Here is a 115,343-nt window from a genome sequence, read left to right as displayed (position 1 = left end):
CCAATGAAATCTTCATCCCGCCGGGCGAGCGCCTGGGCAACTCGGTGATCGAGTTCAAGAACGTCAGCAAGACGTTCGGCGACCGCCTGCTGATCGACGACTTGAGCTTCCTGGTTCCGGCCGGCGCAATCGTCGGCATCATCGGCCCCAACGGCGCCGGCAAGTCGACCCTGTTCAAGATGATCACCGGTGCCGAAAAGCCGGACTCCGGCGAAATCAACATCGGCCCGACCGTCAAGCTGGCTTATGTCGACCAGAGCCGCGACAAGCTGGAAGGCAACCACAACGTGTTCCAGGAAGTCTCCGGCGGCCTCGACATCCTCAACATCAACGGCATCGAGATCCAGTCGCGTGCCTACATCGGCCGCTTCAACTTCAAGGGCACCGATCAGCAGAAGCTGGTCGGCTCGCTGTCCGGTGGTGAGCGTGGTCGCCTGCACATGGCCAAGACCCTGCTGCAGGGCGGCAACGTGCTGCTGCTCGACGAACCGTCCAACGATCTCGACATCGAGACCCTGCGTGCGTTGGAAGACGCGCTGCTGGAGTTCCCCGGCAACACCTTCGTCATCAGCCATGACCGCTGGTTCCTGGATCGCATCGCCACCCACATCCTGGCCTTCGAAGGCGACAGCCACGTCGAATTCTTCCAGGGCAATTACCGCGAATACGAAGAAGACAAGAAGCGCCGCAAGGGCGACGATGCCGGCCCGCATCGCCTGCGTTTCAAGGCACTGAAGTAACCTATCCGCCACAGCGGCGGCCAACCGCCGCTTGCATCAGCTATACGCGGTGGCGGTCAGCGCACTACATCGATGAAGCTGTTGATCGACAGCCGGCCCGCCAGCGGGTCGGCTGTCGGCACCTGGCGGTTGTCGATGCAGCCCGAATGCAGTGAATTGCGCCGGTACACCAGCATCCGGTTGAACACGCCATCGACCCGCGCGATCTGCTCGAACAGGGCGCTGTCACCGTTGATGTAGCCTTCGCCGGTGGCATCGGGCTGATGGCTCTGCTGCTCCAGGCACTGGAAGTACGGACGTCCGCGCGCTTCATCGATGTATTCGAAACCGGTCTGCCGATGCCGGTAGAACGCGGTACCGCCCCAGCCATCGAACAGATAATGGACGGTGGCCAGGCCGCTGCCGTCGGTCGAATCTATGTGCGGCACCTTCTGCAGGAACTTCAACTGCGACGGCGGCGTCGTCACCAGCGAGTAATGACACATCGGGAACTCGAAGCGTCCGGCCTCCAGCCCGAAATACGGCTGCAGCAATGGCTGCAGCAGGGTCTGCAGGAACTCCCGATAGGAAAACGGCGCCTGCGCGCGGACCCCGGGAAACATCGCCCCCTGCCTGCTGAAACCATGGTGCGAGGCCTTGCGTACCAGCCGCCCGGGGTCGGCGACCACGTTGTCGATGATCAGCAGCGGCGCGCGTTCGGCGCCCAACAGCTGGGCGCGGATCTGGATGTCGGGATGGGTGACCAGCATGGACGCGAACTACCTTGGAAATTAACGATGCCAATCAGGCAGGCGTTGCCTGCGGCGTGACCGGCGACAGCGTTGCCCAGACCCGCGGATCAGATCTGCAGTAACTGTCGATGAAGGCCTGCTGCGTCGGCATCTGCTGCACCGCCTGGCGCATCGGTTGCTGGATCGAGTGCAGCAGCCGCTGCATGTCCTGATCCGACAGAGCACGCGCCAACGGGTGATGCTGGCTGGGCATGATGCCCTGCCCCAGCATCACGTGGGTCCAGGAGTCTACCCGGAACAGTTCGTCCGCGCCCTGCCAGGCGTGCGCGCGCTCACGCCACGCGTCCAGGCGTATCTGCAGCGATGGCGGCAGCTGCATGTCGCGGCATTCACGCCACATCGGTTCGTCGCGCTGGTTGGCGTGGTAATGCAGGATGATGAAATCGCGTACGTGTTCCATCTCGGCGCGGCCAACCTCGTTGTAGACGCCGACCAGTGACTGCGGAATGCCATCTAACGGGAACAACTGCACCAGGCGCATCACCGCCGACATGCTGAGATGGATGCTGGTCGATTCCAGCGGCTCGATGAAACCACTGGCCAGACCCAGCGAGACCACATTCTTGTTCCAGGCCTTCAATCGACGGCCGCTGCGGAACGGTACCCGCCATGGTTCCCGGATCGGGCGCGCACCGACCGCGTCCAGCAGCTTCTGGGTCGCTTCGTCATCGGACATGTGACGGCTGGAATAAACCCAGCCGCAGCCGACCCGGTCCTGCAATGCGATGTGCCAGCGCCAGCCGGCTTCGTGGGCGATGGCGCGCGTGTACGGCACCGGCGGGCCGACCGACTCGGTCTGCACCGCGACCGCGCGGTCACTGGGCAGCCACTGATGCCAGTCCTCGTAACCGCTTTGCAGGGTCTGCTCGATCAGCAGGCCGCGGAAGCCGGTGCAGTCGATGAACAGATCTCCTTCCAGCACCTGGCCGTCTTCCAGCACCAGCGCCTGCACGAAACCATCCTGCGGATCCTGGCGGACTTCGCGGATTTTGCCCTCCACCCGCTTCAATCCATAACCTTCGGCGATGCCGCGCAGGAACCGCGCGTACAGGCCGGCATCGAAATGATAGGCGTAGTTGACCTGCGGCTGGCTGGACAGGGTGAACCGGTCCTCGCGCGAAGCCAGGGTTTCCAGGCAGAAATCGCCCAGTTCCGAGGCCATCCCGCGGCGCACGCTGTCGAGCCAGAAATGATGGAAGCCGCAGGCGCGCGTGCTTTGCCCGGTGATGCCGAACGGATGGATGTAGCGCTCGCCGGGGCGGCGCCAGTTCTCGAACGAAATCGACAGCTTGAAGGTGCCGGCGACCGCACGCAGGAACTCCTGCTCATCGATCTGCAGGAAGCGATGGAAGGTCCGGATCGGCGGCACCGTCGATTCACCGACGCCGACCGTGCCGATCTGCTCGGACTCGACCAGGGTGATCTCGAGCAGGTCACGGAACTGGTGCGACAACGCGGTGGCGGCCAGCCACCCGGCGGTACCGCCACCGGCAATCACTACTTTGCGTATCCGACCATTGGCCACGTCTGTGTTCCCCGTTCTGCGTGTTGTCAGCGGTTGAGTTTGTCGATCAGCATCGATCGAAGCTGGCGTGCCAGGGTTTCATCGATCGGTCCCAGTACATGACGTGCGGCCTCCGGCAGATGCTCGCCGGCGCGTTCGGCCGGACCGAACACGTAGTGCTCGAAAACCTCGCGCCAGGCCTGCTTCTCGGGCTCGGGCCGATCACGGATGCTCCACAGCGCGTGGTACAGCGCGTGCATTGGCGTCGGCACGTATGCCGGCATGCTGTTCCACCAGTAATTGACCAGCACGTTGAACGGCGCCAGGCCCTGCACGTGATGCCACCACATGCTGGGGATGTAGATCGCGTCGCCCGGTTCCAGCACCACGCTCTGTGCCTGCGCCCAGGCCTGGGCGAAGCGCGGATAGCGCTGCAGGTCCGGATGTTCGAAATCGACCACGCTGACCACCTGCCCGCCCGGTGTCGGGGCCAGCGGTCCCGGGTACAGATGACTGATCTGATCCGGCGGAAACAGGGTGAAGCGGCGCTGCCCGACCGCGCACACGGCGATGTTGTTGGGTGCGTCGTAATGACAGGACGCGGTCACCCGGTTGCCAATCCAGATGCTCGGCGGTGCGTTGACCCCGGCGCTGGCGAAGTCGAGCGGATTGTCCTCGACAAATCCACGCAGATTGGGCTCGACCAGCATCGAGGCCAGATAGAACGTCGGCGGCGACGCATCCTGCATGTGCGCGTGGATCCGCTCCAACAGCCGGTCCAGGCTGCTGCGCTCCACCTGGCAGTTGAGCGCGGTGAAGTCATCGTTGTAGAACGGCCGGCCATTGATGGCGGCAGGGCCGTGCGAATACAGCACCGGCCGGCCTGCATCATGCCCACGCAGATAGGCCATGGCGTCGTCGCTGCCGCGCAGGCCGGCCTCGACCAGCCCCCACTGCCGGGCCACGCCCTTCAACAGCAACGGCTGCGTGGCCGTCTGCAACTGGGACCAAGGCAGCACGCCGGGCTGGCAGCCTGGCAGCTCGCGCACCGCTGCCGGCGTCGGCAGGGCCGGATTCAGGGCGCCTGCTCCGCGGTGTCGGCGATCGCCTGTTGCTGTCGCAACCTGCGTTGCTTTTCCGCCATCAACCGGCGCACGTTGTGCATCGAGGCCAGCATCAGGTACACACCTTCCAGATAGCCGGCCTGGTGCAGCTGGTGCAATGCCTGCGCATCCAGGGCCGCCAGCTTGTCACGGTCGATGCCATACAGCCCGCCGACGTTGACCCGATGGGTTTCATCCAACTGCACGTCAATCGCGAATGGCTGGATCAGCCCGCACGCATCCAGTGCCGCCAGCATCGGCTGGGTCATCTCGGTGCCGTCGCGGATGCCGCGCAGCACGCTGATCACATGTTGCAGGTAGGCGCTGTGGCCGCCCTGCGCGGTGAACACCGCTTCGCCTTCACTGAAACTGGCCCGCGGATGATCCAGATCGACATGGATCACGGGCTCCTGGCGCAGCTCGCCATCGACCTGCTGCTCCTGGAAGCCAATCAGGAACGGCCCCTTGGCCACCGCGCCGGGCAAGTAGCTGGCATTCCAGCGGTCTCCCTGCAGGAACAGGTTCTCGTCGCGTTCGAAACCCAGCAGGGCCACCGACTGCCATTCACCGCTGTCGCGATGCCTGCGCAGGAAGATCGGGTATTCGCGCTGCAGTTCCGCGTATTCGCTGGGAAACGCCGGCAGTACCGCCAACTGGTCGCCCAGCTCGTGTCCAAACCGGGTGATGACGCGCAGATCCTTGTGCGCGACGTTGTTGAGGAGTTCGTATCGGGCCATGGGCAGCGTCAGTAAATTCGAGGGTGTCTATACCGTCACCGGCAGCGGCGCACGGCAGCGCCATGTTTCGGCAACAAAGTGACATTTGCAGAAAAACCCGCGGCCGGCAAGCGTTCCCGCAATAGCGACCGGCAGATGAAGAAAGGGACCGCTGCTTGCGCAGCGGTCCCGCCCTGAAGCGACTTCCGGGGAGGAACATCGCAGGGTTCAGAACTTGTAACGGACCCCCAGCATGTAGCGCGGGCTCTGATCCACCAGCTTCATCATCTGCTCGGAGGTACGGGCGTGCCAGCGCACGTCCTCACCGGTCAGGTTGATGGCTTCCAGGCCCACCGACCAGCGGTCATCCCAGGTGTAGCTGACGCTGAGGTCGAACTGGTCGTAGTCCTCGACGTAGTACGGATTGCGGCTGGAACCCTGGTTGGCCAGGATCAGGTACTCGTCACGCCAGTTCCAGGCCAGGCGGGCCGACCAGCCGTAGTTTTCGTACATCAGCATGAAGTTGGCGGTATCGCTCAGGCCCTGCAGGGCGAACTGGTCCAGGTTCGGATCGCCGCCGTTGTCATAGCCGATGTCGCCATCGACGATGGTGTAGTTGGCGTAGATGCCAAAGCCGCTGCTGCCGAAGAAGTACTGGCCACCCAGTTCCCAGCCATGCAGCTTGGCGTCGTTCTGGTTGACCGGCCGGTTGACGTTGAACATGTACAGCGGGTCATCGGCTTCGCCATAGACGTTGTACGCGGCTTCGGTCGCCAGTTGCTGGGCGCCGGTGCCATCGAACGCCGCCAGGCCGGCTGGGTCGTTGCGCAACAGCGCCAGCGCGGTGAACAACGAGGTGTCGTTGGCCGAACACGCCGCCGCATCGGCCGCCGCGACCTGGGCGGTACAGGCTGCACTGGTGAGGAAGTCCAGTGCCGCCTGCGCGTCCGGTCCGGAGGTCGGATCGGTCAGGCCATACAGCGATTCCTGGCCGACGGTGTTGCCGATGAAGTTGTTGACCTTCTTGTCCCAGAACGTCACCGAGATATAGCTGGCATCGGCGAAGTACCACTCCAGCGCCATGTCGAAGTTGTCCGATTCCAGCGGCTTCAACGCCGGGTTCTGGGCGCTGCCGCTGGCGCGGCTGGACGGGTCGATCAGCACCGAACCGAATGGCTGCTGCGCGCCGGGGCCGGCATACAGGTTGCCAAACGGCGCACGGGCGATGGACTTGCCCAACGAGGCGCGTGCCTTCAACGACTCGGTCAGGTCGATGTCGAAGTCGATGTTGGGCAGGATATAGCTGTAGCTGGCCTTCTCGCTGAAGGGCTGCTGCTCATCGGACAACACGATGCGGAAGTCGTTGTTGGCCTGCCATTCGATCGCCTCGGGAACGGCGATGACCGAGGTCGAGACCACGTCAGTGGTTTCGTAACGCAGGCCGACCCGGGTGTGGGTCATCATGCTGCCCCACTCGCCTTCCAGTTGCAGTTGCATGTACACCGAGTTGGTCTTCTCCTCGACCCGGTTGTCGGCCGAGCGCTGCGGGCTAACCCCGATGCCAACGCCGTAGTTGTCGGCCGCCCATTGGGTCAGGGCGCCGGTATCGCCGGTCCAGGCACCGTTGTTGCTGGCCAGGCTGTAGTCGTCGAACAGGCCGACGATATCGATCGGATGCAGCAGGTCCATCAAGCCGTTGGCGGTGTCCGAATCGACGTTGGCCACGCCCCAGTCACCCAGCGTCGAGTAGGCTTCGGCGGCCTGGGTGCGATGGGTGGTCGACTTGCTGGTGTCGGCACCGAACTGGAAACGGCCGGCATCGAACAGCCATTCGCCGTCCACGCGTGCTTCCTTGACCTCGCTGATCTGGGTCTGCGCATTGACACGCAGCACCTGCGAGCCGATTTCGCCTTCGACAAAGCCCGGGTTGGTCACGCCATTGGTGCCGGCCGCCGCATCGGCGGTGCTCGGGTACCAGGTCTGCGAACCCACTGGCAGGCTGTTGTTGAACCACATTTCCTGCACCCAGGAGCCGCCACAGTGCGGGCCAACGGTGCAGTTGTTGGTGCCGGCGATGCTCATGAAGATCGAGCCACCACCGGTCAGCGGATCGTTCGGCAGGCTCTCGTTCTTGGAGTTGTGCGCATCGAAGCTCAGGTTGAAGTTGTCGCTGACCGCCCACTGCGCATTGAAGCCCAGCGAGCCCAGCTTGTACTTCTGCATGCTGCGCTGCTGCTCAAGACCGAAGTCCTTGGTGCCGGCGATTTCGCGGATGTAGATCGGGGTTGCCACGGCACCGCTGGTGTCGAACTCGACATCGGTGTAGTTGCTGTTCTGCAACCACATGGCCTGTTCGCCACGGTTCTCTTCGATCTCGTTGGTCGAGTAGGTGTAGTCCAGGGTCAGGGTCAGGCTGTCGATCGGCGCGAACTGCAGCACCGCCTGGCCATTGATGCGCTCGCGCTCGAAATCAGCGAATGCGTAACGCAGATCGTTCGGTCGCGCGTACAGATCACCGACACCCGGCGCATTGACCACGTTCGGGTTGCCGGGCATGGTCCCGGTCCACGGCTGCACGTTCCAGTAGTTCTCGGTGGCCTGCACCGAGCCGCCGTGGCGCTTCTGGTAGCTGGCACTCAAGCCCACGCCAAAGGTCTTGTCAGGGTTGGTGTAGCTGAAAATGCCCGACACTTCCGGGGTCAGATCGTTGTCGAACAGCTCCGACTGATCCGACACCACCTTGGCACCGGCACTGGCGACCACGCCGCTGTGGTTGAACGGACGGTCGGTCAACACGTTGATGGTGGCGCCGATGCCGCCGCTGGGCACGTTGGCCTGGCTGGTCTTGTAGACCTCCAGTCCGCTGATGGCTTCGGACGCGAGCTGTTGGAAGTTGAACGCGCGCGTACCACCATCGACGCCGCCGATGGCGACCTGGCCGGCCGCGCCAAAGGCATCCGCACCCGGAATCTGCCGCCCGTTGAGGGTGACCATGTTGAACTGCGGACCGAAGCCACGCGCGGTGACCTGCGCGCCTTCGCCGTCGCGGCGTTCGATCGAGATACCGGTGATGCGCTGCAGCGACTCGGCCAGGTTGGTATCCGGGAACTTGCCGATGTCCTCGGCGCTGATCGCATCGACCACGCCGGCGGCATCGCGCTTGATGTTCATGGCCTGATCCAGACTGCTGCGCAGGCCGGTCACCGTGACCGTATCCAGCGTGGTCGCGTCATCGGTCGATTGGGCCTGCGTCTGCTGCGCCTGCGGCACCTGCTGCGGCTGCGCATCCTGGGCGAAGGCGGGATTGATGATGATCACACCACCGACGATGGTGAACATCGCTTTTGACTTGAAACGCTTCAACTTGTGATTCATGAACGTGTCCTTTGCCCTGGAATTTGAACAGCCAAAGTCATGCCGGCCCGGTCATGCCGAGCGACACCCTCCCGCACTTCGATCTTCAAACCTGTCCCGCTTCTGGCGTTGCAGCCTGTCATCGATCCCACCCCTTGCTCGATTGATTGATCACCCCTCCCCAAGGGGCCCCCGACGGACCACGGCGATCAGCGCGGGTGGATACGATGGCCGTATCCGCGGTTCCCGCCCGAGCGCTGCTGCCGTGCCGACGCCGCTGCAAAAAAACAGCGTCGGACCTGCTTGCAATTGCAACCTTCGATGCCATTCCGGCGTCATTTTGGTAGCGCTAACATTCAGTGCCGCGAAGAGTTATCACGGGCATTTGTGACTGTCACTGTGCAGCGCAGCAACACGGCCGCGGATGTTGACGGTTCCCGCCCGGCAGCGGTGTCAGAGCAATCACGACAATGCTTGCTTAATCAGTGATTTGCGCATTTGACGCATGCGCCAGGCGGCAGTTAAAAATCCGCAAAAAAAAAATGACGGCGCTGTCAATTCGGCTGACAGAAAGCCCTGTTCAGCGACACTACCGCGCAGGCTGCGAGCGCTGTTTTCCGATGCCGATTAGTTGGGTGCAACAGGCTTGCTCGGCGTGCGATTCGATAATCGTCCAGCCAGGACAAAATGTCCACCGGTGTCGTCGGATAATCAGCTGTCAGCCGGCTCGGGCGGCAGCTCGAACACCTGCCGCAGGTAACGGACATAACCGGGGTCGTCGCACATGCTCTTGCCCGGCGAATCGCTGAGCTTGGCCACCGGCTGGCCGTTACACCGGGTCATCTTGATCACGATCTGCAGCGGTGTCGGGCCCAGGTCGTTGGTCAAATGAGTACCGATGCCGAAGGCCAGGCGGCAGCGACCGCGGAAATGCCGGTACAGCTGCTCGACCTTGTCCACGTCCAGGCCATCGCTGAACACCAGCGTCTTGCTACGCGGGTCGGTGCGGTTGGCGGCCAGATGGGCGATGACCCGCTCGCCCCAGCCGACCGGATCACCAGAGTCCTGGCGCATGCCATCAAACAGTTTGCAGAAATACATGTCGAAATCGCGCAGGAAGGCATCCAGCCCGACCACATCGGACAGCGCAATGCCGAGGTCACCCCGGTATTCCCTGGCCCAGCCTTCGAAAGCCGCCGCCTGCGAGTCGCGCAATCGCGGCCCCAATGCCTGGAACGCCTGCAACCACTCGTGCGCCATCGTGCCCATCGGGGTCAGGCCATACCGCATCGCCCATAGCACGTTGCTGGTGCCGACGAACTGCGCGCCCAGTCTGTCGCGCAACTGCGGCAGCAGGCGTGCATGCCAGTCGGCGGAATAGCGCCGGCGGGTGCCGTAGTCGGCGATCGCGCAGGCCTCGGCATCAGGCAAGGCACGCAGGCGCTGGATCTTGTGCTGCAGGCGCCGCTCGCCTTCCTCCCAGTCCGGCTGGCTGGTGTTGCGGAACCAGACTTCGTTGATGATGGCCAGCAGCGGTACTTCGAACAGGATGGTATGCAGCCACGGCCCTTCGATCACCAGCTCCAGCTCACCGGATGCCGCTGGCTGCAGCCGCAGGTACTTGCGGTCCAAGTGGAACAGACCGAGGAAGTCGACGAAATCGGCACGGATGAAGCGCAGCCCGCGCAGATAGTCCAGCTCCTGGGGAGTGAACCGCAGCCGGCACAACCCGTCGATCTGCTCGGATATCTCATCGACAAAGCGTGCCAGATCAATACCCGCTGTCCGGCACTTGAACCGGTACTGCACCGTGGCCGCCGGGTACTGGTGCAGCACCGCCTGCATCATGGTGAACTTGTACAGGTCGGTATCAAGCAGTGATGAAATGATCATGGGCCATTATCGGCCAGCGATGCCGCCGGCGGCAAAATCCTCACTGACGTGGCGGCCGTTGCCAATGTGAACAAGGCTTCGGCTATGGTCTGGAATGTCTTGTCACAGGGAGTATCCGCATGAATCACGGCCGCCATCCGCATTCGGCCAGCCGCAGACAACTGCTGCGCGGCGGCCTTGGCATCGCTGCCGCCGCCTGCGTGCCAGCCTGGGCAGCGCCGCTCACGGTCGCGAAAAACAAAGACCGGCGGTCGCAGCTGATCCTGCTCGGCACCGCTGGCGGGCCAACTCCCAAGGCACTGCGCGCCGCACCGGCCCAGGCGCTGGTGGTGGACGATGTCATCTATCTGATCGACTGCGGCAATGGCGTGGCACGGCAGATGGCATTGGCCGGGTTGTCACCAAGCGCGCTGCGGCACGTGTTTGTCACCCACCATCATTCGGACCACAACGCCGACCTCGGCAACGTGCTGCTGCTGGCCTGGTCGGCCAACCTGTCCACCCCGGTCGATTGCTGGGGGCCGCCGCCGCTGGCCCGGATGCGCCATCACTTCCTGGCCCTCAACGACTTCGACATCCAGACCCGTATCCACGATGAAGGCCGCCCGCCGCTGGCCGATCTGTTCCGGACCAATGAACTGGCGGGACCGGGACTGGTGATGGAAGACGAACGGGTCCGCGTCACTGCCGCCCGCGTGCGCCATCCGCCGATCACCGACGCCTACGCCTATCGCTTCGACTGCCCGGACCGCAGCATCGTGTTCTCCGGTGACACCGCGCCTTCGGACGCGCTGGTGGAACTGGCGAAGGACGCCGACATGCTGGTCCACGAGGTGATGTATCTGCCGGCGCTGGACAAACTGATTGCCAGCGAACCGGATGCCGACCGCCTGCGCCAACACCTGATCGACAGCCACACCACCACCGCCCAGGTCGGACAGATCGCACAGCGCGCAGGGGTCAAGACCCTGGTCCTCAGCCATTTCGTCCCCGGCGGCGACCCCAGCCTCACCGACGCCATCTGGCGCGACGCGGTACGCCCGCATTTCGATGGCGAACTGATCATCGGCAGGGATCTGATGCGCTTGTAACGGTATTTCAAACGGGAGCAGCATCCGATACGACCATCATCTACCAGCACCGCTGCCCGGCAACGCCATCATTCCTCGCCATCGCATCCCGGCGCAAGCCGGACTTTCAACTAGCGAAGGTCGGGCCATCCAAATCGCACGCAGCCTGGAAGTCTGGAACCGGTCTTGCTATCAGCAACCTGGCAAAGGCTGGATCCCGGCTTGCGCCGGGATGACGAGGCTTAGTGGACGCTTCAAGGTCTTTTCAACACTGATTCCTGAAAGATTCTTCAGCAGCCCTTTTCTCAAAAAATCTTTGAGATCGCTCCCTCAAAACCGCTTCAACGCTGCAACCGGAAACAAGAAACAAGAAACAAGAAACAAGAAACCGGAAATCGGAAATCGGAAATCGGAAATCGGAAATCGCCCCAGATCATCGCGAATACGGCAAGCCGTGTCGGACCCCAGCGTCAACCCCGCCCTCGTCTTCCCGCATCCTCGTCTTCCCGGCGAACACCGGCTTTCAACCAACGAATATAGGGTCATCCAGATCTTGTTGCCCGCAGCCTGGAAGCCTGGAACCGGTCTTGCTATCAGCAACCTGGCAAAGGCTGGATCCCGGCTTGCGCCGGGATGACGAGGGTTAGCGGACGCTTCAAGGCCTCTTCAACACTGATTCCTGAAAGATTCTTCAGCAGCTTTTTCCTCAAAACCTCTTTGAGATCGTTCCCTAAAAGCGGCTTCAACGCTGCAACGGGAAACCGGAAATCGCCCCAGATCATCGCGAATACGGCAAGCCGTGTCGGACCCCAGCGTCAGCCCCGCCCTCGTCTTTCCGCATCCTCGTCATCCCGGCGAACGCCGGGATCCAGCCTCTATCGTCAGCCCAATAGAAGAAGGCTGGATGCCCCGACATTCATTGGTTGAGAACCCGACTTTCGGCGCAACGGTGAAGGGGACAGCGATGGGTTGCACTCGATGACAACGACGCCATGCGGTGATGCAATTCCTCAAAACCGCTTCAACACTGCAACCGGAAACCGCGCCCAGATCATCGCGAACACCGCGATGCGCGTGGCCCAACCACGTCGCTTGGCTTCGAACTTGCGGAAATAGCGCCACAGGCCACGATGCTTGTGCCATTCGACGAACAGCGGGTTCGAACGGCTGGACACACCACGTATATGCAGCACCGACAACGCGTTGGCGACGGCAACACAGGCACCGGCAGCACGGGCACGGCGACAGAAATCCAGGTCTTCGGCGTGCAGGCGGTAGCCTTCGTCCAGCCCATGCAGGCGCTGGAACAACGTGCGTGGCAGCAGCATCAAGGCGCCGGAAATCGCCGGCACCGGTTGCAGTTGCAGGTCTGGATCACGCGCGATTGCCAGCTTGCTGGCACGCCCCGGTGCACGCAGCATGGCGGCGAAATCAGGGTCGCGCCGGCGTGCAGCCGGATCCGGCTGGCCGGCCTCATCCAGCAATTCCACCCCGAGCAATGCCGGGTCGTTGACGACGGCCAGCGCGCGCAAGCGCTGCAAAGTGTCCGGCTGCACCATCAAGTCAGGATTGATGAAGGCCAGCCACGACGCAGTGCTGTCGGCCGCGCCCTGATTGCAGGCCGCCGCGAAGCCGGGATTGCCGGGATTGGCGATGTAGTGGATGCGCGGATCGGCCAATGCGTGCCTGCGTATCCGTTCGACGGTGTCGTCGCTGGAATGGTTGTCGACCACGCGAATCTCAGCCACATCGTGTGCGGCCCGCAGACGCTCCAGACAGGCATCGATGGTCGAAGCGCTTTCGAAGGTCACGACGACCGCGGCTATCGCCTCGCTTTCACTTGAACAGTTCACGTTGTCGTTCCGGCAAGCCGACATCGCTGTAGAGATGCCGCAGTTTCTCACGCGCCGCGTGCAGCGGATCGCGCATCAGGAAATTGGCCAAGCGCGGATGCCAGGCCGGCCAGCGCGCGTTGAGCGTGTCCATGTCCTCGCTGGTCGACAGGCCTTCACCACCACGGGCGACAAATGCGGTTTCGCACAAAGCATTTCGCCAGCCAAGCCCGGAGAACCGCAACGAAAGATCGATCAACGCGGCATACCAGGTGGCATAGCTGCTGGTGTCCAGGTCACCGACCTTGCGCCGGGCGTGGCCGCGTATCGCCACCGCATGGGCAACCGCGGCCGGTAGTTCGTGATGCGTTGGCGGCATCGCTGCACAGGCGGCGGCGGTGCGCTCGAAATCAGTAGGCGGCGGCTGTACTTCACCCAGTCGTGGCCAGGCCGCTGCTTCGCCGGCATTGCACCAGGGTGTGGCGGTGGCGATTGATGCATCACGGGCGAAGCAACTGGCCAGTTGCTGCAGCCAACCCGGTAGCGGTTGCGCGTCGGCGGCCAGTACCACCACGTCCATGTCACCGCAGGCCTTGAACATTTCATCCATATGAGCCACCTCGCCGAGCATGTGCTTGCGCCGGGTGTAGTCGGCCTGCAAATGGGTGCGTGTCAGCCAACGCTCGATGATCGCCAGACCGCGCGGGCCAGCCTGGGCATCGTCGGCCAACCAGATGCGGGTGCCCGCAGGGGTGCCCGCATCCAGCGCGCCGAGGCAGGCATCCAGTGCGTCGTCATCGCTGCCGACCGGCAGCAGGATGATCGGAAGGTGGATGCCGGGCGCCTCGCTCATTTCTTCGGCTGGTTCAACGGCTCCATGGCGCGGAAACGACGGCTGTACTCGTCGGTCAGGTCACGTGCTTCCTGCGGATTGCGGACGATGGTGGGCGTCAGCAGGATGATGGTTTCGGTGCGATTGCTGTTGGCAGTCTTGGTACCGAACAAGCCACCGATGATCGGGAGGCGACTCAAGTAAGGCACGCCACTGGAACCGTTCGTCGCGGAATCACTGATCAGGCCGGCGAGCATTACGGTGTCGCCCGCTTGTACCGCGGCTTCGGTCTTCATCCTTCGCGTGTTGATCGTGACATTGCCATTCCGATCAGGTTTGTCACCAGGGCTGCTGACTTCCTGCACGATATCCATGAATACCGTGCCGTCCCTCGTCACGCGGGGGCGTACTTTCAGGATCACGCCGGTATCGATGTATTGCACTTGACTATAGGTGCTGTCGACATTGAGGCCGGGCTGCACGGTAACGGACGAGATCGGTATCCGGCTACCTACGTTGAGCGTCGCTTCCGCGTTATTACGAACAAAGATTGAAGGTGTCTGCAGAAGTCTTACGTCTGTTACCTGATCGAGGGCACTGATGATGGCAGCCGCATTTTTACCCAGAAAGGTCCAGCCCAACCCAGCACTGCCAGTAATACTGCCCGCAATGTCGCCCCAGATGTCCCGGCCTAGCGCTGATGGAAGCGCAGGACCGCCACTGCCGTCGGCATTGAAAGGTGTAGTCACCGCATTCTCGAAGTACCAGTTGACGCCGTAGCTCATTTCGCCCTTGAGGTTCACCTCGGCGATCTGCGCCTCGATGTGCACCTGCAGCGGCATCACGTCGAGCTTCTCGACCACCTGCTTGATCGAACGCCAGGCATTGGCGCTGGAACGGACCAGCAGGGTGTTGGTTTCCTCGACAGCCGAGACGCCAACGGTGTCGCCGTCGACTTTCAGGCTGACGCTGGCATTGCCGCCGCTGTTGCGGTTGAGCGACATCGAGCCTTCACCGAGGTCACCGCTGCTGCCATCACTGCCGCCACCGGCATTGCCGAAGTCAACGCTGCTGTCGCGGCCATCCACGCCGCTGTCGTTGATCTGGACCGGGTCGGTGCCCGGCAGCAGTGACGCCCCGCCGTTGCCGCCCTGATCCTGATCACCACTGCCGGCGCCGAACACTTGCCCCAGCTGCTGGGCCAGATCCTTGGCCTTGATGTACTTCAGTTCGTAGGAAAACAACTGGCTGCCCTGGCTGGCGCCGTCGATGCGGTCCAGCCATTGCTGGATCTGATCCAGGTACGCCGGCTGCGGGGTGATCACCAGCACCGCGTTGGCGCCATCCAGCGGCAGGAACCGGAACATCCCGGCGCTTGGCGACTTGCTGGATTCGCCGAACACTTTTTCCAGATCCGCGACCACCTGGCTGGGACGCCCGGACTGCAGCGGGAACACACCGACCGACATGTTGGACAGCCAGTCGACGTCGAAGATTTCGACGGTGCGCAGATAGTTTTCCAGTTCGCTGCGGGTGCCGGCCAGCGTGATCAGGTTGCGGGTGCTGTCGACATTGACGATGGCATTGGGCCGCGCATACGGCTCAAGCACCTTCTTCATTTCGCTGGCGCTGATGAAGCGCAGCGGCACCACCCGCACTTCGTAGCCGCGTGCATTTTCAGCACCGCCACTCCGCGGCGCGACCGTACCGGCGATGCCGCGTTCGGCCGGCATGATGTTGTAGCGGCCATCGCTGTAGACCATGCGCGCGTTGTTCTCGGCCAGCACCTGCTCCAGCAGGGTCATCGCCTGCGCCGGCGATACCGCGCGCGGCGTGCCCAGGGTCACCGTGCCCTGCACACCGGGGGCGATCACGTAGTTCTGGCCGAGCATGTCGCCAAGGATCGCCTTGACCACGGCGTGGATCGATTCGCCTTCGAAATTGAACGTGGCCGAGCCGCTGCTGGCTCCTCCCAACGAGGGCGGAGCGGCCGCGGCGGCACTGCGGTTGATCATCTGGCCGTTGCCGCGGTGCAGGATGGCCTGCGGGCCGGCGACTGGCTGTTCGCCGGGTTGCAGCGGCACGGTCTGGGCGCTGCCGGGAACCGGCTCGCCGACCACGCTGGTCTGTGGCGCATTGCGTTGCACGTCGGGTACCGGCGCGGTGACGCAGCCGGCCAGCAGAGTGGCGACAAGGGTTATCAGGAACACGCGTGACTTCATGTCGTTACTCTACTGTGTCTGGTCTTGGGGCGGTGCTGCGGGGGGATTTTTCTGCGCTTCGCGCAGGCGCCGGCGGCGTTCTTCGATGCGCTTGCGGATGGCTTCCATCTGCGCGTCGCTGGCTTCCGGCGTCGGTTCCTGGCTGGTCGCGTCCTGCTTCTGCGGCGGCTGGCTGGCTGCTGGCGGCGCGGCTGTGGGCGCTGCCGGCGCCGTTGGCTGGCCCTGCTGCGCGGCCGGCGCGGTGGCGGCACCGGTCGCTGGCGGCAGCACCGGCAGCGCCGGCGGTGGCGCCACTTCGCCACTGCCATCAAACACGCGCAGCTCCAGCGAGCGGCGGCCGTCCGGACCTTCGAATACGGCATTGCGCGGCGCCAGCTCGACCAGCCGCCATTGCGGTGCCGGCACCGGCGCCTCGCCTTCCTTGACCCGGATGCCTTCGCCACCATCGCTCGGTTGCAGGATCGCCATCCGCAACTGCGGGGTGATCAACACGCTGCTGAGCACATAGTCGAAGCCCTGGTCGGCCTGCGGGCCTTCCCCCGACAGGAAGAATGGCTGCGGCGTGCGCGAAGGATAGAACAACGGCCGCTGGACCATGGCGGTGTATTGCGAAGGCGGGCCCAGTCGCTCGCTGCCGGCCGGCGCCGGCTTGGGCAACGCCGGTGCCAGCGACGGATCCGCTGGCAAGGGCCGGATGAAGCCGCCCAGCCCGAGCAACGCGGCCAGCGCCAGCACCGTCGACCACGCGGCCACGGCGACCAGCAAGCCAATACGCGGCTGCGGATGCTCAGCTCTCACTGGCCCCTCCTTCCGTCACCGGCGGCACTGGCGTGGCCTTTGGCGCTGGTGTCGGCGCTGGCGCCGGCGCGGCCACTGGCATGGCACCGGCCGGATGCAGATAGCCATACAGATCGAAGCTGACGTCGAGGCCACCACCGCCGCTGCCGGCGCCCACGTAGGTCTGCCGCTGGGCGAGGATATTGAGGTTGTTGACGAACAGCCGTGGGCTGCCACTCTCCAGCGCATGCAGCAGGCTCATCAGCTCCGGCGTGCCACAGCTCAGGCGCACCTGCACCACCACGCGCGGGTAGCGATCCTGACTGGGCACCGCCAGCGGCGACTGGTTGCGGATCGCGCAGCTGCGGTTGCCCGGACTGGCCTGGCGGACGGCGGCTTCCAGATGCTGGACCAGACCGGCGGTCGCCAGTTCGACGCTGGCCTCGGGCAGGAAACCCGGCCGCTGTGACTGCGCCGCGCTGGCGGCCTGCAGTTGCCTGCGCACCTGCGGCGCCTGCTGCAGCTGCATGCGCATGCGCAAATCGCGCTCGCGCAGATCCTGCACCTGCTCGTTGACCTGCATCATCGGCACCGTCCACCACGGATGGATCAGCAGCAGGTAGCCCAGCGCCAGCGCCGCCAGCAGCAGGCCCAGCGCCAGCCAGCGTTCGCGCGGTTCAACGTTGGGGTTCATCGGCGCCCCCCTTGGCCGCAGTGGCATCCAGCGTGGTCGGACCGACCAGTTCGGCGGTCATGGTGAAACGGTCACGCTGGCTGTTGGGATCCGGTTGCAGCGCGCCACTCAAGGCCGGCGAGCGCCACAGCTTGGAATCCTGCATACGCGCGATCAGGCCGGAAGCTTCGTTGCTGAGCCCCATGATCAACAGCCGCTCACCTTCGATCGACAGTTTTTCGACGTAAGTGTTGTCCGGCAGCCGCCGGGCCAGTTCATCAAGAATCTCCACCGAGGTCGGCCGTGCCGCTCGGGCGCCATCCAGCGCGGCCATGCCCTGCACCAGATCCACCAGTTGCTGGCGCTGCTGCGCCACCAGCCGTGCCTGCTCGGCCTGGCTGCGAATGCTTGCCTCGAACTGGCTGGCGGCCTGGCGGCGGTTTTCCAGCACCTGCCAGCCGGCGAACAGCAACATCGCAATGGCCAACGCGGCCAGCCCCCAGCCCAGCAACGAGTTGGACGCCTGGCGCTGCCTGCGCGCGCCGGCTGGCAGCAGGTTGACCGCCAGCACCTCGCCCTCGGCAGTGACTGCGCCGATGCCCGCCAGTGAATCGGAAAGCTGGCCCAGTGCCTGCCGCTCCTGCTGCTCGCGTTGCCGCGGCACCACCACCAGTTCGGCTTCGATCTGGCCATCGGCACGGCGCTGCTTGATGTAGGCATCGAAGTAGGCGTCGTCGGCGGTGAACGGGGTTTGCCGGTCCAGTTCGAAACGCATCACGTCATGCAGGCGCTCGGCGGCCGACGCTGGCAGCAGCAGCGAGCGCCGCAGCACCGTGTTGGCGGGCAGCAGCAGCCATAGCGGCAGATGCTTCAAGCGCGGGTCGAGCACCTGTTCCAGTTGGCTGGCCTGGAGCGGCAACGGCAACGTCGCCAGCGGCCGCTCGCCCAGCGTGTCCTGCCATTGCACGTCGAGCTGATCGCCGCGCACCTGCAGCAGCAGCCGATCCCGGGTCAGGCCCAGCAGCTTGCGCCAGCGCAACGGCAGCCAGCTGGCCAGCGCATTGCCCCACCAGGACAGGAAGCCGCCAGCACCGGCGGGAATGCGGGCCCGCAGTTGTTCGACAAGCCCAGCGATGGTCGTCATTGCCGCACTGCTCCCTCTTCCCAGCGCAAAACCGTATAAGTCGAGCCCGGGACCGTCCCTTGGCCCGCGCGCACGACTGCCCGTACATCCGCATGACGACCGTTGGCCAGCGTCGCACGGCTGTCGATACTATACGTGCCGCTGCCGATAGCGACGAGATCCGGCGACTGTGAGCCGGCCGCCAGCTGCCTTTGTTGCAGCACGTTGCGCGCATCCAGGCCCATGGCGGTCAGCACCGGGCCGGCGGCGAAATTGGCGTCCGGGGTGGAACGGCCGGTGTAGATCGTGAGATACGGCAACAATTTCTGGAAAAGTTCCGGGGTCATGCCCAGCACCTGCTGCAGTTCGGGCAGGGTTTCAAACGGCGCATCCTTGGCCCCGTAGGGCAGGCCGGCTGCGGCGTAATCGGGATCTTCAGCACTGCCCTGCGGCTGGCTCAGATCATCGGCGTCGCGCCAGTCGATGATCGCCGCGCTGATGCGCAGCGCCTGCGGTTCCTCCACGCCTACCGCCTTGATCAACTGCGACAGCAACCCGGCATCGGCCTGGTTGATGTCGACCTTGCCGCTCTCGTCAATGATCCGCACCCGCAGTCGCGCATCGGCAAAGCGCCACGGATAGCCGGTGCCGTCGGCGTTCCAGTGGCTCCTGGGATTATTGTCGGCAACCCGGACCAGTCCGTATTCGATGCCGGCGCGAGCCAGTTCCCCGGCCACCGCGTTGCTCTGGATCACGCTGCCCTGCAACTGTTCGATGCGGGCATTGAGCGCGAATGCGGCGATCAGCGCGGTCAACAACGCAATCAGCCACAACACCAGCAGCAACGCCGCCCCGCGGCAACGCAGCGGCATCACAGCGCGCCCTCGACACCGTTGCCGGCACCGCCTTCACTCTGCCGCAGCCACACCACCAGCTCGGGCCAGGCATTGCCCTGCGCATCACTGATCCGGATCGAGACCTGCAGCGGCAGGGTTTCGCCGGGCTGCCACTGTTCCTGCCATGGGCCCAGCGCGCCTTCGCGATCCAGTCCCCGGTAACGAAATTGAACCCGGCCCAGCTGCTCGGCCAGCGTTTCCGGCGGCAGATCAGTTGCCGGGGGCAATGCCTGTCCGCTCTGGACCATCGAGAAAGCCACGCTCATGCGGCTGCGGTCGGCAGCGCCGGCATCCAGCACCTGCAGGTCGTACAGGTGCGGACCGCCGCGCCCCAGGTAAGGGGGCAAATCGGCGACAAAACGCATCCGCGTCGGTTCGCCGAGGAAGCGCGCCTGCTGCAACGTCGACGGGTCAGTGGCGAATACCATCGGCAATGCCGCGGCGATATGGGTGCGCAGGAACCCTTCGACCGCGCGCATCTGTTCGTTCTGCCGCGCCTTGATCTCGCCGCGCTGGGTCATTGCCGTGGCCGAGCGCAGGGTCGCGAATGCCAGCGCCAGGCCGGCCGCCAGCAACACCGTCGCCAGCAGCACTTCGATCAGGGTGAAGCCAGCGGCACGCTTGCGAATGCCGGTCATGGTGGCGCCACTCCCGCGGTCTGCGGCGGCACCTGGCGCAAGCCGTGGAAGACAATTGCCTGCGCCGGCTGCTCACCCCAGCGCGTGGTCAGGGTGAACTGCAGCAGCTGCGGTGGCGCGATGTCGCTGGGGCCGACAGGTTGCGCGGTGACCAGCGGGTCAACGTAGCGCTGCACGTCCAGCGTCCAGTGGTACTGGCCGTCCTCGAACTCACCCTGCACGGTGCCGACCTGCAGTGGTTGCGCCACCCCCAGCTGCGACAGCAACGACTGCGCGTGCAGACTGGCGCGGGTACTGCGGTCGGCGGTCTGGATCTGGCGGGCCGCGCCGGACAGCGAGCCCAATAACAAGGTCAGCGCCAATGCCAGCAGCGCGAACGCGACGATCACTTCAATCAGGGTAAAGCCCTGCTGCCGTGCCAGTCCACGATATCCAGCCGCGATGCGGGTATTCATCGCGCCACCTGCGCCGCATCGTTGCCGACTACCCGCGAGACGCTGACTTCGCCGGTCAACCAGGCCACATCGATGCGCCAGACAGCGCGTTTGTCCTGCAGTTCGATGCGCCCGCCCGTGGACCCGCCATCGCTGAAAAACACGATCGCGCCCTGGCCCTTGGCCGGCTGCGCCTGGCGCGCGCCAGTGAAGCGGATCGCCAGCGCTTGGGGAATTTCGCCGTGGTGATCAGCCGCCGCCTGCCAGCGGTGCGCATCGGGCTGGATCACGAATTGCTGCGACTCACCGCGCGCCATCGCCTGGGTCCGGGTATAGCGCAGTTGCGCCGCCAGCTGTTTGGCCTGCGAACGCAACTGCATGCCGGACAGGCCGCCGGTCAGCACCACCGCCGACAACGTGCCCACCAATGCGATCAGCGCAATCACCAGCAGCATTTCCAGCAGGGTGACGCCTTGCGCGGCGCGGGCGGAATGACTGCGGCGACGCATGCTGCCGCTTATTCGTACTTGATGTCGGCGTTGTAGCTGTCGCCACCGGGCTGGCCATCCTTGCCGCGGCTGATCAGATCAAACGGCTGCGATTCGCCCGGCGCCTGGTATTCGATGGCATGGCCCCACGGATCCTTGAGTTCGGCTGGCTTGGCATATGGGCCCAGCCAACCGGCGGCGTTGCCCGGCTGGGTCACCAGATCATCGAGCTTGGCCGGCAGGCTGCCGGTATCCAGCTGATAGCTTTCGACCTTGCCGGCCAGCGTCTGCACCTGGGCCTGGGCGATCTTGAACTTGCCCTTGTCAGCGCCGCCCAGCACGCGACTGCCGACCAGGGTCAGCACGGCGCCAATCAGCACGATGACGATGATGATTTCCAGCAGGCTCATGCCGCTTTGCGAGGCGGGCGACGGCGAACGGGTGATCGAACGGGAACGGAACGATTGCATGGGGCACTTCCTGGAATACGTTTGCTTTGAAGGGGGAATGGTTGCAGAAGAAGAAAACCGTTTGCGTGGGTATGGAGCAATGGCCGGCAGCACAGCCTAGCCGATGGCGTTGGTCAGGTCATACAGCGGTACCAGCACCGAAATGATCACCAGCCCGACCACCGAGGCCAGGACCAGTGTCACCAGCGGCACCAGCGCCGCCAGCATCCGCTCCATGGCCTGGCTGGTTTCGCGCTCGAAGGTATCGGCGGTCTTCATCAACATGCCGTCGAGCTCGCCGGATTCCTCACCGACCTGGATCATCTGCAGCGCCAGCCGTGGAAAGCGCTTGCCCTTGGCCAGCGACGACGACAGTCCATGGCCATTCTTGACCTGCTCGGCGGCGGCATCGACGTCCTGCCACAGCACGCGGTTGAAAATGACATTGCGGGCAATGCCCATCGCCGCCAGCAGCGGCACGCCATTGCCGAGCAATGTGCCCAGCGTGCGGGCCAGCCGCGAGGTTTCCAGCTTGGCCAGCAGCGGGCCGACGAATTTCTGCCGCAGCAGCCAGCCATCCAGTCGCAGCCGGAAGGCCGGATCGCGGCGCTTGCGCTCGAACCAGACCAGCACGACCACCGGTACCAGCAACAGCAGCCACCACCAGTCGCGCACCAGCAGGCCGACCGCCAGCACCGCGCCGGTGAACCATGGCAATGCCACGTCCAGGCTGTCGTACATCTGGGCGAACTGCGGCACCACGTAGCCAAGCAGGAACAGCAGCGCGAAACCGACCACCACCAGCAGGATCGCCGGATAGATCAGCGCGTTGACGACCCGCCCTTTCAGCGCGCGGCTGCGTTCCAGATAATCGGCCAGCCGCTGCAGCGTCACATGCAGGCTGCCACCGGCTTCACCGGCCCTGACCATGTTGATGTAAAGCTTGGAAAAACGGCCATGCTGGCGTTCCAGCGCGGTCGACAGCGGCGCACCACCGCGCACCGCATCACGCACATCGGCCAGGGTGTCGCGAGCGCGCGCGTCATCGGGCAGATCCAGCAGAATCGACAACGAGCGATCCAGTGGCTGGCCGGCACCCAGCAGGGTGGCCAGTTGCTGGGTGAACTGGATCAGCCGATCACCGGCAAAACTGTCATTCCTGAACAGGCTGCGCCAGTTACCGATCGCCTGCGATTCGGACGCCAGTCGCGCTTCCATCGGCAGGTGGCCCTGTTCCTGCAACCGTGCCACCACTTCGGCGTCGCTGGCAGCCTCCATCTGGCCGTCCATGACTTCGCCGCGCGGATTCAGCGCCTTGTAGCGATAGACGGGCATGTGGGCACGGGCAATGACTTCATAAGCCAGCAAAAGTACCGCATAAACCGGGGTATCGCCATAGAGCGGCGTCCCAATGCAGACGCCCCGGCCTGGGCCGGGGCGTCTGTCTTCACGTACCTGGATGTTTCAACGCATCACTTGTAGCTGGCACGCACACTCACGCCGCGGAAACTGTCGGCACCGACCAGCGACAGATAGTAGGTACCTGGCAGCGGGGCACGGATACGCACGGCTTCGTTGTTGCCCGGACGGGCAGAGCGCTGGTCATGATCGTCCGCGGTCGCCGGCGCATTGCGGTTGACGTACAACGAGACGTTGCCGCTGCCACCGTAGGTGATTAACAACAGGTCCTTGGCGCCTGCCGGCACCTCGATCTTGAAGTTGAGGGTACCGCCCTGCTGGTCGGGTACGGCGACATTGTTCTGCAACGGCGTGCCATCGCCGCCCTCACCGCCACCATCACCGTTCAGCACCGCATTGACCGCCGCGGCCGCATCGACCAGGCCCGGGCCAATCGGCCGGCTGCTGTCGATCGCCACCGGGAACTCACGCAGCGTCGCCTGCAGGGTTGCCAGCACTTCGTCCGGGGTCAACGGGGTTTCGGCGACGCTCTGCATCATCGCGACCACGCCGGCCACATGCGGTGCGGCCTGCGAAGTGCCGGCACCACCGAAGTAGGCTTCCTCGGTCGGTACGGTGGTACCGGCATTGCCGGTCGACCAGACAAAACCATTGGGCACGCCGTCGTCGTTACCCTCGCCACCCGGCGCGGCGATGTCGATGCCGTCACCGTAGTTGGTGTAAAAAGCTGCGCCACCATTCTTGCGCGATGCGGCAACGGTGATCACGCCCGGGCAGTTGGCCGGTGAAAAGTCGCTGACATCGAGTTCATCGTTGCCGGCGGCGATCACCACCGTGGCACCCTGTGAACGGGCATAGGCGAAGGCTTCCTTTTCACTCTCGCTGCAGGCACCGGGGCCGCCGAGGCTGAGGTTGATGACTTCGGCCGGATTCGGGTTGACCGGGATACCGTCGATCTCACCGCCGGCGGCCCAGATCACCGCATCGGCAATATCATCGGTATCACCACCGCAACGGCCGAGTACGCGAATCGGCACCACCTTGGCGTTGTAGGCGACACCGGCCATGCCCTTGGCGTTGTTGGTCACCGCGGCAACCGTGCCGGTCACATGGGTGCCATGCCAGCTGGAGTTACGGGCACGGTTGGGGTAAGGGCATTCGTTGGCGGCGACCCAGTCCCCCTCGTCCAGCGGGTTGTCGTCACGGCCATCGCCATCACGCGAAGTGACCGGCTCGGTAATGAAGTCATAGCCCGGCAGCATATTGGCGTCCAGATCGCTGTGCGGGGTGATGCCGGTATCCAGCACCGCCACCACCACGCCCTCACCGGTGGAGTGATCCCAGGCCGCCGGGGCGTTGATGCCACCGGCTGGATCGTCGTAATGCCACTGGTACTCATCGTAATAGGTGTCGTTGGGTACGGCGGCGATGGTCTTGACCCGGCTGATTTCGGCATACAGCACATTCGGATCCTGCTGCAGCTGGCGCAGCAGCGCGTCGGCTTCGACCTTGTCCAGCTTGCGCGAACTATGGATGACCTGGGCGCCAGTGCCCATGGTCCGCACGCGGTCCAGCTGGATCGCGGTCTTGCCGTTCAAATCCGCGCGCAGGCCACTGTTGGCGGCGGCGGTCCGCAACGAACGCTGCACCGTGGCCAGCGGAGTCGCCTTGCCGTCACGGTACTTGACGATGAACTTGTTGTAGCTGTCGGCCTGCTGGGAATGTTGCAACGGCATGACTTTGAGCGGCTCGGCCGCCATGGCGCCGGTCGCCACGAAGGCGATGCCGGTGGCGATGGCGGTAGCCATGAGGTTGATACGAGCGGATTTGATTAAGTGTGACTTATTCAATTGACGTACTCCATGTCTGACGGGATGAGCGGCGCGGAATATTAATGTGATCCCGCATTGCCGCATTTTGTTGTGTTTATGCCTGCGGCGCGCTTTTTACCGCACAAGAACGCCATCGACGGGCGATTACCTTTAAAAGTAAATGTGAGGCCCGTTTCATTTTCAAAGGTTTTTGCCCGTCGATTTATTCACCCTAGCAAATCCGTTCGCAAAATCCACCCTGTCCATGTAAGGTTCAGAAACAGGGGCGCGATTTTCATTGTTCACATTTTCATGGAAAGAGGACTGTGAATGCGGTGCATCAACAACCATTTTCTTCTTCCACCAGCCAGGGCTACATCGGGCTGGCATCCATTATTCACAAAACCCCTTTTTCGCAGCGCACAAGATAATCAGGAAGCAGTCGTTCTCACCTGCGGAAAAAGACGGCCAACCCCCAGCAGCACCGCCGATACGGCCGGCCAGAACGCAGCAGCGTTCAGTCAGCAGAGTTGTTTGCGCGTCTCTCTTTCTCCATTCACTTTTCTTCCCCCATCCCTCACCTGCATTGGCCCGAACGGTACCGGCGTTCAATGCATTCCTCTGATCAACCCATGTAAGGAAACTCAATGAACAAGATCTACAGCAAGGTTTGGAACCAATCACTGGGCATGCTGGTGGTAGCTTCCGAATTCGCCAAGCAATCGCATGGCCTGGCCAGCGGCAATGGCAACGTCGGCCGTCGCGGTGGCCTGGTGATGAGCGCGCTGGCCACCGCCATCCTTGGCTTTACCCTGGCCATGCCGGCAGCGGCACATGATTTCAGCCTGGCCGCGGCGACAGTGACCAAGGCCACCACCAATGCCAGCGGTACCTTCTGCGTTGACGCCGAAGGCAACCCCATCATTGATGCCGAACAGGGCACCAACAGCGTGACCTGCGGCCGTTCGGCCAGTGCCTCGGGTCGCAACGCCGTCGCCGCCGGCTATCGCGCCGAAGCCAGTGAGAATGGCGCCAGCGCGATCGGCGCTTACGCGCAGGCCAGTGGCGAGCAGGCCACCGCCGTCGGTTACCAGAGCGAAGCCAGCAACGAAGACGCCAGCGCCGTCGGCAGCTACAGCCAGGCCAGCGGCGAACGCGCCGCCGCATTCGGCCATGAAGCCACCGCCGCCGGTGATGACAGCACTGCCATCGGTGCCCGCAGCGAAGCCTCGGGTGAGGAAGCACTGGCCGTCGGCGCCAACAGCGCCGCTGCCGGTGACCAGGCCGCCGCGTTCGGCAACGATGCCATCGCCGATGGCGCCGCCGCCACCGCGATTGGCTACAACAGCAACGCCAGTGCCGATAACGCCGTGGCGCTGGGCAGCGGTTCGGTGGCCAATCGCGCCAACACGGTCAGTGTCGGCAGTGCCGGCAACGAACGCCAGCTGACCAACGTTGCCGCCGGTAGCGAAGGCACCGACGCGGTCAATGTGGATCAACTGAACACCGCCATCAGCGATGGCCAGGACTACGTCGACAACGCCACCCGTTACTTCAAGGCTGAAGGACTGGAAGACGATAGCGACGATGCCGTCGCCAGCGGTCTGGCATCGGTGGCCTCCGGTGCCGGCGCCAATGCCTCCGGTGATGCCGCCACCAGCGTCGGCGGTTACAGCGACGCATCCGGTTTTGCCGGCACCGCGGTTGGCTACGGCGCCAGCGCCAGCAACAACGATGCTACTGCCCTCGGCAGCCAGGCCAATGCCAGTGGCGAAAACAGCGTGGCCGTTGGCGGTGCCCTGTTCGGCGTGGTTGCCACCGAAGCCTCCGGTGACTACTCCACCGCCGTTGGCGGTGGCGCGCTGGCCAGCGCTTACGGCACGGTCGCCGTAGGTAACGGCGCCGCCGCCGAAGCCGAAAGCAGCGTCGCCCTCGGCAACGACTCATTGGCCGATCGCGCCAACAGCGTATCGGTGGGCTCGGAACTCAACCAGCGTCAAATCACCAATGTCGCCGCCGGTAGCGAAGGCACCGACGCGGTCAATGTCGATCAACTGAACACTGCCGTCAGCGACGGCCAGGACTACGTCGACAACGCCACCCGCTACTTCAAGGCCGACGGTCTGGAAGACGGCAGCGATGACGCCATCGCCAGTGGCGAACTGGCGACCGCTGCGGGCTCGGGTTCGCTGGCCGATGGCTACGCGGCCACCGCCACCGGTTCCGGTGCGTTCGCACTGGGTGATACCAGCACCGCCAGCGGGTTCGGCTCGGTCGCCGCCGGCAACCACAGTGTTGCCACCGGTGCCGGCGCGCAGGCCAGCGGCGATGGTTCGATTGCCATTGGCGGCATCCGCGACAACGATGCCTACGGCGAGCCGCTGCCGCCGGTCGCCACCCATGCGCAGGCCACCGACAGCATCGCCATTGGCTCCAGCGCCAACGTCAACTATCTGGGCGGTGTTGCGATGGGCGCTGGCGCCCAGTCCGACGGCAATGCCGCGGTAGCCATCGGCATGGATGCACAGGCACTGCACAATTCGGCGGTCGCGGTCGGCTTTGAAAGCCGCGCCACCGGCTTCATTTCCACCGCGGTTGGCCCGCGTGCGGTCGCCAGCGGTGATTCCGGCACCGCAGTCGGCTATTACAGCGAAGCCCAAGGTGTCGATAGCAGCGCGTTCGGTACCCTGGCCTATGCCGGTGGCGAGGGCGGCGTGGCGATGGGCATATTAGCCAGCGCAGTCGGCGACTACAGCACCGCGATCGGCGGCAACTATTTTGGCGGCGCCCGTTCCGAAGGCTTTGGTGGCACCGCCGTCGGCGCTTCCGCAAGCGGCTTTGGCGACTATGGCACCAGCATCGGTTTCTTCAGCTCGGGCTATGGCGACTACAGCACCGCACTGGGTGCCCAAGCACAGGCCGAGGGTATCGGCTCGGTGTCACTGGGTTATGGCTCGCGCAACTTCCGCGACAACACCGTTTCGGTGGGTTCGGAATCCAATCAGCGCCAGATCACCAATGTCGCCGCCGGTAGCGAAGGCACCGACGCGGTCAACGTTGACCAGCTGAACACCGCCGTCAGCGACGGCCAGGACTACGTCGACAACGCCACCCGTTACTTCAAGGCCAATGGGCTGGAAGACGGTAGCGACGATGCCATCGCCACCGGCGAACTGGCGACCGCCTCCGGCGCCAGCGCGCTGGCCGATGGTTACGGCGCCACCGCCAATGGTTCCGGTGCCTTCGCACTGGGTGAAACCAGCACCGCGACCGGTTTCAATGCCCTTGCCAGCGGCCTCAACAGCGTCGCCACCGGTGCCGGTGCGCAGGCCCAGGCACAGGACGCCAGCGCCTTCGGCAGCAATGCCGTAGCCCGTGAACGCGCCGATACCGCCATGGGTGCCGGCGCGATTGCCGGTGGTTCGGGGTCCAGCGCCATCGGCAGTGACTCCCGTGCGTTCGGCGAACAAGCCACTGCCAGCGGCTTCCGCAGCAGCGCTTCCGGTATTGCCTCCGCCGGCTACGGCGGCTATTCCAACGCCAGTGGCAAAGCCAGTACCGCCCTTGGCTATAACAGCCAGGCCGATGCTGACTACAGCACAGCGGTCGGCAACTCGGCGGTCGCCGGGGCCGAAGCCGCTACCGCGGTCGGTGAATATGCCCAGGCCAGTGGTGAGCAAAGCACCTCCATCGGTGGCACTTCGGTCAATGGCATCGTCAACACCCGGGCAACTGAATTCGGTACCGTCGCGGTCGGCAACGGTGCCTGGGCCACCGGCGAATACGCCACTGCACTGGGTCATTTCACCGATGCTACGGCAGAACTCTCAACCGCACTGGGCAGGAACGCCAAGGCCTACGGGGTCAAGAGCCACGCCCTTGGCAGCAACAGCAAGGCCGACAAGGAAAATGCACTGGCCGTCGGTGCTGACGCCTACGCCTCGGCGGTCGACAGCACCGCCGTAGGTACCGGTGCCTTGGCCGCTGGTGACAACTCGATCGCGCTGGGTGGCGCCTTTGATGGCGTGATTGCCACCGAGGCCGCCGGACAGTATTCGGTCGCGATCGGTGGTGGTGCGTTTGCCGGCGGTGAGAACAGCACCGCGCTCGGCCACCTGGCCAGTGCCTATGCCGACAACTCGGTGGCACTGGGCAGTGATTCGGTCGCCGAACGCGCCAACAGCGTGTCGGTCGGTGATGTCGGCAGCGAACGCCAGATCACCAACGTCGCCGCGGCCACCGAAGGTACCGATGCGGTCAATCTGGATCAGCTGACCGCCGCCGTCGAAGGTATCGATACCGCTGTAGCCAACCCGTATTTCGATGCCAGCGGTCTGGAAGATGGCAGCGACGACGCGGTCGCCAGTGGCGAAGTAGCCACCGCATCAGGTGCCGGCGCACTGGCCAGTGGTGATCAGTCCACTGCCAACGGTGCCCAGGCATTTGCCACCGGCACCGGCAGCACCTCGGTCGGCTATTACTCGATTGCCGAAGGCGAGAACAGCTCGGCCTTCGGTCATCGCGCTTCCGCCTATGGCCAGGACAGCACTGCAGTGGGCTACAACAGCTACGCCGACAGCGCCGGTTCGATGGCCGTCGGTGGTCTGAGCACGGCCAACGCCATTGGCGCTTCGGCAATCGGTTACGGCTCCACCGCCAGCGCCGAAAACAGCGTGGCGCTGGGCACGGGTTCGGTCGCTGATCGCGAAAACACGGTCTCGGTCGGCAGTGCCGACAACCAGCGGCAGATTGCCAACGTCGCCGCCGGTACCGAGGGCACCGACGCAGTCAATGTTGATCAGTTGAACACCGCGATCAGCGATGGCCAGGACGCGATCGACAACGCCACCCGCTACTTCAAGGCCAACGGCCTGGAAGACGGCTCCGATGATGCGGTGGCCAGTGGTGAGCTGGCCGTGGCTGCGGGCGCGGGTGCGGTTGCCAGCGGCGCCTTCAGCACCGCTACCGGTCCGGAAGCCACTGCCTCCGGCGTGCAATCGGTAGCTAATGGCTGGCGCAGCAATGCCGAAGGTGATGGTTCGACCAGCGTCGGCAGCTACACCGAGGCCACCGGCTTCGGCGGCTCGGCTCTGGGCTACGGCGCCACCGCCAACAGCGACCGGACAACTGCCGTCGGCTTTGGCGCGACCGCTATCGCCAGCGATTCGACCTCGGTCGGCAGCTTCTCCGAAGCCAGCGGCAGCAACAGTGTCGCTCTCGGTGGCGCGCTGGTCGGCCGCCTCAACACGATTGCCTCCGGTGACTTCTCGACCGCGGTCGGTGGTGCTGCCAACGCCACCGGTTTCAATTCGGTCGCGCTGGGCAATGCCGCCGTGGCCGAGGCCAATGACAGTGTGGCGCTCGGTGGTGACGCCCTCGCCACCCGTGAACGCACTGTCTCGGTCGGTCGCATTGGCGGCGAACGCCAGGTCATCAACGTCGCCGCAGGTACCGAAGGCACCGATGCGGTCAACCTCGACCAGTTGAATGCGGTCGCCGCCGATGTTGACGACGCCAGCCGCTATTTCGAGGCCACCGGTCTGGAAGACGGCAGCGATGACGCGATTGCCAATGGTGATCGGGCAACCGCTTCCGGTGCCGGCGCGCTGGCCGATGGCAATGACTCCACCGCCACCGGTTCCGGTGCATTCGCGCTGGGCAATGCCAGTGTCGCCACCGGCTTCAATTCGGTCGCCAGCGGTGACCGCAGTGTCGCCACCGGTCCGCAGGCCTCGGCCTCGGGCGATCAGAGTGTGGCGCTGGGCTTCAGGAGCAACAGTGCGCACAACGGTACCCTGGCAGTGGGTGGATTCAGTTCGGCCGCCGGCGTACTGTCCTCTGCATTGGGCTACGGCGCTTCAGCCTCCGGTGCCAGCTCGACCGCACTGGGTGAAGCGGCGCTGGCCACCGGCGATGAAAGTGTCGCTGTCGGCGGTACTCTGACCACGCCAACCCTGGGCTCGTTGCAGACCCGGGCCACCGGTACCAGCAGTTCGGCATTCGGCAATGGTGCAGCAGCGTCGGGCGTGCAAAGCACCGCACTGGGCCACGGTGCCGCGACCTTTGGTCACTCGTCGGTGGCCGTTGGCACCAGCGCAGGCGCCATCGGCGATCTGGGCGTGGCCGTCGGTGGTCTCAGCCGCGCAAGTGGCACCAACTCCATCGCCGTGGGTGGCAACGCCGTGTCGTTTGCCAATGACGCCATCGCCATTGGTGGTGGCACCTTCGTGCAGACCAACGGAAGCATCGCGTTGGGTTCACTCGCCACCGTCCTCGGCTTCAACAGCGTGGCACTGGGCGAAGGTTCGCGGGCGCTCCGCGACAACACGGTGTCGGTGGGTTCGATAGGCAATGAACGCCAGATCACCAACGTCGCCGCCGGCACCGAGGGTACCGACGCAGTCAACGTCGATCAGCTGACCGCAGCGGTAGAAGGCATCGACGCGGGTGGAGCCAACCCCTACTTCGCCGCCGATGGTGCCAATGACGGTAGCGATGACGCGCAGGCGACCGGCGAACTGGCCACCGCCTCCGGCTCCGGTGCACTGGCCGACGGCAGCCAGGCCACCGCCACCGGTGCCAATGCCTTTGCCCTGGGTGAAATGAGCACCGCTACCGGCGCTGGTTCGGTCGCTGCTGGCAATCACAGCGTGGCCAATGGCGCCAATGCCCAGGCCAACGGCAACAAGGCCATCGCGATCGGTCAAAACGCCACCGCCAACGGCAACGAGAGCGTCGTCATCGGCGGTGCCGCCCTGGGTGGCTTGGTAACCTCCACGGCAAGCGGCGTTGCTTCGGTTGCGGTTGGCAGCGGTACAACCAGCTCCGGTAATGCAAGCTCGGCATTGGGTTTCCTCAGCACTGCGAGAAATAACGGCGACACCGCCCTGGGTGGCCTCAGCCGTGCCGTCGGTGGTGACAGCCTGGCGGTCGGTTACCTTGCGAATGCTGCTGGCGCGGGTAGCACTGTAGTCGGCAGTGATGCCAAAGCGTTCCTCGAAGGCGCTACCGCTGTCGGGACCAAGGCCACCGCCAGCGGCCTCAATGCGGTAGCCGTCGGTGGTTCCTACGACGGCGGTCTGTCGACTACCGCCAGCGGTGCATTCGCCACCGCTGTCGGCGGCGCGGCCCAGGCCACCGCGGACAACGCCACTGCCGTCGGCCATCTGGCTGGCGCAATCGGTACCGAAAGCAGTGCGCTGGGTTATCTCAGTGGCGCCTACGGCGAAAGCAGCCTGGCCCTGGGTTCGTTTGCCATCGCCCGGGCCGACAACTCGGTGGCGCTGGGCAACAACTCGGTCGCCTTGCGTGACAACACCGTTTCGGTGGGCGATACCGGCAGCGAACGGCAGATCACCAATGTCGCAGCGGGTACTGAAAACACCGATGCAGTCAATGTCGGTCAGTTGCAGGCCGCGATCGAGGAAGGTGGCGACAACGTCGACAAGGCCACCCGCTACTTCAAGGCCTCCGGTCTGGAAGACGGGACCGATGACGCGGTCGCCAGCGGTGATGCCTCGGTGGCCAGCGGTGCCAATGCCGTTGCCAGCGGTGATGGCAGTGTCGCCATCGGTGGCGCCGCGGCTGGTGCCGCGATTACCGAGGCCTCAGGTGCCAACACGGTCGCCATCGGCAGCGGTGCCTTCGGTGACGGCAGCGATGCCGTGGCCATCGGCAGCCAGGCCAACGCCCAGGCGCAGAACAGCGTCGCCCTGGGTGCGGGCAGCCTGTCGGATCGGGCCAACACGGTCTCGGTCGGCAGCCTGGGTAGCGAACGTCAGATCACCAACGTGGCCGGTGCCACCCAGCTGACTGACGCCGTCAACCTGTCGCAGCTGAGCCGTCTGACCAGTGCACTGGGTGGTGGTGCCAGCTACGCCAACGGTGTCTTCACCGCCCCGCGCTATGTCATCCAGGGCCGCAGCTACAGCAACGTGGGAGCCGCCTTCACCGCGGTCGATGCCAAGCTGACGCAGCTGTTCGAAAATGACAACCGCATCGACAGCGTCGGTGACAACCCGCGGGTGTCTTCCAGCAGCCCGGCGATTGCTGCCGAGGAGACCAGCGCCAGCCGCAGCACCGCCGCGGCACCGGGCCAGCTGGCTTCGGAGCATCAGCCTGAAGTAGCGGCTGCGGCGCCAGTGGCCGGCAATGCCGCCACCCTGAGTGCAGCGCAAAGGACCTACACCGACAACGCTTCCGCACAGGCCGTGGCCAGTGCCAACGCGTATACCGACGGTCGGGTCAATGCCCTGCAGGATGACTTCACCCAGTTCCAGGGTGATGTTGACCGCCGCTTCCACGACCAGGACCGCCGGATTGACGGCCTGGGCGCGATGACCTCGGCCATGACCACCATGGCCGCCAGTGCAGCCGGCATCCGCACTGACAATCGCGTCGCCGTCGGTGTCGGCTTCCAGGGCAGCGAGCAGGCTCTGTCGGTGGGCTACCAGCGTGCCTTCTCCGACCGTGCAACGTTGACGGTCGGCGGTGCGTTCACCAACGATGACCAGTCCGCCGGTATCGGCCTGGGCTTTGGCTGGTAAGCAAAGCTGCTGCACCCATAGTCAGTAACAACGCAGTACCGCAACAAGGCAAACCCGGCTTCGGCCGGGTTTGTTTTTGCCTGCCCCTCCGGTAGAGCGGAGCTTGCTCCGCTGGAGCATCCAGGCATTCGACAAACAATCGGACGTTGCAGCAAACGCAGCGGAGCAAGCTCCGCTCTACAGGTCTGCTTGCAACCAACGCCAACGCTGCGTCGGCGGACACGCTCCTCGTAGAGCGGAGCTTGCTCCGCTAAAACATCCAGTCATTCGACAAACAATCGGACGTTGTGCCAAACGCAGCGGAGCGAGCTCCGCTCTACAGCTCTGCTTGCAGCCAACGCCAACGCTGCGTCGACTGACACGCTCCTCGTAGAGCGGAGCTTGCTCCGCTGAAGCATCCAACATTCGACAAACAATAGGACGTTGCAGCAAACGCAGCGGAGCAAGCTCCGCTCTACAGGTCTGCTTGCAACCAACGCCAACGCTGCGTCGACTGACACACGCTCTTGTAGAGCGGAGCTTGCTCCGCTGAAGCATCCAGGCATTCGGCAAAAATCGGACGTTGCGCCAAACGCAGCGGAGCGAGCTCCGCTCTACGGCTCTACTTGCAATCAACGCCAACGGTGACAGCTGATACGCCCCTTGTACAGCGGGGCTTGCTCCGCTGAAGCATCCAACATTCGACGAACAAATCGGACGTTGCGCCAAACACAGCGGAGCAAGCTCCGCTCTACCAAAATCAGAATCAGGCGTCTTCGGTTACCCGCAGCACTTCTTCGATCGTGGTCTGGCCATTCAGGGCCTTGAGGATGCCGTCCTCGTACATGGTGCGCATGCCGGCCTCGCGGGCCAGTTCTTCCAGCTCGCCCATGCCGGCGTGGCGCATCACGGCGCGGCGCAGGCTGTCATTCATGACCAGGAACTCGACGATGGTGGTGCGGCCCAGATAACCGGTCGGGGCAATCGCCGACGGCTGCGGCCGGTACAGATGGATGGTGCCTTCTGGCTGCAACCGGCGCAGGCCGAACTTCTCGATCTCTTCCGGTGACGCCTCGTAACGTTGCGCATGGGTCGGTTCCAGGCGGCGAACCAGGCGCTGGGCGAGGATGCCATTGACGGTCGAGGTCAACAGGTAATCCTCGACGCCCATGTCGAGCATGCGGGTGATGCCACCGGCTGCGTTGTTGGTATGCAGGGTCGACAGCACCAGGTGGCCGGTGAGCGCGGACTGGATGGCGATGCGCGCGGTTTCCAGATCACGCATTTCGCCGATCATGATGATGTCCGGATCCTGACGCACGATGCTGCGCAGCGCATTGGCGAAATCCAGCCCGATCTGCGGCTTGACCTGGATCTGGTTGATGCCTTCGATCTGGTATTCGACCGGATCTTCAACGGTGATGATCTTGACGTCGCTGGTGTTGAGCTGGCTCAACGCCGTATACAGCGTGGTGGTCTTGCCGGAACCGGTCGGACCGGTCACCAGCAGGATGCCATGCGGTTGATCCAGCACCTGGAAGAATTGCGGCAGGAACGCATCGGTGAATCCCAGCCGCTCGAAATCGAAGACCACGGTTTCGCGGTCCAGCAGGCGCATCACCACCGATTCGCCGTGCGCGGTCGGTACGGTCGAGACACGCAGATCGAGTTCCTTGCCCTGGACCCGCAACATGATCCGGCCATCCTGCGGCAAGCGGCGCTCGGCGATGTTGAGCTTGGCCATGATCTTGATGCGGCTGATCACCGCCGCGGTCAGGTTGACCGGTGGGCTTTCGCCCTCTTCCAGCACGCCATCGACGCGATAGCGTACTTTCAGGCGATTCTCGAACGGTTCGATATGCACATCGGATGCACGCAGTTCGACCGCACGCTGGATGACCAGATTGACCAGCCTGATCACCGGTGCCTCGGAGGCCAGATCGCGCAGGTGTTCGACATCATCCAGATCGCCACTGCTCTCGCCGTCGGCATTCTCGATGATGGTGCCCATCGCGCTGCGGCCCTGGCCGTAATAGCGTTCGATCAGGCCGTCGACTTCCGAACGCAGGCCAACACTCAGCCGGACAGGTTTTGCCAATGCCAGTTGCGCCGCCTGCAGGGCATAGCCATCCTGTGGATCGGCGGCCAGCAATTCCACCCCGTCCTCGCTTTCACCGATCGGGCAGACATGGAACTGCTTGAGAAAACGCACCGGCAAGCTGACCGATTCAGGCGCCGCATCCGGAAAATCGCGCATCGCCAGCAACGGCAGCTGCATCACCTCGGAAGCCACTTCGGCATGATCGCGCTCGGACACCAGGCCCAGCCGCGACAACAGGCTGAGCACGTCGCCGCCGGTTTCTTCCTGCAGTCGGCGGGTGCGCGCCAGATCGATTTCCTTGAGCCGGCCCTTGGCGATCAACGCCGCGACGATGCGTTCTTCGACGCTGAGCTGCGCGTCCTCACCCGCTGACATGTCCCTCGCCACGTTGCCGTTCATTGCCGTCTCCAGACTCATCGACGGACTTTACTCCGGTTGGCCCGGCAACGTCACCAATCACGGGCGACAACCACCAGCTGCCGGGCCCTAGCATCACGCGCACGCCTTCACTGCGAAGGCGATGGCCGGCCGGTGGCCGACCATGCGCTTGCCTGTCAGCCGACCCACACGCGTGCGTTGCGGAACATCCGCATCCACGGTGAATCGTCCGGCCAGCCTGCAGGTGCCCAGCTCATGTTGAGCGTGCGTGCGGTCCGTTCCGGGTGTGGCATCAGGATGGTGGCGCGTCCGTCCTCGCTGGTCAGACCAGTGATGCCGTCGGGCGAGCCGTTTGGATTCAGCGGATAGTCGCTGGCAACCTGGCCATCGCCATCGATGTAGCGCAGGGCGATGCGCGCGGCTGCCTGATCCACCGGCGTGGCGAAGTCAGCGCGGCCTTCGCCGTGCGAGACCACCACCGGAATCCGCGAACCTGCCATCCCGCGCAGCAGCACCGATGGCGATTCGACCACTTCCAGCAGCGCATAGCGCGCTTCGAACTGCTCGCTGCGGTTGCGCAGGAATCGCGGCCAGTGCTCGGCACCGGGAATGATGTCCTTGAGCTGGCTCATCATCTGGCAGCCATTGCAGACGCCGAGCGAGAACGTGTCACCACGCTCGAAGAAGCTGGCGAAGGCATCGCGCAGCGCACTGCGTTCAAGAATCGAGGTGGCCCAGCCGCGTCCCGCACCCAGCACATCGCCGTAGCTGAAGCCACCGCAGGCGGCGAGGCCGTGGAAATCAGCCAGATCGACCTTGCCGGCGATCAGATCGCTCATGTGCACGTCGAAGCTGTCGAAACCGGCCCGCGCGAACGCCGACGCCATCTCGATCTGACCGTTGACGCCCTGCTCGCGCAGCACCGCGACCTTCGGCCGACGACCCAGCGCGATGAACGGCGCGGCGATATCCTCGCCTGCATCGAAGGTCAGTTGCGGCTTGATGCCAGGCGCATTGAAATCGCGCACCTGCGCCAGCTCTTGGTCGGCGGACTGCGGGTTGTCACGCAGCTTCTGCATCGCATGGCTGACCGACCACCAGGCCTGCATCAGTTCTTCCCAGCGCCATTCGGCCAGCGCCACGCCATCCTGGTGCACCCGCACCACGCTGCTGCCGTTGGGCCTGGCGATACGCTGCGCGCACTCGGTCAGCGCGTGGCGGTCGATCAGGTCGGCAAATGCGGCGCGGTCTTCGGCGGCGACCTGCACCACGGCACCCAGTTCCTCGGTGAACAGCGTACGGAACGGGTCCGCACCCCAGCCGTCGAGATTGATTTCCAGCCCACAGTGCGAGGTGAAGGCCATTTCGCACAAGGTCGCAAATGCGCCGCCATCGCTGCGGTCGTGATAGGCCAGCAGCAACTCGGACTGGCGGGCTTCGCGAATCAGGTCGAAGAAATCGCGCAGCAATTGCGGGTCGTCGAGATCCGGCACGCTGTCGTCTTCATCCTCACCGGCAAACGCCGGCAATGCCTCGTTGCCACCGGCCTGCGGGTGGCACTGGGCCAGGATCGAACCGCCCATGCGCTTCTTGCCGGCACCCAGCCCGATCAGCCACAGCTCGCTGTCGACGCTGGTATCAAGCAGCGGCGTCAGCTGCTGGCGTACATCGGTGACCGGCGCGAACGCGGTAATCACCAGCGACACCGGCGATACCGACTTCTGCTGCTGGCCATCGGCCTGCCACTGCGCCTGCATCGACAACGAGTCCTTGCCGACCGGAATGCTGACGTCGATGGCCGGGCACAGTTCCATGCCGACCGCCTTGACCGCATCGAACAGCAGCGAGTCCTCGCCATCATGGTTGGCCGCGGCCATCCAGTTGGCCGACAGTTTGACCCGCTCCAGTGATTCCACCGGCGCCGCGCAGAGGTTGGTGATGGCCTCGCCCACCGCCATGCGCGCGGCGGCAGCCGAATCCAGCAACGCCAGCGGAGTTCGCTCGCCGATGGCCAATGCCTCGCCGACGTGGCCGTCGAAACCGGACACGGTGATCGCGCAGTCGGCAACCGGCATCTGCCACGGACCGACCAGCTGATCCCGCGCGGTCAAGCCACCGACACTGCGATCACCGATGGTGATCAGGAATTGCTTGGACGCCACCGACGGGTGCGCCAGCACCCGCAGGCCGGCATCGCGCAGATCCAGTTGCGAGGTCTGCACCGACGGCCAGGAGGGCGCGGCCGGACGCTGGGTGTCGCGATGCATTTTCGGCGCCTTGCCGAACAGCACGTCCATCGGCAGGTTGATTGGCGCATCGTCGGGAATATGGTCCGGAGTCGCGCCGTAGGCCACGATGAGGCGTTGTTCCTCGGTCGCCACGCCGACCGCGGCGAACGGGCAGCGCTCACGCGCGCACAGCTGCGTGAATTCGGCCAGGCGCGCCTGCGGCACACCCAGAACGTAGCGTTCCTGCGATTCGTTGCACCACAGCTGCATTGGTGACAACGAGGGATCGTCGCTGGGCACCTTGTCCAGATCGATCACGCCACCGACGCCGGAGTCGTGCAGCAATTCCGGAATCGCATTGGACAAGCCACCTGCGCCGACATCGTGGAACCACAGAATCGGATTGTCGTCACCCAGCGCCACGCAGCGGTCGATGACCTCCTGGCAGCGGCGTTCCATTTCCGGGTTGTCGCGCTGCACGCTGGCAAAATCCAGGTCTTCGGCACTGTCGCCCGAGGCCACCGAACTGGCGGCGCCGCCACCCAGGCCGATCAGCATCGCCGGGCCACCGAGCACGATCACCGCGTCACCGGCCTGCAGTGTCTTTTTCTCGACCTGGCGGCGATCAATCGCGCCGAGTCCGCCGGCCAGCATGATCGGCTTGTCATAGGCACGCACCAGTTGCCCGCCCTGCGGCAACTCGAAGCTGCGGAAATAACCGGCCAGGTTGGGGCGGCCGAATTCGTTGTTGAAGGCGGCCGAGCCCAACGGGCCTTCCAGCATGATGTCCAGCGCCGGCGCCATCCGCGGATTGAGCGGGCGCTGGGTTTCCCAGGGTTGTGGCAGGGTCGGGATGCGCAGATGCGACACGCTGAAACCGGCCAGCCCGGCCTTGGGCTTGCCACCGCGGCCGGTAGCACCCTCGTCGCGGATTTCGCCACCGGCACCGGTGCTGGCACCGGGGAACGGCGCGATCGCGGTCGGGTGGTTGTGGGTCTCGACCTTGATGCAGAACGCCGAGTCCTGCAGCGGCTCGCTGTGATACTGGCCGCTGGCATCGGGCCGGAAGCGCGCGGCCGGATAGCCTTCGACCACCGCCGCATTGTCGCTGTAGGCACTCAGGGTGTGCTGCGGGGTCTGCGCGTGGGTGTGCTTGATCATGCGGAACAGCGACTGCGGGCCGCCGTTGTTCAACATGTCCTTGCCGTTGATGGTCCACGAGGCATTGAAGATCTTGTGCCGGCAGTGCTCCGAGTTGGCCTGCGCGAACATCATCAGTTCAACGTCGGACGGGTCCCGGCCCAGTTCGCCATAACGCGACCGCAGATATTCGATTTCGTCATCGGCCAGGGCCAGGCCCAGGCGGGTGTTGGCCTGCTCCAGGTCGGCCAGGGCAATACGATCCAACTCACCGCGTTCTGGCGTGTTGAACAAGGCGGCAGCCTGATCGCGCTGCTCGAGCAGCGATTGGGTCATCGGGTCGTGCAACGCCTTGCCCAGGGCCGTCGCCTGCACCGCATCCTGCGGCCAGCCGAGCAGGTCCACCCGGGTACCGCGTTCGACCCGCTTGATCGGCAGGCCGGCTCCGCGCAACAGCTCGGTGGCCTTGCTCGCCCACGGCGACAGCGTGCCCAGGCGCGGCACCACGTAGCGCGTCAGGCTGCCGGCTTCGGCGACGATGTCGCCATCGACGGCCTGCAGGATGCGCCGCAGCGTGCCGGCATCGACCTGCGCGCCGGCTTCGGGCTCGACGAAATAGACGTGCCAGGCACCGCTGATGCGGACGGCCGGAGCCGTGGCCTGGAGCTTGGATTGGAGCCGCGCAAGGCGGAATTGCGACAAGGCCGGCTGGCCTTCGAGGACGATCATGTCCGAAACCGTGGAAGCGTGCCGTCAGGACGGGGCCGGCTATTGTAACGAAGCCGGCGCATGGCCGGCTTCTTCCCGAGCAAAAACCTGCCGCGACAGGTCAGCCGGCGGTTACTTCATGCCGGCCGGGGTGCCGGCGTCGGCCTTGGCCAGGTCATCCAGGCGCGCGCGCATGGCCGTCGGCGACAGGTAGCCGCCAATCTGGGTACCGTCCGGGGCATAGATGGCCGGGGTGCCACTGACCCCGATGCGCTGGCCCAGGGCGTATTCCTTGCTGACCGGATTGGTGCAGTCCCTGGTCGGGACCGGCTTGCCGTTCTTGGAGTCGGTCAGGGCCTGCTTGCGGTCATCGGCGCACCACACCGAGATCATTTCCTTGTGGTCCTTGCTGCCCAGGCCCATCCGCGGGAACGCCAGGTACTCGACCGCGATGCCCTGCTTGTTGAGCTCGCCGATTTCACTGTGCAGCTTGCGGCAATAGCCACATTCGACGTCGGTGAAGACGCTGACCGTGTATTTGGGGTTCGGCGGGGCGAACACGATGCGCTCGCTGGTCGGCACCGACTTCAGCAGGTTGACGCGGAAACTGGACAGCGCGCGGCTTTCGCCGGTCAGGTCCTTCTTTTCCTTGAGGTCGACGATGCCGCCCTGGACCAGATAACGACCGTCGTCACTGATGTACAGCAACTGGCCACCGGCAATGACTTCCTGGAAGCCCGGCAACGGCGCCTTGCCGACGTAATCTACCGACAGATTGGGTTCCAGCCCCTTCAGCGCGTTGCGCACGTTGCTCTCGGCGCTGCCGGCGGTGGCGGGCTTGGCCTCGGTGGTGGACTTGGCGGCAGTGGCATCGCTGCCGGGGGCCTGCGGGGCCTGCGCACAGGCGGAAACACTCAGCGCACAGGACAGTGCGGCCAGGATGAAACGACTCATGACAAATCCTCAGATCACGGGGATGAGCGCCAGCGAAGCCGGACGCCAGGCCGGGAATTGTTGCACGATGGCACGCCAGCGGAATCGCCGTCTGTTCAGCTTTTGCCTGGCACCACGGCGGCGGCGGCCGGGGATCAGCCGCGCGGATGGTGCTTCAGGTGCAGTTGCTTGAGGTGTTCGCGTGCCACCAGCGTGTAGATCTGCGTGGTGGAAAGTGAAGCGTGTCCCAGCAACAGCTGCAAAGCGCGCAAATCGGCGCCATGGTTGAGCAGGTGGGTGGCGAAGCTGTGGCGCAGGCCGTGTGGACTGATCCGGGCCGGGTCGATGCCGGCCACGGCGGCATGGCGTTTGACCAGTACCCAGAACTGCTGCCGGGTCGGCGCCTGGCCGGCTTCGGTCAGGAACAACGCACTCGCCGGCTGCCGCGCCGCCAGCAACGGGCGGGCGCTGTCCAGATAACGCTGCAGCCAGTGCTGGGCCTCCTCGCCCAATGGCACCAGCCGCTCCTTGCTGCCCTTGCCGGTCACCCGCAGCACACCCTGGCGCAGGTTCAGCGCGGTGGCCGGCAGGTTGACCAGTTCGCTGACCCGCAAGCCGGCGGCATACATCAGTTCCAGCATCGCCCGGTCACGCAGGCCGCTGGCAGTCTCCACATCCGGCGCCGCCAGCAGGCCATCAATCTGCGACTCGGCCAGCGCCTTGGGCAGACTGCGCGGCAGCCGCGGCGGCTCCAGTAAAGCGGTCGGGTCATCCTGGCGGTCGCGGCGGCGCAGGCGATGGGCGAAGAATGCCCGCAACGACGACAACAGGCGGGCGTTGCTGCGTGGCGAGTAGCCGTGGCCCATGCGCCAGGAGAGATAGTCGAACAGACCGGCGCGGTCGGTGCCGCACAGGCCACCTTCGCGGCCATTGCGCCAGCGTGCAAACCCTTCCAGATCACGTCGATAGCTGTCCAGCGACGGCTGCGCCAGGCCACTTTCGGCCCAGATCGCATCGAGGAACGCGGCGATGGCCATCTCGTCAGCGGCCGGTACCGGCGGCAGCGCCATCATCAGTTCGCGGCGTTGCGCGGGCGTGGTCGAACTCATCGGCGCAGCATAGAACGGCTTCGGCAATTTTCGTAGCGCAAAGCCTGCGCCGCGACCCGGGGCACGCCGATCGAAGGTCCAGCCAACGCTGCAGCCAGCGCTTCAGCCACCGCGGCACAGCTGTCAGCGCGGGCGATGACAGGCTGCCCCCACTTGCGCCGCGCGCTATCCTGATCCGATGACGACCATCACTTCCGCTCCATCCTCGCCTTCCCGTTCGCGCGCCCTGATCGGCTGGCGCCTGCTGGCGCTGCTGTACGACGTGTGGCCGGTGCTGGCGCTGTGGATGCTGATTGGCACCGCTTTCACCGTCGGATACACCTTTCTTGGACATCACGACACGCACCAGAACATCGCCCCCTTCAGCCCGCTGCAATGGCTGCTGTGGGCCTGCTGCTGGCTGGTCGCTGGCCTCTACGCGGTGGTGAGCTGGCATCGTGGCGGCCAGACCCTGGGCATGCGTCCGTGGCGGCTGAAGGTGGTCGCCGCTGACGGTGGCCGGCCCAGCGCCAGCGCCCTGTGGAAACGCTATGCCATCGCCACGCTGTCGACACTGGCCGCCGGGCTGGGGTTCTGGTGGGCGTGGCTGGACAAGGACAAACTGACCCTGCATGACCGTTTCAGCGGCACCCGCATGATCCGCCTGCCGAAGCGCTGATTCCGGCATCTGCCGGTCAGCCTTGTCCTTGTAGAGCGAAGCCTGCTCCGCTGAAACATCCAGCATTCGGCAAAGCACCGGACATTGCGCCCGAAGCAGCGGAGCAAGCTCCGCTCTACAGCCAGCGTATGACCTGCGCTAGTTGCTGCGCCGCCTGAAGAACCACATCGATGCTGCCAGCAGCACGATCGGCGGCATCGCGTAGGCAAAGCGGAAGTCCAGATGGAAGGCACCGGCCAGGCGAACGAACTGCAGCTGCAGCGCCCAGAAGCCGACCGCGAACAGGATGCCCATGAACAAGCGCTTGCCCATGCCGCCGCTGCGCAGGCTGCCGAACGCGAACGGGATCGCGGCCAGGCACAAGGCCAGCACGCTGAGCGGATAGAACCAGCGGCTCCAGTACAGGTCTTCGTATTCGCGCGCGTCCAGGCCGTTGCGCTTGCGGTACTGGATGTTCTGCCCCAGCTCGCGGGTCGGCAGATTGCGGACTTTGGTCATGCCGGCCGCCAGCACCGAACTGTCGAGTTTGGAATCCCAGCGCTGCTCGGGCAGGCGGGTCTCGCTGACCGAACGCTCGTTGAAGGCGACCCGGTGCACGTCCTTGAGCAGCCAGTAACCAGGGTGATGTTCGGCCTGCTTGACCCGGGCGATCGCGGCCAGGCGACCGTCATCGGCCATTTCATACAGCCGCACGTCCTTCAGCAGCAGCGAATCGCCGGCCGCACCGGTTCCGTCCTCACCGCTTTGCGCGTACAGGAAGGTGTTGCCCTCGCGCGCCCAGATGCCATAGAACTTGTCGATCGCCACCGCGTCGCCGGTGCGCGCGGCGATCTTCATGCTGTCGGCCTGGCGCTGGCCCCACGGAGCAATGGTTTCGCCGCTGACCACCATCAACCCGGTCAACAGGGTGATGGCCGCGGCGACCGAAATGCTCAGGCGCCGGCGCGACAGCCCCAACGCACGCAAGGCGGTCAGTTCCGAGCTGGCCGCCAGTTGCCCCAGCCCCATCAGCGAACCAATCACCGCCGCGGTGGGGAACATGGTGTAGGCCCGGCGCGGCACCGTGTACATCACATAGGCAACCGCGTGGCCAAAGGTGTAATTGCCCTTGACGTCACCGACCTGGTCGGCCAGCGCCATGATCACGTCCAGCCCGACCAGCACCGCCCAGGTCAGCAACACCGTGCCCAGCACCATGCGGCCGACGTACAGATCATGCAGCGACGGACGCAACCTCATGCGCGCACCCGCCGCGGCCGGCTCAGTTGGCCATCACGCAGATAGAACCAGACACCCGCGGCCAGCAGCGGCAGGCTCAGCCACCACATGCCCAGCAGCGCCGGAATCCTGCCCTCGCCCAGCCACTGGATGCCGTTGAACATCACACTGACGGCAATGACATACCCCAGAAAACCCATCATCACCCGGCCATAGCGCTGCTGCCGCGGCGCGCTGCGCGCCAATGGCAGGGTCAGCAGGGCGAATGCCAGCGCCAGCAACGGCGGGGTCAGACGCGCATGCAACTGGGCATTGGCGGCCGGCCGCTGGTCGCTGAGCAGGGCCCGCGTCGGCAGGATTTCCGGGGCGTCCTTTTCCATCGTTTCGCTGCTGTCGGGCAGCGCAATCTCGTTGCGGGCAAAGCGCATCATCCGGTAATCGAGGTCATCGCCAACCGGGCCTTCCACCCGGAAGCCCTTGTCCAGGCTCAGGAAACGCCCGCGTTCGCCCTCGAAGAACATCTTGCCGGTCTGGGCACTGACCACGTCGACGCGGTCATCCTGCTGGCGGTGCATGAATACCCGGCTCAGGCCGGTGCCGTCGTCGGAGATGCCGCTGACATAGACCACCCCGCCGTTGGAGAGCACGGTGAACTTGCCCGCTTCCAGCCCAGACACCACCAGGCTGCGGTTGGCCCGCTCCAGCATGTCCTGCGCGGTCCGTTGCGCCCACGGCCCCAGCCACAGCGAGCACAGCGCCACCAGCACCACCACCGGCACCACCAGCATCAGCAACGGCCGCAGCAGCCGCCGCGGGCCGACCCCGGTGCCGGTGAACACGGCCATTTCCGAGTCCCGGTACAACCGCGAGAACGCCAGCAACAGGCCCAGCATCAACGCCAGCGGCAGGATGTATGGCAAATAACTTACGAACTGCAGCCCCAGCTGCGACAGCAGCAGGCGCGCCGGCACCTTGCCATCGGCGATGCGGCCCAGGATATCGGCGACCACGCCACTGACACTGACCATCAGCAGGATGATCAGGGTCGCCAGAAAGCTCTGGGTGAATTCACGAAGAAGGTAGCGATCCAGCTTGGGCATCGAGCTTGATTTACAATCCGGGGTTCGTTCGCTGGGTTTCCGGAGTGGCTCGCACTCCGGCACGACCTGCGATTGTACGGAACTGAACACGGAATCTGCTCAATGACCCTGGAATTCTCCCTGAACCACCAGTCGCCGGCCTCGGTCGACGTGGACTGCGTCGTGGTAGGCGCCTATGCCGATCACTCACTCACGCCAGCGGCCATGGCCATCGACAAGGCCAGCGATGGCAGGCTGTCGGCATTGCTGTCGCGCGGCGACATCAGCGGCAAGACCGGCAAGGTCACCGTGTTGCATGACATCGGCGGCATCGCCGCGTTGCGGGTGATGGTGGTCGGGCTGGGCGACGCCGGCAAGTTCGGCGTGCCGCAGTACCTGAAGGCGGTCGCCGACGCGGCCCGTGCGCTGAAGACCGGCCCCTCGGCCAAAGCGCTGTTCACCCTGACCGATGCGCCGGTCGCCCAGCGCGACGACGGCTGGAAGATCCGCCAAGCGGTCATCGCCAGCGACCATGCCTGCTACCGCTACACCGCCACCCTGGGCAAGAAGAAGCCCGCCGAGGCCGGCCTCAAGCACCTGCTGGTCAGCGGCAGCGACGAACAGGCACTGGCGCAGGGTGTCGGCATTGCCGCCGGCGTGGCCTTTGCCCGCGAACTGGGCAACCTGCCGCCGAACATCTGCAACCCGGCCTATGTGGCCGAGCACTGCCGCAATTTCGCCGCCGAACACGGCGCGGAAAGCGAAATCCTCGACGAAGCGCAGATGGAAGCACTCGGCATGGGCTCGCTGCTGGCGGTCGCCCGCGGCTCGGCCAACCGTCCGCACCTGGTCGTGCTCAAGCACAACGGCGGCGGCGACGCCAAGCCGTATGTGCTGGTCGGCAAGGGCATCACCTTCGATACCGGTGGCGTCAACCTCAAGGTCCAGGGCGGCATCGAGGACATGAAGTTCGACATGTGCGGCGCGGCCAATGTCATCGGCACCTTCGTCGCCGCGGTCAAGATGCAGCTGCCGATCAACCTGGTGGTGGTGGTGCCGGCGGTCGAGAACGCCATCGACGGCAATGCCTATCGTCCCAGCGACGTCATCACCAGCATGTCCGGCAAGACCATCGAAGTCGGCAACACCGACGCCGAAGGCCGCCTGATCCTGTGCGACGCATTGACCTACGCCCAGCGTTTCGAACCACAGGCATTGCTCGACGTGGCCACCCTGACCGGTGCCTGCATGGTCGCACTGGGCAAGCATGCCACCGGCCTGATGAGCAAGCACGACGATCTGGCCAACGAACTGCTGCAGGCCGGCGAGCATGTCTTCGATCGCGCCTGGCGCCTGCCGTTGTGGGACGAATACCAGCCGCAGCTGGATTCGGCGTTTGCCGACGTCTACAACATCGGCGGCCGCTGGGGTGGCGCGATCACCGCTGGCTGCTTCCTGTCGCGGTTCACCGAAGACCAGCGCTGGGCGCACCTGGACATCGCCGGCGTGGCCAATGGCGACGGCAAGATGGGCATGGCCACTGGCCGGCCGGTCGGCCTGCTGACCCAGTGGCTGCTGGATCGCGCCGCAGCATGATCCACGACATGCCGGGACGCAGCGGTCGGGTGGCTTTTTTCCGCTTCCGCGCCCGCTGCGCCGGTGCAGGTTGAATCCGATGCCCAGAGCTGATTTCTACCTGATTGCCAAGCCGCGCTTCCTCGGCGAACCCTTGCGCCTGGTCTGCGAGCTGGCGCGCAAGTCCTACGACGCCGGCCTGTGGACGCTGATCCTGGTCCGCGACGACGCCCAGGCCGAGGAGCTGGACGAGCTGTTGTGGGCGTTCGATGACGACGCCTACGTGCCGCACCAGGTCGCCGGTACCGACGAGGAAGACGAGTTGACCCCGGTGCTGATCGCGCCGCCGCAGGTCGACGTGCCTGCACGGGCGCTGGTCATCAACCTGCGCGACGAAGCCTTTGCCGGCGCCTGCGAGCGGGTACTGGAAGTGGTGCCGGCCGACGAGTCGGCGCGCGGTCCACTGCGCGAGCGCTGGAAGCAGTACAAGGCCAGTGGTTTTGAAGTAAACAAGCACGACATGTAGCGTTGTTGCGCTCCCTGCAACGGGAGCCATGGCGACGAGCGTCGCGGCAGCGGCGCCCGGACCCCGTTTCGGCACGTCTTCCGGCGTCGGAAGATTCCGCGATTCCCTCTTTCGATTTACACCTGGCACATGACCGATCTCGCCCCCAGTTACGAACCCAAATCCTTCGAAACCCGGCTCTACGCGCAGTGGGAGCAGGCCGGCTACTTCAAGCCGAGCGGCAGCGGCCAGCCGTATACCGTGCTGTTGCCGCCGCCGAATGTGACCGGCACCCTGCACATGGGCCATGCATTCCAGCACACGCTGATGGACGCACTGGTGCGCTATCACCGCATGCTCGGTTACGACACGTTGTGGCAGATGGGTAGCGACCACGCCGGCATCGCCACCGAGATGGTGGTCAGCCGCAACCTGGCGCTGGAAGGCAACGGTGAAACCCGCGACTCGCTGGGCCGCGACGGCTTCATCGAGAAAGTCTGGGCGTGGAAAGAAAAATCCGGCGACACCATCGAAAAGCAGATGCGCCGCCTCGGTACCTCCGGTGACTGGTCACGCAGTGTGTTCACCATGGATCCGATGGCCGCCGAAGCGGTCATCGAAGCGTTCGTGCGCCTGCATGAGGAAGGCCTGATCTATCGCGGCCAGCGCCTGGTCAACTGGGATCCGGTGCTGAAAACCGCCATTTCCGATCTGGAAGTGGAAAATGTCGAGCAGGATGGTTTCCTGTGGTCGATCGCCTATCCGTTGGCCGATGGCAGCGGCTACGAACACGTCGAACACGATGGCGACGGCAACGAAGTGCTGCGTGAGAATCGCAATTACCTCATCGTCGCCACCACCCGCCCGGAAACCCTGCTCGGCGACGCCGCGGTTGCGGTCCACCCGGACGATCCGCGCTACGCGCAGCTGATTGGCAAGACCGTCAACCTGCCACTGACCGATCGCCAAATCCCGATCATCGCGGATACTTACGTCGAGCGTGAATTCGGCACCGGCGTGGTCAAGATCACCCCTGCGCACGATTTCAATGATTACCAGGTCGGCATGCGACACCAGCTGCCGCTGATCAATATCCTGACCCCGCAAGCGGCCATCAACGAGCTGGCGCCGGAAAAATACCGTGGCCTGGATCGCTTCGAAGCGCGCAAAGTGATGCTGGCGGATCTGGAAGAAGCAGGCCTGCTGGTCGAGACCAGGCCGCACAAGCTGCAGGTGCCCAAGGGCGACCGTACCGGCCAGATTATCGAGCCGTATCTGACCGAGCAGTGGTTCGTGAAAATGGACACCCTGGGCGAACGCGGCCTGCAGCTGGCCAACGATGGCGATGTCCGCTTCGTCCCCAACAACTGGATCAACACCTATCGCCACTGGATGGAAAATCTGCAGGACTGGTGCGTCAGCCGGCAGATGTGGTGGGGCCACCGCATCCCGGCCTGGTTCGGCAGCGACGGCAAACCCTATGTCGGGCGCAGTCTGGAAGAAGCGCAGGCCAAGGCGCGCGCGGCCGGTTACCACGGCGAACTCAGCGAAGCCGATCGCGACAGCGACGTGCTGGAAACCTGGTTCTCCTCCGCGCTCTGGCCGTTCAGTACCCAAGGCTGGCCGAACCCGGCGCTGATGGCGCAACGCGGTTTCGATCGTTACCTGCCGAGCAGCGTGCTGGTCACCGGCTTCGACATCATCTTCTTCTGGGTGGCGCGGATGATCATGATGAGCGACCACTTCACCGGCCAGGTCCCGTTCAAGGACGTCTACATCACCGGCCTGATCCGAGACAAGGACGGACAGAAGATGTCCAAGTCCAAGGGCAATGTGCTGGACCCGCTGGACATCATCGACGGCATCAGCCTGGAACAACTGGTGGCCAAGCGCACCAGCGGCCTGATGCAGCCGAAAATGGCCGAGAAAATCGAGAAAGCCACGCGCAGGGAATTCCCCGACGGCATCATCGCCCATGGCGCCGACGCGCTGCGCTTCACCATCGCCGCACTGGCCACCCATGGCCGCGACATCAAGTTCGACATGAGTCGTGCCGAGGGTTACAAGAACTTCTGCAACAAACTGTGGAATGCCACCCGCTTCGTGCTGATGAACACCGCCGATGTCCGCATCGATGCGGCCACCGGGCAACCGGCGTTGCCGCCGGCATTGACCGATGCCGAGCGCTGGATCCTCGCCCGCCTGGCCAAGGCCAGCGCCGACGCACAGACCCACTTCGCCAACTATCGCTTCGACCTGCTGGCGCAATCGTTGTACGAATTCATCTGGAACGAGTTCTGCGACTGGTTCCTGGAGCTGGCCAAACCGGCGCTCAATGGCGACGACGCACAGGCCGCCGACAGCACCCGCCACACCCTGCTGTATGTACTGGAGGCGCTGCTACGGTTGCTGCATCCGCTGACTCCGTTCGTCACCGAGGAACTGTGGCAACAGGTCGCACCGCGACTGGGCATTGATGCCGCGACGATCTCGCAGCGTGCCTACCCCAGCGCCGAGGATTTCGCCGTGGCCGGCTATGCCGATGCCGAGACCGACATCGAATGGCTGAAGCGGATCATCTCCGCGTTGCGCCGTGTGCGCAGCGAATTGAACGTGCCACCGGCCAAGAGCATCAGCTTGCTGCTGCAGGCCGGTGACGAAAGCGACCGCCTGCGCACCCAGCGGTTTGCCTCGCAGCTGGGCTTCCTGCTCAAGCTGGACAGCATGCAATGGCTGCCGGCCGGCACCGATGCGCCCGCCTCGGCGGCAGCGGTGGTCGGCGATCTGGAACTGCTGGTGCCACTGCACGGACTGGTCGATCTGGAAGCCGAGCGCGTGCGCCTGGACAAGGAGATCAAGCGGGTGGAAGGCGAAATCGGCAAGTGCAACGGCAAGCTGTCCAACGACACCTTCGTCGCCAACGCGCCGGCGGCCGTGGTCGAACAGGAACGCGCCCGCCTGCAGGACTGGACCCGCCAGTTGAGCGGCCTGCGCGAACAACGCAACAAGCTTTGAATCGATTGGGTCGCCATCGACGGGATGGCGGCCGTTGACTCCCGCATCCCGGCAGCGGCGCAGACCTGAAGCCCGCTACAGTGCAGGCATCCGATCGATATCCCCGGCCACCAGTTCGATCGCCATCACCAGTGCGTCCTCGCGGCCGTCATGCGACGGGTAATAGCGCGGACGGCGGCCGATTTCGTTGAATCCTTCGCTGTGGTACAGGGTGATCGCGCCCGGGTTTGATGGCCGGACTTCGAGGAATACCCGCCCCGCCCGGTGTTCGCGCGCCAGCTGCACCAGCGCACGCAGCAGCTGTCGTCCCAGGCCGCGCCCCTGCCTTTCGGGCGCCACGCAGACATTGAGGATGTGCGCCTCGTCGGCGGCCACGCTGATCAGGCCGTAACCGATCAACAGGCCGTGCTCCAGCAGCGCCCACGACGGATAGCCGGCTTTCAGGCAGTCACGGAAAATGCCACGCGTCCACGGAAACGGATAGGCGCGCAATTCGATCGCCATCACTGCGTCCAGGTCGCTCTCGCGCAATGGCCGCAATTCGATGGCCGACGGCAGCTGGCCCGGTTCGCCAGGCAGTGCGCTCACGATTGCGAAGCCTTGCGCAGCGCACGCAGGGTCGGCCACAACGCACGTTTGGCCGCCGGATTTCCACGCAGTTCAGCGCTGCTGGGCCACTGCGCGAAGATCGCTTCGGCACCCGGTGCATTGGGATTGCAGCCCGATGCACGCACCAGCGCGATATGCAGGCGGTCAGGCAAGCCGCTGCTGCGCCGCGCAGGCGGCGACGGTCGCCGCGTCTGCGGCGCTGGCTCGGGCGCGGGCCGGCTGCGGCTCGACCTGTCGGCTGGCGGTTCGGATCGGGGCTGCAACCTGGGCGCGCTGACGTCGTGACCGGTCAACACCACTGAATCATCGACGGCAACCGCATCATCAGCTGGCTCAGCCAGCGCTGCTTCGTCGGCACGCAGATAGATCGTATGGCCCAGCGCCGACAGCCATTGGTACTGCTGCGCCGACCATAATGCCTGGTCGTCGTTGCCAGTCATGCGTCGCCGCTACGCTGGCGGACGCGTTGCCACGCCCACATCGCCGGCCCGGACAGCGCGTAGGTCGCGCCAATCACGAACAACACCCGCGGCGGATCGGTAAACAGCACCGCCAGCACCACCGCCACCAGGATCAACGCGACGAATGGAATCCGGTCCGCGCGCGCGCCCCCTTCACCGCTGCCCTTGAAACTCCAGAAGCGTATCCGGCTGACCATCAGCAACGCCGCCACTGCGGTGACCAGCAACGCCACGTAGCGCAGTTCCTCACCGCTCCAGCCCAGCGAGCCATCAGCAAAAGCCCATACGAACGACATCATCAGCCCGGCCGCGGCCGGGCTGGCCAGACCGATGAACCAGCGTTTATCGACCGAGCCTACCTGGGTATTGAAGCGCGCCAGCCGCAGCGCCGCGCAGGCGACATACAGAAAGGCCACGGTCCAGCCCATCCGCCCTATCACCACGCTGTCGAACTTGAGCGCCGACAATGACCAGTGGTACATCACCAGTGCCGGTGCCAGGCCAAAGCTGACCAGATCGGCCAGCGAGTCGTACTGGACACCGAATTCGCTGCTGGTGCCGGTCAGCCGCGCGACCCGGCCGTCGATGCCGTCCATCACCCCGGCCACGAACACCGCGATCGCGGCCTGGGCGAAATGCCCGTTGGCGGCGGCGATGATGGCGTAGAAACCTGAAAACAGGCCCGCGGTGGTGAACAGGTTGGGCAGCAGATAGATGCTGCGGTGGCGCGGCGGCGGCGGGATCTGGTTCATGGGTCGCAGTTTAGCCCAGCCACCGCAGTCCTGACTTGCCAGTCGCGGCGCGGGGTGCTGGAATCACGTTTTGCCCTTGCCGACCGGAGCTGCCCATGCGTCCTACCCGTTCCCTGCGCGCCCGCCCGTGGCTGCGCGGCGTTGCCCTCGCCGGGCTGGTCGCCGCCGGTCTTGCCAGCACCTGCGCGCCGGCGGTTGCCGGGCAGGTGTACCAGTGGAAGGACGCCAAGGGCGTTACCCATTACTCGGACAAGCCGCCGGCCGGGCAGAATTTCAAGGATCGTCGTATCGACAACCGTGGCGAGCCGCTGGCCAGCGCCGATGCTGTCGGCACCCCGGTGGAAAACCCGCAATGCACCACCGCCAAGCTCAACCTGAGCCTGCTCAACAGCAACGACAGCGTGCGCCAGTCCAACGCCGACGGCACTCCCGGCAAGGTCCTGGACGAAACCGAGCGCCAGAACCAGAAGGATCTGGCCGCCGCCGCGGTCAAGGCCTATTGCACGCCAGTCGCTCCGGCCGGCACCGGCGTCGGTACCTGACGCCCCCTGCGGCTCTGGCCCGGCAGGCGTTTGCCGCCATCGCCTGCCGCAACGCATCATTCACAACGCCACATTCAGCGGCGAAGGCTGGCAAAATAGTCGTTTCCGCCTGACGTGACCCCGCACGATGCGACTATCGCAATTCCACCTCCGCACCACCAAGGAAACCCCGTCCGACGCCGAGCTGATCAGCCACCGGCTGATGCTGCGCACCGGCATGATCCGCAAACTGGCATCGGGCCTGTACACCTGGTCACCGCTGGGCCTGCGGGTGTTGCGCAAGGTCGAGGCGGTGGTGCGCGAGGAAATGAACCGCGCCGGTGCCGTCGAACTGCTGATGCCGACCATCCAGCCGCGCGATCTGTGGGAAGAAACCGGCCGCTGGCAGAAGTTCGGCGGTCAGCTGCTGAAGCTGAAGGACCGCAAGGAGCAGGAATTCTGTTACGCGCCGACTGCCGAGGAAGTCATCACCGACTTCGCCCGCCAGGAACTGGTCAGCTACAAGCAGCTGCCGGTCAACTTCTACCAGGTGCAGACCAAGTTCCGCGATGAAATCCGGCCACGCTTCGGGGTGATGCGGGCGCGCGAGTTCCTGATGAAGGACGCCTATTCGTTCCATCTCAGCGATGAGGATCTGGAGCGCGAATACCGCAACATGCATGCGGCCTACTCGCGTATTTTCACCCGCCTGGGGCTGCAGTTCCGTGCGGTACTGGCCGACTCGGGTGCCATCGGTGGCGATGCCTCGCAGGAATTCCACGTGCTGGCCGACTCGGGCGAGGACGCGATCGCGTTCTCGACCGCCTCCGATTACGCGGCCAATGTCGAAGCCGCGCAGGCCGTTGAGCCGGCACCGCGTGCCGCCGCCAGCCAGACCATGAAGAAGGTCGCCACCCCGGTGCAGAAGACCTGCGAGGACGTGGCCGCGCTGCTGGACATCCCGCTGGCGCACACGGTCAAGTCGATCGCGGTCGTCGGCAACGAGGGCTTCGTGCTGGTACTGGTGCGTGGCGACCATGCGCTGAACGAAATCAAGCTGCGCAAGGTCAGTGGGCTGGCCGAACACCGCATGGCCAGCGAAGCGGAAATCGAGGAACACCTCGGTTGCGTCCCGGGTTTCCTCGGGCCGTTGCAGCCGCGGCGGCCAATCCGGGTGATCGCTGATCGTGAAGTCGCGGCGATGGCCGACTTCGTCGTCGGTGCCAACGAAGCCGGCTTCCACCTGACCGGCGTCAACTGGGGCCGTGATCTGCCGGAACCGGACGAGGTCGCCGACATCCGCAACGTGGTCGCCGGCGACAAGGCGCGTGACGGTGGCGAAATCCGTCTCGCGCGCGGCATCGAGGTCGGCCACATCTTCCAGCTCGGTCGCAAGTACGCACAGGCGATGGACGCCACCGTTCTCGACGAGAACGGCAAGTCCGCGACCCTGGCGATGGGCTGCTACGGCATCGGCGTGTCGCGGATTGTCGCCGCCGCGATCGAGCAGAATCACGATGACAACGGCATCGTCTGGCCGCTGCCGATGGCACCCTGGCAGGTCGCGGTCTGCGTGATCAATCCGAAGAACGACGCCTCGGTCAACGATGCCGCCGTGGCCCTGCTCGAGCAGTTGCAGCAGGCTGGCTGGGACGCGGTACTGGATGACCGCGGACTGCGTCCGGGGGCGATGTTCGCCGACATCGAGCTGCTCGGCATCCCTCATCGAGTGGTGGTGTCCGAGCGTGGACTGGCTGCCGGCACCTACGAATACCGTTCGCGCAGCGGCAGTGAATCGGAGAACCTGGACCATGCCGCACTGATGGCTCGCCTGCAGAGCTGATTCGCGTTTCCGGCGCGGACAGGTGGCAATAAACCCAGGATCGGACGTGAGTCCGGTCCTGTTCTTTTTCTGCCACATTTGAATATTCTTAATCAACTCGATTATCATCCGGACAACCATGGATGGTTCACCCATCCATGATTTGTTTTTCGGAGAAATAAATGTCAGTCGATTTGAGTGGCCTGTCGGCCAAAGAACTTTCCGCCTTGATCAACAAGGCCAAGCAACAGCAGACCAAGCTGGCCAAGCGCAACTCGATCACCTCGGTGCGCAGCCGCATCAACAAGTTCCTGAAGGCCGAGGGCTACACGATTGAAGAACTGTTTGGCAGCGTCGCCGCGCCAGCCAAGCGTGGTCGCAAGCCGGGCAAGACCGCCGCAGCCGCCAAGCCGGGTCCGAAGAAAGGCCGCAAGCTTGGCAAGGTGCCGCCAAAGTACCGCAACCCGGCCAATCCGAAGGAACAGTGGAGCGGTCGTGGCAAGCAGCCACGCTGGATGGCCGAGCAGGTCGCCAAGGGCAAGAAGCCGGAAGATTTCCTGATCAAGAAACGCTGATCAGAAGCCTGGAAACAAGAGAAACGCCGGCATCGCCGGCGTTTTTTCCGCGCTAGAGATTCTTGCGCGCGGACACCAGCAGGTTGCCGAACAACAGGCCGGCAATCAGCGCCATTACTATGTTCATCACTCCGAGCAAGGCTGATTGGCCGACGCCCATGTCCTGCTGCTGCACCAGCGACATCAGCCCGCGCAGGCTGGCGCTGCCGGGAACCAGCATCAGGATGCCCGGCACCCGGATGATGGCACCGGGCCGGTTGGCCCAGCGCGCGAACGCATTGCCGCCAGCGGTCACCACCAGTGCCGACAGGAAAATCCCGGCCGGGCTACCCCACGCGGCACCGGCGCTGCGCGAGATCACATAGCCGATGATCGAGGCGGTAATCACCCAGACATAATCACGGCGATGCGCCCGGAACAACACCGCGAATGCGTAAGCAGCCAGTACCAGCGCGGTCCACTCCACCCAGTCCGGCTGCGGCCGCAGCGCGCGCACTTCAGGGTACAGGCCCAGCAACTGGGCCAATGTCACCGCCAACACACTGCCGACGGTCAGCTTGAGGATGGTCGCCATCGCCCCGGCAAAACGGGCGATGCCGGATACCAGATGCTGGCTGGTCAGTTCATTGACCGAGTTGGTCAGCGCCATGCCCGGCAGCAGGACGATCAGTGACGCGATGATCACGGTATTGAGATTGAGCGGGGCGACGAAATTGGCGACCAGCAAGGTCACCCCGCTGGCGACCAGCGCGGCGATGGCATCGCCGGCTTCCTTCATCTGCGGACGCCGCTCGATGAACAGGAACAGCAGGCCGATCAACAGGCCGATGATGCCGGCGGTGGCGATGTCGAGCCACGGCAGGCGCCACAAGGCCGCCACCGCGGCCGAGGCCAGCCCCGAGGCCAGCAGCTCCAGCAACCTGCGCCCACCACTGGCGGGTGTATCCAGTTTGCGCAACGCGCTGTGGCCATCGGCCACGCTCATCTTGCCGGCCACTACATCCTCGGCGATGCGGTCGGTCTCGCTGAGCTTGTTCAAGTCGGTTTCACCCAGGCCCAGGCGCAGCACCCGGGTGGTATCGGTGGCGCCCAGGGGGCGGGTCGGATCGTTGAAACTCAGGATGATGCCGGTCGGACTGGACCACGGCTCGCAGTCCACGCCCAGCCGCTGCGACAGCGCGATGACCGTGCTTTCCATGCGTTGGGCGGTGGTGCCGTAGCGGTGCAGGCGGCTGGCCATCTCACTGACAAAGCCAACGCGCTGCGCATAGGTGGTGGCCGCTGAAGTATCCGTCATCACATTAGTATGAGGCCAAGCACGCGGCTGGGATCAATGCGGTCAGCGCCACGTTGCCGCAGTGTTTACACTGTCCGGCTGCGGAGCGACGGGAGGCAGGGTGGACAGCGGATTGGGAGAGGCGCTTTCGTTGGCCAGCGCGGCCACCTGGGCAGTCGGGGTCATCCTGGCCCGACAGCTCGGCGCGCATATACCGCCGCTGGCGTTGGCGCTGCTGAAGAATGGCATGGTGCTGATGGTGCTGCTGCCATTGGCCCTGCTGTTGCATGGGCATGCGTGGCCAACGATGGCAGCCGCGCAATGGGCCTGGGTGCTGCTGAGCGGCGTGCTGGGCATTGCGGTCGCCGACACCCTGTACTTCCGTGCATTGAACGAACTCGGCGCCGGGCGCATGGGCGTCATCGGCAACCTCTACAGTCCTTCGGTGCTGCTGCTGGGCTATGTGTTCCTGGGCGAACGGCTTGGCGGCTGGCAATGGCTGGGGTTCGCCCTGGTGGCGCTGGGGGTGTTGCTGGTGGCGCGACCGCCAAGCCAGTGGCGCACCCAGCCCCGGCATGGCGTGCGCGGCGTGCTGATCGGTATGTTGTCGATTGCGCTGATGGCCATCGCCATCGTGATGGTCAAGCAGCCACTGGAGCAGCACTCGCTGATCTGGATCACCGTGCTGCGTTTGCTCGGTGCGGTGGCCGGGCTCGCCGTGCTGTCGCGGCTGCCGGCGCTGCGCAGCCTGGTAACGTTTGATGCCTCACAGGTGCCATGGCCACGACTGTGGGTTGCCGCACTGTTGGGACAGGGGGTGTCGATGCTGTTGTGGCTGGGTGGTTACAAATACACCAGCGCTTCGATAGCCGCCATCCTCAATGAGAGCGCCTCGGTGTTCCTGGTCATGCTGGGTGCGTGGTGGCTGCGCGAGCCAGTTGGCAGGCGCGCCTGGGCCGGCGTGGTGCTTACCTTCACGGGCATAGCCTGTATGCTTTCTGGACGAGTGACACTATGACCCAGACCGACGCGCACCCCCAATGCCAGCAAGACCAGGACCGACCCGGGCAGATACGCCTGCAGGGTGACTGGACGCTTTCCACCGCACTGGTCGTGGCCGAACAACTGCGGCAGATTCCGGAAGGGGTGCGCGAACTCGACGCCAGCGGAATAGAGCGGATAGATTCAGCCGGCGTACTGCAGCTGCTGCGTTTTGCCAACCGCCGCGGGCTGGATGCCGACGCCATCAAGTTCCGCGAGGAACATCGCTCGCTGGTCTGCACCATCGAACTGGTCGCCGACGACCGTCCGCCGCACAAGCGCGATTATGGTTTCCTCGCCGCATTGTCGCGGCTCGGCTACCGGGTCCACGCCAACGCCCGCCAGACCGTCACCCTGCTCAGCTTCACCGGCGAGAATCTGGTCAAGCTGATTCGCCTGTTCAAGGAGCCACGGCGCTTCCGGCTGACCGCGACGGTCTCGCACATGGAAAGCGTGGGCCTGGATGCGGTGCCGCTGGTGGCGGTGTTGTCGTATCTAGTCGGCGCGGTCATCGCCTTCCTCGGCTCGACCGTGCTGCGCGATTTCGGTGCCGAGCTGTACGTCGTCGAACTGGTCAGCATCGCCTTCCTGCGCGAATTCGCCGTGCTGCTGACCGCGATCGTGCTGGCCGGCCGCACCGCCAGTGCATTCACCGCGCAGATCGGGGCGATGAAGAGCCGCGAGGAAGTCGATGCGATCCGCACCCTCGGCCTGGATCCGATTGATCTGCTGGTACTGCCGCGATTGATCGCGCTGGTATTGATGCTGCCGCTGCTGACCTTCCTGTCAATGTTGGCCGGCCTGGCCGGCGGCGTGACGGTGGGCGCGTTCGACCTGGACATCCCACCGCAGCTTTACCTGGCACGCATGCATGAAACCATCGAGATCAGGCACTTCCTGGTCGGCATGTCGAAGGCTCCGGTTTTCGCACTGGTGATCGGCCTGATTGGCTGCCTGGAAGGCATGCAGGTCGAAGGCACCGCGCAATCGGTCGGCGAGCGCACCACCTCGTCGGTGGTCCAGGCCATTTCGCTGGTCATCATCATCGACGCGATAGCGGCGATGTGGTTCCTGAACATGGGTTGGTGAGACGATGACCGAAGACGAGCAGCCGATCATCCGCATCCGTGGCCTGACCAACCGCTTTGGTGACCAGCTGGTGCATGACGCATTGGATCTGGACGTACGCCGCGGCGAAATCATCGGCGTGGTTGGCGGTTCCGGCACCGGCAAGTCGGTGCTGATGCGCTCGATCCTCGGCCTCAACACCCCGCAGGGTGGCGAGATATCGGTGCTCGGCGAGGATGCGCTGCATGGCGACCAGCGCGCGCGCCAGCACATTGAACGTCATACCGGCGTGCTGTTCCAGGACGGCGCGCTGTTTTCCTCGCTGACCGTGGGTGAAAACGTGCAGGTGCCGCTGAAGGAGCATCACCCGGAGTTGAAGGAGATCTGGCGCTACGAACTGTCGCTGCTCAAGGTCAAACTGGCCGGATTGCCGGCCGACGCCATCAACAAGCTGCCTTCGCAGTTGTCAGGCGGCATGCGCAAGCGCGCCGGCCTGGCGCGGGCACTGGCACTGGACCCGCCGCTGCTGTTCCTGGATGAACCCACGGCCGGCCTGGATCCGATTGGCGCGGCCGCCTTCGACCGCCTGATCAAGACCCTGCAGGAAGCATTGGGGCTGACCGTGTTCCTGATCACCCATGACCTGGACACGCTGTACGCCATCTGCGATCGCATCGCGGTGCTGGCCGATAAAAAGGTCATCGCAGTGGCCCCGATCAAGGACGTCGAGAATTTCGATCACCCATGGGTGCAGGAGTACTTCCACGGCCCGCGCGCGCGCGCTGCGCGCGAAGGTCGCGAGGATTATCTGCAGCGCACCCGGCAAACGGCAGGATAAGCAATGGAAACCAAAGCCAATTACGTGTTGATCGGCGCTTTCACCATCATCGTGGCGATAGCGCTGCTGTTGTTCGGGCTGTGGGCCGCCAAATATTCGACTGAACGCACCTGGCAGAATTACCAGATCGTGTTCCGCGAGGCGGTCACCGGCCTGACGGTCGGCAGCCCGGTCCAGTACAACGGTATTTCGGTCGGCTCCATCACCAAGCTGTCGCTGGCGCCGAATGATCCGCGCCAGGTCATCGCCGATATCCGGGTCGAATCCTCGACCCCGGTCAAGACCGATACCCGCGCCAAGCTGGCCATCACCAGCCTCACTGGCCCCACCATCATCCAGCTCAGCGGTGGTACCCCGCAGGCGGCCTCGCTGACCTCGGTCGATTCACGCGAAGCGCCGATCATCCAGACCGCGCCGTCGGCGCTGCAGAACATCACCGATACCGCCGCACGCATCGTCGAGCGCATGGATCAGGTGCTGAGCGACAAGAACGTCGCCAGCATCAGTACTACCCTGCAGAACCTGGAAACGCTCAGTGGATCGTTGTCCAACCGCGAGGAAGGCGTACAGGCGCTGCTGATCTCCGCACGCGATGCCGCACGCCGCCTCGACACCACCCTGGTGACCACCAATGGCGCGTTGGAAAATCTTGACCGCAACCTGGTGCAGCAGTTGCCCCAGATCATCGACAAACTGGATACCACCCTGGCCAAGCTGGATTCGGCCGCCGGCAATGCCGATGCGATCCTGGGCGAGAACCGTGCGGCCATCAACAGCTTTGCCAATGATGGTCTGGGCCAGCTCGGCCCGACCCTGACCGAACTGCGCGGTCTGGTCCGCGACCTGCGCCGGATCAGTGACCGTCTGGACGACAACCCCGCCCGCTATCTGCTCGGACACGACACGCCCAAGGAGTTCGAACCCAAATGAACGCTTTCCGCTATCTGCTGCCCTTGGTCCTGCTGTCCTGCGGCGCCTGTTCGATCATCGGGGGGGGTGAACGCGACAACATCAGCATCTACTCGCCCGAAGTCAGCGTGAAAACCGATCCGGCATGGCCCACGGTGTCGTGGTCGCTGGTGGTGGCGCGACCGACCGCGGCACGGGTCATCGACAGTCCCCGCATCATGGTCCGGCCGGCACCGGGCGAACTGCAGATCTACAAGGGCGCCGCCTGGTCGCAGCCGGCCACCCATATGGTCCAGGACGCGGTCCTGCAGACGCTCGAGGACTCCGGCAGGATTGGCGCTGTGGCGAACTCCGAAACCGGCATTCTCGGCGATTACAAACTGGTCATGGATGTGCGTCGCTTCGAGGCCGACTATGCCGGCAACACAATCCCGGACGCGGTGATCGAACTCAATGCCAAACTGGTGCGCATCAACGGCCAACGGGTGGTCGCCTCTCGTACCTTCCAGGTGGCCCAGACCGCGGCATCGACCCAGACTGCGCAGGTGGCCGATGCCTTCACCCTGGCCCTGGAAAAACTGACACCGGAGATTGTCGGCTGGACCTTGAACAGCGGCCAGAATGACACGCTGGCCCATCCAGTCACCCGTTAACCGGGATTGACCCAGCGGAAGGTCAGGTTGATACGGCCGCCTACCGGACGCGCGGTCCGTGGCAACGCATGGCGATAATGCGCCTGGGTGCCGCCAGCCATTACCAGCAGACTGCCTGGCGGCAATTCGATCGTCAGGCGCCGCTGCGGATCAGTTCGATGCTTGAGCAGGAAACGACGTGTCGCGCCCAGGCTCAGTGAGGCGATGACCGGCTCGGGGCCGAGTTCCGGCTCGTTATCGCTATGCCAGCCCATGGCATCGGCGCCATCGCGGTAATAGTTGGCCAGCACGCTGTTGAAACGATGGCCGAGTTCCGATTGCAGGCGCTCGCGCCAAGCCTGTAGCACCGGCAGCCATGGCTGCGGCAAGAAGTCGCTGCCGGAGTAGCGGTAGTGCGCGTCGGCGTCACCGATCCAGCAGCTCAACCGTGGCGAGTCCACCATTCGCCCGAACATGCGGATCCGATGGCATTGCCAGGCAATACTGTCGCGCAACTGGCCGAAGGCGGACGCGGCTTCATCGGCGCCCAGCCAGCCCGGGATGAAGCTCAGCTCGGCGTCCGCCATCGCCGGCAAGCTCCCGTTCCAGGATGCGCCTGTCAGTATGGTCATGGCCCGTCGATTTGCCCCTCTCCCCGCAAACCCTGAAAATAGCACCAGCCCAACGCCAAACGAGGAACACCCGATGACCGATGCAGAACGCGATGTGATGGAGTACGACATCGTGACCGTCGGTGCCGGGCCTGCCGGGCTGTCGTTTGCCATCCGACTCAAGCAGCTGAATCCCGAGCTGTCGGTATGCGTCATCGAGAAAGCCAGCACCGTCGGCGCGCACATCCTGTCCGGGGCGGTCATCGAGCCGGGTCCACTGGACGAGCTGCTGCCGGGCTGGCGCGACAACCCGCCACCGATCTGCGTGCCTGCCAAGGAAGACGAACTGTGGCACCTGAACAAGACCGGTGGACGCAAGTTCCCGCTGGTGCCGCCGGGCATGCAGAACCACGGCAACTTCATTGTCAGCCTCGGCGCCATGTGTGCCTGGCTGGCGCCGCAGGCCGAAGCGTTGGGGGTGGAGATCTACCCTGGCTTCGCGGCCAGTGAAACGTTGCACGATGACAGCGGCGCCGTCGTCGGCGTGCGCATCGGCGACATGGGTATCGCCAAGGACGGTAGTCACAAGCCCGGCTTCACCCAAGGCATCGACATCCGGGCCAAGGTCACGGTACTGGCCGAAGGTGCTCGCGGACACCTGACCAAACGCCTGGTCCGGCAGTTCAATCTGGATGCCGACAGCGACCCGCAGGCCTATTCCATCGGCATCAAGGAGTTGTGGCAGGTACCCGAAGGTCGGGTCAGTCCGGGCAGGATTGTCCACACACTGGGCTGGCCCGCTGACAACAAGACTTACGCCGGCAGCTTTCTTTACCACCTGGAAAACAATCAGATTGCGCTGGGCTATGTCAGCGGGCTGGATTACCAGGATCCGGAATACCGGCCATGGGAAGCCTTCCAGCAATGGAAGAACCACCCCATGATCAAGCCGCTGCTGGAAGGTGGCAGCATCCTGTCGGCCGGTGCCCGCGCCATCGTTACCGGTGGCTGGCAGTCGCTGCCCAAGGTGGAAATGCCCGGCGCCCTGTTGATTGGCGACACCGCCGGCCTGCTCAACGTACCGAAAATCAAGGGAACCCATCAGGCCATCCGCAGTGGCATGCTGGCGGCCGAGCACCTGGCGGGTTCGCTGCAGAGCACCGGCTTCGACGCCAGGTTGCGCGATTCGGCGGTCATGCGCGAGCTCCGTCAGGTGCGGAACATCAAACCCGGTTTCAAGAAAGGCCTGTGGTGGGGCCTGCTCAACGCCGCCTGGGAGACCGTCAGCGGCGGTCACTCGCCGTGGACATTGAGGGTTAAGCCCGACTGGTGCTCACTGGACAAGCTGGGCCAGCATGAACAGCCACGGCACGACTACGTCGAACGCACGCTGGCACCGCGCGACCGACTGCAGGGCGTCTATTACGCCGCCACCGAACATGACGAAGACCAGCCAGTGCACCTGAAGGTCGCCGACACCTCGATCTGCGTCAGCCAGTGCGCCGAGGAATACGACAACCCCTGCGCCCGCTTCTGTCCTGCCGGCGTCTACGAGATCGTCAGCGAAGCACAGGCGGACGGCAGCCAGGCCAGGCGCCTGCAGATCAATGCCGCCAACTGCGTGCACTGCAAGACCTGCGACATCAAGGACCCCTACGAAATCATCACCTGGGTCACCCCGGAAGGTGGTTCGGGGCCGAATTACCAGAATCTTTGAGTCGACGTGCATTCCAATCGCCACAACACACTGAAGAGCGCACTGTTCTACGGCTTGCGATTCGTCTTCCGTTTGCTGCCTCTTGGCGAAGCCAGGCGCGACCATTTGCGTCGAAAATTCCTCGATAGGTACAGCCACATTGTTCCGTCGGGGCCGCGTGGCCAACTGAACGGTGACGTGAGGCCTCGCCGCGCCTATGTTCGCGCAGACGAGCCAGCGATCGGACATGTGCCCTATAAGAAGGAACCCCTTCCCGACCCGCTGCCAGCCAGGCTGATCGCATTCTATCTACCGCAGTTCCACACCATCCCAGAGAATGATGAATGGTGGGGCAAAGGTTTCACCGAGTGGCGCAACGTCACCCGGGCACTGCCGCAGTTCGAGGGTCATCAGCAACCTTTGTTGCCTGGCGATCTGGGCTTCTATGATTTGAGCAATCCTGAAGTCATGCGGGAACAGACCCGGCTTGCGCGTGAGTACGGAATCAGTGCCTTCTGCTCCTACTTCTATTGGTTCGGTGGCAAGACCCTGCTCGAAAAACCACTGCGCAACTGGCTGGCGGATCCTACGATCGATTTCCCGATCTGCCTCTGCTGGGCAAACGAGAACTGGACCAGAACCTGGGACGGTCGGGCCAATGAAGTCCTGATCGAGCAACAGCACTCAGCTGAGGATGACCTGGCTTTCATTGAATACGTCTCCGAATACATGCGAGACCCCCGCTATCTGCGCGTTGACGGGAAGCCGATGCTGCTGGTGTATCGACCAGGCCTTCTGCCAGATGTGAAAGCCACTGCTGGCCGCTGGCGCAAATGGTGTCTGGACAATGGCATTGGAGAAATCCATCTCGCATACGTGCAGAGTTTTGAGCGCCCCGACCCGAGAGACATCGACTTCGATGCTGCGGTTGAATTTCCGCCTAATCTGTCCACTCCTGCGAACATAAGCCAGCATCAGGTTCTGATCAACAAAGATTTCGACGGCGAGATTCTAGATTGGCGGCAACTTGCCCGAGAGCACAAGCGAAGAGCCATGCCGCCTTATCGCCTGTATGCAGGTGTGAACTGTGGTTGGGACAACGAGCCACGTCGTTCTGGCAAAGGGCGCATCTACCACCACGCGTCTCCTCGCGGCTACCGCGACTGGCTTCATGACACCATCCACGTTCGCCTTGCAGGGACACCGGACAAAGACAAGCTAGTATTCATCAATGCTTGGAACGAATGGGCTGAAGGCGCTGTTCTAGAACCCTCCGCCACATTTGGTTTCACCAACCTTCAGTCCACAAGGCAAGCACTTTTACCTGCTAGAAAAGCAGAGTGGACAGAAGGTCAAGTATTCGCGATCGTGCATGTTTGGCATCTTGATGTGTTTGAGGAGATAGCGCAGCATCTTCAACATGTGGCAGTAAAGTGGAAGCTTCTTATAACCACCGATTCCACGCGGGCGTCGCAAGCAAAAGAAATCGCAGCACGTCACGGCCTTGCATCGGATATCATGCTGGTATCCAACAGAGGTCGTGATGTTCTTCCCTTCCTGAAAGCTGCAAGTCATCTTCTCGACTCTGGAGTGGATACTGTTCTCAAAATCCACACCAAACGCTCCCCCCACATCGAGAACGGCGACGCCTGGCGTCGTGATCTAATCGGCATTCTCGCCGACAGTGCGCATATCCATAAGCTGCTCACGGCCTTCTCCATGGACCCTAAGCTAGGGCTCGTGGGAGCGCAAGGGCATATGCTCGCAGTGAACGACTACTTGGGTGGCAACAAAACGCACTTGTATAGACTTCTAGAGCACGCTGATATTCATTTAGAGCAGGAAGCTTTATTTCCGTCTGGAAGCATGTTCTGGGTAAGGCTCCAAGCAATTCAACCTCTACTTGACATCATTCTACGTGATTCAGACTTTGATCCAGAAGCTGGACAGAATGATGGCACGTTGGCTCACGCTGTTGAAAGGACTTTCGGCGTTTCCGTGCAAAGTTCGGGCTTCAAGGTAAGTACTATGTCTGAAGTATGCGGTTACTCAAGTAAAATATCTCCCATCACTTATCCTTACGCGAAATGATTGCCCGCTGGATGGTAACTGCGCGTTGAACGGCAATCCTATGTCTGACTTATCTTATTATTACTCTGACCCAGCTCAATTCCACCCATGAAAGAAAAGCTTCTGTTAGTTTCGAGGAAATGGCCGCCAGCAATAGGTGGAATGGAGACCTATGCTGTCGAGCTAGCCCGGGGGCTTCAGAAAATCTACGACCTCGATCTCCTTGTTCTCAAGGGTGAATCAGACGGTCGCGCGCCTGGACTTATGCGCTACGCACTTTTCATTCTTCGTGCCGGTTTTATCTGCTTGCTCAGGGCAAGAAGTTATGATCGCGTCATATTTGGCGATCTAGTGCTCTATCCTGTTGCCTGCCTTCATCGATTATTAAACCCTAAAGCAAGAAGACTCGTCGTTCTTTACGGCTTGGACCTCGTCTACCAGAAGCGTCAAGGACTCCTGTCCAGAATCTATCGAATTTATCTCTCAGGATTCCTCCTGTTTCAAAATTCATTTACGTCAATAATCGCTATCTCTTCCCACACTAACCGCCTGGCTCAGTCAATTGGCGTAAGAAGCTCCGTCGTGGTCAACCCAGCATTGCCGGAGACCACACCAGATATCGACAGAAATCAGGTAACCTTTCCTGATAGTTGGACTGCGTTGAGCGGAGCGCCGAGAATACTATACTTTGGAAGACTCGTTCCACGGAAAGGTGCACTTTGGTTTGCTAGGAATGTTGTGCCCACATTGTGTCGCGGTGCGGCGTTTTTTGTCGCCGGCGATTCCACAAATAGTATGTACAAGAGCGAGCTTCGTAATTGTCCTCGTACATACTGCGTTGGGCGTATCGATTCAATAGCACTCGCAAGAATGGTCGAGGCGGCTGACGTCGTCGTCATGCCAAACGTCACTACTTCCGACGATGCCCTAGACGTAGAAGGGTTTGGTTTGGTTGCGGTGGAGACTTCCGCGTTAGGTGGACGACTCGTGGCGGCGGGGATTGAAGGGCTAACGGATGCGGTTGTTGATGGTGTCACCGGCACTCTGCTGCCCTCGGGCGACGTTAACGCCTGGACAGCAGCATTGAATTCCATACTGATGACCGATCGGCGTGAACGGCTTCCGTCACCTGCAGAAATCGCCAGTTCGGCACGAGACTACTTCTCCAGCATCAAGCAGACTTCGGCCTTCATGAAGATGCTTGAAAGTAACTAACTTCGGCGGAGTAACAAAATGACCAATAGATCCCGCCTGCCCCATGCGGTACTTGATGAGAAAAGTCGTAGACTAAAAGCACGAAAAATAATTGAATTAATCGGCCCTGAGCGATTCAAGTCAGCAAAGGAAGTTCTGGAGATCGGTTGCGGGTCCGGCGCCATCTCCAGCACACTAAAATTGCTCGGCTCTCCTGATATGTGCGTCCATGCGGTGGACGTGGTTGATAATCGCATCGTCCATGATGGGTATGACTTCAACCTGGTGACTGGCACCACGCTGCCCTTTGATTCAGCCAAGTTCGACATTATTATAAGTAATCACGTTATCGAACACGTGGGCGATGAGAACGAACAGCTCAATCATTTACTTGAAATACGGCGTGTCCTTAAGCCTTCTGGGTGCGCGTATCTTGCAGTGCCTAACAAGTGGAGAATCATCGAGCCTCACTATCGTCTAGCATTCTTGAGTTGGTTGCCATTGTTCATGGCAGATTATTATTTGCGCCTGACCAAACGTGGCACGCACTACGATTGTTTACCGCTCAGCGCCCCTACACTGAAGAACCTTTTAGACTCTGCTAATTTCAACTATCAGGATATGCTGGTTGAAGCGGTTCGTACAACCCTCAATCTTGAGTACTCGAAGTCAGATTTCGCAACGTTCCTTGCGCGCCGACTTCCTTCCTTTTTTATACGTTTATTATCACCATTAATTTCCACCATCATATTCAAGATGGAAGTGAAAGATCGATGAAACGGGTGATCGCGACTTTAGGCTTGATCCTCTCAGCCGCGTGTCTTGCTCTGTTTGTGATAGCGTTATCCAAACAGTGGCATGCAATAGAAACTATATCCTTCGACATTTCTGACAGCTTACTTGTCGGCATTAGCGTTATTATGTATGCGGCCTCCTACTTGGTACTAGCCAAGGCCTGGCAACTATTGCTCCGGATTGAGGGTGTTGGCATACATTACCAAACTTCTCTTGACGTCATAGCTAGATCGCAGATAGGCAAGTATCTTCCTGGCAATATTGGGCAGCATATTGGTCGCATCTTTCTAGCAAAGCGACTAGGCATTGATAGCACTCGTTGCATATCCAGCATGGTCCTTGAAACAATCATCGTGATTGCGACTGCATCCATCTTCTCTCTATTTGCGCTTGATTTACTGCCAGAAATCTCTGCCCGATACGGTGCTAGCTTGCTACGCACCCTCACAGTTGCGATTGCCATACTAGTCGTCTTCGCTACAATGGCGTTCCTCTTCAGAAGAGTCCGTCATCAGTTGCATCGCAGTATTTATGTACTGAGGGAAGTTATATCTAAACCTGAACCCCGCAAGCTTCTATGTTATACGATGATGTTGCAGGCGCTGAATTTTCTTCTTGGCACGGCATCCATATGGCTGGTAGTAAGTGGCGTTTCTGATGCAGCTGTTCCTGCTTACGCCAGTATCATAGGAATATACGCGGTTTCCTGGTTGGTTGGCTTCATGGTTCCTGGCGCTCCTGCTGGTCTCGGAGTCCGCGAAGCCTTGCTGGTTCTAGGGTTGTCACAGCTTTATGGCTTGGAGGCAGCTATCGCCGCCACTGCTTTGTTCCGTCTAGTCACCATATTGGGTGACGGTTTTTCTTACTTTGCAGGACTGGCCCTGAGTACAAGAAGTATCAACCAAACTCGGCCTTGATCATGGCGGAAGCTTCTTCGGCTTGTAGTAAGTAGTGCGACGCGCAACGCCAAATCACTCCGCAATTCAGTTGCGGAAAGCAGTTATTCGCCACGCAATGCTTGCCGTCCTCCATCCAGTCTTTATGTCGGCTGGCGTTAGAACAACCCGGCGGCTGGCAGCGTTCTCGTCTCCCCTTAGGTAATCTCAAGCACCAGTGCGGCTCCGGGTGGTTCAGCGCTTGAGCGCTTCTTCTATCGCTTTACTCATCGTTGCCTGCTTCGAGGAATGCAACGTTCCGGACAGGATTCCAGTGGGTCATCATGAGCATGTCTATCTATTTTAGCTCACGGCGATAAGGTACGCCTTTGAGTTACACAAAATGAGGAGAGATGAAGGAATCGGAGACCGACAACCTCAACCCTAGTGGCCCACACGGAGGGTGCGCTGGACAACTCCATCCTGGAAAACCTGTCATGGGAGCAGCGCAAGGAGCGAAGCAGTCTGCTATGGAGACATCGGACTGATACCCCAAGCAGGCGTATCGCTTCGTGCAATGCTGAAGAGGTCAATAAGCCATCAAGCGGTGGCTCCGCCGGCGAGTGAGTACCGTGGTCGCCCTACACAATTGATCGGTCAACTTCATGTCTGACGCGCTAGTCCCGGAACGGCGGCTGCGGACCTTCAACGCCAACAACGACTTCAATCGACAGGTTCCACATAGGTCGGCGGTACCTAAAGAACGCCGGCCGTGGTGAGAACGGTCAAACAGCTGATCCAGAAAGTTGGCTTGTCGCAAGCTATGCACATACAGGGATCGGAGCTTCTGGACGGGGTATTCATTGCCTGGACCACCGCAGTAACGTGACCGTCAGGAAAGCTATGAAGTCAATCCAGCATCCAGCGTATCGGCACTCGCCACTTCTAGAACTTGATCACAAACCAGTTCCTGTCATTAACTTTCGATACTGACCTGGATAGGCGAGAATCTCCTGACTGCCAGATGACGTTCTCGGCACTCTCGCTATTATGCCAAAAGATATCCCATTTACCATCGCCGTTGTAATCGCCGATTCCTGCCACACTCCAAGCAGGCTTTACATTGCTGTTATCGGCACCACTTGGGGAGCCAGACCACCAGATTGAATTGGAGCCCGTGTCAGTGTGCCAAAGAATATCGAACTTTCCGTCACCATTGAAATCGCCTGCCCCAGCTACTCGCCATACAGCTGCAGCCTGGCTCGCCGACGCTCCTTGCGGTGACCCAGAGTACCAGATGGCGTTTGATGAGCCTTTAGCCGCCCGCCACAATATATCCCACTTACCATCGCCATTGAAATCACCGGTCGCAGCGACCTCCCACATTGAGCTGGCTCTGCTCAACGTAGCTGCGTTAGGCGACCCTGACCACCAAATTGAGTTCTCACCTGTACTTTGATTTCTCCACAAAACGTCTGCTTGGCCATTCCCGTCGAAATCTCCCGTACCCACTACTTTCCAGGCCGCACTGGCCACAGTGGCAAAGGAACCGGCAGCAATTCCACTCCACCATATTGCGTTGGCGCCGCTATGCAGGTCTCTCCATAGAATGTCTGCCCGGCCGTCCCCATTGAAATCGTCATATCCAACTGCATGCCAATTTGCCGCAGCGAAAGAGCTCGCCGCACCCTGAGGGCTTGTGGAGTTCCAGATTGAGTTCTCGTTCGTGACCTTGTGCCTCCATACGAGATCTGAAAACCCATCTCCATTAAAATCATTCTTCAACCCTCGACGAAAGGGGATAACCGAAGCGCGGAACTGCATAATTTTTGGGAGAGTTTGATTGAGACTCAACGCGTTGTCGCTTTGATTGGCGGCACCGCATAAATAGCCGCCACAATAGGCAATCTTTGGATTAGAAAAAGTCCTGTATAACTTCTGCCCTGGTTGACCGTAGGCCATCACCGTGCGGAAGTTATAGGCCGTGGATACGTAACCATAGGAATACGGATAGGCTCCTGGGCTGGGTGAATTAGCCAACTCATGGGCCGAGCCCATCAAATGAGCGGACTCGTGAATCAGTGTTTCGTCTGAGCAGTAATAAGTCCTCCCGTCGGAACCTGTGTCAGACCCGTCTCCCACGACAGCATACCCATACACTGCGTCCGTGGCCGGTGTGATGGGGTTCAAGCGTGCGCCATTGATCCAGGCAATACCGCACCCTTCGTTTTCCGGGTCGCTGAACTTGCGGACGAGAATGGCAATATCGGCGCCATACGCGTCACGGGCACTCCGCAGCGGTGCGAGCGACGAAGGGACTGTTACGGCACTGGTACCATCGGTACCAGTCAACTGAAGTAACGCGCTTTCGTTACTGGTGGCGTCCGTATAGTTGACCTCCACCGCATGGACAAGTCGCAGGTAGCCATTGACGTTGCTGTTACGGAAAGTCTGGTTGCCCACTTCAATCAGGAAGTTCAAGCGGGTCACCGCCGCTGACTGGCTACCGTGGGCGGCGCGGAAACCCGAGCTGTAGCCGATGGCCACGTCAATCGTGTTGCCAGCAGTCTGGGTTGCCGCTGCGGCAACCGCGCTCGCGGTTACATGCCGTGCTTCGGCTTGCATGGACGCCGCAATCGGCTCGCTGGGGTGAGGGCCGGGAATCCTGGTATCCCCCGCACTGTCTGGAATCACAAGCTTGTCGGGATCGGCTGTTACTGCCCACAAGCGGCCATCTGAACTGCGCAGTTCAAGTGGCGGCTGGCCGTTTCGCTGTGGGATTGAGGCAAAGACGGCTTGCTCACCAAACGTCAGGATGGCCTCCTGACCCGGGTCGCCGCCTTCCACGCGGCCGATCCAGCTCCAGTTTCCGTCGGCACCTTCCACGTGGCGCTCGTAGCGCAGTTTGGCCTGGGTACCGTCGGGATAGGGGATGGTCATTTCGCCATCGACGATGGCGCGGATGGCATGCTCTTCGCTGACCTGCACCGGGTACCAGGTATACGCACCCTCGCGCTTCATTGGCTTGCCGCCGTTGCCATATTCCATCAATGCACCACGATCGGGCGCACTGGCGATGGAAGCCCGGGCCAGCGGACCAGCCGTGGCCAAGGTGGGCAACGGGCCGGCATGGGATGCGTTCTTCGCGACCTTCGCCTCCCCGTCAACACCACCGTTCTGGCACGCAGCCAGCAGCAACATAGCGGCGCACGCGCCGAGCCGGTATTTCATCGGTATCCCGCTTCACGAAGGCAGTTCAAACAGAGCGCCAATATACCGGCTGGGCGCTCACGACTCCGTTAATTTGACATGAAAACGCGGCATTTCCCGGCTGGAATCCAGCGTTTTGTGGTGCAACGCCGGTTTAGCTGAGAATCGGCACACCGGTTTTGGCCTGGAGATCGCTCATTTCCACTCCGTCAGCCATCTCAACCAGCTTGAGACCCTCGTCGATGACGTCGAATACCGCCAGATCGGTGATGACCCGGTTGACCACCCCGACACCGGTCAGCGGCAGATCGCATTGCGGCAGGATTTTGTGGCTTCCGTCCTTGGCGACGTGCTCCATCAGCACCACGATGCGTTTCACGCCGGCGACCAGATCCATCGCCCCGCCCATGCCCTTGACCATTTTGCCCGGCACCATCCAGTTGGCCAGATCACCTTTGTCAGTCACCTGCATGGCGCCCAGCACGGCCAGGTCGATATGGCCACCGCGGATCATCGCGAATGAATCGTGGCTGCCGAAGTAACTTGCGCCTGGCCGGGCGGTTACAGTCTGCTTGCCGGCATTGATCAGGTCGGCATCGACTTCCTGTTCAGTCGGGAACGGACCGATGCCGAGCAGGCCATTTTCCGATTGCAGCCAGACATCCACGCCATCCGGAATATGGTTGGCGACCAGCGTCGGCAAACCGATACCCAGGTTGACGTAGGCGCCATCGGTGAGTTCCTGCGCGGCGCGCTGCGCCATTTCATCTCGGGTCCAGGCCATTATCGGGCTCCTGCGCTGACAGTACGGTTTTCGATGCGTTTCTCGGGGTTGGGGTTGTGCACGATGCGGTCGACATAGATGCCGGGCAGATGCACGTGGTCCGGATCCAGGTCGCCGATCTCGACGATTTCCTCCACTTCTGCCACGCAGACCTTGCCGGCCATCGCGCAGGCCGGATTGAAGTTGCGCGCGGTCTTGCGGAAGACCAGATTGCCGGCCTTGTCCGCTTTCCATGCCTTGACCAGGGCGACGTCGGCCTTGAGCGCGGTCTCCATGACGTACCAGTGGCCGTCATCGAACTGGCGGGTTTCCTTGCCTTCGGCGACCACGGTGCCGTAGCCGGTACGGGTGAAGAATGCCGGGATGCCGGCACCGCCCGCACGCAGGCGCTCGGCCAGGGTACCTTGCGGATTGAATTCCAGTTCCAGTTCGCCGGCCAGGTATTGGCGCTCGAACTCCTTGTTCTCGCCGACATACGACGAAATCATCTTCTTGATCTGACGCGTCGCAAGCAGTTGGCCCAGGCCGAAGCCATCGACGCCGGCGTTGTTGGAAATCGCGGTCAAGCCCTTGGCGCCGCTGTCGCGCAAGGCGGCAATCAGCGCTTCAGGAATGCCGCACAGGCCAAATCCGCCCACCGCCAGCACCTGATTGTCGGCGACGACGCCTTGCAGCGCTTCCTCAGCTGAGGGAAACAACTTGTTTTTGCCGCGCGCGGCAGAGGATGAAGCCTGGGCCATGGTGATTCCTTGTTCCGTAGTGGTTCGAACACGTACCACCTATTCTAGCCGCTGCCCGCCAGGCGCACAGCGGACTTTCGGCCGATGGCAGCAGGCGTCCGTTGTGGCTTGTGTTCCCGCGCGAGTGCCAATTTTCAATGTGAGAGATGCCCGCCTTCGTATACTGGGCCGATGCCAACACTCGCCATTGCCACCGCCATTGCCGCCACCGGCCACGACCCCGATTTGCCGCCGCTGCTGGCCGCCTGCCAGGCACTCGGCATCCCGACGCGCGCGCTGGCCTGGGACGACCCCACCATCAGTTGGCGCGGCTTCGATGCGGTGCTGTTGCGCTCGACCTGGGATTACACCCGCCGGTTGCCGGAATTCCTGGCCTGGTGTGACCAGATCCAGCAGCACTGCCTGTTGCTGAACCCGCTGGCGGTGCTGCGCTGGAACAGCGACAAGCACTATCTGGCGGATCTCGCGGCGATGGGCGTGCCGGTGATCTCGAGTCGTTTTGTCGAGCCTGACGAAGCGGCCCTGCCGGTGCTCGAGGCATGGCTGGCAACCCAGCCCGCAGGCGAATTCGTGGTCAAGCCCTGCATTGGCGCGGGCGCCGAAGATGCCGTCCGCTACTCGCCGGGCCAGCTGTTTGCGGCCAGCAACCATCTGGCCGGCCTGCTCGACCAGCAGCGCTCCGCATTGTTGCAGCCGTACCTGGCCTCGGTCGATCTGCAGGGCGAAACCGCCCTGGTCTACCTGGGCGGGGAATTCAGCCACGCACTGCGCAAGGAGGCCCGGCTGGGGCAGGTAGATCACCCCCTGCCGGAACGCATTGCCCTCAGCAATGCCAGTCCGGTACAACGGAGCCTGGCTGAACACGCGCTGGCAGCGGCCAGCCGGCTGTTGCAACTGGAGGAGCCCCTGGCCTATGCCCGCGTCGACCTGCTGGAGGCCAGCGATGGCACGCCACGACTGCTGGAACTGGAACTGATCGAGCCCTCTCTTTTTCTCGATCATGCCGGGGCCGCCGCACACGCACTGGCCAGGCAACTGGCGGCGCGGCTGGCGGCAAGCGCCGCCGTACGCACTCGCACGGCCTGTGCCTGACGGGTAGAATCGCTGGTCTGTCCCGGAGATTCCGGCACAGGCTCCATTTCTGCCGCAATCCAAGGAACAAGCTAAGGATGAAGATTCTCGTCGCCTACAAGCGCGTGGTGGACTACAACGTCCGCATCCAGGTCAAACCCGATGGCTCGGGCGTGATCACCGATGGTGTCAAACTGTCGGCCAATCCCTTCGACGAAATTGCGCTGGAAGAAGCCCTGCGGCTGCGCGACAAAGGCATTGCCAGCGAAGTCATCGTCGCCACCATCGCCCCGGCCGATGCCCAGGCCCATCTTCGCAACGGTCTGGCCATGGGCGCCAACCGTGCCATCCACGTGGTGACCGATCAAGCCGTGCAGCCGCTGACCGCCGCGCGCACCCTGCTCAAGCTGGTGGAAAAAGAACAACCGGACCTGGTCATCCTCGGCAAGCAGGCCATCGATGACGATGCCAACCAGACCGGGCAGATGCTGGCGACCTTGTGGGGCCGTCCGCAGGCAACCTTCGCCTCCAAACTGGAGATTGCCGATGGCAAGGCCACGGTGACCCGCGAAGTGGATGCCGGTCTGGAGACCCTGGAAGTGGATCTGCCCGCGGTGGTCACCACTGACCTGCGCCTCAACGAACCGCGTTTCATCAAGCTGCCGGACATCATGAAGGCCAAGAGCAAGCCGATGGAAACCCTGCAGCTGGCGGAACTGGGCGTTGACGCCGCCGATACGCTGAAGGTCACCCAATACGCACCCCCTGCCAAGCGCAGCAAGGGCGTCATGGTCAAGGACGCAGCCGAACTGGTTGCCGCACTGAAGCAGAAGGGGTTGTTGTAATGAGCAAGGTTCTGGTCATCGCCGAACACCTGGACGGCGCACTCAATTCCTCCACCGCCAAGACCGTCAAGGCGGCGCAGGCGATCGGCGCCGACAGCATCGATATCGTCGTGCTGGCAGCTGATCCTGCGGCAGTGGCGACCGCCGCTACCAAGATCGATGATGTCGCGAAAGTCATCACTGTCGCCAACGACTCCAATGCACAGCCGGTTGCGCAGGTGCTGGCGCCGCAGATCGCCAAACTGGCCAATGGCTACAGCCATGTGTTTGGCCCATCGACGACCTTCGGCAAGGATCTGATGCCCTGCGTGGCCGCCTTGCTGGGTGTCAACCAGGTATCGGATCTGATGAGCGTCGAAGGCCCGCATACCTTCAAGCGTCCAATCTACGCCGGCAACGCAATCATCACCGTCGAGGTGCCGGCGGATCAGATCGTTGTCGCCACCGTGCGTACTGCTTCGTGGTCGGAAGCCGCACAGACCGGCAATGCCAGCGTGGAAGCGGCCAGCGTTGACGCCACCCTACCCACCCACAGCCGCTACGTCGGTCTGGCCGCCGGCAAATCGGATCGCCCCGATCTGCAGAGCGCCAAACGTGTGGTCTCGGGCGGACGCGGCGTGGGTTCGGAAGAGAACTTCAAGATCATCTACGACTTTGCCGACAAACTCGGCGCCGCCGTCGGTGCCTCGCGCGCCGCGGTCGATGCCGGCTACGTGCCCAATGAAATGCAGGTCGGCCAGACCGGCAAGATCATCGCTCCGGAGCTGTACGTCGCCATCGGCATTTCCGGCGCCATCCAGCATCTGACCGGAATCAAGGACGCCGGCACCATCGTCGCCATCAACAAGGACGCCGAAGCCCCGATCTTCGAGGTCGCCGATATCGGCCTGGTGGGGGATTTGTTTACCTTGCTGCCGGAGCTGGAAAAGGCGCTGGGCTGATCCGAAGCCTTCCGCGACCACAATCAAGTGAGCCGGCGCCATTCTGGCGCCCCCTGCTTTTCCGAGTTTGAGGACCAACCACAATGACGCTGGCTTGCTTCAAGGCTTATGACATACGCGGACGTGTTCCTGAAGAACTGAACAATAGTCTGGCCGTACGCATCGGTGCGGGTGCCGCCAATCTGTTCGGACCAGGACCAGTGGTTGTGGGCCGCGACATACGACTGACCAGCACTGAACTGCTGGAACACGTCTGCCAGGGGCTCAATCTGGCTGGCAGGGATGTTATTGACATTGGCCTATGCGGAACCGAGGAAGTTTACTTCCAGACGTCCCACCGCCAAGCCGCAGGCGGCATCATGGTAACGGCCAGCCATAATCCAATGGACTACAACGGTCTGAAGCTGGTGCGTGAGCATTCGCGTCCGGTAAGTGGTGATTCCGGTTTATTCGCGATCCGCGACTATGCGGCCAGCGAAGCTAGGCTACCGCACGGCCAGGCAAGACTGACGGTGGACGAAGACAAATCCGCATTCGTAGAGCACCTTCTCAGTTACGTTGACACCAGCCATCTCAAACCGCTGAAGATCGTTACCAACGCGGGTAACGGCGGCGCCGGTCTGGTGATTGATCGGTTGTCACCGCACCTGCCGTTTGAGTTCATATCCATTCAACATGAGCCAGATGGCACCTTCCCGAATGGCATCCCCAATCCCTTGCTTCCCGGTAACCGCCATGCCACGAGTACTGCAGTAAGGGAACATGGTGCAGACTTCGGGGTTGCCTGGGATGGCGATTTTGATCGCTGTTTCTTCTTCGATGCTGCTGGAAACTTTATCGAAGGTTATTATTTGGTTGGCCTGCTCGCCACAGCGCTGTTGAAGAATCATCCGGGGGGCAAGATCATCCACGACCCGCGACTTGTCTGGAACACGCAAGAAATGGTCCGACAGGCCAACGGCGTGCCGGTGATGAGCAAGACCGGCCACGCCTTCATCAAGGAGCGTATGAGGTCCGAAGATGCTATCTACGGTGGTGAGATGAGTGCTCACCACTATTTTCGCGACTTTTCCTATTGCGACTCAGGCATGATTCCCTGGCTTCTGATCGCGGGTCTTGTGTCCGCGACCGGGGTCCCACTTGGTGAGATGGTCGCTGATAGAATGCAAGCATTTCCGTGCAGTGGCGAAATCAACTTCCGTGTTGAAGATGCCCAGGCCACGATCGCCACTATCCTCGACCACTACTCCCCATACGCGCCGTCACTTGACCACACTGATGGTGTAAGTGCCGATTTTGGCGAATGGCGCTTCAACCTGCGCAGTTCAAATACCGAACCATTGTTGCGCCTCAACATTGAGACGCGAAATAATGCGGCTCTGCTACGTGCACGTACTGACGAAATGACCACCCTCATCAACGGCTCTTCCTCTACTTGATTCAGGACTCTCATATGTCGCCTCTGCTTCCTGTCATTCTTTCCGGTGGCTCCGGAACGCGTCTTTGGCCACTATCCCGCGAAGCCTATCCAAAGCAGTTCCTGCCACTGGTCGGTGATGACACGATGCTGCAAGCCACATGGAAGCGTGTCTCAGGTATTGCCGGTCTCGCGCCGATTGTGGTGGCCAATGAGGAACACCGGTTCATGGCCGCGGAACAACTGCGCGAGTGTTCAGTCAAGCCCTTGGCACTCATTCTGGAACCCATGGGCCGCAACACGGCACCCGCGATCACTGTCGCTGCTTTGCAAGCCTTGAAAAGTAATGAAGATGCGATCCTACTGGTTCTCCCTTCCGATCACGTCATCCGCGACGAGGCTGCTTTTCACGCTGCCGTAGAGGTAGCCGCTCGAGCGGCCGAAGAGGGAAAACTGGTGACATTCGGCATCAAGCCGGCATCTCCCGAGGTAGGTTATGGTTACATCAAGGCAGACGGGAACACCGGTGCCATGCCCGTCGAGGAGTTCGTGGAAAAACCCGACCTTCAAACGGCCAGAATGTATCTGGAATCAGGGAACTATTATTGGAACAGCGGCATGTTCCTGTTCAAGGCGTCGCGCTATCTTGCAGAGGTTGAAAAGCTGCAGCCAGCGATACTTTCCGCTTGTCGGGAGGCACTGGATAAAGCGCAGGCGGACACGGACTTTGTTCGTCTTGATCCCGATGCTTTCGCCAACAGCCCAAACGATTCCATTGATTACGCAATCATGGAAAAAACTGATGCCGCAACAGTTGTGCCGATGGATGCCGGCTGGAGCGATGTAGGTTCGTGGTCGGCCCTCTGGGAAATCTCCGATAAGGACGCCACTGGCAACGCCCATCATGGCGATGTCATCGAGGTAGACTGCCACGACACCTATGCTTATGGTTCCAAACTGATCGCCATGGTTGGTCTCAATGATGTCGTCGTGGTCGAGACCGATGATGCGGTAATGGTCGGACATCGCGACCGAATTCAGGAAGTCAAGGAAGTAGTAGCTCGCATCAAAAGAGATGGGCGCTCCGAAGCATCAGCTCATCGTAAAGTCTATCGTCCCTGGGGCGCTTATGATTCCATCGACAACGGCGATCGGTTTCAGGTAAAGCGCATCACGGTCAAACCAGGTGCGTCGTTGAGCCTGCAGATGCATCATCATCGCGCTGAGCACTGGATCGTCGTCAGCGGTACCGCAAAGGTAACACGCGGAGATGAATCGATTCTGCTCACTGAAAACCAGAGCACCTACATACCCCTCGGAGTGACTCATCGTCTGGATAATCCCGGCAAGCTGCCGCTTGAATTGATCGAGGTCCAGTCCGGCAGCTATCTCGGCGAAGATGATATCGTCCGCTTTGACGACGTCTATGGCCGTGTAGGCTCTTAAGAGAACCGACTGACTATTACATTGCCATAACTTTGCCTTACAACAACACTTCCAGGGACCGATAGACGCATGAAATTGATTATCCAAATACCGTGTCTGAACGAAGAGGGCACCCTGGCTGTGGCTTTGAGCGCTCTCCCGCGCCACGTGGAGGGATTCGACACGGTTGAATGGCTAATCATCGATGATGGGTCAACAGACAATACGGCGAAGCTCGCGTTGGAGCTAGGTGTTGACCACGTGGTGAAACACCCAGTCAATCGAGGTCTCGCGGCGGCGTTCATGACAGGACTGGATGCGGGCTTGCGACGTGGTGCCGATGTTATCGTCAATACTGACGCCGATAACCAATACGAGGGTTCCGACATCCCACTGTTGACGGCTCCGATCTTGGCCGGCAAAGCGGACATGGTCATAGGTGCTCGACCGATCGACGATACCGAACACTTCTCCTGGATAAAACGCAAACTGCAACGACTAGGTAGCTGGGCGGTTCGCGTCGCGAGCAAAACCCAAGTCGCCGACGCACCTAGCGGTTTCCGCGCGTTTTCGAGGGAAACAGCGATGCGCCTCAACGTGTTCAATGCCTACACGTACACATTGGAGACAATCATCCAGGCGGGCGTCAGCAACTTGAGAATTGCCTCCGTCCCCGTGCGGACCAACGAAGACTTACGGCCTTCACGGCTCGTGAAAAGTATTTCCAGCTACGTCCGCAGGTCACTGGTGACGATTCTGCGGGTTTTCGTGACATATCGGCCCGTGACGTTCTTCTGTTGGCCAGCTGTGGTATTTTTGGCCGTCGGCGGTTTAGCGATGGTTCGATTTCTGTATTTCTATTTTACGGGCGACGGTTCAGGACACCTGCAGTCGCTGCTACTTGGTGCCACCAGTATCATCCTTGGTGCCTTGTTCCTGATGATCGCTCTCCTGGCCGATATCATTTCGGTGAATCGCAAGCTACTCGAGAAGATTCTGCTTCGAGTGCAGAGGCTGGAATACGCGTCGTCGGAAAAGAACACCTAACAGAAACTTGTTCGACCGGAGAGTTGGTTGAGAACAAATGTGGTCCCTCTCGTAGTCCGGGCCGACGATATTTGATTTCGCCGTCCAGATCGTCCGACGGCCGGTCACTTGGTTGAAGCTCACCAAGTGGAAGAATCGTGGGCGGCCGTGAAGGAGCTTCTTTTGTTCGGGCCACAGATCGTTTCGATTGGCAAATAGATCTCAAGCCCTGCATTTTTGCAGCCAGAAGGCTGATTCTTCCGAAAAGCTAAACGCCTGTCTGCATTGCCACTCTTCGAACTGAAGCCCCATTCTCGAAGCGCCCGGTCAATGGGCAGACCGCACCTCTAGCAAACGCGATAGCATACAGCTAACCGCCGTAAGTTATAGCTTTAGTAGCCATGAACACATAGTTGCTACCGAGCTAATCAATCTAGTCGCGTCATGCGCTAACACCTGACCGCGCAAGTACACCTATTCACTTTCCTAGGGAGCTAGCCACTTCCAACAACCAAAGAGCAACCAGACGTCAATCTACCCGCTTGAAGGCAATCCCTTCGACGGCCGTATCAGAACCTTCGCCCACTCGAACTCGTACCTCCAGATTGCTGACGGGAATAGCAATATCTATATCGAGCCTTCCAAGGATACTCTTGCCGCCCAGATCGACAGATTCTTGTACGTCTTTACTAGCCAGAATTTTTCTACCATGGGCATGGCAGACATCTAACGTAGCTGGCGTCGTCGAAGTGCCGTACAACGTAATCTCGTACTTACCAGGTCCAAGCGAAATATAAGGACCATAAGCCAGATATCCAGACTTGCCGTTCGACACCAGCCCAGAATCTTTCTTCTCTCCCTGTTGCGTCTTGATCCGTTGGTCATCACTACCGATGTAAATCTCAGTGCCAACGGGTTGCGAATTTGAGAACAAGTAGGAGAGGGACCGAAGCTCGATCTCCCTATTGCAGCCGTAAACTATGCTTACATCCTGAATCTCGCGTGTCATGCAAACATCGCCTTGCTTCTTCAAATCCGCGAGGAACTTATCCCTAAGGCCGACTTCCGCCGGCATGTTGTTGTTGAAAAGCATCGCTTCGTCTTTGAGCAGCACTGTATCGCCAAGATATCCATAGCTACTTGGCGTGTAGTCTGATCTAAACCAGACAATGGCTCCCTTTGACTCAAAAGTCACACGACTACCGGTCCATACATTTGCATATACACCAACCACGTTCTGACTCTTCAAGAACTCCGCAACACCATTGAGCTTTATGAACATGGAATTTGAGTATCCATGTTTGTGTTTAGATATGTAGGAGATATTCGCGTAACAACTAAACATTAACCATAACGCAAGCAAGAACGGACCAATGGCCCCGCGACCGTATAGAAAGCGTCCGGCGAGGATAAAGAATGGAACGTACAGAAGCAGCAGTCTTCTTGGCTCTAGCTGAAAGTTACCCCAGCTGGACACTACGTTTGCAACGAGTACCAGCGCCGCGCTGGTCAACAACGCAATTTCTACCGTGACTGCTCGCTTCCTAAAGCAAGCAGCCATCGCCTGCATACCGCCTGCGATGACGGCGAGCATGAAAGATATGTAAAGCAACCAACCGGTCGTAGTGCCCACTACCCAGCCATCACTCCATTGCTCCTTCAACCCAAGCACTCTGGGTACCCCTCCCTTGATCAAGGCCAGCGCTCTGTTGGCCATGCCCAGATCAGCGCCGTTCACAAGCTCCCCGCCTTCAATCGTCTTCAAGGTACGGAAGTCGAACAGCAGATTCAGCTGTAGAAGCGGCATAAGGCCCAGACTGAGACCGAAAAGCAGAAGCAGCACCGCTAGCAGAAAACCTTTAAGGTCCTTCCCAAGGAAAGTCAAGGCAACAAAGGCCATCATTACTGAGCCCCAGACGATGCCGATAGGCTGCGACCAAATACATACTCCAATAACCAGCCCAACTATCAGGATCTCGATAGGCGCCAGGCGCCGTTCAGTCCGCTGCGCGCGGCTGCAGATCCAGATGCAAAGCGCAAAGCCAAATATATTCTCTATGAACCCGCCGCGATTCTTCAGCGACCAGATCTGTATGATTGGAGGTCCAAGCGCAAAGGCCGTCGCCACCCATAGTGCATACAGCGACTTTTCTTCTTTAATCAGATTCGCCACTGACAGATAGATTAGGACGATTGTCAACAACCCGAACAGCATATTCGGCGCTTTCAATGCCATAGCGTCGAAGCCAAGCACTTTCAGGGATGCCGCCGTTGTTAGGTTGCTTGTTCCGTACAATCGCGTCACTGCAATGTCTGTAATTCGCCCGTCGCCTCCTGCAACTGAAATAGCAGCCAATGGAAGTTCTTCGGCACTGTAGAGACTTTCCGCTGTCCGGACATAAACCATCTTGATGGCAACCGCTAGCACCACGACGATCAGTACGCCCAGCCAGAAACGAGCATCCCTTACATTCAAGCGATTTCTGATAACTGAGTTCATAGCTGCCATATCTACCATAGCGGGATACTCTGTTTACTTACTTGATATGCCCACATCACGTCCGTGACGACAGCATCCACGCAAGTGTTTCCATTAGTGAGAATCGCTTCGGGTCGCCCAGCATTTCCCTAAGATTCGTAGGATCACCCGTCAGCATCCTTATTTCGTTCTTTCGCATAAACACAGGGTTCTGCTTCACCTCAATCCGATGTCCTGAAAGCTGCTCTAACATCCCAATAATTTCCCTAACTGAAGTAGCCACGCCCGTACAAATGTTCACGATATTCCAATGGCCTTCGGCAGATGTCGCAAGTTTCAAATAGATATCCGCAACGTCCCTTACATCCCCAAAGTCCCTGAACACATCGATGTTGCCCAGTTCAATCTCCTTCTTTCTTTCTTGGAAATGGGCGACGATTTTAGGAATTAGAAATCTTTCGGCCTGCCCGACGCCGGTGTAATTGAAAGGGCGAGTTATAAAAATGGGAAAATACTCAACCCATAGCCTCGCCATCGACTCCATCGCCATTTTACTTACTGCATAGTCGTTTTGTGGGCTTAACAGCTCAGACTCACCCACGCTCCCTTCTGTGTTTCCATACACATTGGCACTACTTGCAAGCAGCACCCTGCTCGGCCTAGTCGGCGCTCCCGCCAGCGCAGCCAGAAGGTTTCTCGTGGCAACAATATTCGTCGTATAAATCTCGGACACGTCCGCGTGCGCAACGAACGAGATAGCTGCTAGGTGGACCACCATATCCGGAGGAGCAACTGCGATAGCCGAAGCAACAGCACCGGCATCTCTCATGTCTATGTGGAAGCCGTCAGACTCTTTACTGGTTACCCATCGATCTACATTGAATCCAGCCCTAGAAAAAGCTTCGCAGACGTACCTTCCGGTAAATCCACTCGCACCTGTCACCAGAACGCGTCGAGCCGTCATCAGAAGGAGAAACCCGACTTATTACGTCTGATATCAGCATCAACCATCATCTGGCACAAGCGCTCAAGCGTCGTAGTTGGCTCCCAACCAAGCTTTAGCTTGGCTTTGGCCGGGTTACCAATGAGCAGATCCACTTCGGCTGGGCGGTGAAACTTCGGGTTGATCCTAAGGACAACCTTTCCCGTTTCCGCGTCAGTAGCGGTTTCGTTCACATCTCCTCCATGGAACCTTATGTCGATGCCTGCGTTCGCGAAGGCCATTCTTACAAAGTCGCGAACGGTTTCTGTACGATTGGTAGCCAGGACATATGTGTCTGCTTCATCCACCTGAAGCATGCGCCACATACCCTCTACATAGTCTTTTGCATAACCCCAGTCACGCTTGGCGTCAAGGTTGCCAAGCTCCAGACAATCCATGATACCCAGTTTTATCTTCGCTACGGAATCGGTTATTTTTCGAGTTACGAACTCACGCCCACGCAGTGGGCTTTCGTGATTGAACAGTATGCCGCTGGCAGCAAACATTCCATAACTCTCTCGGTAGTTTACCGTCATCCAATGCGCATAAAGCTTGGCGACACCATAAGGACTGCGGGGATAAAAGGGGGTCTCCTCAATCTGAGGAATGCTTTGCACTTTTCCAAACATCTCTGAAGTCGAAGCTTGGTAGAACCTTATCTTTGGATTGACCAGCCGAATCGCTTCGAGAATATTAAGGCAACCAATCCCGGTAATCTGAGCTGTAGTCGAAGGCTGGTCAAAACTAACGCCTACAAAACTCTGCGCAGCAAGGTTGTAGATCTCATCAGGCTCGACTTTGGAGATGAGGGATATGCTGGCTCCCAGATCAGTCAGGTCATACTCGACGAGATGCAAGTTCGGATGCCCTGAAATTCCCAGTTCCTCTGTTCGCCAGAAATTGACCGAGCTTGTCCTACGATACGTGCCGTATACAATGTATCCTTTCTCAAGCAGAAGCTGCGCCAAGTATGCTCCGTCTTGGCCAGTAATTCCGGTGATTATCGCTTTCATTTAGCTTCCCTTGTTAATTAAGTATCTTGTAATACTTCTTTGACTTCAATTTGCGACAACCAGTCGCGAAGAGATCGAACGCATCCCCCGCGCCGAATGACTGAGGTGGACCTATCGGTGTCCGGCGCCGCATGGATCCAGACGAGCATGTCATCCTCTGTAACATCAATGGGCGAATCTATCAGAATGCCTGGCTCTAAACCAATCAACTCAGCCGCGTAAGCGCGTGCGTAAACGTAGGACTTGATCTCAGAGCTCCACCTTACCGGCTCGATCCTAGTGCCGTGCTCCCCCGGATAAAGTATCAAACTCTTTATGCGCTCGCGCTCTCTTTTGTCATCCATCACATCTGAGATGTCCAGCAACACTTGACGAGCTGGTCTGCGCCCTGGTAACGCCCACGCCAGTGCCCTTCCCAATGCTTGTTCGTCAGCAGGGTACTGTCCCCTTGCCACCAAACCGGCCAGGGCCGCCGTCAAGCCTTGAGTTTTGTAGCGCGAATCGGAATAGAATTCCTCAATCGCCTCGGCATACAAGTTCGCGCACCGACGTGGTGAATGAACCTCTTGAAGTCGTTTGCGGCCAGCGTCAGCGTAGCGCTTACGGACCTGCTCATCGGCCTGCAGAAGATTCAACGCACGAACGAGCTCGGCATCTTCAAACTCATCTGCGATCGCCAACACGACCGTTTGCGGTAGATCCGCCATGGAGCCATTGGAGTTAACAATAGTTGCTACGCCATGCTTAAGCGCATCCAGAACGGCTGCAGATGTCTCTCCTCTCGATGCAGTTCTGAGTTGCACCGCAATATCGGAACAAAGTAGATAGTTTTGATAAGTTTCCTGATCCGCGTATCCGGTAATGATTACGCGCTCGCCCGCAGGATGCGCGGCAATGGCAGCTTTCATGCTCTCGCCGTATTCACCGCCATAAGCCTGGCCAACAAAGACAAGAAAGCTGTTCGGATGAGACGAAAGCTCGCTTTCAAACCAGCACCTGAGCAGCTCATGATTGCACTTGGAGGGCGCGAGAAACCCGAAGCTGCTTGTAATGAACGCATCTGCCGGTAGCTTGAGTTTCGATAAAGCTCTATACCGCGCATCATCACCAGCAAAAGAAGGCGACCTCAGCAACGGTATCGTCACCCAGTCATCAGCGAAGCCAGGACCATACCATTCGTCCCCCAACCGCTTGGAATAGTCCGAGTGGACAATCACTCCAAGAGCACTATCGACGACTTCAAAATTACATGGATAGTCGACGATCAACTTCTCATGAGCAGTTGCAACTTTCAGGGGTAGAACAGAATATCCATGTGATGCATAGAGCGCCTTTGCCCATGCCGCTTCCATCTGTAGCGCGAACTCCATGTGTGCGTACATTCCGCTCAGGAAGAAGTCATGCAGCACAAGAACTCCCGGTATTCGCTTTATCAGGTCCACCATGTGAACATGAAACTGCGAATTTCCCATGTGATAAACGATGCGGTCATAGGAACTCCAGTTCTCTCTGAACCAATCAACTTTACGTACTTGGGTAGTACCTACCACCTGCATGTCGGTAATCAGGTCCTGCGCCACCACCACATCAATGTCATAATGTCTCGACAGCTCGGACACCAGTTCGGCACTGTAGTCAGCTATTCCACTTTTCTCTGGCGGGAAAGGTGAGACATATGCAAGGCGGGGTCTATCATGGGGCAACTCACATGCTTTTACTCGACCTTTCCTTTGCTCAACTAGGCCTTCAAGCGCGCCGATCGCCTTCCGTGCGGAATTGTCCCAGGAAAACTTTTTCGCCTGAACAGCCGAATTGGCTAATAGCCTCTCGCGAAAATTCTTGTCGGTTAGCCCAGCTAGAATCTTCCCCGACATTTCCATATCCGACATGGGATCAAATAGCGCCTCTTTCAGCCCAACCACCTCAGGCAAGCTGGAACAGTTGGAAGCGATCACTGGTGCGCCACATGCCATCGCTTCCAGAGCAGGCAAACCGAACCCCTCATGCCATGATGGGAAGACGAACAGACTACATAGATTGTAGAGTTTCACCAGCTCTTCTTCTGACACGTAACCAGTCAGCACCAGGTCGTCTTCATCCAAGCCGTTGTCTCTGGCGACCGTCATCATCTCTTCGCGCGGCTGATCCCAAACCTTGCAAACAATAGCTAACTGGTAGTTCGAACGAACTTCGACCGGAAGAGCTGCAAATGACCTGATCAATCCACTCATGTTCTTGCGGTGGTCTATACCGCCAGTGTAGAGCACAAACGGTTTGTTCAGGCCAAACTTGCTGCGAAGGGCCAGTTCGTCACTCTCATGGATCGTGGTCATCTGAAAAACATCGTCAATGGCGGACGATATGTTCACAGCTTGTTCTTCTGGACAGCCCAGGTACTGCCTAGCTTCGTTCGTCGCAGACGAAGAAATACCCAGTATCAAATCTGCTCGCCGCAGGTGATCCAGTTTTCCAAAGTACCAACGTGCAATGTACGGGTTTGAGAGATAGGGTTGAGGATATATCAACGGGATCAAGTCAAACAGCGTAACCGCAGTCGGTATGGTTGGATTAAACACGCCGATACTGGTTATAGCCGGCGTATTCATTCCTTCGAATAAGCTGGATACATGCAGCACGTCAGGACGCAGGGATGTTATGTATGCTTCTCTGATCCTTTCATCGGCTGAATCACCGTCTTCGGAATACTGTTCCGTCCGCACTGGCTTCCAAAAGTGGAACCGGTTTTCCGGTAGCGTGTCGCCAAATTTCTCTTTTATGGGATCAATGCTGTCTTCCATATTCCCATTCAGGAGCACGTGCAACTCATGGTCACCAGCGTTCCTGGCCATGGCGGTCGCCAGTGCCAGCGAGTAACGCCCTATGCCACGATTCCTGCTATCGGATTGAGCGCCTTGCAGATCAATCAGAATTTTCATTTCTGCTCCATACCTGAAGCCAATGCCCTTATGCGCTCCAGCGTTCTACGGCCAGACTCAGATATATGTTCGGGCAACGCTCCCATCGTGGAGATAGGCCCACTGTAGTTCTCGACCAGAAAGTTCCGATTAACACGTAAATCCGGGTTCTTTCCCATCGCTACCGCGTGCCATCGAGCGACCCTCGTCTCCAATGTCGGATACCTTCGTATCAGACCAATACCACCTGCTTTCAAGCTTGGTGACTTATCAATGCAGCGGAGAAGAATCGTGATCCCTCCCATTACCAGCCTCTTTGCAAGGCGTACAAGTAGTCTAAATAGACGCCCCGGCATCCTGAACGCTGCCCGTGCTCCACGCATGAGGAATCGCAATGGCGCAGTGACCTTCCAGGAAGTGCTCGCGGACATCCTGTTCAATTGGTCAGTAATCGTCTTGAGCTGTTCCAGCGCATCATCCCTTTGCATTGATACCCCGTGCACGGCCTCCCATACTCGATGCCTGACGGACTCGTGCAGTTCGGTCATTTGATGTTGTAGACGTGTAGCCTGCGCGAGCGCAACAGCACGTTCCGATACAATCACAATTTCCCGCTCCATGAACTCGCCTCGAATCGTTCTTGCCAAACCTTCGGCATCCGCGACCTTGCGCTCAAGCGTATCTATTTCTCCCCTCATCTCTTCGGTCGCGAGCCGCGCGGCGTGATTCGCTGCCCAAACTTCATCAGTTCGCCGCTTTTCGATCGTGGCCATCTCTTGGATGAGAGCTTCATTTCTTGCGTTCAAGCCATTGCAGAAGCTCGCGGTGCTTGTGCCAGAAAGTTCAAACTGATCATTCACATTAGGCGGGGACACTAAAGCCGGATGCAGCTCAATGTGTTCCTGATGAACATAGTATCCATTAACACCATCGAAGTAGCGTAGCTCATAGCCCCGCGCGAGCAGCATTGCTTCCCATTCCTGATCAACCCTTTCAGATCCACTCGGAACAACACTTTCTATGACAACAATCCATGGGCGGCACGGACCATTCCAACCTGAGATCACTTCGAACTCAGCCCTTTCGACATCAATTTTTAGCCAATGAATCTCGCCCTCGATTCTTTCAAATATCTGATCCAGCGTGACCCGGGGAACAGTAAGCTCGACAACTGTCAAACCACGGTTGGCATAATCGTCGGCAAGCTGCTTGATTCTTGTACTCAACCCAGTGCGCTGCACTTCGTAGAAAGTTTCGACGCCGGCCTCTGCTCCGACCGCAGCCTGTAGCACAATATCTTCTTGACGCTCCAATTCAAGTTGTCGCGCATAGGATGGAACAGGCTCCACATGGACGCCTCGCCACCCGCGCAGGTAGAAAGCCTTGCTTACAGAATCGACCGTAGGATCCTGCGCTCCGACGTCGACATACTGTCCATGCGCTATGTGGCCAAGAGCGCGCCAAAGCATGACATCTTCGAAATTTTGCGCATAAGAAGTTATTGGCGCAGGTAGATCTCTCTTATCCATCAACTTTGTTCCACACTACGGTTAAGATGCCGGATATCAAATTCTGCATCAAGCCAAGTCGCACCGATGAACACACTGTGTGATGTGTTGATGACATCGAACACGAACAAATTATCTATCCACTCGTAGTTATTCTCCACGTGTGTATCCGAGCTCACTAATGCAGGAGATACAGAATAAGAGCCGGGTCCCAGTGTGCAGGTAAAAGCCAAACTGTACTCAACCAAGTCATCCTGTTCGAGATGAGTGAGAAGTTGCTTGGTATGCCAGGTATTTGTACCCCAGATCACATGCCCCTGTTTGTCCCGCAGCATATACCCTAGAACCAAGCGAGGAATTGCGTCATTGACTTTCGCCCGCAGCTTCAGTTCAACACGCTGCCCAACCGACGCAACCCGGATCGGCTCTTGCGTCCCTGCGTCAAACAATCCCAGTGACTCTACCGTCACCTCCCTGGTACCACTCCTCGTCAGCAACCAACCGTCTTTGGCCCGCCTTTGCTCTATAGATAATGCCTGGTTTTCCTTCACGGCCACCATGGCGTTGTAATAATCTACAACCTCATCAGGTGCACCGTCTTTGAGAATAGTACCTTTATCCAATAGTATGACGCGGTCGCATAGTGTTTTGACATCAGACAAGCCATGCGATACGAATAGTATCGACGTCCCTTGCTCCCTGAAGGCCCTGATGCGATCAAAACTTTTATGCTGGAAGTATGAGTCCCCGACGGATAGCGCCTCGTCGATAATCAATAAATCCGGCTTGAATGCCGTAGCGACACTGAACGCCACTCGCATTTGCATGCCGCTTGAGTAAGTCCGGACCGGCTGATCAAAATAGTCTCCAATCTCGGCAAATGACTCTATACCGGGCATTGCCGCCATGATAGCCGAGTGTTCCATCCCCATGATTCCTGCAGCGTGTACAACGTTGGCGCGCCCGGTGAGGTCAGGGTTGAACCCCATGCCAAGCTCAAGAATCGCAGCAACTCTGCCATTTCGCACAATTTCACCGCGGTCGGGACGAACCGTGCCTGTTACGATCTTGAGCAAAGTACTTTTACCAGCACCATTCTGACCGATGATGCCAACCGTTTCGCCTTTACCAACATGGAAGTCTATGTTGGCCAGAACCCAGTTCTGCTCTTTTGGCTTTACCGGCAAGCCGAACCAAGAGGCCATTCGCAGCCACTCACTGCTCCAAGTACGATAGGACTTTCCGACGCCTTTTAGGCTAAGTTCGCCGCTCATAGCACATCCACCATTTCAGGGGATGCTCGCCGAAAAAGAGCGAGGCCGGCCAAGCCCATGGCAACAGCCCAAATCAAGAGGATACCAAGGTCTTCAAACAATGGAGGTTTATCAAAGACAAGGACGTTCTGGTAGCTTGTCACTAGCGGGTACATAGGATTCAGCCTGAAAATAGCTTGAACTTTCTCCGGCAGGATATTCAAGTTGTAAACGACGGGAGTTAACCAGAACAGGGCCTGCATGATGACCGGCACTACCTGTCCGATGTCCCGCATGAATACATTTAGGGTGCCTAGTAAAATTCCAACGGACATAGCCAGCAGCAATGTAATTAGCATCAGCAACGGAAGCCAAAGTGCTACGGCGCTTGGCGTATGTCCCAACACGGCAAAGACTCCAAGGATCGCAACGAGTAGTAGCACATTGTTCACTAGCATCTGCCCGCCCACAATCAGTGGCAGACATAGCCTAGGGAACGCCATTTTTTTAAGAAGATTCGCGTTATCTATGAATATATTTGTGAATCTGAAAATGGTTTCCGAGAACAATGTCCAGCCAAGAGTTCCTGCCATTAGATAGATGGCATATGCATACTTATTGTCGATTCCAGGAAGCTTCGCCGACAGCACCTCGGAAAGTACCAAGGCGAAAATAAGAACCTGTGCCAACGGATGAATGATCATCCACAAGGCCCCCAACTTGCTTGTGATGAATCTTGACCTCAGATCATTTTTTATGGATGAAAGTATGAAAAATCTATAGGTCCAAATTGCTTTTAGCATTTCTCTATATCCTGTCTATCTTCGAACCTAATGGCTTCCAGCATAATTTGCTCGCAGCGGGTCTTTATCTTGCCAGCAATCAATGCAGGATTCAGCTGCTCTCTGATATCCCGTGCGGCCTTCTCTCCAACTGTCCGGGCGAGTTCCGGATTCACGAATAGTTGTCGCATGAAATTCGCCGCCAGGCATATGTCTGGATCGGCCCATAGCTGCCCTTCGCTAGCTGGGTACTGCCCGCTTTTTATCTCCGAAAGTGCGTATCCCACGAGGAAGCTGTTTCGCGTAGTCATGTATTCCATGTTGCCAGACCATGCTGTCGCAATAACTGGCTTGCCAAGCGACATCGCTTCAGCAATCCCCAAACCAAAACCCTCGGAACGATGCAAGGAGACGTAGACGTTCGCGCACGCAAGCAATGAGACGAAATGTGCTGACTCTATAAGTTCATCCCGTATTGAAATACGTCTGTCCTGCGCCGCCAGTTTCCTTAGTTCCTGTAGCTCATCCAAGTAGGCAATCGCGTTGCTGGTTTTTATCAAAAGCTGTACTTTTTCAGTGCCTTCTGGGAATGCCTGTTGAAACGCTGAAATGGTTGCGTAGGGATTCTTCCGTGCGATGCGCGAATTAAAGTCAAAAGAATTCACGAAAAGAAACACATTTTCATCAATTCCAAAATCTCGCCGCCCCAGACCGCTGCTTTGCAACTGGCGAATGGGAGGGGCGGCCTTCAGTATCGGCTTGTCAGTTCTTAGTTTGAATGCTTGCTCGATGAACGATGAGGAGACGATGATTTCATCGACCTGATTGATAGCCGTTTGCCACTCATCAGGAATTTTCTCGAGCTCCCAAAACCAGCTGGCAAATATATAACCTCGCCGATCCTTGGTATCTATCTTTCTTAGTGCCAGTTCTAGGTGGTCCGGATTCACGCATATGATGGTTATCGCATAGGGAAGCGAGTCAACTATCAGCTGATCCAGTGAATCATCTCCGCTCGGGATCTCTAGCTCCTCCCCGATGTCATTAAGCGCGACAGGAATATCCATACTCAACAGTGCACGTGCGTAGTTTCGTGCACTTTCAGCGATACCAAATTGACCTCTGAAGAAGCCGATCATGTTGATACCGCAACCACCATGCGCGCTGCTCAGAGCTCTTAAGTGTGGTTTTATTGCTTCCGATTTGTCCCAGTTAGGCAGACTGGGAAAAACCAGTTGCTCGCTTGCAGCGCTCCGCGACCAGCGCGACAGCGCTCGCCTGAACGATAGGGGCAAGAGAGAGTAGGCAGCGCGCAACCAGACCCGCTCTCTCAGCCACAGCAGCATGCTGCTGCACTTTTTTAGGACTGCTTTGTTCACAGGGCTACGGTTCCTCGACCCGTGCTCAAATGCTAATTCCTTGCCGGAGGTCATCCTGCAAATCACCCAACGCCTCCACCCCCACGCTCAGCCGCACCAGGCCATCGCTGATGCCCAGTGCATTGCGGCGCTCGACGGGGATCGAGGCATGGGTCATCACTGCCGGGTGGTTGATCAGGCTTTCTACGCCACCGAGGGATTCGGCCAGGGTGAACAGGTGGGTGTTTTCGCACAGGCGCCTGGCGGCGTCGAAGCCTCCCTTCAGGACGACGGAGATGATCCCGCCGAAGCCGTCCATTTGGCGCTTGGCCAATGCGTGTTGCGGATGCGATGGCAGGCCCGGGTAGATGACGCTGGCCACCGCCGGGTGCTGCTGCAGCCATTCGGCCAGTGCCTGGGCGTTTTCGCAGTGGGCCTTCATCCGCAGCGGCAGGGTTTTCAGGCCGCGCAGGGCGAGGAAGCTGTCGAACGGGCCCTGCACGGCACCAACCGAGTTCTGCAGGAACGCCATCTGTTCGGCCAGTTCGGTGTCATCGCCCACCACCACCATGCCGCCGACCATGTCCGAGTGGCCATTGAGGTACTTGGTGGCCGAATGCATGACCAGGTGCGCGCCGTGTTGCAGCGGCCGTTGCAGCATCGGCGAAGCGAACGTGTTGTCGACCAGCACAATCAACCCGCGCTTGCGGGCGATATCCGCCACCGCCTGGATATCGACGATTTTCAGCATCGGATTGGTCGGGGTTTCAATCCACACCATCCGGGTCTGCGGCTGGATCGCCGCTTCGAAGGCCGCCAGGTCGGTCAGGTCGACAAAGCTGAAATCCAGCCCGGCGCTGCGTTTGCGCACGCGCTCGAACAGCCGGTAGCTGCCGCCATAGATGTCGTCCATGGCAATGACGTGGCTGCCGCTGTCCAGCAGTTCCAGCACGGTCGAGCTGGCCGCCATGCCGGAGGCGAAGGCAAACCCGCGGCTGCCACCTTCCAAGCTGGCGACGCAGCGCTCGTAGGCGAAACGGGTCGGGTTATGGGTGCGCGAGTACTCGAAGCCCTGATGCACGCCGGGGCTGCTCTGCGCATACGTGGACGTGGCGTAGATGGGCGGCATCACCGCCCCGGTCGAGGGGTCCGGGGCCTGCCCGCCATGGATGGCCAGCGTGGCCAGCGCCAAGGGGCCCTTGTGGCCCGCGCCTAAGTCATTCTGCGACATGGTCTTTCCGTTTGTTGACCGCGTATTTTAGCAGCATTGCCTTAATACGCCTGCACAATCCCGACTGCCCTGGCGCCCGCCGACCGGCGCCTTTTACTGGCTGCGGCGGCGCAGGTAGTTGAGCAGGTCGATACGGGTAATGAGACCCAGGAAACTGTCGCCATCGGTGATGATCGCGACCTGGCCACGGTCGAATACCGGCAGCAGCGCTTCAATCGGCGAACGCACGTCCAGCCGGTCCAGCTTGCTGACCATGGCCGTGGACACCGGGTCGCGGAAGCGCGCTTCATCGCCGTAGACGTGCAGCAGGACGTCGCTTTCGTCGACGATGCCGACCAGTTTCTCGCCGTCCATCACCGGCAGCTGTGACACGTCGTACAGCTTCATCCGCTGGTAGGCCGTGGTCAGCAGGTCGCCAGGACTCACCACCACGGTGTCACGCTGGCTGTAGGGGCGCAGGATCAAATCGCGCAGGTCACCATACTGCTCGCGTTCGATGAAGCCGTTATCGAGCATCCAGTAGTCGTTGTACATCTTCGACAGGTACTTGTTGCCGGTGTCGCAGACAAACACCAGCACCCGCTTGGGCGTGGTCTGTGCCTGGCAGTACTTGAGTGCCGCCGCCAGCAGGGTACCGGTCGACGAGCCGCCGAGGATGCCCTCTTTTTCCAGCAGCGCGCGCGCGGTCAGGAAGCTCTCCTTGTCGCTGATGGCGTAGGCGCGCTTGACCCGGCTGAAGTCGGAAATCTGCGGCAGGAAATCCTCGCCGATGCCTTCCACCAGCCAGCTGCCGGACTTCTCGCTGAGGGTGCCGTCGTTGATGTACTCGGTCAGGATCGAGCCGACCGGGTCGGCCAGCACCAGTTCCACGTCCGGGGCGTGTTCGGCGAAGGCGCGCGACAGGCCGGTCATGGTCCCCGAGCTGCCGCAGCCGAAGACGATGGCGTCCAGCCTGCCATCCATCTGCTGCAGGATTTCCGGGCCGGTGCCGAACTGATGGGCGGCCGGATTGTCGGCATTGCCGAACTGGTTGATGAAGTACGCGCCGGGAGTTTCACTGGCGATGCGGGCAGCCAGGTCCTGGTAGTACTCAGGATGGCCCTTGGCCACGTCCGAGCGGGTCAGCACTACCTCGGCACCCATTGCCTTGAGGTTGAAGATCTTTTCACGGCTCATCTTGTCCGGGACCACCAGCAGCAGCTTGTAGCCTTTCTGCTGGGCCACCAGCGCCAGGCCAATGCCGGTGTTGCCGGCGGTGCCTTCGACCAGGGTGTCGCCGGGTTTGATGTCGCCGCGCTTTTCAGCGGCTTCGATCATCGACAGACCGATGCGGTCCTTGATCGAGCCACCCGGATTGGCGCTTTCCAGTTTCAGGAACAGCTCGCAGACGCCGGTGTCCAGATGCTGCGCGCGGACGATCGGGGTGTTGCCGATGAGCTCTAGTACCGAGGAGTGTATCGCCATGCTGCGTGCTGCCCGCGTCGTCCTGAAGTGGGCCGGGATTATCGCACGGGTGGCGCGATGGGGTGACGCGGGCGGCGGCGACCGACGAGGTGGCCGCCACCGCCCGCGACGATGAACTTGTCAGTGGCGGGGGGAAGGATCGTAAATCTTCAGCAGGCGCTCTTTGGCGGCAAGCTTCTCGCGTTTCATCTGCGCCAGCCGGTTGTCATCAATCGGCAGCACGCCCAACTCGGCATCGGTGACTTTCTTGTTGAGTTCGCGGTGTCGCTGGTACAGCTGCTTGAACTCCGGATTGGTTTTCATCAGCGCATCAATGTCGGACTGGGCTTGACCTTCGAACATGGGTAAGTACCTCCTTCAGCTGCAAAAACAAACGCCCCGGCGGTCAGGCACGGGGCGTTGGTCTGGAAGCGGAAAACCGGGCACATGCATGGGCGGAACCCGTCACCGGACCGCGCCCCACCCGGTTGTGGTGGTTGGCGCCGTCATCGCTGTTGCAGGGTATTGCCATGGCTCGGTTCTCCGGTCGACCAGGCGGCAAAAAAGCCGTCTGGGTTTATGACCCTACTCTTGCTTTTCGAAGCCGGCAAGCCTTATGCCAACGCATTGATTTTAAAAGAAAATTATCGGTTTTACGAATGATTTACAAGCTTCAGGAAAGACGTGTCCCCTGTCCTGCAAGGCTTACAGCGCGACCCGCAGCACCAGCGCCCGCGATTTGCTGGCATTGCCCTTGGCCACCGCGCTCAGGCGCGATTTAGGAATGCCGGCCGCCACCAACGCATCGCGTACCGCATCGGCGCGTTTCTGCGCGGGTACATTGGCTTCGCCATAGCCCTCGATGCGGGCCTTGGCCTTGGGCGTGGCCTGCAGATAGGCGGTCAGTGCGCTGAGACTGGTCTTGCCGCTGGCCGACAGTTTGGCTGTGCCGGACTGGAATGCCGACGCGCCCAGGGTGAAGACCTCGCTGTCGCCGTCGAACTTCGACGGCGGCAGTTTGGCGCCGGACATCAGTTCGGCTTCCTCGCGAGCCAGCTTGGCATCCTTCTGCTTGGCCGCGCTCAGCTTGGCGGTCTGCTGGCCGGTCACCGTGGTCAAGGTGGCTTCGACGTCCTGGCGGGCCAGCGATTCGGCCTCCGCGGACTGGCGCAGGCGTTCGGCCTCCTCGGCCTGGATCTGGGCCTGGATGCGCATGCGTTCGGCTTCCTGGCGCGCCCGTGCGGCATCGCGCTGGCTGGCCTCGACCAGCAGATCGCCACGCAGGCGGTCCAGTTGATGCAGTTGCTGCTGCGCGTACGCGGTGCGCGCGGCAACCTCGGCAATCTCGACCCGGCGCTGGGCGATGAACAGGGCTCGCTCGCGATCACGGCGGCGGGCATCGTCCAGCGCGACGATTGCCTGCTGGGCCTGGACCCGCTCGTACGGGGCCATTTCGCGCAGATCCGGGTTGGCCTGCAGGGCCGCCAGTTGCTGGTTCAGCTGCGTGGCCTCGGGGCTTTCGCGGGCCGCAAGTGGCACCGCGGCCACACCTGCGAGGGCCAGCAGCAAGGCCAGATGACGGTGGCGGCGGTTCAGTGCGCTCATGGCGTCTGCTCCAGGCCCAGCTTCTGCTTGAGCGCGGCGACTTCCTGCTGGCGATGGGCCAGTTCGGCATTGGCGGTGGCTTCCTCGCTGCGGGCCCTGGCCAGATCGGCCTCGGCAGCGGCGCGCAGGGCGAAGTCCTCGGCCTCGCGCTTGTCACGATTGGCCTGGGCCGCCTGCGCCTGGCGCAGCAGCTGGCGCGCGCTTTCGATGCTGTCCTGCGCGTACTGATCGGCATCGGCGTCGGTCGCACGGGCCACCGCATCAATGGCGGCCTGCAGCTCCGGGGTGGTGGCGGTCTGCGCGCCACTGGTCGAAATTGTCGCCAGTGATAGTGCTAGTGCGGCGGCCATCACATACAGTGTGCCGCGTAATTGTGCGAAGCTAATCATTGGAAGCCGTGTCGTCTTGGGGATCTCACGGCCATTGTCGGAAGCCTGCGCCGCACTTGCAATGTGCGCCGCTCATTTTGGGGAGCAATACCTATGGACATCGGCTATTTCCTGAAGCTGATGACCGAGAAGAACGCCTCGGACATGTTCCTGACCACCGGGGCGCCGGTCTACATCAAGATTGAAGGAAAGCTCTATCCGCTGGGCAATACCGGCCTGCCACCGGGCATGGTCAAGAAGATTGCCTATTCGCTGATGGACGAAGGCCAGGTGCCGGTGTTCGAGCGCGAGCTGGAGCTGAACATGGCCATCGCCCTGCAGGACGCCGGTCGCTTCCGGGTCAATGTGTTCAAGCAGCGGGGCGAGGTAGGCATGGTCATCCGCGCCATCCGCAGCGTGATCCCGAGCATCGAGGAATTGAACCTGCCGGACGTGCTGAAGGACATCATCATGACCCCGCGCGGTCTGGTGCTGCTGGTCGGTTCCACCGGCTCCGGCAAATCGACCTCGCTGGCATCGATGATCGATTACCGCAATGCCAACACCAGCGGTCACATCCTGACCATCGAAGACCCGATTGAATACCTGCACAAGCACAAGCAGTCGATCGTCAACCAGCGCGAGGTCGGGCTGGACACGCATGCGTTCCACAATGCGCTGAAGAACGCGATGCGCGAAGCGCCGGACGTCATCCTGATTGGCGAGATCCTCGATGCCACGACGATGGAGGCGGCCATTGCCTTCGCCGAAACCGGCCATCTGTGCCTGGCCACGCTGCATTCGAACAATGCCGACCAGACCATCGAGCGCATCCTCAACTTCTTCCCGGAATCGGCGCACAAGAACGTGCTGATGAACCTGGCGTTGAACCTGCGCGCGGTGGTATCGCAACGCCTGGTCAAGGGCGTCGACGGGCGCCGGTTGCCGGCCGCCGAAGTGCTGATCAACACGCCGATGATCCGCGACCTGCTGCGGCGCGGGCAGGTGCACGAAATCAAGCAGGCGATGGAAGAGTCGCTGGAAGAAGGCATGGAGTCATTCGACCAGTGCCTGTTCCGGATGACCAAGCAGGGCAGGATCGAGCAGGAAGAAGCGCTGCGTGCCGCCGACTCACGCGATGGCCTGGCCTTGAAGTTCCGCTTGTCCGAAGGCAGCACCAGCAGCGAGGAGCTGGACCCTTACGCCGACTTCGGCGCCACCGCATCCGGCGCCCCGAAGATCACCCAGGGCTTTGGCTGAGCCGGGCGTCGGCCCGCTAGTGCCGGTTCAGATCTGCGCGTCCGGTTGGTTTTCCGGCCGCGCCCGGTCGAACGCCGGCAACGCCAGGCAGGCTGCTTCAATCCGGCGGATGCGCGGGAACGCGTCCAGCGACACGCCGAAGCGCCGCGCGTTGTAGACCTGCGGCAGCAGGCAGCAGTCAGCCAGGCCCGGCTGCTGGCCATGACAGAAGTCGTCGGCCGGGCCCTGCGCTGCCAGCATCGACTCGAATGCGCCAAAGCCGGCTTCGATCCAATGCCGGCTCCAGCCCAGGCGCTCATCGCCGGCCACCTGCAGGCGTGATTCCAGATATTGCAGCACCCGCAGATTGCCCAGCGGATGGATGTCGCACGCCACCAGCTGCGCCAGCGCCCGCACCCGTGCGCGTGCGTGCGGCTCGGCCGGCAGCAGCGGCGGCGTTGACCAGGTTTCGTCGATGTACTCGAGGATCGCCAGCGACTGGGTCAGCGCCTGGCCATCATGCAGCAGCGTCGGCAGCAGTTGCTGCGGATTGAGTTGCCGGTAAGCGTCGGCATGCTGCTGGCCACCGTCCTTGACCAGGTGCACTGGCTGCAGCTGATAGTCCAGGCCCTTGAGGTTGAGCCCGATCCGGACCCGGTAGGCAGCGCTGGAGCGCCAGTACGAATACAGCGTCAGCGACGCGTGGGCGGCGGCGCTGGAGCGCTCATCGTGCATGCCGATCTCCTGTCCGGTGCTGTGACATGCGCTGGTTTACGGCAGCGGCTGCTGTTCGATGCGCTGTTCGATCACGCCGAAGATGGAATGGCCATCGGCATCCTTCATCTCGATCCGGACCACGTCGCCGAACTTCATGAACGGGGTCGACGGCTTGCCGTCACGCAGGGTTTCGACGGTGCGTTTCTCGGCAAAGCAGGAGGCGCCGCGCGAGGTGTCCTCATTGGCGATGGTGCCGGAGCCGACAATGGTGCCGGCCGACAGCGGACGCGTCTTGGCCGCGTGCGCGACCAGCTGCGAGAAATCGAACTGCATGTCCTCGCCGGCTTCCGGTGCGCCGAACCATTCGCCGTTGATATGGGTCAGCAGCGGCAGGTGGACCTTGTTGCCCTTCCAGGCCGGGCCCAGCTCGTCCGGGGTCACGAACACCGGCGACAGCGCCGAACGCGGCTTGGACTGCAGGAAGCCGAAACCCTTGGCCAGCTCAGCCGGGATCAGGTTGCGCAACGAGACATCGTTGACCAGTCCGATCAACTGGATATGGCCCGCGGCCTGTTCCGGCGTGACCGCCATCGGCACGTCGTCGGTGATCACCACCAGTTCGGCTTCCAGATCGATGCCGTACTCCTCGCTGACCACCTTGACCGCGTCGCGCGGGCCATAAAAGCTGGCGCTGGTGGCCTGGTACATCAGCGGATCGGTGTAGAAGCTGGCCGGCACCTCGGCATTGCGGGCGCGTCGCACCCGCTCGACGTGCGGCAGATAGGCGCTGCCATCGACAAACTCGTAGGCACGCGGCAGCGGTGCCGCCAGTGCCTGCGGGTCGAGGTCGAACACGCCATCGGCGTCGCCGGCATTCAGCGACTGGTACAGGGCGTTCAGGCGCGGCGCGATGTTGGACCAGTCTTCCAGCGCCATCTGCAGGGTCGCGGCGATCCCGGTCGCGCGGACCGCACGGGTCAAGTCGCGTGAGACCACGATCAAGCTGCCGTCACGACCACCTTCTTTCAGCGAACCCAGTTTCATCAGTGCACCAACATGTTCGGAATGGAATTTGTTTCAATGGTAACTATCTGCCGGCCGCAGCGAAAGTCACTTATCACCGGGGCCAGGGTCGGCGCCCTCGCCCTGGAAGCCGGCCGCACGGAAAGTCAGTACCAGCGTATCGCGGTGGCCGACCTCCTCCAATGGCTGGATCGGGGTCGATTCGTGGATCACCCGTTCATCGTCGAGGAACATCAGCGACCACGGCTGCGCCAGAGTGAACCTTTGCCCGTCCGGGCCGGCGGCGGCAAACACCCGGGTTTCGCCGCCCTTGATACCCAACCGGTTGACCAGGGCCACCGCGACGAAATCCACGCCGTCGCGGTGCGCACCCTCCGGCGTCGGCCGGCCGATGCCATCGGCGGTATCGATGCGGAACTGGTGTGCCTCCACGTACCAGCGCGGTGACGGACGCAGGCGGCTGCACAGGTCGGCAAGGCCGGCCACCAGCCGGGTCCACACCGGCTGTTCCAGCAAAACCGCTGGCAGCGGTTCGAACCAACGCTGCATGCCACCGTGCAGCGCGTTGTAGTCAAGCGACTGCCAATGCGCGCGATGCGGCGCCAGCAGCACCTGCCCGGCCTCGACCACGAAGCAGGAATGGCGGCGCTGGCGGTAACGGCCACCGTCCTTCAGGTACTGATCCGGGGGCAGGTTTTCCCACTGCGGTGCCAGTGCGTGCAAATCCAGCAGTTCGAGCTGGCACACCCCGGCCAGCGTTTCCGGTGCCAGCGCCGCGAAACCGCGCTCGCGCACCTGCGGCACGACCTGCTCCGCACTGCAGAATGGAGGAAGAAAAGTCGCGACCATGCCTCTGTCCCGGACCGATGGTGGATGGTGTGGCCACGTGGCGCCTGCCAGCGCCGGCGCTGCCGTGGTCAATTCAATACGCCCAACAACACAAAAGCCCGCACGGGGCGGGCTTGTGTGGCTGCCCGATACGCGGCGCGATGGCCAGTGTATCGGACTTCAAGTTGGCAGCCCCGGAAGGATTCGAACCTCCGAATGCCTGAGTCAGAGTCAGGTGCCTTACCGCTTGGCGACGGGGCTGTAGTGCAAACCTCGGTGAAACGATTAGCGCTTCGAGAACTGGGTCGCGCGACGTGCCTTGTGCAGACCGACCTTCTTGCGCTCGACTTCGCGGGCGTCACGGGTCATGAAGCCTGCCTGGCGCAGTTCGGACTTCAGGGTTTCATCATACTCCACCAGCGCGCGGGCGATGCCCAGGCGGATGGCGCCGGCCTGGCCGGTGGTGCCGCCGCCAGAGGTGGTGACGTAGATGTCGAAGCTTTCGGTGTTCTTGGTCAGCTCCAGCGGCTGGCGCACGATCATGCGCGCGGTTTCACGGCCGAAGAACTCGTCCAGCGGACGGTCGTTGACGGTGATGGTGCCGCTGCCCTTGCGCAGGAACACGCGGGCGGTGGAGGACTTGCGACGGCCGGTGCCGTAGTTTTGCGTGATAGCCATGATTAGATATCCAGAACTTGCGGCTGTTGAGCGGCGTGCGGGTGGTTGGGGCCTGCATAGACCTTCAACTTGCGGTACATCTCACGGCCAAGGGTGTTCTTCGGCAGCATGCCCTTCACGGCGATCTCGATCACGCGCTCCGGATGACGTTCCAGTGCCTGCGACAGGGTTTCGGTCTTCAGGTTGCCGATGTACCCGGTGAAGCGGTGGTACTTCTTGTCGGCCAGCTTGTTGCCGGTGACGACAATCTTTTCGGCGTTGATCACCACCAGGTAATCACCGGTGTCGACGTGGGGGGTGTAAACCGGCTTGTGCTTGCCGCGCAGGCGGCGGGCCAGTTCGGTCGACAGGCGGCCGAGCGTCTTGCCGGCGGCGTCGACGACGTACCAGTCGCGCTGGACGGTCTCATTTTTGGCGGTGAAGGTAGTCATTGGAAACTCTTATATTTGGTCGGGCGGATTCCTGCAGGACGACCCTGACGGAACTTTGCCACGCGTTGTGTATTGCGGAGAGCCGCCTATGATAGCGGGCTGATCTGGCTGCCGCAAGTCCATCGCTGCGAAATCGGCCGCAGGCCGGCGTGGCCCCGCGGCCGCCGTGGCGTTTGCGGGCCCGGCAAGGGAAAATAGCCGTCGCGGGACGCGCATTGTGCTGGAATTGCAGCGCTTCCGCCGCTTTTTTCCCGTTCCAAGGCCCTGCCATGTCGCGTGTCCGCCAGTACTCCCCGCTCGATCATTTGCTGAACGAAAGCCAGCGTGCGCTGGAAACCGTGTTCGGCCGCCCGCCTGCGCTGCGCGCCAACCCGGCCGGCGATACCCCGGAGGTCGAGCTGACGCCGGGCGAGCGCCGCCATGCCGCCGGGCTGATGCGGATCAACCACGTCGGCGAGATCTGCGCGCAGGGCCTGTACTTCGGACAGGCCGCGGTGGCCCGTGACGAACAGACCCGCGCCCACCTGCTGGCGGCGGCGCAGGAGGAAACCGACCATCTGGCCTGGTGCGCTGACCGCCTGGATGAACTGGACAGCCGCCCCAGCCTGTTCAACCCGCTCTGGTATGCCAGCAGCTACGCGCTGGGTGCCGTGGCGGCGCTGCGCGGCGACGACTGGAGCCTGGGCTTCGTGGTCGAGACCGAACACCAGGTCGAGGCGCACCTGGACGAACACCTGGAAACGCTACCGCCCGCCGATCTGCGCAGCCGTGAAATCATCAGCGTGATGAAAGCCGATGAAGCCCGCCATGCCGAGCACGCCGAACAGGCCGGCGCGCGGGTGCTGCCGGCGCCGATTCCCGGGCTGATGACGCTGGCCTCCAAGCTCATGAAGGGCATCGCTTACCGGCTGTAGCCACGCCTCCCCGGCCTTTGTTGCCTTGTTGGTGATGCCGTCTCCACGGCAGGCGATAGCGCGGTCCCGACGCATCTGGCTCCACGATGCTCGGGGCGGGTCATTACCCGCCCGGGGTCGCCAGCTTGAGCCCGATCACCCCGGCCACGATCAAGGCAATGCAGGCCAGCCGCAGCGGCGAGGCGCTTTCGGCAAACAGCACGATGCCCAGGGTCGCCACGCCGACCGCGCCAATCCCGGTCCAGATCGCGTAGGCGGTACCGACCGGTATCACCCTCAGCGCCTGGGTCAGCAGCCACAGGCTGATGGCCGCGGCCAGCGCGGTCAGCACGCTGGGCCACAGACGGGTGAATCCTTCGGTGTATTTGAGGCCGATGGCGAAGCAGATTTCGAACGCACCGGCCAGCAGCAGGTAGATCCAGGCCATGATGATTTCCTCGGATGAACAAAAAAAGCGGCCCGGAATCTGCATTCCGGACCGCCGTCGGTGGTGTTGGCAGCGGCTGCTGCCGGTGGGCCGTCCCACCTGGATGATGTGCCGCCAGTGTAGCGGCGCCTGGCCGAATCCCGTGTAACCGGCACCCGGCCCGCGGCCGAGCTCAGTCGGCCAGGTTGCGGCCGTGGTAGAGCTCTTCGATCTCACGCTTGAGCCGGGCCTCGACCTTCATCCGTTCCTTGAACGACAGGTTGCGGGCCTTTTCCTCGAACAGGTACTTGTCCAGGTCGAAGTCCTGCAGGTGCATCTTGGTGTGGAAGATGTTTTCCTGGTAGACGTTGACGTCGAGCATCTCGTAGCGGCTGCGCACGTTCTTGGCCAGGTAGTCCTGGATCGAATTGATCTTGTGATCGATGTAGTGCTTCTTGCCCTTCACGTCGCGGGTGAAGCCGCGCACGCGGTAGTCCATGACCACGATGTCCGACTCGAAGCTCTCGATCAGGTAGTTCAACGCCTTCAACGGCGAAATCACCCCGCAGGTGGCGACGTCGATGTCGGCGCGGAAGGTGGCGATGCCGTTGTCCGGATGGGTTTCCGGATAGGTGTGCACGGTGATGTGCGACTTGTCCATGTGCGCGACCACCGCGTCGGAGATGACGCCCTTGGCCTGGGACTTGTCGATCACCGGCTCCTCGGAGATCAGGATCGTCACCGACGCGCCCTGCGGATCGTAGTCCTGGCGGGCGATGTTGAGGATGTTGGCGCCAATGATCTCGGCCACATCCGTCAGGATCTGGGTCAGGCGATCGGCGTTGTATTCCTCGTCGATGTATTCGATGTACCGCTGGCGTTCGTCCTCGGAGACGGCGTAGCAGACGTCATAGATGTTGAAGCTCAGCGCCTTGGTGAGGTTGTTGAAGCCTTGCAACCGCAGGCGAGGCAGTGGTTTGACCACGGCGGGCGTCCCTCTTGGGGGAATGGGAGAGGCGGAATTATGGGCCAAATCAGCTTTCAACGAAATGTCCGGCTTGGCAAAGCCGGCAATGAGCGGTTCGGGGGCCCCTCCTGCCGCCTTTTCCGCGCCGCTGTGACGCAGAGCGGCAGTTATTGACCCACAGGGTTTGCCGTTGATGGGCAAATCGGACTAAGCTCACTGAATTGCCTCGTAACGTCCTCATGAACTTGAATTCTTCCGTTCCGCTTCCGGCACGTGCTGCCATCAGTCCGCTGAAACCCGACGCCGCGGCCCTGGATCGCTTCCTGGTTCATAGCCATCGTCGCCGTTACCCCGCCCGCACCGATGTCTTCCGTCCGGGAGACCCGGCCGGCACGTTGTATTACGTGGTCAGCGGCTCGGTCAGCATCATCACCGAGGAAGACGACGACCGCGAACTGGTGCTGGGTTACTTCGGCCCAGGCGAGTTTGTCGGCGAGATGGGCCTGTTCATTGAATCCGACCGTCGCGAGGTGATCCTGCGCACCCGGACCACCTGCGAACTGGCCGAGATCAGCTACGAGCGGCTGCACCAGCTGTTCACCGGCTCGCTGTCGGCGGACGCCCCGGCACTGCTGTATTCGATTGGCGCGCAACTGTCGCGCCGGCTGCTGGACACCAGCCGCAAGGCCAGCCGGCTGGCATTCCTGGATGTCACCGATCGCATCGTCCGTACCCTGCATGACCTGGCCCGGGAACCGGAGGCGATGAGTCATCCGGAAGGTACCCAGCTGCGGGTCTCGCGGCAGGAGCTGGCAAGACTGGTCGGCTGCTCGCGCGAGATGGCCGGGCGGGTACTGAAGAAGCTGCAGGCCGATGGCTCGCTGCATGCCCGTGGCAAGACCGTGGTGCTGTACGGCACCCGCTGAGGACGCGGCCCGCGGCACCGGTGGCCGCGGGCGATTGTGATTCCTCGTTAGCTCGATATGCCTTTTTGGCACAAGCGGCCCGGCGGAAACCGGCCGGCTGCCGGGTAAGCTTCCGATTCCTCAACGAAGGCTGCCGCCGACTGGGTTGTCTGGATGGAATTCGGAAGCGAGTTTTACTGGTTCATCGCCATCGGCCTGGCCGCGCAGCTGGTCGACGGTGCGCTGGGCATGGCGTTCGGCCTGGTGTCCTCGTCGGTACTGCTGAGCCTGGGCCTGCCGCCGGCGGCAGTCAGCGCCAGCGTGCATGCGGCCGAGGTCTTCACCACCGGCGTCTCGGGTGCCTCGCACGCCTACTTCCGCAACATCGACAAGCGCCTGTTCTGGCGGCTGGCGATCTCCGGCTCGGTCGGCGGTGTCATCGGCGCCTACGTCCTGACCCGCCTGCCGGGCGAGCTCATCCGACCCTTCGTCTATGTCTACCTGCTGGCCCTGGCGGTGCTGATCCTGCTGCGCTCGGCCGGGCGCTTCCTGCCCCGTGGCGAGGTCCGCAAAGTGCGCACGCTGGGATTCTTCGCCGGGCTGATGGACGCCAGCGGCGGCGGCGGCTGGGGGCCGTTGGCGACCTCGACCCTGCTGGCCGGTGGCGGCAAGGCCCGCACCACCATCGGTACGGTCAATGCCGCCGAGTTCGTCATCACCCTGGCGGTCTCGATCACGTTCTTTTTCTCGATCGGCATCCAGCATCTGGAAATCGTCCTCGGCCTGTTGATCGGCGGGGTACTGGCCGCACCGCTGGCCGCCTATCTGGTCAAGCACGTGGCCGAACGCGTTGTGCTGGTCGCGGTCGGGCTGCTGGTGATGTCGATCAGTCTGTACCAGATTGGCAAGGCCTGGTTGTTCTGAGCCCAGCAAACGCCTCAACCAGCGGTTCTGCGGCCATCCGTGCTGGCTGGCATCGGCCACGCGCGCACCTGCGGGCGCGCCCTGTTCAGCAGCACGCCAATGGCCAGCAGCGACCGCAGCGAACATGGCTGACACGCCCTAAGATTGGCGCATCGCCACCGGAGTCACAAGCCGATGAAATGCCCCAAATGCAGCCACCCGATGGAATTGCTGGTCCTGCTGGAGGCCAGCGCGCACCGCTGCACCCATTGCAAAGGCCTGTGGTTCGAAATGATGGCCCACGAAACCCTGAAGAGCCACGCGCGCGAACTGGATACCGGCGATGCCGCTGTGGGCGAACAATGCAACCAGGTCGATCGCATCACCTGCCCGGTCTGCATCGGCCAGCGTGAGCTGGTGCGGATGGTCGATCCGCAGCAGCCGCACATCTGGTTCGAGAGCTGCAAGTATTGTTACGGTCGTTTCTACGATGCCGGCGAATACCAGGACTTCGTCGAGCATGACCTGTTGGATCTGCTCAAGGACTGGAAGACCCCGGTGCGCGAGTGAACGGCAGGCCGCCAACCCCAGCCGCGGGCCTGCGCATCCGTCGCTTCCGCGCTGGTGACGAGGCGGCGCTGCTGGCGGTGTTCCAGTCGTCGATCCGCCAGATCGCCAGCGACTTCTACAGCGCCGAACAGATCGACGCCTGGTCGCCGGCCACGCCCGCGGGCGATCCGGACTGGGCTGCACGGATGACCCGGCTCGACCCGTTCGTCGCCGAACTCGATGGCAGCGTGGTCGGCTATGCGGATCTGCAGGACAACGGCTACATCGACCATTTCTTCGTGTCCGGCGAACATCCGCGGCGGGGTATCGGCCGGGCCCTGATGCAGCAACTGCACGCGCATGCGGCGACCTTGCAGCTGGCCGAACTGAGCGCCGATGTCAGCCGCAGCGCCGAGGCGTTCTTCGCCAGCGCCGGCTTCGAGGTGGTTGAACGACGCATGCCGGTCCGGCATGGGGTGACCATGGCCAACGCGCTGATGCGCAAGCGGCTGGCGCCTTGACCTCGCTGATCCGGCGGCTGATCCGGCAGCGGCTCAGTCCAGCGGCTGGCCGCCGCGGTCGTGGCAGCCCCAGTTGAGAATCGGGGTACCGGCGGGCAACACCTCGTGGAACAACGCCACCCGCTTCGGCTTGGGATTGACCACCACCGGCGAGCGGGCAGCCTTCAGCAACGGCAGATCGGCGGTGCTGTCCGAATAGGCCACGGCGATGTCGGCATAGCCCAGCTCGGCCAGCATGCGCATCTTCTCGACGTTGTGGCAGTGGCGCTTGGCGGTGATCGCGCCCAGTTTCGGACCGACCAGGGTGCCGACCACCGGCACGTCTTCGTGGGCAACAAAGGCCAGGATTGCGCGGGCCAGTTCCGGCGGCGCGCCAGTGGCCACCACTACCCTGTCGCCGGCGCGGCGATGGCCGGCAAAAACCTCCAGTGCGTGCGGTAACAGGCGGGCACGGATGGAGGCCTCGTGGGTGACCACGTAGCGATCGATCCAGCGGTTGAACTCCTGCGCGCCGCGCATGCCGAAGCTGGCAATCCACACATAGCCGGAAATGCCGTAGCGCCGGGTCGGCAGCATCGCCACCAGCGGGCCGAGCAGCGGGGTCAGCAGCAGCGCCATCAGCAGCCGCAGCGGATTGCGCTTGATCAGCCAGGCAAACAGATGGCTGCCGGAGTCGCCGTCATACAGGGTGTGATCGAAATCGAACACCACCAGCGGCGCGTCGGCCGCCGGCGCCGGATAGCCGGCACCGCCTTCCATCGCCGGCTTCATGAAAAAAACATCTCGCGCAGCGCATCGCCGGGCTCCGGTGCGCGCATGAAGGTCTCGCCGACCAGGAAACCATGCACACCATTGCCGCGCATCAGGGCCACGTCATCGCGCTGCAGGATGCCGCTTTCAGTGATCAGCAGACGGTCGCGCGGCACCGCATCCTTCATCGCCAGGGTGGTCTGCAGCGATACTTCGAAGCTGCGCAGATTGCGGTTGTTGATGCCGATCAACGGCACCGGCACCTGCAACGCGCGTTCCAGCTCATCGATGTCATGCACTTCCACCAGCACGTCCATCTCCAGCTCCATGGCCAGGCTGGACAGGCTGACCAGTTGTTCGTCATCCAGCGCGGCAACGATCAGCAGGATGCAGTCGGCACCCAGCACGCGGGCCTCGTAGACCTGGTAGGGATCGATGGTGAAATCCTTGCGCAGCACCGGCAGCGTGCAGGCCTCGCGCGCCTGTTGCAGATAGGCATCGGAACCCTGGAAGAAATCGACATCGGTCAGCACCGACAGGCAGGCGGCACCGCCGAACTCGTAGCTCACCGCGATATCGGCGGGGTGGAAGTCAGGCCGGATGACGCCTTTGGAGGGACTGGCCTTCTTGACCTCGGCAATGACCGCGGCTTCGCCCTGGGCAATCATCGCCTGCAGCGCCTGGGCAAAACCGCGTGGCGGCGGCGCGCCGTCGACGCGTGCCTTCAGTTCTGCCAACGGCACCCGTCCGCTGCGCTCGGCGATTTCCTCGCGTTTGCGGGCGAGGATGGTAGTGAGGATATCGCTCATCGAAATTCCGTGATGCGCCGTGCCGGGGCACTGGCGGGGAATGCACTCATTCCCGGTTGCAGCCATGAGCGCGCGCCGATCCGGGCACGCGCGGTGGGGGGTGATCGTACCAGTCCTTGCCACGGCGCTCGCAGGGCGGCTCGCCGAAGGCCGGCCGGTCATTGCCGGCGATCAGTGGATGGCTGCCCGCCATCGCGCCGCCAGCGGTGTCCATTCAGGCGGCCAGCGCACGGGTGGTGGCGATGAAGGCGTCCAGCTGCGCACGGGCCGAACCATCGGCCAGCACCGCGCGCGCGCGCGCGATGCCTTCGGCGATGTCATCGGCCACGCCCGCCACGTACAGCGCGGCGCCAGCGTTGAAGGCCACGATATCCAACGCCGGCCCGGGCTTGTTGTCCAGTACGTCCAGCAGCATGGCCTTGGACTCGGCGGCATCGGCCACTTTCAGGTTGCGGCTGGCCGACATGGCGATACCGAAATCCTCCGGATGCAGTTCGTACTCGCGGACCACGCCATCACGCAGCTCGCCAACCAGCGTGCCGGCACCCAGCGAAAGTTCGTCCATGCCATCGCGTCCCCACACCACCAGTGCGCGCTCGGCTCCGAGCTCTTCCAGCACGCGGGCCTGGATGCCGACCAGATCCGGGTGGAACACCCCCATCAGGATGTTCGGCGCGCCGGCCGGGTTGGTCAGCGGACCGAGGATGTTGAAGATGGTGCGCACGCCCATTTCTCGGCGCACCGGCGCCACCACTTTCATCGCCGGGTGATGCACCGGCGCGAACATGAAGCCGATGCCGCAGCGCTCGATGCTCTGCGCCACCTGTTCCGGGGCCAGGTCGATCGCCGCGCCCAGGGTTTCCAGCACGTCGGCGCTGCCCGACTTGGACGACACACTGCGATTGCCGTGCTTGGCGACTTTGCCGCCGGCCGCGGCGACCACGAAGATCGAACAGGTGGAAATGTTGAAGGTATGCGAACCGTCACCACCGGTACCGACGATATCGACCAGATGGGTCTTGTCGGCGACGTCCACCGTGCGCGAGAACTCGCGCATCACCTGGGCGGCGCCGGCAATTTCACCAACGGTTTCCTTCTTGACCCGCAGCCCGGTCAGGATCGCCGCGGTCATCATCGGGGTCACTTCGCCACGCATGATCTGACGCATCAGCTGCACCATTTCGTCATGGAATATCTCGCGATGTTCGATGGTGCGTTGCAGGGCTTCTTGGGCGGTGATCGGCATGGGTGTTCCTTTGCGGGGTGACCGGGTCGTGCATGGGCAAGCCGGTGATCAGCGTGTCATTGCGACCAGGCGATTCAGCGTTGCAGGAAGTTCTTCAGCAGCGCATGGCCGTGTTCGGTCAGGATCGATTCGGGATGGAACTGCACGCCTTCCACCGGAAACTGGCGATGGCGCAGGCCCATGATTTCCTCGAAGCTGCCATCTTCGTTCTCGGTCCAGGCGGTGACTTCCAGGCTGTCCGGCAGTGAGTCTTTTTCGACCACCAGCGAGTGGTAGCGGGTCGCCTCGTACAGATCCGGCAGCTGCGCGAACACGCCCTGGCCGCGATGGCGGATGCGCGAGGTCTTGCCATGCATGATGCGACCGGCACGGATGACTTTGCCGCCATACACCTGGCCAATGCTCTGGTGGCCCAGGCAGACGCCGAGGATCGGCGTGGTCTGGCCCATGCGTTCGATGATCTCCATCGACACCCCGGCTTCATTGGGTGTGCAAGGGCCGGGGGAAATGACGATGCGTTCGGGTGCCAGTTTCTGGATCTGGTCCACGGTCATCGCGTCGTTGCGCACCACCTTGACCTCGGCGCCCAGCGATTGCAGGTACTGGACCAGGTTGTAGGTGAAGCTGTCGTAGTTGTCGAGCATCAGCAGCATGCAATCACTTCCGGGTCTTCTGCAGGTAGTCGGGGTGGTCGGCCAGTCGTATCAGCGACCAGTTCGACGAGTTTGAGTAGCCTGGCATACCGTAGGCTGGTGGCGCCTGGACATGCTCTATTCCAAAGGCGGCCATATCGGCCGGCAACAGCGTCCAATTGCACTTGCACCCCAAGTCCTGGCCAATGACGGTGACACGTGCGTCGATACCAAGCTCACGGTAAAAATCAGCCTGTCGATGGCGGATCCGCTTGACGTACTGTCGCAGCATTTTCTGCACCACATGCCTGGCATACCAACGCTGAAAGATATTGGGCTGCGCCGGCCCGTCTTCCACGACAGAAGTGCCGGGGGCGGAGTCCAAGTCGTCAAATCCTTTCTGGATCGCGGAGCCATGCCATATGACCAGCGCACCTGGCTTGATGGATTTTCGATCAGCGGCGGCAAATACGTAGTTCGCGCACGAGGATGCACAGCCGCTTCCCATCACCTCGACATCAAGCCCATGCTGGCGTACCAGTTCGCCCAGATCCATCCCGGCATCGATGCTGCCGCCGGGTGAATCGATGGCCAGCCCGGCGACGCCCGGCTGCTGGACCAGCAGGTCGGCCACCCTGGCAACGGCGTCAGCGTTGATCTCGCCGCGGTAGACCAGAGTGTCCCCTTGCAAGGTCAGCATCACCGGTTCCGCAGGCGGAGCGGCCTCAGTGGACCCGGCTGCCTGCCAGGTGATCACCGCTGAATACATGAACAACGTGGCGAGAATGCCGAGGCTCATGCGCGCACCTCACAAGCCCCTGGCCGCTTCAGCCACCGCGCGGAACAGTGCCCTGCCCTTGTTCATGGTTTCGTCCCATTCCTTTTCCGGGTCCGAGTCATAGACGATGCCGGCGCCGGCCTGCACGTGCAGGCGGCCATCCTTGATCACGGCGGTGCGGATGGCGATGGCAGTGTCGGCTTCGCCATGCCAGCCCAGGTATCCGATGCTGCCGGCATAGACGTTGCGCTTGATCGGCTCCAGCTCGCGGATCACTTCCAGCGCGCGGATTTTCGGCGCGCCGCTGACGGTGCCGGCCGGGAACGTCGCCCGCAACACATCGGCATAGCTCAGGTCCGGTAACAGCTTGCCGGTGACTTCGCTGACGATGTGCATGACGTGGCTGTAGCGCTCGATCACGAACTGTTCGCCGACCTGCACGCTGCCGGCCTCTGACACCCGGCCGGCATCATTGCGGCCCAGATCGATCAGCATCAGGTGTTCGGCGCGCTCCTTGGGGTCGGCCAGCAATTCGGCTTCCAGCGCCAGATCTTCGTCATGGGTGCCGCCGCGCGGGCGGGTACCGGCAATCGGCCGCACGGTAACCTGGCCCTGGCCGTCGGCATCGCGATCCAGCCGGACCAGGATCTCCGGCGACGAGCCGACCACCTGCACGTCACCGACATCGAGGAAATACATGTACGGCGACGGATTGAGCGCGCGCAACGCGCGGTAGACATCCACCGGACGCGCATTGAACGGCACGCTCAGGCGCTGGCTGAGCACGACCTGGAATACGTCACCGGCGCGGATGTACTCCTTGGATTTCTCGACCGCGGCAATGAAGCCCTCGCGGGTGAAGCCGGAAACGAAATGGCTTTCGTCGAGCACATCGCGGGTGATGGGTTGCGGATAGCCGGCGCCCAGCTGGCGCAGCTTGCCGCTGAGCTGGTCCAGGCGTGCCTGGGCGTTGTCCCAGGCGTCGGCCTCGCCAGGGTCGGCATGCACGATCAGGTACAGCCGTCCCTTCAGGTTGTCGAACACCGCCAGTTCCTCGGACAGCATCATCAGGATGTCCGGCGTGCCCAGTTCGTCCTTCAATTGCCCCTGCGCCAGCCGGGGTTCGATGTAGCCGATGCATTCGAAGCCGAACCAGCCGACCAGCCCGCCCGTGAATCCAGGCAGTCCTGCCAATTGCGGCACCCGGTAGGCACTGCGCAGCACTTCGATTTCGGCCAGCGGGTCGGCGACCTCGCGGGTCTGCACCAGGGTGTCGCCATCGCGGATGGTCAGGGTATGGCCATCGAAACGGATGACCCGCCGCGCCGGCAGGCCGATGATCGAATAGCGGCCAAAGCGCTCGCCGCCTTCGACCGATTCCAGCAGGTAGGTATGCGGCCCGTCGGCCAGTTTCAGGTAGACCGAAAGCGGCGTGTCCAGATCGGACAGCACTTCACGGACAACGGGGATGCGGTTGAAACCTTCAGCAGCGTAGCGCTGGAACTGTGCGTGCGAAATCAAGCGGGCTTTCCTTCCTGGACATCATGGACACGGGGGCATGGCAGGCGACGGCAACGGGCCACCATCGCCACGAGCGGCGTGCAGGAGTCAGGGAAAGCGGGCGCGTGGAGGTGAACACGGGGCTACTTTACCCCATCATTTGCCCGAATGCTGCAACAGCGGACTGTCGCTGGGAAGATGCATGCGCAGCCGCTTTGGCACGCAATCGATGCGGAACCGGCGCGCCTGGATCGGCTCGCCATCGAGGTTGAGCGCGAACGCGTCGGTTGATTCCAGTTGCAACCACTGGCTGCGGCTGCGCACGCTCAGGCGCTCGGCCACGCCGCTGGCGCCTTCGGTGATCAGCGTGCCCAGGCCGACGTTCTGCTGCCTGAGTTCGTCGCTGGAATGCTCCGGCAGCAGCACGATGTCCATCAGGCCGTCGTTGATCAGCGCATCCGGACACATCTGCTGTCCGCCACCGGCCTGGCGCCCATTACCGACGCCCAGGGCGACGATGTCGCCTTCCCAGGCGAAGCCTTCCGCGCGTACGGCGATGGTCAGTGATTCGATCTTGCCCAGTTGGGCCAGCCCGGTCAGTACATAGGCGGCGCCGCCGAGGCGCTTCTTCAGCCCGGGATTGGTTTCCATGGTGATGCGGGTACCGAAGCCGCCGCTGGCCATGTTGATGCACCAGCGCTGTTCGCCGTCGCCCTCGACCTTCAATGCATCCACCGCAACCGGCGTGCTGGCCACCAGCATCCGCAGCGCCGGCTCCGGTGTCAGCGGAATGCCCGCGGCATGGGCGAAGTCATTGGCCGTGCCCAGCGGCACCACCGCCAGCGCCGGCAGGTCATCGGCCCCACGCGGGTCCTGGGCCAGCGCGTTGCCGACCGCATTGATGGTGCCGTCCCCGCCGGCGGCAATGACCGTGTCGGCACCGGCTTCCAGCGCCTCGCGCACGTAGCGCTCGGCATCGCCCGGCTCCCAGGTCACCCGCACATCCAGGACGACACCCTCTTTGCGCAGCGCCTGCACGCTATCGCGCAGCGGCTCGTTGTCGGTGGCTTTGCCGTTGAGTATCAGAAACCAGTGAGATTTGGGCATGGACAAGTCCGACGGGGGAAACGTCCAGCCTATCGGGGCAAGCCGTAAAGCCGCGTCGCCAAGATTCACACTGCAGCCGGCTGCGGTCATCCGATTGTCATCATCGCGGGGTAGCGTGGAAGGCCATAGCAGGGACGACGGGCGGAGGCAGGATCAGCCTCCAATATCGCGAACGGCGGCCAATCGGCCGCCGTTTTTCTGTCGGTCCCGCTGGATCTCAGCCTCGAGCCGCCACGGCCTTGCGCATCAGGCCGATGACCTCGGCATAGTCGGGGGCGTTGAAGATTGCCGAGCCGGCAACGAAGGTATCAGCGCCGGCGGCGGCGATGTCGGCAATATTGTCGGCCTTGACCCCACCGTCGATTTCCAGCCGGATGGCACGGCCACTGGCGTCGATTTTCTCGCGCACCCTGCGCAGCTTTTCCAGCGTCGAGGGGATGAAGGCCTGGCCGCCAAAGCCGGGATTGACCGACATCAGCAGCACCATGTCCAGATCGTCCAGCACCCAGTCCAGCACATCGACCGGGGTCGCCGGGTTGAGCACCAGCCCGGCCTTGCAGCCATGCGACTTGATCAGCTGGATGGTGCGGTGCACGTGCTGGCTGGCCTCGGGATGGAAACTGATGATGCTGGCACCGGCCTCGGCGAAATCCGGGACGATGCGGTCGACCGGCGAGACCATCAGGTGCACATCAATCGGTGCGGTGACGCCGTGCTTGCGCAAGGCCTGGCAGACCATCGGGCCGATGGTGAGGTTGGGCACGTAATGGTTGTCCATCACGTCGAAATGCACCCAGTCGGCACCGGCGGCGATGACGTTATCCACTTCCTCGCCCAGCTTGGCGAAATTGGCGGACAGGATGGACGGGGCGATGATGCAGTCGGACATGGGATTTCCCGGCAGGGGCGCGTACAAGCTCAGCGCTTGCGGCGCAGTTTCTGGATGCGGTCGTAGGCGGCGTTGATTTCACCGGCCTTGAGTTCGGCCTGGCGGCGCAGCTCTTCGGCGGCACCGGCCATGCGGTCGGGGTGGTACTGCGAAATCAGCTTGCGATAGGCCTGGTCGATTTCAGCCTCGCTGGCGTCCTCGGTCAGGTTGAACACCCGGTACGGGTTGTCACGGCTGAGCTTGAACCAGTCCTCGTCGAAGGCGTGGCCAATCAACAGCCCGACCAGCGCGCCGACCGGGTGGCGCATCAGCAGCCATCCGGCCACGAAACCCAGCAATTTTCCGTACCAACGCTTCATCGGGGGCGGTTTCCTCAACAATGCGCGCCATTTTACGGCACACAGGCCCCACATCGCCGTACACTACGCGGCCCGGTCGGAAATCCGGGTCCCGCCGCGGCCACGCCCGGCCGGAATCCGAACCCCATCGGGACATGCTCGAAGGCCCGGCCTTCGTCGATGTTGCTCAAGTGGCGCCTGTGCGCCTGTGCCCGAAGGAGTGTTTGTGCCCACGACGTTGCTTCAATCCGATCTCCCCGGCCTGCCGTTGCGCCACCGCGGCAAGGTCCGCGACGTATTCGACATCCCGCGTGAACGCCTGCCCGCCGACACCGCCGCCCAGCACAACGGCGACTACCTGCTGATGGTCGCCACCGACCGCCTGAGCGCCTTTGACGTGGTGCTGCCCGACCCGATCCCCGGCAAGGGCGAAATGCTCTGCCAGATTTCCAATTTCTGGTTCGCCAAGACCGCGCACCTGATGCCCAATCATCTGACCGGCATCGACGTCGCCAGCGTGCTGCCGGACGGTGTCGACCCCACCCTGTATGCCAAGCGCGCGGTGGTCACCAGGAAACTCAAGCCGGTGCCGGTCGAAGCGATTGCCCGCGGCTACCTGATTGGCAGCGGCTGGAAGGATTACCAGCGCACCGGCAAGGTCAGCGGCATCGCCCTGCCCGACGGCCTGCGCCAGGCGGAAAAGCTGGCCGAGCCGATCTTCACCCCCTCGACCAAGGCCGCGGTCGGTGATCATGACGAGAACATCGACTTCGATGCGATGGTCAAGACGGTTGGCGCCGAACTGGCCGAACGCGTGCGCGATGCCACCCTGCGCATCTACCACTACGCCGCCGACTACGCTGCCGAGCGTGGCATCCTGCTGGCCGATACCAAGTTCGAATTCGGTACCGACGCCGACGGCCGCCTGTACGTGATGGATGAAATGCTGACCCCGGACTCGTCGCGCTACTGGCCCGCCGATCTGTACCAGGTCGGCAGCAGCCCGCCGAGCTACGACAAGCAGTTCGTGCGCGACTACCTGGAGACGCTGGACTGGAACAAGACCGCGCCCGGTCCGCGCCTGCCCGCCGAGGTCATCGAGCGCACCCGCGCCAAATATGCCGAGGCACTGCAG

At 61.9% G+C, this 115,343-nt stretch carries 95 protein-coding genes, 1 tRNA gene and 1 pseudogene (2 of these 97 running past the window's edge); 33 read left to right on the top strand and 64 right to left on the bottom strand.

Going from position 1 to position 115,343, the window contains the following annotated elements:
• Positions 1 to 740, top strand: the final stretch of a protein-coding gene (gene ettA / locus ABB29_RS09405; RefSeq protein ID WP_057658414.1) for an energy-dependent translational throttle protein EttA. It extends 922 nt beyond the left edge of the window; the window shows 740 of its 1,662 coding nt (coding positions 923-1,662); its start codon lies off the left edge, out of view; its stop codon occupies positions 738 to 740.
• 56 nt (positions 741 to 796) lie between these two features.
• Here the strand turns inward: ettA and ABB29_RS09400 are convergent, their stop codons facing one another.
• The 6 genes from ABB29_RS09400 to pncB all read right to left on the bottom strand — a co-directional run bounded on the left by ABB29_RS09400 (position 797) and on the right by pncB (position 10,101).
• A complete protein-coding gene (locus ABB29_RS09400) occupies positions 797 to 1,489 on the bottom strand; it encodes a DUF6445 family protein (RefSeq protein WP_057658412.1) in 693 nt (230 codons plus the stop codon).
• A 34-nt stretch (positions 1,490 to 1,523) separates the two neighbouring features.
• Positions 1,524 to 3,056 (bottom strand): tryptophan halogenase family protein, encoded by a 1,533-nt coding sequence (locus tag ABB29_RS09395; RefSeq protein WP_057658409.1) that lies wholly within the window; start codon positions 3,054 to 3,056, stop codon positions 1,524 to 1,526.
• 26 nt (positions 3,057 to 3,082) lie between these two features.
• Positions 3,083 to 4,102, bottom strand: coding sequence for a cupin-like domain-containing protein (locus tag ABB29_RS09390; RefSeq protein WP_057658407.1), 1,020 nt, complete (start codon positions 4,100 to 4,102; stop codon positions 3,083 to 3,085).
• A gap of 8 nt (positions 4,103 to 4,110) precedes the next feature.
• Complete coding sequence (locus ABB29_RS09385) at positions 4,111 to 4,875, bottom strand: SapC family protein (protein WP_057658405.1); 765 nt, start codon at positions 4,873 to 4,875, stop codon at positions 4,111 to 4,113.
• A gap of 207 nt (positions 4,876 to 5,082) precedes the next feature.
• Positions 5,083 to 8,229 carry a TonB-dependent receptor gene (locus ABB29_RS09380; protein WP_057658402.1) on the bottom strand — a complete coding sequence of 1,049 codons (3,147 nt, stop codon included), beginning with the start codon at positions 8,227 to 8,229 and terminating at the stop codon, positions 5,083 to 5,085.
• A 690-nt stretch (positions 8,230 to 8,919) separates the two neighbouring features.
• On the bottom strand, positions 8,920 to 10,101 hold the full coding sequence (gene pncB, locus ABB29_RS09375; protein WP_057658400.1) for a nicotinate phosphoribosyltransferase: 1,182 nt from the start codon (positions 10,099 to 10,101) through the stop codon (positions 8,920 to 8,922).
• Between the two features lie 119 nt (positions 10,102 to 10,220).
• Between pncB and ABB29_RS09370 the strand changes: the two genes are divergently transcribed.
• Positions 10,221 to 11,192: an MBL fold metallo-hydrolase gene (locus ABB29_RS09370; protein ID WP_057658398.1), complete on the top strand. Its 972-nt coding sequence runs from the start codon at positions 10,221 to 10,223 to the stop codon at positions 11,190 to 11,192.
• 572 nt (positions 11,193 to 11,764) lie between these two features.
• Here ABB29_RS09370 and ABB29_RS09365 read toward each other — a convergent pair.
• From ABB29_RS09365 to ABB29_RS09300, 14 genes are all read right to left on the bottom strand, one after another.
• Positions 11,765 to 11,953: a hypothetical protein gene (locus tag ABB29_RS09365; protein ID WP_057658396.1), complete on the bottom strand. Its 189-nt coding sequence runs from the start codon at positions 11,951 to 11,953 to the stop codon at positions 11,765 to 11,767.
• Positions 11,954 to 12,181: 228 nt separating this feature from the next.
• Entirely contained in the window at positions 12,182 to 13,024 is an 843-nt protein-coding gene (locus ABB29_RS09360) for a glycosyltransferase family 2 protein (protein WP_245622589.1), read from the bottom strand.
• On the bottom strand, positions 13,008 to 13,856 hold the full coding sequence (locus ABB29_RS09355; RefSeq protein WP_057658393.1) for a glycosyltransferase family 2 protein: 849 nt from the start codon (positions 13,854 to 13,856) through the stop codon (positions 13,008 to 13,010). The genes ABB29_RS09360 and ABB29_RS09355 overlap by 17 nt, the downstream gene beginning before the upstream one ends.
• A complete protein-coding gene (gspD, locus tag ABB29_RS09350) occupies positions 13,853 to 16,057 on the bottom strand; it encodes a type II secretion system secretin GspD (RefSeq protein ID WP_057658391.1) in 2,205 nt (734 codons plus the stop codon). Before gspD ends, ABB29_RS09355 begins: the two co-directional genes overlap by 4 nt.
• A 9-nt stretch (positions 16,058 to 16,066) precedes the next feature.
• Positions 16,067 to 16,855 carry a hypothetical protein gene (locus ABB29_RS09345; RefSeq protein WP_157062584.1) on the bottom strand — a complete coding sequence of 263 codons (789 nt, stop codon included), beginning with the start codon at positions 16,853 to 16,855 and terminating at the stop codon, positions 16,067 to 16,069.
• A complete protein-coding gene (gspM, locus tag ABB29_RS09340) occupies positions 16,845 to 17,528 on the bottom strand; it encodes a type II secretion system protein GspM (protein ID WP_057658388.1) in 684 nt (227 codons plus the stop codon). The genes ABB29_RS09345 and gspM overlap by 11 nt, the downstream gene beginning before the upstream one ends.
• Positions 17,512 to 18,651, bottom strand: a complete 1,140-nt coding sequence (locus ABB29_RS09335; protein ID WP_057658386.1) for a PilN domain-containing protein — start codon at positions 18,649 to 18,651, stop codon at positions 17,512 to 17,514. The genes gspM and ABB29_RS09335 overlap by 17 nt, the downstream gene beginning before the upstream one ends.
• Entirely contained in the window at positions 18,648 to 19,502 is an 855-nt protein-coding gene (locus tag ABB29_RS09330) for a type II secretion system minor pseudopilin (protein WP_057658384.1), read from the bottom strand. The genes ABB29_RS09335 and ABB29_RS09330 overlap by 4 nt, the downstream gene beginning before the upstream one ends.
• Positions 19,502 to 20,164, bottom strand: coding sequence for a prepilin-type N-terminal cleavage/methylation domain-containing protein (locus ABB29_RS09325; protein WP_057658382.1), 663 nt, complete (start codon positions 20,162 to 20,164; stop codon positions 19,502 to 19,504). Before ABB29_RS09325 ends, ABB29_RS09330 begins: the two co-directional genes overlap by 1 nt.
• Positions 20,161 to 20,586: a type II secretion system protein XpsI gene (gene xpsI / locus ABB29_RS09320; RefSeq protein WP_157062590.1), complete on the bottom strand. Its 426-nt coding sequence runs from the start codon at positions 20,584 to 20,586 to the stop codon at positions 20,161 to 20,163. The genes ABB29_RS09325 and xpsI overlap by 4 nt, the downstream gene beginning before the upstream one ends.
• Before the next feature lie 29 nt (positions 20,587 to 20,615).
• The gene (gene xpsH, locus ABB29_RS09315) at positions 20,616 to 21,107 is read right to left on the bottom strand and encodes a type II secretion system protein XpsH (protein WP_057658377.1); all 492 of its coding nucleotides are present in this window, start codon (positions 21,105 to 21,107) and stop codon (positions 20,616 to 20,618) included.
• An 8-nt stretch (positions 21,108 to 21,115) separates the two neighbouring features.
• Entirely contained in the window at positions 21,116 to 21,556 is a 441-nt protein-coding gene (gene gspG / locus ABB29_RS09310; protein ID WP_245622588.1) for a type II secretion system major pseudopilin GspG, read from the bottom strand.
• A 96-nt stretch (positions 21,557 to 21,652) separates the two neighbouring features.
• Positions 21,653 to 22,870: a type II secretion system protein XpsF gene (gene xpsF / locus ABB29_RS09305; RefSeq protein WP_057658466.1), complete on the bottom strand. Its 1,218-nt coding sequence runs from the start codon at positions 22,868 to 22,870 to the stop codon at positions 21,653 to 21,655.
• Between the two features lie 137 nt (positions 22,871 to 23,007).
• Complete coding sequence (locus tag ABB29_RS09300; RefSeq protein WP_057658375.1) at positions 23,008 to 24,762, bottom strand: S8 family peptidase; 1,755 nt, start codon at positions 24,760 to 24,762, stop codon at positions 23,008 to 23,010.
• Between the two features lie 650 nt (positions 24,763 to 25,412).
• Here ABB29_RS09300 and ABB29_RS16750 point away from each other — a divergent pair.
• Complete coding sequence (locus ABB29_RS16750; RefSeq protein WP_057658373.1) at positions 25,413 to 33,311, top strand: ESPR-type extended signal peptide-containing protein; 7,899 nt, start codon at positions 25,413 to 25,415, stop codon at positions 33,309 to 33,311.
• A gap of 745 nt (positions 33,312 to 34,056) precedes the next feature.
• Here ABB29_RS16750 and gspE read toward each other — a convergent pair.
• The 4 genes from gspE to xerD all read right to left on the bottom strand — a co-directional run bounded on the left by gspE (position 34,057) and on the right by xerD (position 41,887).
• Entirely contained in the window at positions 34,057 to 35,766 is a 1,710-nt protein-coding gene (gene gspE / locus ABB29_RS09290; RefSeq protein WP_157062589.1) for a type II secretion system ATPase GspE, read from the bottom strand.
• A gap of 179 nt (positions 35,767 to 35,945) precedes the next feature.
• Positions 35,946 to 39,866: a phosphoribosylformylglycinamidine synthase gene (purL, locus tag ABB29_RS09285; RefSeq protein ID WP_057658370.1), complete on the bottom strand. Its 3,921-nt coding sequence runs from the start codon at positions 39,864 to 39,866 to the stop codon at positions 35,946 to 35,948.
• Positions 39,867 to 39,977: 111 nt separating this feature from the next.
• Positions 39,978 to 40,799, bottom strand: coding sequence for a DsbC family protein (locus ABB29_RS09280; protein ID WP_057658365.1), 822 nt, complete (start codon positions 40,797 to 40,799; stop codon positions 39,978 to 39,980).
• Between the two features lie 134 nt (positions 40,800 to 40,933).
• Positions 40,934 to 41,887 carry a site-specific tyrosine recombinase XerD gene (gene xerD / locus ABB29_RS09275; protein WP_057658363.1) on the bottom strand — a complete coding sequence of 318 codons (954 nt, stop codon included), beginning with the start codon at positions 41,885 to 41,887 and terminating at the stop codon, positions 40,934 to 40,936.
• A 187-nt stretch (positions 41,888 to 42,074) separates the two neighbouring features.
• Here xerD and ABB29_RS09270 point away from each other — a divergent pair, with 187 nt between their 5' ends.
• Entirely contained in the window at positions 42,075 to 42,545 is a 471-nt protein-coding gene (locus tag ABB29_RS09270; RefSeq protein WP_211260720.1) for an RDD family protein, read from the top strand.
• Between the two features lie 138 nt (positions 42,546 to 42,683).
• On the opposite strand, the gene lptG is transcribed toward ABB29_RS09270, so the two are convergent.
• Both lptG and lptF read right to left on the bottom strand, forming a co-directional pair.
• Positions 42,684 to 43,784: an LPS export ABC transporter permease LptG gene (lptG, locus tag ABB29_RS09265; protein WP_057658360.1), complete on the bottom strand. Its 1,101-nt coding sequence runs from the start codon at positions 43,782 to 43,784 to the stop codon at positions 42,684 to 42,686.
• The gene (lptF, locus tag ABB29_RS09260; protein WP_057658358.1) at positions 43,781 to 44,863 is read right to left on the bottom strand and encodes an LPS export ABC transporter permease LptF; all 1,083 of its coding nucleotides are present in this window, start codon (positions 44,861 to 44,863) and stop codon (positions 43,781 to 43,783) included. Before lptF ends, lptG begins: the two co-directional genes overlap by 4 nt.
• Positions 44,864 to 44,965: 102 nt before the next feature.
• Between lptF and ABB29_RS09255 the strand changes: the two genes are divergently transcribed.
• The 3 genes from ABB29_RS09255 to ABB29_RS09245 all read left to right on the top strand — a co-directional run bounded on the left by ABB29_RS09255 (position 44,966) and on the right by ABB29_RS09245 (position 49,937).
• Complete coding sequence (locus ABB29_RS09255) at positions 44,966 to 46,438, top strand: leucyl aminopeptidase (RefSeq protein ID WP_057658356.1); 1,473 nt, start codon at positions 44,966 to 44,968, stop codon at positions 46,436 to 46,438.
• 79 nt (positions 46,439 to 46,517) lie between these two features.
• Positions 46,518 to 46,943, top strand: a complete 426-nt coding sequence (locus ABB29_RS09250) for a DNA polymerase III subunit chi (RefSeq protein ID WP_057658354.1) — start codon at positions 46,518 to 46,520, stop codon at positions 46,941 to 46,943.
• A 129-nt stretch (positions 46,944 to 47,072) separates the two neighbouring features.
• On the top strand, positions 47,073 to 49,937 hold the full coding sequence (locus ABB29_RS09245; RefSeq protein ID WP_057658352.1) for a valine--tRNA ligase: 2,865 nt from the start codon (positions 47,073 to 47,075) through the stop codon (positions 49,935 to 49,937).
• 75 nt (positions 49,938 to 50,012) lie between these two features.
• Here ABB29_RS09245 and rimI read toward each other — a convergent pair whose 3' ends face one another.
• The 3 genes from rimI to pssA are packed head-to-tail and all read right to left on the bottom strand — an operon-like array spanning position 50,013 to position 51,759.
• A complete protein-coding gene (rimI, locus tag ABB29_RS09240) occupies positions 50,013 to 50,525 on the bottom strand; it encodes a ribosomal protein S18-alanine N-acetyltransferase (RefSeq protein ID WP_057658351.1) in 513 nt (170 codons plus the stop codon).
• A complete protein-coding gene (locus ABB29_RS09235) occupies positions 50,522 to 50,986 on the bottom strand; it encodes a hypothetical protein (RefSeq protein WP_057658349.1) in 465 nt (154 codons plus the stop codon). Before ABB29_RS09235 ends, rimI begins: the two co-directional genes overlap by 4 nt.
• Positions 50,983 to 51,759 carry a CDP-diacylglycerol--serine O-phosphatidyltransferase gene (gene pssA / locus ABB29_RS09230; RefSeq protein ID WP_057658347.1) on the bottom strand — a complete coding sequence of 259 codons (777 nt, stop codon included), beginning with the start codon at positions 51,757 to 51,759 and terminating at the stop codon, positions 50,983 to 50,985. Before pssA ends, ABB29_RS09235 begins: the two co-directional genes overlap by 4 nt.
• A gap of 95 nt (positions 51,760 to 51,854) precedes the next feature.
• Between pssA and ABB29_RS09225 the strand changes: the two genes are divergently transcribed.
• The 3 genes and pseudogenes from ABB29_RS09225 to ABB29_RS09215 form a co-directional block, all read left to right on the top strand.
• Positions 51,855 to 52,301, top strand: coding sequence for a DUF4124 domain-containing protein (locus ABB29_RS09225; RefSeq protein WP_083487727.1), 447 nt, complete (start codon positions 51,855 to 51,857; stop codon positions 52,299 to 52,301).
• Positions 52,302 to 52,428: 127 nt separating this feature from the next.
• Positions 52,429 to 54,123 (top strand): proline--tRNA ligase, encoded by a 1,695-nt coding sequence (locus ABB29_RS09220; RefSeq protein ID WP_057658345.1) that lies wholly within the window; start codon positions 52,429 to 52,431, stop codon positions 54,121 to 54,123.
• A gap of 161 nt (positions 54,124 to 54,284) precedes the next feature.
• Positions 54,285 to 54,671: pseudogene (locus tag ABB29_RS09215) on the top strand (H-NS histone family protein); the annotation flags it as partial.
• Positions 54,672 to 54,729: 58 nt separating this feature from the next.
• On the opposite strand, the gene ABB29_RS09210 reads toward ABB29_RS09215, so the two are convergent.
• Positions 54,730 to 55,974, bottom strand: coding sequence for a threonine/serine exporter family protein (locus tag ABB29_RS09210; RefSeq protein WP_057658341.1), 1,245 nt, complete (start codon positions 55,972 to 55,974; stop codon positions 54,730 to 54,732).
• A gap of 100 nt (positions 55,975 to 56,074) precedes the next feature.
• On the opposite strand from ABB29_RS09210, the gene ABB29_RS09205 reads away from it, so the two are divergent.
• From ABB29_RS09205 to ABB29_RS09185, 5 genes are read left to right on the top strand one after another with little or no spacing between them, the layout of a single operon-like run.
• The gene (locus tag ABB29_RS09205; RefSeq protein WP_170185861.1) at positions 56,075 to 56,971 is read left to right on the top strand and encodes a DMT family transporter; all 897 of its coding nucleotides are present in this window, start codon (positions 56,075 to 56,077) and stop codon (positions 56,969 to 56,971) included.
• Positions 56,968 to 58,083, top strand: coding sequence for an ABC transporter permease (locus ABB29_RS09200; RefSeq protein ID WP_057658337.1), 1,116 nt, complete (start codon positions 56,968 to 56,970; stop codon positions 58,081 to 58,083). The genes ABB29_RS09205 and ABB29_RS09200 overlap by 4 nt, the downstream gene beginning before the upstream one ends.
• 4 nt (positions 58,084 to 58,087) lie before the next feature.
• Positions 58,088 to 58,900: an ABC transporter ATP-binding protein gene (locus ABB29_RS09195; RefSeq protein WP_057658335.1), complete on the top strand. Its 813-nt coding sequence runs from the start codon at positions 58,088 to 58,090 to the stop codon at positions 58,898 to 58,900.
• Positions 58,901 to 58,903: 3 nt separating this feature from the next.
• On the top strand, positions 58,904 to 59,830 hold the full coding sequence (locus ABB29_RS09190) for an MlaD family protein (protein WP_057658333.1): 927 nt from the start codon (positions 58,904 to 58,906) through the stop codon (positions 59,828 to 59,830).
• On the top strand, positions 59,827 to 60,462 hold the full coding sequence (locus tag ABB29_RS09185; protein WP_057658332.1) for an ABC-type transport auxiliary lipoprotein family protein: 636 nt from the start codon (positions 59,827 to 59,829) through the stop codon (positions 60,460 to 60,462). The genes ABB29_RS09190 and ABB29_RS09185 overlap by 4 nt, the downstream gene beginning before the upstream one ends.
• Here the strand turns inward: ABB29_RS09185 and ABB29_RS09180 are convergent.
• Positions 60,459 to 61,028, bottom strand: coding sequence for an alpha-ketoglutarate-dependent dioxygenase AlkB family protein (locus ABB29_RS09180; RefSeq protein WP_057658331.1), 570 nt, complete (start codon positions 61,026 to 61,028; stop codon positions 60,459 to 60,461). The genes ABB29_RS09185 and ABB29_RS09180 overlap by 4 nt on opposite strands.
• A gap of 118 nt (positions 61,029 to 61,146) precedes the next feature.
• Here ABB29_RS09180 and ABB29_RS09175 point away from each other — a divergent pair, with 118 nt between their 5' ends.
• The 5 genes from ABB29_RS09175 to ABB29_RS09155 all read left to right on the top strand — a co-directional run bounded on the left by ABB29_RS09175 (position 61,147) and on the right by ABB29_RS09155 (position 67,724).
• Positions 61,147 to 62,769 carry an electron transfer flavoprotein-ubiquinone oxidoreductase gene (locus ABB29_RS09175; protein WP_057658330.1) on the top strand — a complete coding sequence of 541 codons (1,623 nt, stop codon included), beginning with the start codon at positions 61,147 to 61,149 and terminating at the stop codon, positions 62,767 to 62,769.
• A gap of 6 nt (positions 62,770 to 62,775) precedes the next feature.
• Positions 62,776 to 64,839: a glycoside hydrolase family 99-like domain-containing protein gene (locus ABB29_RS09170; protein ID WP_057658329.1), complete on the top strand. Its 2,064-nt coding sequence runs from the start codon at positions 62,776 to 62,778 to the stop codon at positions 64,837 to 64,839.
• An 87-nt stretch (positions 64,840 to 64,926) separates the two neighbouring features.
• Entirely contained in the window at positions 64,927 to 66,033 is a 1,107-nt protein-coding gene (locus tag ABB29_RS16125) for a glycosyltransferase family 4 protein (protein WP_083487719.1), read from the top strand.
• Positions 66,034 to 66,051: 18 nt separating this feature from the next.
• Positions 66,052 to 66,789 (top strand): class I SAM-dependent methyltransferase, encoded by a 738-nt coding sequence (locus ABB29_RS09160; protein ID WP_083487717.1) that lies wholly within the window; start codon positions 66,052 to 66,054, stop codon positions 66,787 to 66,789.
• On the top strand, positions 66,786 to 67,724 hold the full coding sequence (locus ABB29_RS09155) for a lysylphosphatidylglycerol synthase transmembrane domain-containing protein (RefSeq protein WP_057658326.1): 939 nt from the start codon (positions 66,786 to 66,788) through the stop codon (positions 67,722 to 67,724). Before ABB29_RS09160 ends, ABB29_RS09155 begins: the two co-directional genes overlap by 4 nt.
• A 903-nt stretch (positions 67,725 to 68,627) precedes the next feature.
• On the opposite strand, the gene ABB29_RS09150 is transcribed toward ABB29_RS09155, so the two are convergent.
• The 3 genes from ABB29_RS09150 to ABB29_RS09140 all read right to left on the bottom strand — a co-directional run bounded on the left by ABB29_RS09150 (position 68,628) and on the right by ABB29_RS09140 (position 72,416).
• A complete protein-coding gene (locus ABB29_RS09150; protein ID WP_057658325.1) occupies positions 68,628 to 70,913 on the bottom strand; it encodes a reprolysin-like metallopeptidase in 2,286 nt (761 codons plus the stop codon).
• Between the two features lie 133 nt (positions 70,914 to 71,046).
• Positions 71,047 to 71,676 (bottom strand): CoA transferase subunit B, encoded by a 630-nt coding sequence (locus ABB29_RS09145; RefSeq protein WP_057658324.1) that lies wholly within the window; start codon positions 71,674 to 71,676, stop codon positions 71,047 to 71,049.
• Complete coding sequence (locus ABB29_RS09140; RefSeq protein WP_057658323.1) at positions 71,676 to 72,416, bottom strand: CoA transferase subunit A; 741 nt, start codon at positions 72,414 to 72,416, stop codon at positions 71,676 to 71,678. Before ABB29_RS09140 ends, ABB29_RS09145 begins: the two co-directional genes overlap by 1 nt.
• A 171-nt stretch (positions 72,417 to 72,587) precedes the next feature.
• Between ABB29_RS09140 and ABB29_RS09135 the strand changes: the two genes are divergently transcribed.
• From ABB29_RS09135 to ABB29_RS09110, 6 genes are all read left to right on the top strand, one after another.
• Positions 72,588 to 73,508, top strand: coding sequence for an ATP-grasp domain-containing protein (locus tag ABB29_RS09135; protein WP_057658322.1), 921 nt, complete (start codon positions 72,588 to 72,590; stop codon positions 73,506 to 73,508).
• A 77-nt stretch (positions 73,509 to 73,585) separates the two neighbouring features.
• A complete protein-coding gene (locus ABB29_RS09130) occupies positions 73,586 to 74,332 on the top strand; it encodes an electron transfer flavoprotein subunit beta/FixA family protein (protein ID WP_057658321.1) in 747 nt (248 codons plus the stop codon).
• Positions 74,332 to 75,273 carry an electron transfer flavoprotein subunit alpha/FixB family protein gene (locus tag ABB29_RS09125; RefSeq protein WP_057658320.1) on the top strand — a complete coding sequence of 314 codons (942 nt, stop codon included), beginning with the start codon at positions 74,332 to 74,334 and terminating at the stop codon, positions 75,271 to 75,273. The genes ABB29_RS09130 and ABB29_RS09125 overlap by 1 nt, the downstream gene beginning before the upstream one ends.
• An 83-nt stretch (positions 75,274 to 75,356) precedes the next feature.
• Positions 75,357 to 76,712 (top strand): phosphohexomutase domain-containing protein, encoded by a 1,356-nt coding sequence (locus tag ABB29_RS09120; RefSeq protein ID WP_057658319.1) that lies wholly within the window; start codon positions 75,357 to 75,359, stop codon positions 76,710 to 76,712.
• Between the two features lie 14 nt (positions 76,713 to 76,726).
• Positions 76,727 to 78,136, top strand: coding sequence for a mannose-1-phosphate guanylyltransferase/mannose-6-phosphate isomerase (locus ABB29_RS09115; protein WP_057658318.1), 1,410 nt, complete (start codon positions 76,727 to 76,729; stop codon positions 78,134 to 78,136).
• A gap of 69 nt (positions 78,137 to 78,205) precedes the next feature.
• Entirely contained in the window at positions 78,206 to 79,162 is a 957-nt protein-coding gene (locus ABB29_RS09110; protein WP_057658317.1) for a glycosyltransferase family 2 protein, read from the top strand.
• A gap of 508 nt (positions 79,163 to 79,670) precedes the next feature.
• On the opposite strand, the gene ABB29_RS09105 is transcribed toward ABB29_RS09110, so the two are convergent.
• From ABB29_RS09105 to ABB29_RS09045, 13 genes are all read right to left on the bottom strand, one after another.
• Positions 79,671 to 81,641: a hypothetical protein gene (locus tag ABB29_RS09105; protein ID WP_157062582.1), complete on the bottom strand. Its 1,971-nt coding sequence runs from the start codon at positions 81,639 to 81,641 to the stop codon at positions 79,671 to 79,673.
• Positions 81,642 to 81,696: 55 nt separating this feature from the next.
• On the bottom strand, positions 81,697 to 82,584 hold the full coding sequence (locus tag ABB29_RS09100; RefSeq protein WP_057658315.1) for an NAD-dependent epimerase/dehydratase family protein: 888 nt from the start codon (positions 82,582 to 82,584) through the stop codon (positions 81,697 to 81,699).
• Positions 82,584 to 83,615 carry a GDP-mannose 4,6-dehydratase gene (gene gmd / locus ABB29_RS09095; protein ID WP_057658314.1) on the bottom strand — a complete coding sequence of 344 codons (1,032 nt, stop codon included), beginning with the start codon at positions 83,613 to 83,615 and terminating at the stop codon, positions 82,584 to 82,586. Before gmd ends, ABB29_RS09100 begins: the two co-directional genes overlap by 1 nt.
• A 17-nt stretch (positions 83,616 to 83,632) precedes the next feature.
• Positions 83,633 to 86,551: a glycosyltransferase gene (locus ABB29_RS09090; RefSeq protein WP_057658313.1), complete on the bottom strand. Its 2,919-nt coding sequence runs from the start codon at positions 86,549 to 86,551 to the stop codon at positions 83,633 to 83,635.
• On the bottom strand, positions 86,548 to 88,059 hold the full coding sequence (locus tag ABB29_RS09085) for an FkbM family methyltransferase (RefSeq protein WP_083487715.1): 1,512 nt from the start codon (positions 88,057 to 88,059) through the stop codon (positions 86,548 to 86,550). The genes ABB29_RS09090 and ABB29_RS09085 overlap by 4 nt, the downstream gene beginning before the upstream one ends.
• Positions 88,059 to 89,312 (bottom strand): ABC transporter ATP-binding protein, encoded by a 1,254-nt coding sequence (locus tag ABB29_RS09080; protein ID WP_057658311.1) that lies wholly within the window; start codon positions 89,310 to 89,312, stop codon positions 88,059 to 88,061. The genes ABB29_RS09085 and ABB29_RS09080 overlap by 1 nt, the downstream gene beginning before the upstream one ends.
• Positions 89,309 to 90,094: an ABC transporter permease gene (locus ABB29_RS09075; RefSeq protein WP_057658310.1), complete on the bottom strand. Its 786-nt coding sequence runs from the start codon at positions 90,092 to 90,094 to the stop codon at positions 89,309 to 89,311. The genes ABB29_RS09080 and ABB29_RS09075 overlap by 4 nt, the downstream gene beginning before the upstream one ends.
• On the bottom strand, positions 90,088 to 91,419 hold the full coding sequence (locus ABB29_RS09070; RefSeq protein ID WP_245622587.1) for a glycosyltransferase: 1,332 nt from the start codon (positions 91,417 to 91,419) through the stop codon (positions 90,088 to 90,090). Before ABB29_RS09070 ends, ABB29_RS09075 begins: the two co-directional genes overlap by 7 nt.
• 58 nt (positions 91,420 to 91,477) lie before the next feature.
• Entirely contained in the window at positions 91,478 to 92,662 is a 1,185-nt protein-coding gene (locus ABB29_RS09065; protein WP_057658309.1) for a cystathionine gamma-synthase, read from the bottom strand.
• Between the two features lie 93 nt (positions 92,663 to 92,755).
• On the bottom strand, positions 92,756 to 94,126 hold the full coding sequence (locus ABB29_RS09060) for a pyridoxal-phosphate dependent enzyme (protein ID WP_057658308.1): 1,371 nt from the start codon (positions 94,124 to 94,126) through the stop codon (positions 92,756 to 92,758).
• Between the two features lie 120 nt (positions 94,127 to 94,246).
• A complete protein-coding gene (locus ABB29_RS09055) occupies positions 94,247 to 94,468 on the bottom strand; it encodes an HP1242/YdcH family protein (protein WP_057658307.1) in 222 nt (73 codons plus the stop codon).
• Between the two features lie 342 nt (positions 94,469 to 94,810).
• Complete coding sequence (locus ABB29_RS09050; protein ID WP_057658306.1) at positions 94,811 to 95,710, bottom strand: OmpA family protein; 900 nt, start codon at positions 95,708 to 95,710, stop codon at positions 94,811 to 94,813.
• Positions 95,707 to 96,060 carry a DUF4398 domain-containing protein gene (locus ABB29_RS09045; protein WP_057658305.1) on the bottom strand — a complete coding sequence of 118 codons (354 nt, stop codon included), beginning with the start codon at positions 96,058 to 96,060 and terminating at the stop codon, positions 95,707 to 95,709. The genes ABB29_RS09050 and ABB29_RS09045 overlap by 4 nt, the downstream gene beginning before the upstream one ends.
• Positions 96,061 to 96,192: 132 nt before the next feature.
• Here ABB29_RS09045 and ABB29_RS09040 point away from each other — a divergent pair, with 132 nt between their 5' ends.
• Complete coding sequence (locus ABB29_RS09040) at positions 96,193 to 97,338, top strand: PilT/PilU family type 4a pilus ATPase (protein ID WP_057658304.1); 1,146 nt, start codon at positions 96,193 to 96,195, stop codon at positions 97,336 to 97,338.
• 27 nt (positions 97,339 to 97,365) lie between these two features.
• On the opposite strand, the gene maiA is transcribed toward ABB29_RS09040, so the two are convergent.
• The 6 genes from maiA to rplM form a co-directional block, all read right to left on the bottom strand.
• Positions 97,366 to 98,052 (bottom strand): maleylacetoacetate isomerase, encoded by a 687-nt coding sequence (gene maiA, locus ABB29_RS09035; protein ID WP_057658303.1) that lies wholly within the window; start codon positions 98,050 to 98,052, stop codon positions 97,366 to 97,368.
• 36 nt (positions 98,053 to 98,088) lie between these two features.
• Positions 98,089 to 99,078 (bottom strand): fumarylacetoacetate hydrolase family protein, encoded by a 990-nt coding sequence (locus tag ABB29_RS09030; protein WP_057658302.1) that lies wholly within the window; start codon positions 99,076 to 99,078, stop codon positions 98,089 to 98,091.
• Positions 99,079 to 99,144: 66 nt separating this feature from the next.
• Positions 99,145 to 99,906, bottom strand: coding sequence for a 2OG-Fe dioxygenase family protein (locus ABB29_RS09025; protein WP_057658301.1), 762 nt, complete (start codon positions 99,904 to 99,906; stop codon positions 99,145 to 99,147).
• 165 nt (positions 99,907 to 100,071) lie between these two features.
• Positions 100,072 to 100,146, bottom strand: a tRNA-Gln gene (locus ABB29_RS09020).
• A gap of 24 nt (positions 100,147 to 100,170) precedes the next feature.
• The gene (rpsI, locus tag ABB29_RS09015; RefSeq protein WP_057658300.1) at positions 100,171 to 100,563 is read right to left on the bottom strand and encodes a 30S ribosomal protein S9; all 393 of its coding nucleotides are present in this window, start codon (positions 100,561 to 100,563) and stop codon (positions 100,171 to 100,173) included.
• Between the two features lie 2 nt (positions 100,564 to 100,565).
• Positions 100,566 to 100,994, bottom strand: coding sequence for a 50S ribosomal protein L13 (gene rplM, locus ABB29_RS09010; RefSeq protein WP_057658299.1), 429 nt, complete (start codon positions 100,992 to 100,994; stop codon positions 100,566 to 100,568).
• Between the two features lie 269 nt (positions 100,995 to 101,263).
• Between rplM and coq7 the strand changes: the two genes are divergently transcribed.
• Positions 101,264 to 101,908, top strand: a complete 645-nt coding sequence (gene coq7 / locus ABB29_RS09005) for a 2-polyprenyl-3-methyl-6-methoxy-1,4-benzoquinone monooxygenase (protein ID WP_057658298.1) — start codon at positions 101,264 to 101,266, stop codon at positions 101,906 to 101,908.
• 103 nt (positions 101,909 to 102,011) lie between these two features.
• Here the strand turns inward: coq7 and sugE are convergent, their stop codons facing one another.
• Both sugE and speD read right to left on the bottom strand, forming a co-directional pair.
• Positions 102,012 to 102,335, bottom strand: coding sequence for a quaternary ammonium compound efflux SMR transporter SugE (gene sugE, locus ABB29_RS09000; RefSeq protein ID WP_057658462.1), 324 nt, complete (start codon positions 102,333 to 102,335; stop codon positions 102,012 to 102,014).
• Positions 102,336 to 102,507: 172 nt separating this feature from the next.
• Positions 102,508 to 103,299, bottom strand: coding sequence for an adenosylmethionine decarboxylase (speD, locus tag ABB29_RS08995; RefSeq protein ID WP_057658297.1), 792 nt, complete (start codon positions 103,297 to 103,299; stop codon positions 102,508 to 102,510).
• A gap of 221 nt (positions 103,300 to 103,520) precedes the next feature.
• Here speD and crp point away from each other — a divergent pair, with 221 nt between their 5' ends.
• The 4 genes from crp to ABB29_RS08975 all read left to right on the top strand — a co-directional run bounded on the left by crp (position 103,521) and on the right by ABB29_RS08975 (position 106,159).
• On the top strand, positions 103,521 to 104,207 hold the full coding sequence (gene crp / locus ABB29_RS08990; protein WP_057658296.1) for a cAMP-activated global transcriptional regulator CRP: 687 nt from the start codon (positions 103,521 to 103,523) through the stop codon (positions 104,205 to 104,207).
• A 153-nt stretch (positions 104,208 to 104,360) separates the two neighbouring features.
• A complete protein-coding gene (locus ABB29_RS08985) occupies positions 104,361 to 105,110 on the top strand; it encodes a sulfite exporter TauE/SafE family protein (RefSeq protein WP_057658295.1) in 750 nt (249 codons plus the stop codon).
• Positions 105,111 to 105,284: 174 nt separating this feature from the next.
• The gene (locus ABB29_RS08980) at positions 105,285 to 105,659 is read left to right on the top strand and encodes a TFIIB-type zinc ribbon-containing protein (RefSeq protein WP_057658294.1); all 375 of its coding nucleotides are present in this window, start codon (positions 105,285 to 105,287) and stop codon (positions 105,657 to 105,659) included.
• Positions 105,656 to 106,159: a GNAT family N-acetyltransferase gene (locus ABB29_RS08975; RefSeq protein WP_211260716.1), complete on the top strand. Its 504-nt coding sequence runs from the start codon at positions 105,656 to 105,658 to the stop codon at positions 106,157 to 106,159. Before ABB29_RS08980 ends, ABB29_RS08975 begins: the two co-directional genes overlap by 4 nt.
• A gap of 33 nt (positions 106,160 to 106,192) precedes the next feature.
• On the opposite strand, the gene ABB29_RS08970 is transcribed toward ABB29_RS08975, so the two are convergent.
• From ABB29_RS08970 to ABB29_RS08930, 9 genes are all read right to left on the bottom strand, one after another.
• On the bottom strand, positions 106,193 to 106,918 hold the full coding sequence (locus ABB29_RS08970) for a haloacid dehalogenase-like hydrolase (protein WP_057658293.1): 726 nt from the start codon (positions 106,916 to 106,918) through the stop codon (positions 106,193 to 106,195).
• Between the two features lie 8 nt (positions 106,919 to 106,926).
• Complete coding sequence (gene trpC, locus ABB29_RS08965) at positions 106,927 to 107,718, bottom strand: indole-3-glycerol phosphate synthase TrpC (RefSeq protein WP_057658292.1); 792 nt, start codon at positions 107,716 to 107,718, stop codon at positions 106,927 to 106,929.
• Positions 107,719 to 107,932: 214 nt separating this feature from the next.
• The gene (gene trpD, locus ABB29_RS08960; protein WP_057658291.1) at positions 107,933 to 108,964 is read right to left on the bottom strand and encodes an anthranilate phosphoribosyltransferase; all 1,032 of its coding nucleotides are present in this window, start codon (positions 108,962 to 108,964) and stop codon (positions 107,933 to 107,935) included.
• Between the two features lie 74 nt (positions 108,965 to 109,038).
• The gene (locus ABB29_RS08955) at positions 109,039 to 109,617 is read right to left on the bottom strand and encodes an anthranilate synthase component II (protein WP_057658290.1); all 579 of its coding nucleotides are present in this window, start codon (positions 109,615 to 109,617) and stop codon (positions 109,039 to 109,041) included.
• Between the two features lie 4 nt (positions 109,618 to 109,621).
• Positions 109,622 to 110,395 (bottom strand): ATP-dependent Clp protease proteolytic subunit, encoded by a 774-nt coding sequence (locus ABB29_RS08950; RefSeq protein ID WP_057658289.1) that lies wholly within the window; start codon positions 110,393 to 110,395, stop codon positions 109,622 to 109,624.
• Positions 110,396 to 110,404: 9 nt separating this feature from the next.
• Entirely contained in the window at positions 110,405 to 111,895 is a 1,491-nt protein-coding gene (gene trpE, locus ABB29_RS08945; RefSeq protein WP_057658288.1) for an anthranilate synthase component I, read from the bottom strand.
• Between the two features lie 135 nt (positions 111,896 to 112,030).
• A complete protein-coding gene (gene yegS / locus ABB29_RS08940) occupies positions 112,031 to 112,981 on the bottom strand; it encodes a lipid kinase YegS (protein ID WP_057658287.1) in 951 nt (316 codons plus the stop codon).
• Positions 112,982 to 113,198: 217 nt separating this feature from the next.
• Positions 113,199 to 113,870 carry a ribulose-phosphate 3-epimerase gene (rpe, locus tag ABB29_RS08935; RefSeq protein WP_057658286.1) on the bottom strand — a complete coding sequence of 224 codons (672 nt, stop codon included), beginning with the start codon at positions 113,868 to 113,870 and terminating at the stop codon, positions 113,199 to 113,201.
• Between the two features lie 29 nt (positions 113,871 to 113,899).
• Entirely contained in the window at positions 113,900 to 114,229 is a 330-nt protein-coding gene (locus tag ABB29_RS08930; protein ID WP_057658285.1) for a J domain-containing protein, read from the bottom strand.
• Between the two features lie 205 nt (positions 114,230 to 114,434).
• Here ABB29_RS08930 and ABB29_RS08925 point away from each other — a divergent pair, with 205 nt between their 5' ends.
• Positions 114,435 to 115,343 carry the 5' portion of a phosphoribosylaminoimidazolesuccinocarboxamide synthase gene (locus ABB29_RS08925; protein ID WP_057658284.1) on the top strand. Its footprint extends 27 nt past the window's final position, so 909 of the gene's 936 nt are visible here — the first part of the coding sequence; the start codon lies at positions 114,435 to 114,437; its stop codon lies off the right edge, out of view.

It is taken from the genome of Pseudoxanthomonas dokdonensis (assembly GCF_001431405.1).
GTDB classification, from domain to species: Bacteria; Pseudomonadota; Gammaproteobacteria; order Xanthomonadales; family Xanthomonadaceae; genus Pseudoxanthomonas_A; species Pseudoxanthomonas_A dokdonensis.
Note: the sequence above shows the minus strand (reverse complement) of the source record. Positions and strands in the feature narration are given on the sequence as shown.

What these genes read in the sequence shown, in the direction of transcription:
- ABB29_RS08985 (WP_057658295.1), top strand. Translation starts at nt 104,361, where the DNA reads ATGGAATTCGGAAGCGAGTTTTACTGGTTCATCGCCATCGGCCTGGCC.
- ABB29_RS09115 (WP_057658318.1), top strand. Translation starts at nt 76,727, where the DNA reads ATGTCGCCTCTGCTTCCTGTCATTCTTTCCGGTGGCTCCGGAACGCGT.
- ABB29_RS09400 (WP_057658412.1), bottom strand. Translation starts at nt 1,489, where the DNA reads ATGCTGGTCACCCATCCCGACATCCAGATCCGCGCCCAGCTGTTGGGC.
- rplM (WP_057658299.1), bottom strand. Translation starts at nt 100,994, where the DNA reads ATGACTACCTTCACCGCCAAAAATGAGACCGTCCAGCGCGACTGGTAC.
- gspM (WP_057658388.1), bottom strand. Translation starts at nt 17,528, where the DNA reads ATGAACCCCAACGTTGAACCGCGCGAACGCTGGCTGGCGCTGGGCCTG.
- sugE (WP_057658462.1), bottom strand. Translation starts at nt 102,335, where the DNA reads ATGGCCTGGATCTACCTGCTGCTGGCCGGTGCGTTCGAAATCTGCTTC.
- ABB29_RS09045 (WP_057658305.1), bottom strand. Translation starts at nt 96,060, where the DNA reads ATGGCCGCCGCACTAGCACTATCACTGGCGACAATTTCGACCAGTGGC.
- ABB29_RS09075 (WP_057658310.1), bottom strand. Translation starts at nt 90,094, where the DNA reads ATGCTAAAAGCAATTTGGACCTATAGATTTTTCATACTTTCATCCATA.
- trpC (WP_057658292.1), bottom strand. Translation starts at nt 107,718, where the DNA reads ATGAGCGATATCCTCACTACCATCCTCGCCCGCAAACGCGAGGAAATC.
- ABB29_RS09380 (WP_057658402.1), bottom strand. Translation starts at nt 8,229, where the DNA reads ATGAATCACAAGTTGAAGCGTTTCAAGTCAAAAGCGATGTTCACCATC.
- ABB29_RS09070 (WP_245622587.1), bottom strand. Translation starts at nt 91,419, where the DNA reads ATGCTGCTGTGGCTGAGAGAGCGGGTCTGGTTGCGCGCTGCCTACTCT.
- ABB29_RS08970 (WP_057658293.1), bottom strand. Translation starts at nt 106,918, where the DNA reads ATGGAAGGCGGTGCCGGCTATCCGGCGCCGGCGGCCGACGCGCCGCTG.
- ABB29_RS09055 (WP_057658307.1), bottom strand. Translation starts at nt 94,468, where the DNA reads ATGTTCGAAGGTCAAGCCCAGTCCGACATTGATGCGCTGATGAAAACC.
- ABB29_RS09155 (WP_057658326.1), top strand. Translation starts at nt 66,786, where the DNA reads ATGAAACGGGTGATCGCGACTTTAGGCTTGATCCTCTCAGCCGCGTGT.
- ABB29_RS08950 (WP_057658289.1), bottom strand. Translation starts at nt 110,395, where the DNA reads ATGAGCCTCGGCATTCTCGCCACGTTGTTCATGTATTCAGCGGTGATC.
- gmd (WP_057658314.1), bottom strand. Translation starts at nt 83,615, where the DNA reads ATGAAAGCGATAATCACCGGAATTACTGGCCAAGACGGAGCATACTTG.
- pssA (WP_057658347.1), bottom strand. Translation starts at nt 51,759, where the DNA reads ATGAACCAGATCCCGCCGCCGCCGCGCCACCGCAGCATCTATCTGCTG.
- purL (WP_057658370.1), bottom strand. Translation starts at nt 39,866, where the DNA reads ATGATCGTCCTCGAAGGCCAGCCGGCCTTGTCGCAATTCCGCCTTGCG.
- yegS (WP_057658287.1), bottom strand. Translation starts at nt 112,981, where the DNA reads ATGCCCAAATCTCACTGGTTTCTGATACTCAACGGCAAAGCCACCGAC.
- lptG (WP_057658360.1), bottom strand. Translation starts at nt 43,784, where the DNA reads ATGAGGTTGCGTCCGTCGCTGCATGATCTGTACGTCGGCCGCATGGTG.
- ABB29_RS09335 (WP_057658386.1), bottom strand. Translation starts at nt 18,651, where the DNA reads ATGACGACCATCGCTGGGCTTGTCGAACAACTGCGGGCCCGCATTCCC.
- ABB29_RS09100 (WP_057658315.1), bottom strand. Translation starts at nt 82,584, where the DNA reads ATGACGGCTCGACGCGTTCTGGTGACAGGTGCGAGTGGATTTACCGGA.
- ABB29_RS16750 (WP_057658373.1), top strand. Translation starts at nt 25,413, where the DNA reads ATGAACAAGATCTACAGCAAGGTTTGGAACCAATCACTGGGCATGCTG.
- gspD (WP_057658391.1), bottom strand. Translation starts at nt 16,057, where the DNA reads ATGAAGTCACGCGTGTTCCTGATAACCCTTGTCGCCACTCTGCTGGCC.
- ABB29_RS09235 (WP_057658349.1), bottom strand. Translation starts at nt 50,986, where the DNA reads ATGACTGGCAACGACGACCAGGCATTATGGTCGGCGCAGCAGTACCAA.
- ABB29_RS08930 (WP_057658285.1), bottom strand. Translation starts at nt 114,229, where the DNA reads ATGAAGCGTTGGTACGGAAAATTGCTGGGTTTCGTGGCCGGATGGCTG.
- ABB29_RS09185 (WP_057658332.1), top strand. Translation starts at nt 59,827, where the DNA reads ATGAACGCTTTCCGCTATCTGCTGCCCTTGGTCCTGCTGTCCTGCGGC.
- ABB29_RS09130 (WP_057658321.1), top strand. Translation starts at nt 73,586, where the DNA reads ATGAAGATTCTCGTCGCCTACAAGCGCGTGGTGGACTACAACGTCCGC.
- ABB29_RS09125 (WP_057658320.1), top strand. Translation starts at nt 74,332, where the DNA reads ATGAGCAAGGTTCTGGTCATCGCCGAACACCTGGACGGCGCACTCAAT.
- pncB (WP_057658400.1), bottom strand. Translation starts at nt 10,101, where the DNA reads ATGATCATTTCATCACTGCTTGATACCGACCTGTACAAGTTCACCATG.
- ABB29_RS09355 (WP_057658393.1), bottom strand. Translation starts at nt 13,856, where the DNA reads ATGAGCGAGGCGCCCGGCATCCACCTTCCGATCATCCTGCTGCCGGTC.
- ABB29_RS09180 (WP_057658331.1), bottom strand. Translation starts at nt 61,028, where the DNA reads ATGGCGGACGCCGAGCTGAGCTTCATCCCGGGCTGGCTGGGCGCCGAT.
- xpsF (WP_057658466.1), bottom strand. Translation starts at nt 22,870, where the DNA reads ATGCCCGTCTATCGCTACAAGGCGCTGAATCCGCGCGGCGAAGTCATG.
- ABB29_RS08955 (WP_057658290.1), bottom strand. Translation starts at nt 109,617, where the DNA reads ATGCTGCTGATGCTCGACAACTACGACAGCTTCACCTACAACCTGGTC.
- ABB29_RS09050 (WP_057658306.1), bottom strand. Translation starts at nt 95,710, where the DNA reads ATGAGCGCACTGAACCGCCGCCACCGTCATCTGGCCTTGCTGCTGGCC.
- ABB29_RS16125 (WP_083487719.1), top strand. Translation starts at nt 64,927, where the DNA reads ATGAAAGAAAAGCTTCTGTTAGTTTCGAGGAAATGGCCGCCAGCAATA.
- ABB29_RS09175 (WP_057658330.1), top strand. Translation starts at nt 61,147, where the DNA reads ATGACCGATGCAGAACGCGATGTGATGGAGTACGACATCGTGACCGTC.
- ABB29_RS09085 (WP_083487715.1), bottom strand. Translation starts at nt 88,059, where the DNA reads ATGGATAAGAGAGATCTACCTGCGCCAATAACTTCTTATGCGCAAAAT.
- ABB29_RS09250 (WP_057658354.1), top strand. Translation starts at nt 46,518, where the DNA reads ATGCCCAGAGCTGATTTCTACCTGATTGCCAAGCCGCGCTTCCTCGGC.
- ABB29_RS09110 (WP_057658317.1), top strand. Translation starts at nt 78,206, where the DNA reads ATGAAATTGATTATCCAAATACCGTGTCTGAACGAAGAGGGCACCCTG.
- ABB29_RS09245 (WP_057658352.1), top strand. Translation starts at nt 47,073, where the DNA reads ATGACCGATCTCGCCCCCAGTTACGAACCCAAATCCTTCGAAACCCGG.
- ABB29_RS09370 (WP_057658398.1), top strand. Translation starts at nt 10,221, where the DNA reads ATGAATCACGGCCGCCATCCGCATTCGGCCAGCCGCAGACAACTGCTG.
- ABB29_RS09065 (WP_057658309.1), bottom strand. Translation starts at nt 92,662, where the DNA reads ATGTCGCAGAATGACTTAGGCGCGGGCCACAAGGGCCCCTTGGCGCTG.
- ABB29_RS09105 (WP_157062582.1), bottom strand. Translation starts at nt 81,641, where the DNA reads ATGAACTCAGTTATCAGAAATCGCTTGAATGTAAGGGATGCTCGTTTC.
- ABB29_RS09190 (WP_057658333.1), top strand. Translation starts at nt 58,904, where the DNA reads ATGGAAACCAAAGCCAATTACGTGTTGATCGGCGCTTTCACCATCATC.
- ABB29_RS09200 (WP_057658337.1), top strand. Translation starts at nt 56,968, where the DNA reads ATGACCCAGACCGACGCGCACCCCCAATGCCAGCAAGACCAGGACCGA.
- rpsI (WP_057658300.1), bottom strand. Translation starts at nt 100,563, where the DNA reads ATGGCTATCACGCAAAACTACGGCACCGGCCGTCGCAAGTCCTCCACC.
- ABB29_RS09160 (WP_083487717.1), top strand. Translation starts at nt 66,052, where the DNA reads ATGACCAATAGATCCCGCCTGCCCCATGCGGTACTTGATGAGAAAAGT.
- ABB29_RS09025 (WP_057658301.1), bottom strand. Translation starts at nt 99,906, where the DNA reads ATGGTCGCGACTTTTCTTCCTCCATTCTGCAGTGCGGAGCAGGTCGTG.
- ABB29_RS09145 (WP_057658324.1), bottom strand. Translation starts at nt 71,676, where the DNA reads ATGGCCTGGACCCGAGATGAAATGGCGCAGCGCGCCGCGCAGGAACTC.
- ABB29_RS09225 (WP_083487727.1), top strand. Translation starts at nt 51,855, where the DNA reads ATGCGTCCTACCCGTTCCCTGCGCGCCCGCCCGTGGCTGCGCGGCGTT.
- ABB29_RS09060 (WP_057658308.1), bottom strand. Translation starts at nt 94,126, where the DNA reads ATGGCGATACACTCCTCGGTACTAGAGCTCATCGGCAACACCCCGATC.
- xerD (WP_057658363.1), bottom strand. Translation starts at nt 41,887, where the DNA reads ATGAGTTCGACCACGCCCGCGCAACGCCGCGAACTGATGATGGCGCTG.
- ABB29_RS09255 (WP_057658356.1), top strand. Translation starts at nt 44,966, where the DNA reads ATGACCCTGGAATTCTCCCTGAACCACCAGTCGCCGGCCTCGGTCGAC.
- ABB29_RS09120 (WP_057658319.1), top strand. Translation starts at nt 75,357, where the DNA reads ATGACGCTGGCTTGCTTCAAGGCTTATGACATACGCGGACGTGTTCCT.
- ABB29_RS09080 (WP_057658311.1), bottom strand. Translation starts at nt 89,312, where the DNA reads ATGAGCGGCGAACTTAGCCTAAAAGGCGTCGGAAAGTCCTATCGTACT.
- ABB29_RS09385 (WP_057658405.1), bottom strand. Translation starts at nt 4,875, where the DNA reads ATGGCCCGATACGAACTCCTCAACAACGTCGCGCACAAGGATCTGCGC.
- ABB29_RS08980 (WP_057658294.1), top strand. Translation starts at nt 105,285, where the DNA reads ATGAAATGCCCCAAATGCAGCCACCCGATGGAATTGCTGGTCCTGCTG.
- rpe (WP_057658286.1), bottom strand. Translation starts at nt 113,870, where the DNA reads ATGTCCGACTGCATCATCGCCCCGTCCATCCTGTCCGCCAATTTCGCC.
- ABB29_RS09220 (WP_057658345.1), top strand. Translation starts at nt 52,429, where the DNA reads ATGCGACTATCGCAATTCCACCTCCGCACCACCAAGGAAACCCCGTCC.
- ABB29_RS09365 (WP_057658396.1), bottom strand. Translation starts at nt 11,953, where the DNA reads ATGATCTGGGGCGATTTCCGGTTTCCCGTTGCAGCGTTGAAGCCGCTT.
- ABB29_RS09040 (WP_057658304.1), top strand. Translation starts at nt 96,193, where the DNA reads ATGGACATCGGCTATTTCCTGAAGCTGATGACCGAGAAGAACGCCTCG.
- ABB29_RS09330 (WP_057658384.1), bottom strand. Translation starts at nt 19,502, where the DNA reads ATGCCGCTGCGTTGCCGCGGGGCGGCGTTGCTGCTGGTGTTGTGGCTG.
- trpD (WP_057658291.1), bottom strand. Translation starts at nt 108,964, where the DNA reads ATGCCGATCACCGCCCAAGAAGCCCTGCAACGCACCATCGAACATCGC.
- ABB29_RS09195 (WP_057658335.1), top strand. Translation starts at nt 58,088, where the DNA reads ATGACCGAAGACGAGCAGCCGATCATCCGCATCCGTGGCCTGACCAAC.
- ABB29_RS09210 (WP_057658341.1), bottom strand. Translation starts at nt 55,974, where the DNA reads ATGACGGATACTTCAGCGGCCACCACCTATGCGCAGCGCGTTGGCTTT.
- ABB29_RS09135 (WP_057658322.1), top strand. Translation starts at nt 72,588, where the DNA reads ATGCCAACACTCGCCATTGCCACCGCCATTGCCGCCACCGGCCACGAC.
- ABB29_RS09325 (WP_057658382.1), bottom strand. Translation starts at nt 20,164, where the DNA reads ATGACCGGCATTCGCAAGCGTGCCGCTGGCTTCACCCTGATCGAAGTG.
- ABB29_RS09090 (WP_057658313.1), bottom strand. Translation starts at nt 86,551, where the DNA reads ATGAAAATTCTGATTGATCTGCAAGGCGCTCAATCCGATAGCAGGAAT.
- coq7 (WP_057658298.1), top strand. Translation starts at nt 101,264, where the DNA reads ATGTCGCGTGTCCGCCAGTACTCCCCGCTCGATCATTTGCTGAACGAA.
- maiA (WP_057658303.1), bottom strand. Translation starts at nt 98,052, where the DNA reads ATGCACGATGAGCGCTCCAGCGCCGCCGCCCACGCGTCGCTGACGCTG.
- ABB29_RS09300 (WP_057658375.1), bottom strand. Translation starts at nt 24,762, where the DNA reads ATGGCTACCGCCATCGCCACCGGCATCGCCTTCGTGGCGACCGGCGCC.
- crp (WP_057658296.1), top strand. Translation starts at nt 103,521, where the DNA reads ATGAACTTGAATTCTTCCGTTCCGCTTCCGGCACGTGCTGCCATCAGT.
- ABB29_RS09280 (WP_057658365.1), bottom strand. Translation starts at nt 40,799, where the DNA reads ATGAGTCGTTTCATCCTGGCCGCACTGTCCTGTGCGCTGAGTGTTTCC.
- ABB29_RS09030 (WP_057658302.1), bottom strand. Translation starts at nt 99,078, where the DNA reads ATGAAACTGGGTTCGCTGAAAGAAGGTGGTCGTGACGGCAGCTTGATC.
- ABB29_RS09150 (WP_057658325.1), bottom strand. Translation starts at nt 70,913, where the DNA reads ATGAAATACCGGCTCGGCGCGTGCGCCGCTATGTTGCTGCTGGCTGCG.
- xpsH (WP_057658377.1), bottom strand. Translation starts at nt 21,107, where the DNA reads ATGCGTCGCCGCAGTCATTCCGCCCGCGCCGCGCAAGGCGTCACCCTG.
- lptF (WP_057658358.1), bottom strand. Translation starts at nt 44,863, where the DNA reads ATGCCCAAGCTGGATCGCTACCTTCTTCGTGAATTCACCCAGAGCTTT.
- ABB29_RS09140 (WP_057658323.1), bottom strand. Translation starts at nt 72,416, where the DNA reads ATGGCCCAGGCTTCATCCTCTGCCGCGCGCGGCAAAAACAAGTTGTTT.
- gspE (WP_157062589.1), bottom strand. Translation starts at nt 35,766, where the DNA reads ATGTCAGCGGGTGAGGACGCGCAGCTCAGCGTCGAAGAACGCATCGTC.
- gspG (WP_245622588.1), bottom strand. Translation starts at nt 21,556, where the DNA reads ATGCAATCGTTCCGTTCCCGTTCGATCACCCGTTCGCCGTCGCCCGCC.